Source organism: Streptomyces sp. NPDC040432, assembly GCF_055595445.1.
Genome location: NZ_JBVIVP010000020.1, coordinates 1 through 115,343 on the forward strand (window position 1 = coordinate 1; position 115,343 = coordinate 115,343).

Genomic DNA, 115,343 nt, shown 5'->3' on the forward strand with positions numbered 1-115,343 from the left:
ACGCCCGGTTACATTCCGAACCCGGAAGCTAAGCCTTTCAGCGCCGATGGTACTGCAGGGGGGACCCTGTGGGAGAGTAGGACGCCGCCGAACAACCCGCCCTTTTAGCTCAGTCGGTAGAGCGTCTCCATGGTAAGGAGAAGGTCAACGGTTCGATTCCGTTAAAGGGCTCAGGTAAGACAAAAAGGCCCCCGCCTCTTGGCGGGGGCCTTTTTGCGTTCCGGGCCCGTTGTGATGGTGCCGCCAATGGTGCCGCCCCTTGCCGGGAATCCGTACGGAACGGGTTCCCGGCAAGGGGCGGCAGATATCGGTCAGGCGCTTTCGCGCTGGTGGGGGACGCGGAAGGCGAGGATGGCCATGTCGTCCGAGGCGGGTTCCGCCGCGAAACGTTCCACCGCGCGCAGGACGCGGGAGGCAACCGCTCCGGCCGTCAGCCCCGTACAGGTTGTGAGAACCTCGGCGAGGCCGTCGTCCCCCAGCATGCGGCTGCCCTCACGGCGTTCCGTCACACCGTCCGTGACACAAAGAAGAACGTCGCCCGGATCCAGGGTGAGCGTCTGCTCGTACAGGTCCAGATCATCGATGACGCCCAGCAAGGGCTGCGGTTCGGCCGCCGAGGTGACCTCGCCGTCCGGGCGCAGACGCAGTGGGAGGGGGTGACCGGCGCAGACAACCTTCATCAGGGCGCCGCCGTCCGGCTGGGGATGCAACTCGCCGTACAGGAGGGTCAGGAACCGGCTGCGGGCGCCCTCGTCGAGGATGGCCGCGTTGAGGCGCTCCAGGACCGCCGGGCCGCCGAGGCCCTCGCGGGCCAGGAGGCGCAGGGCGTGCCGGGCCAGGCCGGTGACCGCGGCGGCCTCCGGGCCCGTACCGCAGACATCGCCGATGGCGAAGCCGTACACGCCGTCACGGATCGGGAAGACGTCGTAGAAGTCGCCACCCACCTCGTTGCCCTCGCCGGCGGCACGGTAGATGACCTCCACCTCCATCCCGGGGATCGCCGGGGAGCCGGGCGGCAGGAGACTGCGCTGGAGGGAACGGCTGATGGCGGTGCGCTCGGAGTAGAGCCGGGCGTTGTCGAGCGCCAGGGCGGCCCTGCGGGAGAGGTCGTCGGCCAGTTCGAGGATCTCCTGGCGGAAGTGCTCCTCGCGGGGCTTGCCCAGGGTGAGCATGCCGATCACGCGGTTGCGCGCCAGGAGGGGCAGGACGACGGAGTCGCCGCCGACCGCGGTGGCCGCGGCCACCCACGGGCGGGCTCCGGCCTCGCGGACCGGTTCGGGCGGGCTGACCCGCGACAGCAGGGCCTTCAGGCCGTCGATGTGCTCCTCGTCCTCGTGCAGGACGTAGGCCAGGTACGGGTCCGAGGCCTGGTCGGCGATCGTGTAGACGGCGCACCAGGTGGCGAGGGTCGGAACGGTCATCTGGGCCATGAGGGCCAGCGTCTGGTCCCGGTCGAGGGTGCCGGCGAGCAGGTCGGAGGCCTCGACGAGGAAGGACAGGGAGCCGCGGCGCAGGCGTTCCAGCTCGCCGAGGCGGGCGGACTCGACGGCGAGTGCGATGCGGTCGGCGGCGAACTGGAGGCGCAGGGCCTCCTCGTTGGTGTAGCGGCCGGCGCTCTCCGCGGCGATGCCCAGGGAGCCGGTGAGACGGCCTTCGACCTTGAGGGGGACCGTGACGGCCGACCGCATGCCGGTCGACTCCAGGAGCGGCACGGCTCCCGGGACGGCCGCGAGATCGTCGTGGACGGCCGGCATGCGGGCCGAGCCGTAGCGGTTCGTGCCCGCCTCCACGGGAACCCGGGCGAACCGCTGACGGGTCGAGGGCAGGCCGGTGGTCGCGCGGACCTCCAGCTCCGTCTCGTCGTCCGTGGCGAGCAGCAGGAACGCGGCGTCGGCGTCGAGCATGTCCCGGGCCCGCTCCACGGTGCGCTGGAGCAGGCTCTCCAGGTCGTCCGGGGCGGGGGAGCCGATGAACACCTCGAAGGGGTCGACCGGACGGCTCTCACCGGGATGGCCCCCGTCGGAGGGGATCCGCACCGGGGTCTGGAGCAGGGCGCGCTCGTCGTCGTGGACGAGGAGGCAGACGATGGAGGGTTCGCCGTGGGCGTCGCGCACCCGCAGGTGGGAGGCGTACACGGGGATGACCCGGCCGTCGGCGCCGCGGATGCCGTAACTGCCCTCCCAGCGCGACAGGCGCAGGGCCTCGGCGATGCCGGTGCCGGTACCGGGGGTCTGCGGCCAGGCCGCGAGTTCCGCGAGCGGGCGGCCCACGGCCTTCTCCGCGGGGTGACCGAAGATGTGCTCGGCGTCCTCGTTCCAGGCGGCGACGGCGTCGCCCGCGTCGACCTGGATCACGGCGACGCGGACCCGGCTGTCGGTCAGCGGGAGGAACTGGTCCGGGACGACGGGTCCCGCGGAGCGGGTACCGACCGGCCGGTCCGGCAGGTCCAGGCGGAACCAGACGTGCTTGTGGGTGGCCGTGTACTCGACGCCCCAGCGGGTGGCCAGGGCGGCGCAGAGCATCAGGCCCCGGCCGCTCTCGCGGTCGGGGTCGGCGTAGGGGCGTTCGCCGGGGTGGGCGAGCGGCAACTCGCGCTCGGGGTAGTGGTCGGCGACCTCGACGCGGATGCCGTCCTCGGCGCGCAGGCACAGGACCTCGGCCCGGGTTCCCGCGTGGACGACGGCGTTGGTGACGAGCTCGCTCGTGAGGACCACGGCGTCGTCGACGATGTCCGCGAAGCCCCAGCCCTGCAGGGTGTCGCGGACGAACGCTCGGGCAGCGGCGACCGAGCGCCCCTGGGGGTCGAAACTGGCAGCCGCCCGTGCCGTGATCAACAAGTCTCCTTCGACGCGGTGGGACATCGGATGCCAGGTTACTTACCTTCGCGGTGGCAAGGAGGCCGTCGTGGGGGATTCCACCCGCAGGGTACGGCCGGTGTGCGATGGTGCCGGAGTGTTATGGCCGGGTTGGGCCGGGGTGAAACACTGGGCAGGCTTGGAGAGCCTGATTTTGGATACTCGGATGTCCGGTGGAACAGCGGTCGACCCTTTCGGGAGGGACACGGTGGAGTCTGGAGCAGCGGTGCGGCGTGCGGGAACGCGCCCCAAGGGGGGCCGGTCCCGGCGCGGCGGTACGACGGAAGTCGATACCGCCGCTCTGAACCGGCTGCTCACGGCACTGGTGTCGATGCGCGACGGAAACTTCCGCAAACGGCTTACGGTGTCCGGCGACGGCGTGATGGCGGAGGTTGCCGCCGTCTACAACGAGGTTGCCGACCGCAATCTCCACCTGACCGGTGAACTGTCCAGGGTCCGGCGGATGGTGGGCCGCGAGGGCAAGTTGGGCGAACGGCTGGAAACAGGTGCCTGCGAGGGTTCCTGGGCGGCCGCGATCGACGCCTCGAACCAGTTGGTGGACGATCTCGCCCGGCCGGTCTCCGAGGTGGGCCGGGTGCTCGCGGCGGTCGCCGAGGGCGATCTCGATCAGCGCATGGACTTGCGCACACAGGCTTCGGAGGGAGCCGGGCACCCGCTGCGCGGGGAGTTCCTCAAGGTCGGTCGTACGGTCAACAACCTGGTCGACCAGCTGTCCGCGTTCACCGACGAGGTGACGCGCGTCGCGCTGGAGGTGGGTACCGAGGGCAAGCTCGGTGGGCAGGCGCAGGTGCGCGGAATGTCCGGTTCCTGGAAGGACCTGACCGACTCCGTCAACACCATGGCGTACCGGCTCACCGCCCAGGTGCGTGACATTGCTCTCGTGACGACGGCGGTGGCCAAGGGCGATCTGTCGCGCAAGGTCACGGTGCACGTGGCCGGCGAGATGCTCCAGCTGAAGAACACCGTGAACACGATGGTGGACCAGCTGTCGTCGTTCTCGTCCGAGGTGACCCGGGTGGCCCGCGAGGTGGGCACGGAGGGTGAGCTCGGTGGTCAGGCGAAGGTGCCCGGGGTCGCGGGCGTGTGGAAGGACCTGACCGACTCCGTCAACACGATGGCGGGCAACCTGACGGCCCAGGTGCGCGGGATCGCGCAGGTCACGACGGCCGTCGCGAACGGTGACCTGTCGCAGAAGGTGCGGGTCAGCGCGCGCGGCGAGGTGGCGCAACTGGCCGAAACGATCAACCAGATGACCGAGACGCTGCGTACGTTCGCGGACGAGGTCACGCGCGTGGCGAGCGAGGTCGGCGCCAAGGGGCTGCTCGGTGGTCAGGCGCAGGTGCCGGGTGCGGCGGGTACGTGGAAGGACCTCACCGACTCGGTGAACACGGTCTTCCGGAACCTGACCACACAGGTGCGGGACATCGCGCAGGTGACGACGGCGGTGGCGAACGGCGATCTGTCGCAGAAGGTCACCGTCGACGTGGCCGGCGAGATGCTGGAACTGAAGAACACCGTCAACACGATGGTCGACCAGCTCCAGTCCTTCGGCGCCGAAGTGACGCGGGTGGCCCGTGAGGTCGGTGTCGAGGGTGAGCTGGGTGGTCAGGCGCAGGTGCCGGGTGCGGCGGGTACGTGGAAGGACCTCACCGACTCGGTGAACACCGCCTTCCGCAACCTGACCGGGCAGGTCCGCAACATCGCGCAGGTGACGACGGCGGTGGCGAACGGCGACCTGTCGCAGAAGGTCACCGTGGACGTCTCGGGCGAGATGCTCCAGCTGAAGAACACCGTGAACACGATGGTCGACCAACTGTCGTCCTTCGCCGACCAGGTGACGCGCATGGCGCGGGACGTGGGTACGGAGGGCCGTCTCGGTGGCCAGGCGCGGGTCGAGGGGGTTTCCGGGACCTGGAAGGAGCTCACCGACTCGGTCAACTTCATGGCCGGCAACCTGACCTCGCAGGTGCGTCAGATCGCGCAGGTGACGACGGCGGTGGCGCGGGGCGACCTGTCGCAGAAGATCGACGTGGACGCCCGGGGCGAGATCCTGGAGCTGAAGAACACCATCAACACGATGGTCGACCAGCTCTCGGCGTTCGCCGAGCAGGTGACCCGCGTGGCCCGCGAGGTGGGTACGGACGGTCGGCTCGGCGGGCAGGCGCAGGTGCCCGGGGTGGCCGGGGTCTGGCGCGATCTGACCGACTCGGTGAACGGCATGGCCGGGAACCTGACGTCGCAGGTGCGCAACATCGCGCAGGTCGCGACGGCGGTGGCGCGCGGTGATCTGTCGCAGAAGATCGACGTGGACGCCCGGGGCGAGATCCTGGAGCTGAAGAACACCCTCAACACGATGGTCGACCAGCTCTCGAACTTCGCGGAGCAGGTGACCCGCGTCGCCCGTGAGGTGGGTACGGAGGGCATCCTCGGCGGTCAGGCGGAGGTGAAGGGGGTCTCCGGCACCTGGAAGGACCTCACCCAGTCCGTCAACTTCATGGCGAACAACCTGACTTCGCAGGTGCGCAACATCGCCGAGGTCACGACGGCGGTGGCCATGGGCGACCTGTCGAAGAAGATCACGGTCGACGCCAAGGGCGAGATCCTGGAACTCGTCACCACCGTGAACACGATGGTGGACCAGCTGTCCTCCTTCGCGGAGCAGGTGACCCGGGTGGCCCGCGAGGTGGGCACGGAGGGCATCCTCGGCGGTCAGGCCCGGGTCCGGGGGGTGACCGGCATCTGGAAGGACCTCAGCGACAACGTCAACACCATGGCCGGCAACCTCACGGCCCAGGTGCGCGGGATCGCACAGGTCTCGGCGGCGGTCGCCAACGGCGACCTGACGAAGAAGGTCACCGTCGAGGCGCGCGGCGAGGTCGCGCAGCTCGCCGACACCGTGAACACGATGGTCAAGACCCTGTCCTCGTTCGCCGACGAGGTCACGCGCGTGGCCCGCGAGGTGGGTACGGAGGGTCGGCTCGGTGGTCAGGCGCACGTGCCCGGGGTCTCGGGGACGTGGAAGGACCTCACCGACTCGGTGAACTTCATGGCGTCCAACCTGACCGGTCAGGTGCGGCAGATCGCCATGGTCACGACCGCCATCGCCAAGGGCGACATGACCAAGAAGATCGACATCGATGCGCGCGGCGAGATCCTGGAGCTCAAGACCACGATCAACACGATGGTCGACCAGCTGTCCTCCTTCGCCGACCAGGTGACCCGGGTCGCGCGCGAGGTGGGCACGGAGGGCATCCTGGGCGGCCAGGCCCGGGTGCGGGACGTGGACGGCACCTGGCGCGACCTCACCGAGTCCGTGAACGAGATGGCCGGGAACCTGACCCGGCAGGTGCGGGCCATCGCGGCCGTCGCCACTGCGGTGACCCGGGGCGACCTGAGCCTGAAGGTCGACGTGGACGCGGCGGGGGAGATCCAGGTCCTCCAGGACAACATCAACACGATGATCGTGAACCTGCGCGACACCACCTTGGCCAACAAGGAGCAGGACTGGCTCAAGGGCAACCTGGCCCGGATCTCGGCCCTCATGCAGGGCCGCCGGGAACTGGACGACGTCGCCTCGCTGATCATGAGCGAGCTGACACCAGTGGTCTCCGCGCAGCACGGGGCCTTCTTCCTGGCGCTGCCGACCGGCGGGAGCACCGAGATCGGGACGGACGGCGGCGCGGACGGCTCGTACGAGCTGCGGATGCGCGGGAGCTACGCGTACGCCGGCGGTCAGATGCCCATTTCCTTCCGGCCCGGGGAGGGGCTGATCGGCGCCGTCGCCGAGGAGAAGCGGACGATCCTCGTCGAGAACACCCCCCCGGGCTACCTCAAGATCTCCTCGGGGCTCGGCGAGGCACCCCCGGCGCACGTGATCGTGCTGCCGGTGCTCTTCGAGGGCAAGGTGCTCGGCGTCATCGAACTGGCCGCCTTCCAGCCGTTCACGCAGATCCAGAAGGACTTCCTCAGCCAGATCGCCGAGATGATCGGTACGAGCGTCAACACCATCTCCGTCAACTCCAAGACGGAGATGCTGCTGAAGCAGTCGCAGGAGATGACCGAGCAGCTGCGGGAGCGCTCCGACGAGTTGGAGAACCGGCAGAAGGCCCTCCAGGCCGCGAACGCGGAACTGGAGGAGAAGGCCGAGCTGCTGGCCCAGCAGAACCGGGACATCGAGGTGAAGAACACCGAGATCGAGGAGGCGCGGCAGGTCCTGGAGGAGCGCGCCGAGCAGCTCGCGGTCTCGATGCGCTACAAGAGCGAGTTCCTGGCGAACATGTCCCACGAACTGCGGACCCCGCTCAACTCGCTGCTGATCCTGGCCAAGCTGCTCGCCGACAACGCGGACGAGAACCTCTCGCCGAAGCAGGTGGAGTTCGCGGAGACGATCCACGGGGCGGGTTCGGACCTGCTCCAGCTGATCAACGACATCCTCGACCTGTCGAAGGTGGAGGCGGGCAAGATGGACGTCTCGCCGACGCGGATCGCGCTGGTCCAGCTCGTGGACTACGTGGAGGCCACCTTCCGTCCGCTGACCGCGGAGAAGGGCCTGGACTTCTCGGTGCGGGTGTCCCCGGAGCTTCCGGCGACGCTGCACACCGACGAGCAGCGGCTCCTGCAGGTGCTGCGCAACCTGCTGTCGAACGCGGTGAAGTTCACCGACACCGGGGCGGTGGAGTTGGTCATCCGGCCGGCCGGCGGCGATGTTCCGACCGCGATCCGGGAGCAGTTGCTGGAAGCCGGTTCGCTGCGCGAGGCGGACGCCGACCTGATCGCCTTCTCGGTGACCGACACCGGGATCGGGATCGCGGCGAGCAAGATGCTGGTGATCTTCGAGGCGTTCAAGCAGGCGGACGGGACGACGAGCCGCAAGTACGGCGGCACGGGTCTGGGGCTGTCCATCAGCCGGGAGATCGCCCGGCTGCTGGGCGGGGAGATCCACGCGGCCAGCGAGCCGGGCCGGGGGTCGACCTTCACCCTGTACCTGCCGCTCCACCCGAGCGAGCTGCCCCCGCAGGGGTACGCCCCGCCCGCGCCGGGCGGCGCGCGCGGGGACTACCGCAGGGCGGCCGAGGAGGCGCAGCCGGAGCCGGAGCCGTTCGGGCCGGCCCCGTTGTCCGCGCCGCCGGTGCGGGCCGCGCTGCCCGCGGCGGAGCCGTCGGGTCAGGGGTCGTCGGCGTTGTTCCGACGGCGCCGCAAGGCCCAGCCCGAGGCGCCGGCGCGCGGTGAGGTGCCGGGGCAGGCGGACGGGGGCGCGTGGGACCTGGAGGAGCCGCTGCCGACGCCGCCGCGGACGTACGACTTCCACGGCGAGCGGGTGCTCATCGTCGACGACGACGTGCGCAACGTCTTCGCGCTGACCAGCGTGCTGGAGCAGCACGGGCTGGCGGTCCTCTACGCCGAGAACGGGCGGGAGGGGATCGAGGTCCTGGAGCAGCACGACGACGTGGCGCTCGTGCTGATGGACATCATGATGCCGGAGATGGACGGGTACGCGACGACCTCGGCGATCCGCAGGATGCCGCAGTTCGCGGGACTTCCGATCATCGCGCTGACGGCGAAGGCGATGAAGGGCGACCGGGAGAAGGCGATCGACTCCGGGGCGTCCGACTACGTCACCAAGCCGGTCGAGCCCGACTACCTGTTGTCGGTGATGGAGCAGCACATGCGCGACGAGTGATCACCGACCGGACGGCGGGCGCGCGGTGGGTGGGGCGAAGGGGAACCTTCTCCCCTCCTCTCACGTTTCCGCTTCGTGCACAGTGACATCTTGGTGACAGGGTGTGGCGATCTCGGGACTGGGGCTACGATGACCGGCACAAGGACGGACGGCTCAGGGATGCCGTTCTCTGGGGCGGGGCCCGGCACACAGGCCGGCGCCCGGAGCCGGGGAGGCCCCATGCCGGGGCGAGGAGGACAGGGCATGGTGCAGAAGGCCAAGATCCTCCTGGTCGACGACCGGCCGGAGAATCTGCTGGCGCTGGAGGCCATCCTCTCCGCGCTCGATCAGACACTGGTCCGGGCGTCGTCGGGGGAGGAAGCGCTCAAGGCGCTGTTGACGGACGATTTCGCGGTCATCCTGTTGGATGTCCAGATGCCGGGCATGGACGGATTCGAAACCGCCGCGCACATCAAGCGGAGGGAACGGACCCGGGACATCCCGATCATCTTCCTCACCGCGATCAACCACGGCCCGCACCACACGTTCCGCGGTTACGCGGCGGGTGCGGTCGACTACATCTCGAAGCCGTTCGACCCGTGGGTGCTGCGCGCCAAGGTCTCGGTCTTCGTGGAGCTGTACACGAAGAACTGCCAGCTCCGGGAGCAGGCGGCGCTGCTGCGGCTCCAACTGGAGGGCGGCGGCTCCAACGGCGTGGACGGCAGCAAGGAGACGGCGGGCCTGCTGGCCGAACTCTCCGCGCGGCTCGCCGCGGTCGAGGAGCAGGCGGAGGCACTGACCAAGCAACTCGGCGAGGATTCCGCCGACGGCGCGGTCGTGGCGACCGCCGCCCATCTGGAGCGGAAGCTGACGGGGCTGCGGCGCGCGCTCGACGCGTTGGAGCCGGGCACCGGCGGCCCGACCGCCGTGCTTCCCGCGCAGGGCTGAGCCGGCGGCGTCGGCGACCGGGCGGAGCCGTCCCGTCGGGTACGGGGCGGCCGCCGGTGGGTCGCGCGGCAGGGCTCCGGCGGACGACCCGGCGGAACGCTGGCTTCCGGTAGGCGTGCTGGGTGGATGTCAGGTCTGCCGGGGCGTCAAAGTGCGTACGGACCTGGCGACACGAACGGGTGAAGGGGTGGGCACGCGTGTCCACCGGCGCGCGCACCGGTAACCTCGGCCCATGGCCTCAAGTACGTCCGGCAAGGGTTCCCCGAGCAGTGCGGGCACCGCGAAGGGCCGCACCGGCCGTACGACGGCGCCGGCGAAGAAGTCCGCGCCCGCGCGCAAACCCCCCGCGAAGAAGGCCGCTGCGGCCAGGCGCGCCCCGGTGAAGAAGGTCGCCGCCAAGCCGGCGCCGTCCCCGACCGGGGGCGTGCTGCGACTGGTGCGCGCCTGCTGGCTCGGTCTGGCCCATGCGGTCGGGGCGGTCTTCCGCGGGATGGGTCGAGGTGCCAAGAACCTCGACCCGGCCCACCGCAAGGACGGGCTCGCGCTGTTGTTGCTGGGCCTCGCGCTGATCGTCGCCGCGGGGACCTGGTCGAACCTGAGCGGACCCGTCGGGGACCTGGTCACCATGCTGGTCACCGGTGCCTTCGGTCGTCTGGACCTGCTCGTCCCGATCCTGCTCGGTGTCATGGCGGTACGTTTCATCCGCCACCCGGAACAGACCGATGCCAACGGGCGCATCGGCGTCGGCCTGTCGGCGCTCGCCGTCGGCGTGCTCGGGCTGGTGCACATCGCCTGCGGGGCGCCCGGCCGCGACGAGGGCACGACCGCGATGCAGAACGCGGGCGGGCTCGTCGGCTGGGCCGCCTCCAAGCCGCTCATCTTCACCATGGGCGCGCCGCTGGCCGTCCCCATGCTGGTGCTGCTCACCGTGTTCGGACTGCTGGTCGTCACCGCGACCCCGGTCAACGCCATCCCGCAGCGGCTGCGCCGCCTCGGCATCCGGCTGGGCATCATCGCGCCGAACGAGTACGACGAGGGGTACGGGGAGGCGGAGGGCGCCGCTCCGCAGGGCGGGCGCGACCGGCACGACGCCGAGCAGTGGCGGGCGCGGGCCGGGGAGCTCGCGGACCACGGGGATCCGGCCGACGCCGCCGAGGAGGCGGCGCTGGCCCGCCGGCGCCGGCCGCGGCGCAGCTCCGCCCGGCCGGGGGAGCGGGAGATGGACGCGGTCGACGTCGCCGCGGCCGCCGCCGCGGCGCTGGACGGCGTCGTCTACGGGGGTCTGCCCCCGTCCCCGCTGGTCGCCGACCTCACCCAGGGCATCTCCACCGGGCCGGAGGGTGTGGAGATCACCGCTCCGGTGCCGCCCGCGCGGGAGGAGCGGACCGTCGTCGCGGGCGCGCCCGAGCCGCCGGCGCACGCGCCCGCGGTGTCGGAGCCCCCGCCCGCGGCGCCCGTCGTCACCGATCCGCCGAGCGAGCGCACCGCCGCCGCCTCCGGGACGCTGTCCGTGCCGGACCTGACGAGGGCCGCGCCCGAGGCCCAGCCGCTGCCCGCGCGTGCCGAGCAGCTCCAGCTGCGCGGGGACATCACGTACGCGTTGCCCTCGCTGAACCTGCTGGAGCGGGGCGGGCCGGGCAAGACCCGCAGCGCCGCGAACGACGCGGTCGTGGCCTCGCTGAGCAACGTGTTCACCGAGTTCAAGGTCGACGCGCAGGTCACGGGCTTCACCCGGGGGCCGACGGTCACCCGCTACGAGGTCACCCTCGGCGCCGCGGTGAAGGTGGAGCGGATCACGGCCCTGGCGAAGAACATCGCCTACGCCGTGGCCTCCCCGGACGTGCGGATCATCAGCCCGATCCCCGGCAAGTCGGCGGTCGGCATCGAGATCCCGAACACCGACCGCGAGATGGTGAACCTGGGGGACGTCCTGCGCCTCGCGGACGCCGCCGAGGACGACCATCCGATGCTGGTCGCGCTCGGCAAGGACGTCGAGGGCGGCTACGTCATGGCCAACCTCGCGAAGATGCCGCACGTGCTGGTCGCCGGCGCGACGGGCTCCGGCAAGTCGTCCTGCATCAACTGCCTGATCACCTCGGTGATGGTGCGGGCCACCCCCGAGGACGTCCGGATGGTCCTCGTCGACCCCAAGCGGGTCGAGCTGACCGCGTACGAGGGCATCCCGCACCTGATCACGCCGATCATCACGAACCCGAAGCGGGCAGCCGAGGCCCTGCAGTGGGTGGTCCGCGAGATGGACCTGCGCTACGACGACCTGGCCGCCTTCGGCTACCGGCACATCGACGACTTCAACCAGGCGATCCGGGACGGCAAGATCAAACTGCCGCCGGGCAGCGAGCGGGAGCTCAACCCGTACCCGTACCTGCTGGTGATCGTCGACGAGCTCGCGGACCTGATGATGGTGGCGCCGCGCGACGTGGAGGACTCCATCGTCAGGATCACCCAGCTCGCCCGCGCGGCCGGCATCCACCTGGTGCTGGCCACGCAGCGGCCCTCCGTGGACGTGGTGACGGGTCTGATCAAGGCCAACGTGCCCTCCCGGCTCGCCTTCGCGACCTCCTCGCTCGCCGACAGCCGGGTCATCCTGGACCAGCCGGGCGCCGAGAAGCTGATCGGCAAGGGTGACGGACTGTTCCTGCCGATGGGCGCGAACAAGCCGGTCCGCCTCCAGGGCGCGTTCGTCACCGAGGACGAGATCGCCGGGATCGTCCAGCACTGCAAGGACCAGATGGCGCCCGTCTTCCGGGACGACGTGACCGTCGGACAGAAGCAGAAGAAGGAGATCGACGAGGAGATCGGCGACGACCTGGACCTGTTGTGCCAGGCGGCGGAACTCGTCGTCTCGACCCAGTTCGGCTCCACCTCGATGCTCCAGCGCAAGCTGCGCGTCGGCTTCGCCAAGGCGGGGCGACTCATGGACCTGATGGAGTCCCGGGGGATCGTCGGTCCGAGCGAGGGTTCGAAGGCGCGCGACGTCCTGCTCAAACCGGACGAGCTGGACGGCGTGCTCGCCGTGATCCGGGGCGAGGACACGCCGTAGAACGGGGTCCGTCCGGCTCACTCGACCGTATGGGATCGGCGGGCAACCGTTTCCCTTGGGCGTGCGTCAAGTTGAGGAGACGACGGGGGTCCTCCCGAAGCCATTCGGATGGCGTAGGAAGAGGACCCTCCGGTTGCCCCACCCTTTCGTCACCCCCCTAGACTGGTAAGCCAGCAGGTGGCTACACGCTCGAAAGGCGCCCTCGTGTCCATCGGCAACTCCAACTCCCCCGAAGAAGAGCGGCCTTCGACCGACGACCGGTCCGAGGACCGCATCGTCGAACGTTCCGTCGAAGAGCCGTCGATCGGGACGGCCCTCAAGAAGGCCCGGATCGCCGCCGGGCTCACCGTCGACGAGGTCAGTTCCACCACCCGCGTGCGCATCCCGATCGTGCACGCGATCGAAGAGGACGACTTCACGCGCTGCGGCGGCGACGTCTACGCCCGCGGCCACATCCGTACGCTCGCCCGCGCCGTGCACCTCGATCCGGCACCCCTGATCGACAGCTACGACGCGGCCCACGGCGGCCGGCCGGCACCCACGCCCGCCGCGCCGATGTTCGAAGCCGAGCGGATCCGACCCGAGCGGCAGCGGCCCAACTGGACCGCCGCCATGGTCGCCGCCATCGTCGCCGTGATCGGCTTCGTCGGCTTCACCGCCTTCAGCGGTGGCGACGCCCAGAGCAAGCGTCCGCTGGCGGAAGGTTCCGCCTCCCCGAAACCCGCACCCAAGCAGCCGGCGGGCAAGCCCGCCGCACAGCCCCAGCAGACCCCCCAGGCGCCGAAGCCGACGCCGTCCGACAGTGCCATCGCGGCGGCCCCCAAGGACCTCGTGACCGTGGTCCTGACGGCCAGCGAGGGCGAGAGCTGGATCTCCGCGAAGGACCACAGCGGGCGACTGCTGTTCGACGGAACCCTCACGCAGGGCGAGTCGAAGACCTTCACGGACAAGGAGTCGATCGACCTCGTGCTCGGTGACGCCGGGGCCGTGAACCTCTTCGTGAACGGCAAGGAGATCAAGGACAGCTTCCAGCCCGGTCAGGTGGAACGTCTCACCTACACCAAGGAAGATCCGCGCCAGGGCCAGGCCCAGGCGGGCTGACCAGCACGGAACGGCAAATTCCGGATCCCCGGGACGTCGCGCGGCACCCGCCGCCGGCCCCGGGGATCCTGTCGTGGCGGGACGTGGGGCGGGGGCCGGGGTCGGGACGAAGTAGTCTTGAGTCCATGCCCGAACGCCGTACCGTCGCCCTTGTCACTCTTGGCTGCGCCCGTAACGAGGTGGACTCGGAGGAGCTCGCAGGCCGCTTGGCGGCGGATGGCTGGGAGCTCGTCCAGGACGCCGCCGACGCGGACGTAGCCGTCGTCAACACCTGCGGCTTCGTCGAAGCCGCGAAGAAGGACTCCGTAGACGCCCTGCTCGAAGCGAACGACCTGAAGGACCACGGCAGGACCCAGGCCGTGGTCGCCGTCGGCTGTATGGCCGAGCGCTACGGCAAGGAACTCGCCGAAGCGCTCCCCGAGGCCGACGGAGTCCTCGGTTTCGACGACTACGCCGACATCTCCGACCGCCTCCAGACCATCCTCAACGGCGGCATCCACGCCTCCCACACCCCGCGCGACCGGCGCAAGCTGCTGCCGATCAGCCCGGCGGAGCGCCAGGACGCCGCCGTGGCCCTGCCCGGCCACGCGCAGGAGCCCGAGGCCGCCCCGGCCGACCTGCCCGACGGCCTCGCCCCCGCCTCCGGTCCGCGCGCGCCCCTGCGCCGCCGGCTCGACAAGAGCCCGGTGGCCTCGGTGAAGCTGGCCTCCGGCTGCGACCGCCGCTGTTCCTTCTGCGCCATCCCGTCGTTCCGCGGCTCCTTCATCTCCCGCCGCCCGAGCGACGTGCTCGGCGAGACGCGCTGGCTGGCCGAGCAGGGCGTCAAGGAGGTCATGCTGGTCTCCGAGAACAACACCTCGTACGGCAAGGACCTCGGCGACATCCGACTGCTGGAGACCCTGCTGCCGGAGCTCGCCGCCGTCGACGGCATCGAGCGCGTCCGCGTCAGCTACCTCCAGCCCGCGGAGATGCGGCCCGGCCTGATCGACGTGCTCACCTCGACCCCCAAGGTCGTCCCGTACTTCGACCTCTCCTTCCAGCACTCCGCGCCCGACGTGCTGCGCTCCATGCGCCGCTTCGGGGACACCGACCGCTTCCTGGAGCTGCTGGACACCATCCGCTCCAAGGCCCCGCAGGCCGGCGTCCGGTCCAACTTCATCGTCGGGTTCCCCGGCGAGAAGGAGTCGGACTTCGCCGAGCTGGAGCGTTTCCTCACCCACGCCCGCCTCGACGCCATCGGCGTCTTCGGTTACTCGGACGAGGACGGCACCGAAGCCGTCACGTACGACGGGAAGCTGGACGAGGAGACCATCGCCGCGCGCCTCGCCCACATGCAGCGCCTCGCCGAGGAGCTCACCTCACAGCGCGCCGAGGAGCGCATCGGGGAGACCCTGGAGGTGCTCGTCGAGACGGTCGTGCCGCTGGACGAGGCCGAGGAGGGCGAGGGTGCCTACGGGCGCGCCGCCCACCAGGCCCCGGAGACCGACGGCCAGGTCGTCTTCACCGACGGCACGGGACTGGTTCCCGGGCGTATCGTCACGGCAAAGGTGGTCGGCAGCCTCGGCGTCGACCTGGTGGCCGAGCCCCTGGGCGTGGAATTTGAGGAGGCGGCCGGATGACCGGAGTCCCGGCATCGGCGGCGGGCGGGACCGGCCGGCGGCCCGCGCCCGGCACCAAGCTCGGGACTGCGGCCGTCAACCAGGCCAGCCTGTGGAACATCGCCAACATCCTGACGATGATCAGGCTCGTCCTCGTGCCGGGATTCGTCATGCTGCTGCTCGCCGACGGGGGCTACGACCCCGTCTGGCGGGCGTGGGCGTGGGCGGCGTTCGCCGTCGCCATGATCACGGACATCTTCGACGGCCACCTCGCGCGGACCTACAACCTGGTCACCGACTTCGGGAAGATCGCCGACCCCATCGCCGACAAGGCGATCATGGGCTCGGCGCTCATCTGTCTCTCCTGGCTGGGTGACCTGCCGTGGTGGGTGACCGGAGTGATCCTCGGCCGGGAGCTCGGCATCACGCTGATGCGCTTCTGGGTCATCCGCTACGGGGTGATCCCGGCGAGCCGCGGCGGCAAACTGAAGACCCTCGCCCAGGGCACGGCCGTGGGCATGTACGTGCTCGCCCTCACCGGACCGCTCGCGACCCTGCGCTTCTGGGTGATGGCCGTCGCCGTCGTGCTGACCGTGGTCACCGGTTTGGATTACATCCGGCAGGCCGTCGTCATGCGTCGCGCCGGACTCGCCGCGGAGCGGGCCTCGAAGTGACGGACGGGGCGGCGGACGTGCCGGAGCCCGCACGGGCGTTCGGAGGCACTGCGGGGGTGGCCGAGGACGTACTGCGGCTGCTCGCGGAGAGTGATCAGACGGTCGCCGTGGCGGAATCGCTGACCGGAGGAATGGTCGCGGCCGAGCTCACGGCGGTGCCGGGCGCCTCCCGCGCCTTCCGCGGCTCGGTCACGGCGTACGCGACGGAGCTCAAGCACCGCGTCCTCGGGGTGGACGCGGGACTGCTGGCGGCCGAAGGCGCGGTGAACGCGCAGGTCGCGCAGGAGATGGCCGACGGAGTGCGGCGCGTCATGGCCGCCACGTGGGGGATCGCGACCACCGGAGTGGCCGGTCCGGACCCTCAGGACGGGCAGCCGGTGGGCACCGTCTTCATCGCCGTGGCAGGTCCGGGGGGCAGGAAAACGGCCCGGCTGCGGTTGAACGGCTCCCGTACGGAAATTCGTAGGGAGAGTGCACGGACTGTGCTCGAACTGTTGTCGAGCGAACTCCGCGAGAATCTGCGGGGGCAGGATACGGAACAGAACGGGGGGATTTGATGTTTGCAGCCCTGAGTGAACACGACATCGCTCCCCGCACGGCCGCGGCGCGAGGCGGTACGGTGGGGCGTGAAGGTTACGGCTACACGGTCAGAGGAGGGAGCCACCGATGATTCTGCTCCGTCGCCTGCTGGGTGACGTGCTGCGTCGGCAGCGCCAGCGCCAGGGCCGTACTCTGCGCGAAGTCTCCTCGTCCGCCCGAGTTTCGCTCGGCTATCTCTCCGAGGTGGAGCGGGGGCAGAAGGAGGCATCCTCCGAGCTGCTCTCCGCGATCTGCGACGCGCTGGACGTACGGATGTCCGAGCTGATGCGCGAAGTCAGCGACGAGCTGTCGCTGGCCGAGCTTGCGCAGTCGGCAGCTGCAAGCGAACCGGTGCCGGCACCGGTGCGCCCGATGCTCAATTCCGTCTCCGTGGCCTCGGTCACGGGACCGGAGCGGGTGACCATCAAGGCACCCGTGGAAGCGGTGAACGTCGTAGCCGCTTGAGCGCACGTGAGCATGTGAGTGTGGCGGGAGCCCCGGGTGGTGCGTGAAGCACCGGGCCCGGGGCTCCTTGCCGTGCGGGGGGCCGTCGGGGCGTCGTGGGGGCGGTTCTGGGTGCGCGGGGCGGGGCGGTGCGGGAGGATGGGCCCGTCCGGGATCCGGCCCGCTGGGAGGTGGCCGTGCGGCGGTTGCTCATACCCCTCGCCCTGGCGATGGGCGTGCTGTGGTGGTGGGCCGTACTGCGGCTGACGCTGGCACCGGCCGAGTCCGGGCCCGTGGAGGGCGCGGTGGCGGTCGGGGGCTGGGGGCTGGGGTTGCTGCCGGTGCACTGCGCGCGGCGGGCGGACGCGGGGAGGCGGGGACGGGCGGGCGCGGTGGAGCCCGAGGCCGGGGTCACCAGGGCATCGATACTCCACCGTTCGGGCGAAGGATCTGGCCCGTCATGAAGGACGAGGCGTCGCAGGCGAGGTAGAGCACGGCCTGGGCGATGTCCTCGGGCTCGCCGACCCGGCCGAGCGGGGACATCCGCACCATCGTCGCCTCGGTCCGTTCCAGGACCTCGGCGCTGTGCCGGCCGGTCATGGGGGTGCGGATCCAACCGGGGGCGACGGCGTTGACGCGGATGCCGTGCGGGCCGCTCTCGGTCGCGAGGGTCTTCGTCAGCTGGACCACGGCCGCCTTGGCGGCGCTGTAGCAGAGCAGGCCGGGCTGGGCGGCGTCGACGGCCCCGGAGGCCATGGTGATCACCGAACCGGGGCGGCCCGCCGCGATCATGGCGCGGACACCCTCCTGGCAGGTGCGCAGCACCCCCTTGAAGTTCACGTCCAGGATCCGGTCGAGGTCCTCGTCGGTGGTCTCCAGCACGGTACTGGTGTGCATGACCCCGGCGATGGCGGCGACGACGTCGAGCGGCCCGGCCGCGGCGACGGCGGCCCGCAGGGCGGCGCGGTCGGTGACGTCCAGCAGGTGGCCGGTGGCGGTCCCGCCGGCTCCGGTGATCAGTGACGTCGTACCGGCGAGGCCGAGCTCGTCGCGGTCCGCGCAGTGCACGGTCGCACCCGCCCGGGCCAGCAGCACGGCGGTGGAGCGGCCGATGCCGCTGGCGGCCCCGGTGACGAGGGCGGTGCGGCCGGTGAGGTCGTACGCGACGGCGGGTGTGGGCATGCAAGGGACCGTACGAGTGAATCTGACGGATCGTCAACCACTGCGGCGGTGCCCGACGGGCGCGGGGGCGGGCCCGGACTGGCAGCGCGGGCACCAGTACGTGGGGCGGTCGTCCTGCGGGGCCTCCAGGACGGAGGTGCCGCAGCGCAGGCAGGGTCGGTGCGAGCGGCCGTAGACGAACAGCTCCCGGCCGGGGACGCGGCTGCCGGTGGTGGAGCGGCGTCCGTGCTCCCCGATGTTGGCGGCCAGCAGGCGCTGGGCCGCGGCCGCCAGGCGGGGGAGGGTGACCTCGGGATCGGGGAGCGCGCCGACCGGGGTCCAGGGGGTGACCTGGGCCAGGAAGCAGGTCTCGGACTTGTAGATGTTGCCGATGCCCGCCAGGTTGCGCTGGTCCAGCAGTGCCTCGCCGAGGGGCCGGTCGGGGGCGGCGAGCAGGTTGGCCGCGGCCCGCCCGGGGTCCCAGTCGGGGCCGAGGAGGTCGGGTCCGAGGTGGCCGACGACTTTGTCCTCGTCGGCGGTGCGGAGCAGTTCCAGGACGGGCAGCCGGTAGCCGACGGCGGTGGTGTCGGCGGTGCCGAGGACGGCGCGGATCTCGTACGCGGGGCCGCCGCGCCACTTCTCGCCCGGCGTGAAGACGTGCCAGGCCCCGTCCATGCGCAGGTGGCTGTGGAGGGTGAGGCCACCTTCGACGCGGGCGAGGAGGTGCTTGCCGCGCGGGGTGACGTCCAAGGTGGTGCGGCCGGTGAGGTCGGCGAGGGCGAATCGCGGGACGCGCAGGTCGCTGACGGTCAGCGGCTTCCCGGCGAGGGCGGCGTGCAGGCGGCTCGCCGCGCGGTGGACGCTGTCTCCTTCGGGCATGGGGCCATTGTCGCGCCGGTCGGCGGCCGGTGCGGGCGTGCGGGGGCCGTGGGGCGTGGCGGGTCCGGGTCCGGGTCGAGCGGTCTGCGGGGGATTGTCGGGTGCCGACCGGTGCGGCGGGCGCGTGGTGCGGACGCGCGGGAACCCCCGCGGGCGGGTGCCGCGGGGGTTCCGGAGCCGGTGGTGGGGAGGCGCGGGGGCCGTTCCCACTACTTCCAGACGAGTTCCTTGTTCTTGCTGAGGATGTTGTACGGCTCGCCCCAGTACTGGGCGGCGGTGACCTTCGTCTGGGCCGACGGGGCCAGGGCTATCGCACAGCCGGTCTGCGTCCTGCCGTTGGTGAAGCCCTTCGGCAGCGACTCGTTGGGGCACTTCTCGAACTTGCCGATGACGGAGACGCCCTGGGCCTCGCTGCCGTCCGGGAGGAGGCCCTTGATGTGACCCACGGAGGTGTGCGACAGGTCCACCGTGCCGGTGTTCTGGACCGAGTAGCGGACGTAGTAGGGGATCATCCCCTTCACCTTGTCGCCCAGCTTGAGGGCGTCCAGGTCGGCCGGGTTGCCCTGCTCGATCGAGGTGACGGTGAGCGCGATCCGGCCGCCCTTCGTGCTGCCGTAGTTGAACGGGATCTGCGCGGCCTCACCGATCTTGAACTGCTGGCCCGACTTGGCCGTGCCGTCCGCCCCGGGCACGGGCGCCGTGCCGGCGTCGGCGCTCGCGCTCGACGAGGAGCTCGGGGCGGCCGGGCCGCTGGGCTGTGCCGAGGGCGAAGCGGGCTGCGAGGGCTGGGAGGCGGACGTGCTGGGCTGCGCGACGGGGAGTTCCTCGTTGCCGTTCTTGCAGCCGGTGAGGGCCAGGGTGCCGGCGACCGCCAGGCCGACCGCGCCCAGGGTGGTTCCGCGCATGCTGATGGTGCTCACTGTTCGTTCCCCCATGTCGGCGCACCGCCCGTGCGGTGCTGCGATCATCTTGATAAAGCATGGATAAGGGCGCGTGCGAGCTCAGGGGCGGCCGGGAACAGTTTCGTGACATGGCCAGAACAGCCGCGGCACAGTCGAGACCTGACCGAGTCCTCGGCCGCCCCTCAGTTGCGCAGGCGCAGGCCCCTCGGGGTGGCGTGGAAGCCGGCCGTCTCCAGGTCCGGGCCCAGGGGTGACGTCAGGGCCGGGGCGGCGTTCACCCGCTCCACCGTCAGCGCCGGGAGGGTGCCCGTGCGGGAAGCCGTGACCAGGGCCGTCGTGGCCGCCAGCAGCCGGGGGTCGCCGGCCTCCGGCCAGGCCAGCAGCGTCTTGCCGCCGCGCTCCAGGTACAGGGTGAGTTCCCCGTCGACCAGTACGACCAGGGAGCCCGCCTTGCGGCCCGGCTTGTGCGTCGCGTCGCCCGGGGGATCGGGCCACGGCAGGGCCGCCCCGTACGCGTTCGCCGGGTCGGCGGCGGCCAGGACGACCGCCGCCAGCGGCGCCGGGGTCCGCTCGGCCGCCCGGAGCCGGTCCACGGCGCCGTCCATCGCGAACTGGGCCGCGCCCAGCCCCTCCACCACGTAACCCCGCCGGGCCTGGCCGCTGTCCTCGAACGCGGACAGGACCCGGTAGACCGCGCTGAAGCCGCCCGCCACGCCCTCCGCCGCCACCGCCCCCCGGGTGACCACGCCGTGCCGGTCCAGCAGGGTGCGCGCCAGGGCGTGGGCCCGGTGCGTCGGGTCGGGGGCGGCGGCGGGCAGCAGCGACCAGCGGCCCGAGACCGTCGGAGGGCCCGTACGGGAGACGGCGGCGCCGAGCGTGCCGTACCGCCCACGCGGGACGGTACGGCGGGCCCGGTGCGCGGTCGCGCCCGCCGTCCGGCCCGAACCCAGAAGGGAGCGCAGCGGGGCCAGCGTGTCGTTCGTCAGCCGGCCCGACCAGGCCAGGTCCCAGACCACCGAGGCGAGCTCAAGGTCGGAGGCCTCGGGATGGTCGGCGCGGACGGACTGGGTCAGCTGCCGGAAGAACAGGCCGTAGCCCCCCGACAGGGCGCCGAGGACGGCCTTGTGGAGCTCGCCGAGCTCCAGCGGGTGCGGCTCGGGCAACAGCAGCGGGGCGGCGTCCGCCAGATAGAGGGACACCCAGCCGTCCTTGCCCGGCAGGGCGCCCGCGCCCGCCCACACCACCTCGCCCGTCGTGGTCAACTCGTCCAGCAGGGCAGGGGAGTACCCCATCACCCGCGACGGCAGGACCAGCCGCTCCAGGGCCGAGGCGGGGACCGCCGCCCCCTGGAGCTGCTCCACGGCCCGGGCCAGGCCGTCGATGCCGCGCAGCCCGCCGCCCAGGTGCTGCCACTGGGGGAGGAAGGTGGCCAGCGAGGCGGGCGGTACCGGCTCCAGCTCCTGGCGGAGCGCCGCGAGCGAACGGCGGCGCAGCCGGCGCAGCACGGCCGCGTCGCACCATTCCTGGCCGATGCCCGCCGGATGGAACTCGCCCTGGACCAGCCGGCCCGCCGCCGCGAGCCGGTGCAGGGCGCCGTCGGTCACGGCCGTACCCAGACCCAGACGGGCCGCGACGGCGACCGTGGTGAACGGGCCGTGGGTACGGGCGTAGCGGGCGAGGAGGTCCCCGAGGGGGTCCTTGACCGGTTCGGTGAACGCCTCGGGAACCCCGACCGGGAGGGCCGTGCCCAGGGCGTCCCGCAGCCGGCCCGCGTCCTCGATCGCCGCCCAGTGCTCCACGCCCCCGATCCGGACGTCGATGACGCGGCGGGCGGCGGCGAGGTCGCGGACCCACGCCGGATCCGCGCCGCGCTCGGTCAACTCCGCATCGGTCAGCGGGCCCAGCAGACGCAGCAGGTCCGCCACCGATTCGGCGTCCTTGGCATGCCGGTCCGGGGTCAGCCGGAGGAGCTCCCGCTCCAGGTCCTCCAGTACCTGCGCGTCCAGCAGTTCGCGCAGTTCCGCCTGGCCGAGGAGCTCCGCCAGCAGGCGCGAGTCCAGCGACAGCGCCGCCGCCCTGCGCTCGGCCAGCGGCGAATCGCCCTCGTACAGGAACTGGGCGACGTACCCGAACAGCAGGGACCGGGCGAACGGCGACGGCTCCGGCGTGGTGACCTCGACCAACCGGACCCGGCGCGCCTCGATGTCCCCCATCAGCTCGGTCAGGCCCGGTACGTCGAACACGTCCTGGAGGCATTCGCGCACGGCCTCCAGCACGATCGGGAAGGAGCCGAACTCCGAGGCGACCTGGAGCAGTTGCGAGGCCCGCTGACGCTGCTGCCACAACGGGGTGCGCTTGCCCGGACTGCGCCGTGGCAGCAGCAGCGCGCGGGCGGCGCACTCGCGGAAGCGGGAGGCGAACAGGGCCGAGCCGCCGACCTGTTCGGTGACGATCCCGTTGACGTCGCCCCCGTCGAAGGTGACGTCGGCCGCGCCCAGCGGGGGCCGGTCGTCGTCGAAGCCGTGGGTGGGGACGTGCGCGGGATCGTGGTCGAGGAGGTCCATGGACAGCAGGTCGGCGTCCGGCAGGCGCAGCACGATGCCGTCGTCGGCGTGCATGACCTGCGCGTCCATGCCGTACTTCTCGGCCAGGCGGGCGCCGAGGGCCAGCGCCCAGGGGGCGTGCACCTGGGCGCCGAACGGCGAGTGGACCACGACCCGCCAGTCGCCCAGTTCGTCACGGAACCGCTCGACGACGATGGTCCGGTCGTCCGGGACGTGGCCGCAGGCCTCGCGCTGCTCGACGAGGTACGCGAGGACGTTGTCGGCGGCCCAGGCGTCGAGGCCCGCCGCGAGCAGCCGCAGCCGGGCGTCCTCGCCGCTCAGACCGCCGAGCTCGCGCAGGAACGCGCCGACCGCGCGGCCCAGTTCGAGGGGGCGACCCAGCTGGTCGCCCTTCCAGAACGGCAGCCGGCCCGGAACCCCCGGCGCCGGGGTGACCAGGACCTGGTCGCGGGTGATGTCCTCGATGCGCCAGGAGGTGGTGCCCAGGGTGAACACGTCGCCCACGCGGGACTCGTAGACCATCTCCTCGTCCAGCTCACCGACCCGGCCGCCGCCCCGCCCGCCCTTCTTCGTGTCGGACGCGGCGCTGCCCGCGAGGAAGACGCCGAACAGCCCGCGGTCGGGGATGGTGCCGCCGGAGGTGACGGCCAGGCGCTGGGCGCCCGGCCGACCCGTGATCGTCCCCGCGACGCGGTCCCACACGACCCGGGGGCGGAGCTCGGCGAACGCGTCCGACGGGTAGCGGCCCGCCAGCATGTCCAGCACCGCCGTGAACGCCGACTCGGGCAGGGCCGCGAACGGCGCCGCCCGGCGCACCAGGGCCAGCAGCTCGTCCAACTGCCAGGTGTCCATCGCGGTCATCGCGACCAGCTGCTGGGCGAGGACGTCCAACGGGTTCGACGGGATCCGCAGCGACTCGATCGAGCCGGTGCGCATCCGCTCGGTCACCACGGCGGCCTGGACCAGGTCGCCCCGGTACTTGGGGAAGACCACACCCGTCGAGACGGCGCCCACCTGGTGGCCGGCGCGACCCACGCGTTGCAGCCCGGACGCCACCGACGGCGGCGACTCCACCTGGATCACCAGGTCCACCGCACCCATGTCGATGCCCAGTTCGAGGCTCGACGTGGCGACCACGGCGGGCAACCGGCCCGCCTTCAGGTCCTCCTCGACCAGGGCCCGCTGCTCCTTGGACACCGAGCCGTGGTGCGCGCGGGCCAGCAGCGGCGGGGCGCCGAGGGCCGCGCCCGACTGCGCCATGACCTCGGCCGGGGGAGCCCCCTCCGGCAGGGGTGCGCCCGTGGCCCGCTCGTGCGCGATCTCGTTGAGCCGGTTGCACAGCCGCTCCGCGAGCCGGCGGGAGTTGGCGAACACGATCGTGGAGCGGTGGGACTGCACGAGGTCCGCGATGCGCTCCTCCACATGGGGCCAGATGGACGGCCTGTCGCCGCCCTCCTTGCCGTCGGTGGCGGGGGAGCCGCCCAACTCGCCCATGTCCTGCACGGGGACGACCACCGACAGGTCGAACTCCTTGCCCGACGGCGGTTGCACGATCTCGACGCGGCCGCGCGGAGCCAGGTACCGGGCCACCTCGTCGACCGGGCGGACCGTCGCCGACAGTCCGATCCGGCGCGCGGGTCGCGGCAGCAGCTCGTCCAGCCGCTCCAGGGACAGCGCCAGGTGGGCGCCCCGCTTGGTCCCGGCGACGGCGTGCACCTCGTCCAGGATCACCGTCTCGATGCCGGACAGCGCGTCGCGCGCGGCCGAGGTCAGCATCAGGAACAGCGACTCCGGCGTGGTGATCAGGATGTCCGGGGGGCGGGTGGCCAGGGCGCGCCGCTCGGCCGGCGGGGTGTCCCCCGACCGGATGCCCACCCGGATGTCCGGCTCGGGCAGCCCGAGGCGGGCCGATTCCTGCCGGATCCCGGTCAGCGGACTGCGCAGGTTGCGCTCCACGTCGACGGCGAGGGCCTTCAGCGGGGACACGTACAGGACGCGGCAGCGCTTCTTCGGCTCGGCGGGCGGCGGGGTCGAAGCCAGCCGGTCGAGGGCGGCCAGGAACGCCGCGAGGGTCTTGCCGGAGCCGGTGGGCGCCACCACCAGCACGTCCGCCCCCTCCCCGATGGCCCGCCAGGCACCCTCCTGCGCGGGCGTGGGCGTACGGAAGGCCCCCGTGAACCAGGAGCGGGTCGCGGGGGAGAACGAGGCGAGCGCGGAGCCGGACATGCCCCCATCGTGCACCCCGGCACCGACATACGGCCCGACCTGCGAGAACACCTGCACCCGACCGGGCGCAGAATGGGGGGATGGGGACGGACGCGGGACGCGGCGAGTGGGCCCGGCACTGGCAGTACGCGGAACTGCCGGGCCTGGACCTCCTGCGCGCCCGCTACGTGCGCCACACCTTCCCGCGGCACGCCCACGACGGGTACGTGATCGCCGCCGTCACCGGCGGCGTCGAGGAGATCGGCCTGCCCGGCGGTACCGTGCGCGCCGGGCCCGGCAGCGTCGTCCTGATCAACCCCGAGGTCGCGCACACGGCCCGGGCCGGTGTCCCCGAGGGCTGGACGTACGCCACCCTCTACCCGTCCCGCAGCCTGATCGCCGACGTCGCCGCAGAGATCGCCACCCCGCGCGGGACGCCCGGCTTCACCGCCGAGCTGATCACCGATCCGCCGGGCTCCCTGGCGATCACCGAGGTCCACCGGGCCGCCGAGGAGGGCAACGCGCTGGCCGCCGACACCCTCCTGCGGGGCGTGGTGGCGCGGATGCTCTCCCGGCACGCGGGCCCGCTGCCCGCCCGTACGCCGCGCCGGGCGGGCGCCGCCGACGCCGAGCGGGCCCGGGCCGTCCTGGCGGAGCGGATGGCGAACCCGCCCTCGCTGGAGCAGCTCGCGGCCGAACTGGGCACCAGCCCCTTCGCCCTGCTGCGGGCCTTCCGCGCCCGCTTCGGCATGCCGCCGCACACCTGGCTGACCGACGCCCGGGTCCGCAGGGCGCGCCTGCTGCTGGACGGGGGGACGGCGCCGGCGGAGGCGGCCGTCGCCGTCGGCTTCACCGACCAGCCGCACCTGAACCGGCACTTCACCCGGATCGTCGGCGTCCCGCCGGGCGCCTACCGGCGGGAGCGGGCGGCCGGCTGACCGGGCGGGGCCGGGGCGCACCCGTACCGGGTCGGACGTGCAAGAACGTACAAGACGGGGCCGGCCCGGCCTGCGTACCTTCGGGGCGTGGGAGAACATCGGATGGTGATGCGGGAGACCCCCGAGAGGGTCGACGACGGACGGCCGCGCGCCGCGGTCGTACGGGACGCGCTCGGGGTGGGGGTGGCCGTCGGGCTGTCCGGGTTCGCGTTCGGCGTGACCGCCGCCGGAGCCGGGATCAGCCTGCTCCAGGCCTGCGTGCTGAGCCTGCTGGTCTTCACCGGCGCCTCGCAGTTCGCGCTGGTCGGAGCACTGGCCGGGGGCGGCAACCCGCTCACCGCGGCCGCCGGGGCCTTCTTCCTCGGGACCCGCAACGCCTTCTACGGACTGAGGCTGTCGCAGCTCCTCGCGCTGCCCCGCTTCCTGCGGCCCCTCGCCGCGCACTGGGTGATCGACGAGACCACCGCCGTGGCCCTCGCGCAGCCCGACCGCAAGTCGGCCCGGCTCGGGTTCACCGTCACCGGCATCACCCTGTACGTCCTGTGGAACCTCACCACCCTCCTCGGGGCGCTGGGCGCCGAGGCCATCGGGGACACCGCCGCGTGGGGGCTGGACGCCGCCGGGCCCGCCGTGTTCCTCGCCCTCCTCGCGCCGATGCTGAGGACGGCCACCGAGCGGGCCGTCGCCGCGCTCGCCGTCGTCCTCGGACTGGGCTTCCTGCCCTTCCTGCCCGCCGGGGTGCCCGTGCTGATCGCCGCGCTGGCCGCCCCCGCCGTTCTGTGGTTGAAGGGACGCCGCTCGTGAACGTCTGGATCGCCATCGGGATCACCGTCATCGGGTGCTACGCGCTCAAGCTCGTCGGGCTGCTGGTCCCCGCCGGGGCACTGGAGCGCCCCCTGGTCCAACGGCTCGCCGCCCTCCTGCCGGTCGCGCTGCTCGCCGCGCTCACCGCCCAGCAGACCTTCAGCACCGGCCACCAGCTCGTCCTCGACGCCCGGGCCGCCGGGCTCGCCGCGGCGGGAGCCGCCCTGCTGCTGCGAGCCCCCTTCCTCGTCGTGGTCGGGGCGGCGGTCGTGGTCACCGCGGGTGTGCGGGCCCTGGCAGGCTGACCCCCGTCAAGGACCGGCCGTACGCCCGCAACGTCAGCAGGGCCTCCAGGGTGGCGATCGGCCGCCGCTCCAGCGAGCTGCCCGGCGCCCACTCGGGGCGCAGCACCGGCCAGCCGCCGTCCGGCTGCTGCTCCGCCGCGAGGAAGTCCAGCGAACGCCCCATCTCCTCGTCCGTGAACCAGCTCCGGGCCAGGGACTCCGGACGCTGCGCGTAGTCGTGCGGGAAGAGCCGCTCACCCGGCGCGTACCCCGGCGGGAGCGGGTACTCGGCGCGCCGGGCCGGGTCGAGCACCACCAGCCGCCGCTCGCGCACGAGCCGGCCGAGCCGGTCCGCGGCCGCCGCCGCGCGGGCCCGGTCGGGGGCGCCGTCGAGGAAGGCCACCGCGCTGCGGGCCTCGTACGGGTGCGGCCGGCGCAGGTTCTCCACCCGTTCCCAGCAGAAGTCCGTCGCCCGGAACAGCCACGCGTGCCAGATCCGGTTGCGGTGCAGCAGCCCGACGACCGGCCCCGTGGTGAGCAGCTCGCCCGGCGGGTCGTCGCGCACCGGGTGGTAGGGGGCGGACGGGTAGGGGCGCGGCGGCGGGAAGACCAGCGGCAGCGCCCCGTCCGGGGTGGACACCCCGGTCAGGTGGCGGCAGAGCCGCTCGATGCGCTGCCCGGCGCAGCGGCCGAGGCTGTCGAGGACGCGCAGGGCGTGCGCGGTGTGCAGCGGCTGGCTCAGCGGGCCGCGCAGATCGGGGTCGAGGGCGTGTCCGTAGCCGCCGTCGCCGCCGAGGTACGCGCCGAGGGCGGCGTCCACCGGGTCCGCCTCCCCGCCGAGGAAGTGGAACGCGAACCTGCGCTGCTCCAGGACGCGGGCCGTCAGCCAGATGAACTGCTCGGCGCGGACCAGCGGGGCGGGCGGCTCCGATGCGGCCTGTGGGGCGTGGGCCGTGGCTGGGCCCTGCGGGGCGCGTGTGACACGTGGGGCCGATGGGCCCGATGGGGCCGGCGTGGAAGCTTCGTCTCCAGGCATGCGTGACACCGTAGGGCGAGGGCACCGGGCCGCACGGCACGAACGGAGCGGGTGCACTCTCCGGGGCGGGATAATGGAGGCATGCGGTTGACGATTTTCTGGGAACGGATGGCGGAGCACTTCGGGGCCGGCTACGCCGACTCCTTCGCACGGGACCACGTCATGACGGAGCTGGGTGGTCGCACGGTCCACCAGGCGCTGGACGCGGGCTGGGAGGCCAAGGACGTGTGGCGCGCGGTGTGTTCGGCGATGGATGTGCCCGCCGCGCTGCGCTGAGGCCGCGGGGCCGGGAAGCTGCTTCGCGGTCCGGGTCGCCGGTGGGCGAGACTTGGCCGCGTGGCAGCGACTGATGAGACGACCGACCCGCCCGCGGACGCCCCCGGCACGGCGCCCCCCACGGGTGCGACGGCCGCCGGTCCGCCCGGTGCGGGGCCGTGGCCGGCCGACCCGGGACGGCCGGGCGGCCCGCCCGTCGACGCCGTCCCGGTCGCAGGGGACGCGCGGATGCCGCGCTGGCTGCCGCGCGCGGTGGTCCTCGTACTGGCGCTCATCTCCTGTTTCCAACTCGGCAGCTGGGCCTTCCACCAGCTGATCGGCCTGCTGATCAACGTTCTGATCGCGTTCTTCCTCGCGCTGGCGATCGAACCGGCCGTGGCCAGGATGGCGGCGCGCGGCATGCGCCGAGGACTGGCCACCTTCCTGGTGTTCCTCGGGGTGTTCGTCTTCGCGGCGGGCTTCCTCGCCCTGCTCGGCTCGATGCTCGCGGGGCAGATCGTCGACATGGTGGAGGGCTTCCCGCGCTACCTCGACTCGGTGATCAAGTCGATCAACGACACCTTCCACACCGAGCTGTCCCGGCTGGAGATCCAGGACAGCCTGCTGCACTCCGACTGGCTCCAGAAGTACGTGCAGAACAGCGCCACCGGCGTGCTGGACGTGTCGACCACCGTGCTCGGCGGGCTCTTCAGGCTGCTGACCGTCGGCCTGTTCTCCTTCTACTTCGCGGCCGACGGGCCGCGGCTGCGGCGCGCCCTGTGCTCCGTGCTGCCGCCGGCCAAGCAGGCGGAGGTGCTGCGGGCCTGGGAGATCGCCGTCGCCAAGACGGGCGGCTACCTCTACTCGCGCGGCCTGATGGCACTGATCTCGGGCGTCGCGCACTACGTGCTGTTCGCGTTCCTCGACGTGCCGTACGCGCCCGCCCTCGCGGTGTGGGTGGGGCTGGTCTCCCAGTTCATCCCCACCATCGGCACCTACCTGGCGGGCGCGCTGCCGATGCTGATCGCCTTCACCGTCAACCCCTGGTACGCGCTGTACGTGCTCGGGTTCGTGGTGGTCTACCAGCAGTTCGAGAACTACGTGCTGCAGCCCAAGCTGACCTCGAAGACCGTCGACATCCACCCGGCGGTCGCCTTCGGCTCGGTCATCGCGGGCACCGCCCTGCTGGGCGCGGTCGGGGCGCTCATCGCGATCCCGGCCGTCGCCACGTTGCAGGCGTTCCTCGGCGCGTACGTGAAGAGGTACGCGCTGACGGAACACGCGGACGTCTCTACCGCCCGTTCTCGTCCGGGGCGGCGAGTACGGCTGCCAGGGCGTCGGTGACCCAGGTCTCGACGGCGTCCTTGCCGACGCCGAGACCGCTCAGCGGGCCCGAGCCGTGCTCCAGCTCCAGGAGTGCGAGCAGGACGTGTTCGGTGCCCACGTAGTTGTGGCCGAGGCGCAGGGCCTCGCGGAAGGTGAGCTCCAGGGCCTTCTTCGCGGAGGCGTCGAAGGGGACGAGGTCGGGGACGGACTCCGCGGCGGCGGGCAGGCCGGCGGTGGCCGCCGTGCGCACGGCGTCGGCCGTGACCCCCTGGGCGGTCAGGGCGTGCACCGCGAGGCCGTCGGGCTCGGACAGCAGGCCGAGCAGCAGGTGCTCGGTGCGGATCTCGGCGTTGCCGGCGGTGTGGGCCTCGTTCTGCGCGGTCACGACGACGTTCCGGGCGCGGGGGGTGAAGCGGCCGAAGCCCTCGTTGGGGTCGAGGCCGGGCTCGCCCTCCTTGTCGGCCTTGGGGACGAAGCGCTTCTGGGCGGCCTGGCGGGTGACGCCCATGCTGCGGCCGATGTCGGTCCAGGAGGCGCCGGACCGGCGGGCCTGGTCGACGAAGTGGCCGATGAGGTGGTCGGCCACGTCACCGAGGGACTCGGCGGCGACCACGGCACCGCTGAGCTGTTCCAGGGTGTCGGTGTGGACCTTCTTGATGGCCTCGATGAGGTCGTCGAGGCGTACCGGGTTGGTCATGCGAACGGGTTCCACGGAAGGGTTCGTCATGAGGCAACCCTAGGTTGACACTCGGATGGGTGTCAACCTCTGGTTGTCAGTCGTCGTTACGCGGCGATCCGGTCCTGACCCGTCAGGAGCCCGAGCAGCTGGTCCATCTCGTTGCGCCAGGTGCGGTGCACGTTCATGCGCGTCGGGGTGGCCTGGCCGGGGAGCTGGAGCCTGAAGGAGCTCCAGATGGCGTTGCGCTTGATCTCGGTCACGGCGCCGACGGCCTCGTTCGGCGGTATCGCGAAGACGATCTCCTGCGGACGGTTGCTCATCCGGCTCGCGCGGTGGAGCACCACGGCCTGCACGGTCACGGTGACGAAGTAGTAGGTGAGGAAGGCCTGGCCGATGAGGCCGAGCATGCTCATCAGCCACACGCTGGGGCCGGCGACGGCCTGGATCGTGACGATGGGCCGGTCGTTCGGGTTGGCCTGCGCGAGCGCTTCTGCCACCTGCTGCTGGATCGTGGCCTTCTTGATGGCCATGGGTCCTCCTGAGCGGAATTACACGTTCCCCGTCTTGGGGGCATCGCAGGGTGCCGGCCGCGGGAGGAGGGTCTCCGGCCAGGTCGAGGGTGTGGTTCATGCGCCCGCGTATGGGCATCCGTGCCCGTCTCGCGGCGTGTTGGGCGGGTTGGCCCACTCGGTCGCCGTGAACGCGCGGCGCCCCGGTTCCCCCAACGGGGCTCCGGGACGCGGAGGTTGGGGGCGGGCGGCGTGAATTCCCGTTCGGAGGCCCCTGTCCCGGAGCGCCGTTCCGGAGCGTCCGTGACGCCCCCGGTGCTACGGCGTACGGGAGAACGAGCGCCGGTACGAGCGGGGCGGCACGCCCCGCCGGCGCACGAACTGCTCGCGCAGGACGGCCGCGCTGCCGTACCCGACCCGACGGGCGACCTCCTCCACCGGCAGGTCCGTGGTCTCCAGCAACTCCTCGGCGCCGCTCAACCGCAGGCCCCGCAGCCAGGCGTGCGGCGTCGTGCCCGTCGCGGCGGCGAACCGGCGGGCGAAGGACCGCTTGCTCATCATGGCCCGCCGGGCCAGCTCCGCCACCGGCAGCGGCTCGTGCAGGTTCTCCCGGACCCAGTTCAGGACCTCGGCGAGCCGCTCGTCGTGGCAGTCCTCCGGAGCGGGCGCCGCCAGGTACTGGGCCTGCCCGCCGTCGCGGTGCGAGGGCAGCACCATGTCCCGCGCCACCGCGTTCGCCGTCGCGGCGCCGTGCTCGCGCCGCAGCAGGTGCAGGCACAGGTCGAAACCGGCCGCCGCGCCCGCGCCCGTGACGATCCGCCCCTCGTCGACGTAGAGGGCGTCGGGCTCGACGGACACCTCGGGGTGGCGGTCGGCCAGCAACGCGGCGAACCGCCAGTGCGTGGTCGCCCGCAGACCGTCGAGCAGCCCGGCGGCGGCGAGCGCGAACGTGCCGACGCAGTGGGCCGCGACCAGCGCTCCCCGCGCGTGCGCCGCCGACAGCGCGTCGAGCACGTCGGGACCCGGCGGCGTACGGAAGTCGGCCCCCGGCAGGGCGATCACCAGGTCGGCGGCGGCCAACCGGTCCAGGCCGTGGGTCACCGTCAACGGCACGCCCAGGTCGGTGGGTACCGGGCCGGGGCGGTCGGCGCACAGGGCGAAGTCGAAGCCGGGCAGCCCCTGCCCGTGCGGGCCGAACACCTCGGTGACGATGCCGACGGCGAGCATGCCGGCTCCGGGAGGTACGTACGCGGCGACGGTCTCGAAGGGCGGCACGCCGGAAGTATCGCAGCAGGAAGGGGGGTTGGCACGATTCCCGCGATCACTGGCAACACTGCCACTCGTGGGTGCCCGACCTGCCCGGGAGCATGGTGCACATGACAGACGCACCGCTGGCCCACAGCGCCACGTACACGATCCTGACCACCGGATACACCCTCTCGACGGGGCCCGGCGTCGCCGCCACCGTCTCCTACGTCCACGACGGGGACCGCCACGTGATCGTCGACCCGGGCATGGTGGCCGGCCGCGACCGCATCCTCGGCCCGCTCGCCGAGCTGGGTCTCGGTCCCGACGACATCACCGACGTGGTGCTCAGCCACCACCACCCGGACAACACCATGAACGTCGGTCTCTTCGGTGAGGCCCGCGTCCACGACCACAAGGCCGAATACCGCCACGACCAGTGGACCGACCGGGACGCCGAGGGGTACGAAATCACCCCCTCCCTGCGCCTGATCCGCACCCCGGGTCACAGCCGCGAGGACATCACGCTGCTGGCGGGCACCGGCGAGGGCGTCGTCGCCTTCGTGGGCGACCTGTGGTGGCGCCCCAACGGACCCGTCGAGGACCCGGTGGCCCCGGACCACGGGCTCCTGCGCGCCTCCCGGCTCCGCGTCCTGGCCGCGGCGGACCTGATCGTCCCGGGCCACGGCGGTGCCTTCCCGGCGGACCACACGGCTCCGCTGTAGGCCCGGCCGTGCAGGGCCCGAAGCGGACGGCTCCTCCGGAAGGGGGCGTCGCCGCGGGCCCTCGGCGGGGTCGGGGGCAGGGGTACGGGACGCGGAGTGCCCGGGCGGGCGGGGCGGGCGTGGCTCGCTTGACAGGGAAATCGAACATCCATTCTGATGAGAGTTATCCACAGCTGAACCCGGCGTGGGAGCGGATTGTCAGTGGCAGGCGTTAGCGTCAATGGCGTGAAGCGATCGACTCAAGCAAACCGGGTGGAACCCATGGCAGGCACCGACCGCGAGAAGGCTCTCGACGCCGCGCTCGCACAGATTGAACGGCAATTCGGCAAGGGTGCGGTCATGCGCCTCGGCGACAAGCCGAACGACCCCATCGAGGTCATCCCCACCGGGTCGACCGCGCTGGACATCGCCCTCGGCGTCGGCGGGCTGCCCCGCGGCCGCGTGATCGAGGTGTACGGACCGGAGTCCTCCGGTAAGACCACGCTGACCCTGCACGCCGTGGCCAACGCGCAGAAGGCCGGCGGGACCGTCGCCTTCGTGGACGCCGAGCACGCGCTCGACCCCGAGTACGCGAAGGCCCTGGGCGTCGACACCGACAACCTCATCCTCTCCCAGCCGGACACCGGCGAGCAGGCGCTCGAAATCGTGGACATGCTGGTCCGCTCGGGCGCCCTCGACCTGATCGTCATCGACTCCGTGGCGGCGCTCGTGCCCCGTGCGGAGATCGAGGGCGAGATGGGCGACTCGCACGTGGGTCTCCAGGCCCGCCTGATGAGCCAGGCCCTGCGGAAGATCACGGGTGCGCTCAACCAGTCCAAGACCACCGCGATCTTCATCAACCAGCTCCGCGAGAAGATCGGTGTGATGTTCGGCTCGCCGGAGACCACCACCGGTGGCCGCGCGCTGAAGTTCTACGCCTCCGTGCGTCTGGACATCCGCCGCATCGAGACCCTGAAGGACGGCACGGACGCGGTCGGCAACCGTACGCGCGTCAAGGTCGTCAAGAACAAGGTCGCGCCGCCGTTCAAGCAGGCCGAGTTCGACATCCTCTACGGCCAGGGCATCAGCCGCGAGGGCGGCCTGATCGACATGGGCGTGGAGCACGGCTTCGTGCGCAAGGCCGGTGCCTGGTACACGTACGAGGGCGACCAGCTCGGCCAGGGCAAGGAGAACGCCCGCAACTTCCTCAAGGACAACCCCGACCTCGCCAACGAGATCGAGCGGAAGATCAAGGAGAAGCTGGGCGTGGGCGTGCGCAAGGTCGACGCCGCCGCCGACGAGGCGGGTGCCGCACCGGCGGACGCCGCAGCGGCCGTGCCCGCCCCGGCGTCGAAGGCCAAGACGCCGGCCAAGGCCGCCGTCTCCAAGAGCTGACCCGTGCGGGAGCAGGAAGGGGAGGGCCGGGGCGGCCGTGAAGGCCGCCAGGAACTGCCGCCCCAGAGTCCCGAGGAGCAGGCACGGGCGATCTGCCTGCGCCTGCTCACCGGGATGCCGCGCACCCGCCGGCAGCTCGCGGACGCCCTGGAGAAGCGGGGCATCCCCGAGGAGGTGTCGCAGGAGGTCCTCTCCCGGTACGAGGAGGTCGGCCTGATCGATGACGCCGCCTTCGCCGGGGCCTGGGTCGAGTCCCGCCACCGCGGCCGGGGCCTGGCCCGTCGGGCACTCGCCCAGGAACTGCGGACCAAGGGGGTGCACACCACCCTCGTACAGGAAGCCCTGGAACAACTGGACTCCGAGCAGGAGGAACGGACGGCCCGGGAACTCGTGGAGCGCAAGCTCCGCGCGACCCGCGGCCTGGACCGGGACAAACGAATTCGACGCCTCGCGGGCATGCTCGCCCGCAAGGGTTACCCGGAGGGCATGGCCCTACGGGTCGTCCGCCGGGCGCTGGAGGCGGAGGGAGACGACGCCGACGACGCCATGGACGCTGCCGACCGGGGGTACTCGTCGGGCTGAGCGCGACGGCCGGGGTACCGGGACGTTCGAGGTGCGGGGCCGGCGGGCCGGGGCGGGGGTAGCCCCCGGGGCGGGGACGCCGGAACGCTCCCCTGCCGAGAGCCGGGCCTGCGGCGCCCGTGAACGCGCCGGTCGTCGAAGTGCCGGGGTTGCCGGTGCCGGTCACCGCCGAAGTACCCGGACGGGTCGGCCGGCCGGGGGCCGCCGGACATGCCGACGTCCGAGGCGGGGCGGCCGGGACGGATGCGTGAGAGTACGAGGGGTGCGGCAAGGTCATGACGCCGGCCCCGTACCCCGGCGAACGGGGGCACGAGGCCGCGTCACGCTGCCGTCAGGGCCCGGTGACGGGGAGGCCGGCTGCCTTCCAGGCCTGGAAGCCGCCCGTCAGGTCGGTCGCCCTGTGCAGGCCCAAGGCGTGGAGGGAGGCCGCGGCGAGGGTCGAGGCGTAGCCCTCGTTGCAGATCACGATCACTTCGATGTCGTGGTCCGTGGCCTGCGGAATGCGGTGCGAGCCCCGGGGATCGAGGCGCCACTCCAGCTCGTTGCGCTCGATGACCACCGCCCCCGGGATCAGGCCGTCCCGCTCGCGCAGCGCCTGGTAACGGATGTCCACCAGCAACGCCCCGGCCGAGGAGGCCTCGTGCGCGGCCGGCGCGTCGACGCGGGTGTAGCCCTCGCGGACCCGCTCCAGGTACTCGTCGATGCCGATGGGGGCGCTCACTGCCAGTCCGCCGGACGCTCGACCTGCTCCAGGGTGAGGACCGGCCCGCTGCGGCTGTACCTGCGGATCAGCGGCAGCGGCGGGTAGTACGCGTGGACGGAGACCGCGTGCTCGGTGTCCGACCCGTTGAGCACCTCGTGCACGTGGTGCTCGCCGAAGCCGCGTCCGTCCCCGGCGGCCAGGGAGCGGGTGCGGTCCACCCCGTCGGCCAGCTCCAGGCTCTGCCATCCCTCGGAGGGCAGCCGCACGGACAGGGAGTGCTCGGTGAGCCGACCCCGGGCGGTGGCGAACGCGCCGCGCGACTCGGCGTGGTCGTGCCAGCCGGTGCCGGTGCCCGGCGGCCAACCGATCAGCCAGGCCTCACTGCCGCCCGGTCCCTCCAGACGGATCCAGGTGCGGCCCTCCGGATCCAGGGGGAGCGAATCGACGACCGCCGCGTCGGCTGCGGTGCGCCGGGCGAAGGCGAGGAGCTCGGCTGCCGTCGGGCCGGAGGTGGGGGAGGCGGGGGAGACGGAGGGTGCGGGGATGTGGGTGGGGGCGGGCGCGTGCGTCGGCGCAGACATGGGGTGATGACCGTCCTGGGAGTTCGCGAAGGTGCGCGCGGGCCCGGAAGGGCGCGGGGCGCGCGGAGGGAAGGCGAATCAGCAGGAAGGGCGACACACGCAGCCCGCGTAGCGGAGCAGGTCCATGTGAACCCTCCGCCACAGGCGTACGTCGTTGCCGGTCATGTCCGCGAGTGAACCACGAGCTGCCGAGAACGGTCAATCGATCACGGCTGTAGGCGTGGTGGAGGCGGCTGCCGCGGGCTCCGGCGCACCACCGCGCACGGCGTCCGCCGCCTCGTACAGTTCCGCCGGCCGGACCCCCGCGAAGGTCGCCGCCAGGTGCCCGTCGGGCCGTACGAGGAGCACCGTGTGCGCCGGAGCGCCCGGGTAGGAGTCCGCGACCAGCAGCTCGGCCCGCACCGGCAGCGCGCTCACGGCGGCGGCCAGCCGGGGCATCAGACCGGCGCCCACCCAGTGCCGCCGGTCCCACACCCCGGTGCCCGGGGCGACGAGCAGCACCAACAGCCGGCCCCGGCCGAGCAGGTCGCGCAGCGGAACGGTCGCCCCGTCGGGGGCGGTCACCGGGACGTTCGCCACCGGACCGCCCGGTTCCGTCGCCGTCGGCACCTCGCGCACGGCGACCGGCGGGGCGTACACGGGCTCGGCGCCCAGCGGGCCCCGGCCGAGGTGGCCGTCGGTCAGCAGGGTGTGCGCGGAGCGCGTCGATCCGGGGATCAGGGTGCGCAGGCCGCCCCCGCCGCGCAGGGCCGGCATGGCCTGGTCGGCGGCGCGCAGCCGGGCGGCGACGGCGGTGCGCCGCTCGTCCTCGTAGCTGTCGAGAAGCGCCTCGGAGGCCCCCTGGTGCCAGGCCTGGGCCAGCTTCCAGGCCAGGTTCTCGGCGTCGCGCAGCCCCTCCTCGACGCCCTGGGTGCCCAACGCGCCCAGCAGGTGCGCTGCGTCCCCGGCGAGGAAGGCCCGGCCGTCGCGCCAACGCCGGGCGAGACGGTGGTGCAGGGTGTGCACCCCGGTGTCGATCAGGTCGTACGGAGGAGTCGCGCCTCCGCACCATCCCGCCAGGGTGTCGCGGATCAGGGTGACGAGCGCGTCCGGGGTGACCAGGTCCCCGCGGGCCGGGAGCAGCCAGTCGAGGCGCCAGACCCCGTCGGGCAGTGGCCGTGCGACGACCTCCTCGGGGCCGGCCGGCGGATTGCGGTGCAGCAACGCTTCGCCGGGCCACGGCAGTTCGGCGCGGAGTGCGGCCACGGCGTGCCGCTCGACGGCCGTCCGGCCGGGGAAGCGGATGTCGAGCAGCTTGCGCACCGTCGAGCGGGCGCCGTCGCAGCCGACCAGGTGGCTGCCGCGCCACCAGGTCGTCTCGGAGCCCCGGGTGTGCACGGTGATCCCGCGGTCGTCCTGCTCCAGGGATTCCAGCTTGCAGTCGGTGACCAGCTGGACGAGCGGGTGGGTGCCGGCCGAGTCGCGCAGGCCGCGGGCCAGGGCGTGCTGCGGTAGGTGCAGGGGCGCCGGCTCTTCCTCGAAGGTGATCCGTGAGACTTCCTGACGACGCCTCATGGTGCGCCAGGCCGCGAAGCGCGCACCCTCGTCGCGCAGCGTCGTACAGCCCAGCCGGTGCGCCATGGCCGCCGTGTCGGCGTGCAGCACGACGGAACGGGCCGGCCTGGGCTCGTCCTTGCCGGGCCCCTCGTCGAGGAGGACGGACGGCACGCCGTGGCCGGCCAGGGCGAGGGCGAGGGACAGCCCGACGGGTCCCGCGCCGACGACGATCACCGGGTCCATGGCGCGGCTCCCGATGTCCGGTATGTGATCACAGAACGTATGCAACCCACTGAAGGTGCCCGCGTCAAGTGACACCCGTCGCGACAACGCCGCGTGGTGCGGCGGAAGAGTTCCGCCGCACCACGCGGGCTACGCACTATGGCTGACTCTATGTCAGACCCGGAGGGCCGGAAGACCGGAGGCCGGCCTTCGGTCGGATCAGGTGGACCTGCCGATGGCGAAATCGTTGGCCTCGTGGGTTCCGACCACCGCACCGGTTCCCTTCGTCGACTTGCGCTGTCGACCTTCGAGCCAGGAGGCGAAGCTCGTGAGGGCGAAGTTCACCGCGATGTAGATCACCGCGATCACCACGAAGGTCGCGATCGTGTTGCTGTAGTTCGCCGAGATCTGCCGGGCCATCGACAGGAGCTCCGCGAGGCCGAGCAGGGTTCCGCCGAGCGCGGTGTCCTTGAGGATCACCACGAGCTGGCTGACCAGGGCGGGCAGCATCGCGGTGACGGCCTGCGGAATGAGGACGTGGACCATGGTCTGGCCCTTGCGCATGCCGATCGCCTTGGCCGCGTCGGACTGCCCGCTGGGCAGGGACTGCACACCCGCCCGGACGATCTCGGCGATGACCGAAGCGTTGTAGAGGACCAGCCCGGCGACCACCGCGTACAGCGGTCGGATGTCGGAGGAGACCGACGTGAACTGCACGAAGAAGGCCGAGCCGAAGATCATCAGCATCAGCACCGGGATGGCGCGGAAGAATTCGACGAACGCGCCGACGGGGACGCGGACCCAGGCGTGGTCGGACAGTCGACCGATGCCGAGCAGCGCACCCAGGGGCAGCGCGATGACCATGGCGATCGCGCCGGCCTTGAGGGTCTCCAGCAGGCCGGGGATCAGGAACGTCGTCCAGACCTGGCTGTCGGTGATGAAGGGGGACCACTTCTCACCGTCGAGCTGGCCCTTCTCCGCCATGAGGCCCAGCGCCCACCACAGGGCCAGGCCGAGCAGGACGACGAAGACGACGGTGTAGATCCAGTTCCGGGACTTGGCCTTCGGGCCCGGGGCGTCGTACAGCACGGAGTTCATCGCTTTACCGCCACTCGCTTGGCCACCCAGCCCAGCAGCAGGCCGGTGGGCAGGGTCAGCAGGACGAATCCGAGGGCGAAGATGCCGAAGACGGCGAAGAGCGCCTGGGCCTCGTTCTCGACCATGTCCTTCATCAGCAGGGCCGCTTCGGCCACGCCGATGGCCGCAGCCACCGTGGTGTTCTTGGTGAGTGCGATCAGTACGTTGGTGAGCGGCGCGATGACCGCCCGGAAGGCCTGGGGGAGCACGATCAGCGTGAGTACCTGGAAGAAGCTCAGGCCCAGTGCGCGCGCGGCCTCCGCCTGGCCCACGGGCACGGTGTTGATGCCCGAGCGCAGTGCCTCGCAGACGAAGGTGCCGGTGTAGGCCGAGAGTCCGAGGACCGCGAGCCGGAAGCCGGTCTCCTTGAACGTCTCGCCGCCCAGGGAAATCCCCAGCGTCTCGCTGAGGCCCAGCGAGCAGGCGATGATCAGCAGGGTCAGCGGGGTGTTGCGGACCACGTTGACGTACGTGGTGCCGAAGCCGCGCATCAGCGGGACGGGGCTGACCCGCATCCCGGCCAGGACGGTTCCCCATATGAGGGATCCGACCGCCGAATAGAGGGTGAGCTGAACCGTCACCCAGAAGGCTCCGAGCACGTCGTACTGCCCGGAATCAAGAAAGTCGAACACGTTGCCCTGCGCTCTCCCCAGAGTGGCCGGTGAGGGGCGCCGCCGCCCGCGGCAGGCGGGCGGCGACGCCCCTCACCGGGGAATCAGCTGCCTTCGGTGATCTGCGGGGCAGGCTCGTTCTTGTAGTCGGCCGGACCGAAGTTCTTCTTGACGGCCGCCTCCCAGGCACCGTCCGAGACCATCTTCTTCAGAGCGGCGTTGACCTTGGTCTGGAGGTCCTTGTCGCCCTTCTTCAGGCCGATGCCGTAGTTCTCGTTGCTCATGCTCAGCCCGACGAGCTTGAACTTGCCCTTGTTCTTCTCCTGCGCGGCGTAACCGGCCAGGATCGAGTTGTCGGTGGTGAGCGCGTCCATGGCCTTGCTCTCCAGGCCGGTGAGGCACTCGGAGTAGCCGGCGGCCTGCTTGAGGTCGGCCTTGGGCGCCAGCTTCTCCTTGACGTTCTGCGCGGAGGTGGAGCCGGCGACCGAGCAGAGCTTCTTGTCGTTCAGGTCCTCGGGCTTGGTGATGCTGTTGTCGTCGGTGCGGACCAGCAGGTCCTGGTGCGCCAGGAGGTACGGGCCGGCGAAGTCGACCTTCTCCTTGCGCTTGTCGTTGATCGAGTAGCTCGCGACGACCAGCTTCACGTCGCCGTTGGAGATGAGGTTCTCGCGCTCGGCGCTGATGGCCTGCTTGAACTCGATCTGGTCGGCCGCGTAGCCGAGTTCCTTGGCCACGTAGGTCGCCACGTCGACGTCGAATCCGGTGAACTTGCCGTCCGGGGTTTTCAGACCCACACCCGGCTGGTCGAACTTGATGCCGATGACGATCTTGTCCTTCTTGGCGCCACCCGACGAACCGGCGTCGCCGGACGTCTTGTCGCTGTTGCCGCCACAGGCGGTCGCCGTCAGGGCAAGGGCGACGGCGACGGCCGCGGCCGCACCGACCTTGGAGATCTTCATGGTGAACTTCCCTCGGGTGAGACGTGGTTGAGCGACGAGCGGGATGTGTGCTCCGTCGAACGGATCACTACTACCGGACGAGATACGTCAGTGGTGCAGGATCTTCGACAGGAAGTCCTTGGCGCGGTCGCTGCGCGGGTTGCTGAAGAACTGGTCGGGCGTGGCCTGTTCGACGATCTTTCCGTCGGCCATGAAGACGACCCGGTTCGCCGCCGAGCGGGCGAAGCCCATCTCGTGCGTGACGACGACCATGGTCATCCCCTCCCGGGCGAGCTGCTGCATGACCTCCAGCACCTCGTTGATCATTTCCGGGTCCAGGGCCGAGGTCGGCTCGTCGAAGAGCATGACCTTCGGTTCCATCGCCAGCGCCCGGGCGATCGCCACGCGCTGCTGCTGGCCGCCCGACAACTGCGCCGGGTACTTGTCGGCCTGCGAGCCGACGCCCACCCGGTCCAGCAGCGACTGCGCCTTCTCGCGGGCGGCCGCCTGGTCCGTCCTGCGGACCTTGATCTGGCCCAGCATGACGTTCTGCAGCACCGTCTTGTGGGCGAACAGGTTGAACGACTGGAACACCATGCCGACGTCGGCGCGCAGCCGGGCGAGTTCCTTGCCCTCGGCCGGCAGCGGCCTCCCGTCGAGCGTGATGGTGCCCGAGTCGATCGTCTCCAGCCGGTTGATGGTCCGGCACAGCGTGGACTTGCCCGATCCCGAAGGACCGATCACCACGACGACTTCACCGCGGGCAATGCTCAGATCAACGTCCTGAAGCACGTGCAGCGCGCCGAAGTGCTTGTTGACGTTGCTCAGTACGACCAGGCCGTCCGCGGCACCGGCCGCGTCCTGCACGTCCTTGGTCACTGATACTCCGCTCATCGGCTTCTTGCTCCGTCCTCCGTCGGTTGGGAGGACAGTAGTGACGAGGCGCGCACAGCGTCATCACATCTGAGGGAGAATTGAGCATAACGATACGGCCTCGCCCGGATACGCTCCGTGCGTGGCCCGGCTCGGGGCGTTCCGTACGCGTACCGGGTGCATAACGGAAGACTCGCCGGACCGGAACCCCCTTGACGTGGGACTCTTCATGGGCGTGGATGCATGGTGGCCCGTGTTGGGCCATTCTTCGTCCGGACGTCGTGAACAGGAAAGGGGGACGCCATGAGGCTGCTCCTCGTCGAGGACGACGACCACGTCGCCGCCGCCCTGTCCGCGATCCTCGCCCGGCACGGCTTCCGGGTGACCCACGCCCGCAGCGGCGAGGAGGCCCTCCAGGCGCTGCTGACGGCCGGATCCACGCCCGGCGCCTCTCCCTACGGGGTGATCCTCCTCGACCTCGGCCTGCCCGACCAGGACGGTTACGAGGTCTGCGGGAAGATCCGCAAGCGCACCAGCACGCCCGTGATCATGGTGACCGCGCGCGCCGACGTCCGTTCGCGCATCCACGGCCTGAACATGGGCGCCGACGACTACGTCACCAAGCCGTACGACACCGGCGAGCTCCTCGCCCGCATCCACGCCGTCGCCCGGCGCACCGGCGCCTCCGAGGAGACCACCGCCGGGGCCACGGGATCGCCTGCCGCGGTCGTGCTGGGTCCCGTCTCCATCGAGCTGCCCACCCGCCGGGTCAGCGTGAACGGCGCCGACGTGCCGCTCACCCGCAAGGAATTCGACCTGCTGGCCCTGCTCGCGCAGCGGCCCGGTGTCGTCTTCCGCCGCGAGCAGATCATCAGCGAGGTCTGGCGCACCAGCTGGGAGGGCACCGGGCGCACCCTCGAAGTCCACGTGGCGTCGCTGCGCTCCAAGCTGGGCCTGCCCGCCCTCATCGAGACCGTCCGCGGGGTGGGCTACCGGCTCGTCACCCCGGCCGCGCCCTAGCGGGCGCCTGCCGTGCGCGCCCGGCTGCTCCCGCTCCTCGTCGTCCTCATGGCGGGCGTCCTGATCGCCCTCGGGCTCCCGCTCGCCGTGAGCCTGGCCGCCCGGCAGCAGCAGGACGTCGTCGTCGACCGGATCGACGACAGCGCCCGCTTCGCCGCCCTCGCCCAGTTCGTCATCGACGCCGAGGGTTCCCGTTCGACCGGGGCCGACGAGCGCCAGGAGACCCTCCAGCAGGAACTCGCCCGCTACCAGGAGCTGTACGGCATCCGCGTCGGCATCTTCTACCGTGACGGCAACGCCTTGGCCAGGGCCCCCGGCTGGTGGCAGTTGCCGGACGACGGTGAAGGCCGGCTGGCCTTCACCGAGGCGCTCGCCGGGCGGCGCAGCCACGACCCGGGCCAGGTGTGGCCCTGGCAGACCCGCGGCAGACTGCTCGTCGCCTCCCCGGTCGTCCTCGACGGGGACGTCGTCGCGGTCGTCGTCACCGAATCGCCCACCGACCGGATGCGCACGCGGATCCTGGTGGGTTGGCTGTTCATCACGGCCGGACTCGCCGCGGCCATGCTGCTGGCGTTCGGCGCGGCCCTGCGCCTCACCAGTTGGGTCCTCAAGCCCGTCCAAACGCTGGACGCAGCCGCCCACGGCATCGCCACGGGCCGCATGAACTCCCGCGTCGCGGCTTCCGGCGGCCCACCGGAACTCCAGCGACTCGCCCGCTCGTTCAACGAGATGGCCGACAACGTGGAAGAGGTACTCGAACAGCAGCGGGCGTTCGTCGCCGACGCCTCGCACCAGCTGCGCAACCCCCTCGCCGCGCTGCTCCTGCGCATCGAGCTGCTCGCCCTCGAACTACCCGAGGGGAACGAGGAGATCGCCTCCGTGCGGACCGAGGGCAAGCGCCTCACCCAGGTCCTGGACGACCTCCTCGACCTCGCGCTGGCCGAACACGCCTCCGCCGAGATCAGCCTCACCGACATCGGGGCGCTGACCTCCGAGCGGGTCGCCTCCTGGCGGCCGTACGCCGAGGAGAAGGGCGTACGGCTCACCGAGACGGGCCGGTCCGCCGTCACCGGTTGGGCCGACCCGATCGCCCTGTCCAGCGCGCTCGACGCGGTCATCGACAACGCCCTGAAGTTCACGCCCGCGGGCGAGGAGGTCGAGGTCTCCGTCTCCGCGGCCGGGCGCAGCGCGCTCGTCGTCGTCGCCGACCGCGGGCCGGGTCTGACCGAGGACGAGATGTTGCGCGTCGGCGACCGCTTCTGGCGCAGCGGCCGCCACCAGAACATCAAGGGCTCCGGCCTGGGCCTGTCCATCTCCCGGGCCCTGCTCGCCGGGGGCGGCGGCTCCATCTCCTACGGGACGAACCCGCCGCACGGGCTGCGCGTGACGGTCGCCGTCCCGCGCACGGACCCGCACAACCCCTGACGTTCGGGGCGCCCGCCCCCCGGCCCCACGGACTCACACGTGGCCGGGGGCCCTACCAGGGCAGCTCGGTCCGAGCCGGCGCGGACGTCGCGTACGTCTCGCCGACCGCGCGCAGCTCCAGGAGCGCCGCCCGTTCCGGGCCCGCCCGGGTGATGGAGGGGACGTACAGGGCGGCGGCGCAGGTGCCGCCGAGGAACTGGCGGGTGCCGTCGGGGAGCACGCGGTGCAGCTCGTAGTGCCGGACCGGGCCGACCGCCCGGTCCCAGGTCAGGCGGAGCTCGACCGCGTCCCCCCGCCGGGCCGTGGCCGTCACCTCCAGGTGGGCGGGCGGGGCCGGGTGCCGGGGAAGGGCGGTGTCGAGTACCGACAGGGCCCCGAGCCGCCAGGACACGGGCTCGTTCCCGCGTCCGGTGATCCGTACGGCGAGGGCGTGCGCGGTCGTTCCGGCCAGCGGGGTCAGGGGCACTCGGGTCGTCCGCCACGCCGGGTCGTCGTCGCCTGGGTCCGTCGCCGGCAGCCACGTGTACGGGACCGGGTCGCCGGGCGCGGCCGGCTCGCCGGTGGCGACGCCGAACTCGACGTCGACCGGGCCGGCGTCCGTGCGGTGCATCAGCTCGGCGACCGTGGTGGGGGTCAGCGGGAGCCGCGTGGCGTGCAGGCCGACGGCGACCGGAGCGCCCGGCCGGCCGGCCACGAGCAGGCTCGAACCGCCGCGCCAGGCATCCGCGAAGTCCAGCGTGACGGACGGCCGTTCGCCGGTCGTGTCCACCACCCAGCGCCGGCCGGGCAGCCGGTCCTGGAGGGCCAGGTGGTTCCAGGGCGTGTCGCCGAGGACCTCGCCGCCCTCGAACCAGCGCAGTCCGTGACCGGTGTTGAACGAACAGGCGAAGGGCAGCCCGGTCACGGTGGAACGGTCGGCGACGACCGTGGCGGGCGCGCGCCAGCCCGATTCGGGTGCGGGTCTCGACGGATCGAGGGACTCACCGGTCCAGAACAGGTCGTCGGACAGGTGGAACGCGCCGGGGGAGCGGTCGGTGAGGTGGTTGCGGGTCCATTCCGGCCGGTAGAAGCCGTAGCTGACGACGTGGTCGCGTCCGCGCGGGACGAACGCGTCCCAACGCACACGGGAGTGACGGCCGTTGGATTCGACGTCCACCCCCGCCCACAGTTCGTGGCGGGAGCGGCCCAGCCGGTCGGCGAGGGAGCCGGAGGACTCCAGGGTCCGTTCCGTCCAGCGGAAGTCCACGAAGAGGGTGTCCGCGACCCTTCCGCTCCGGTCCTCGAAGAACTCCTGGTTGAGGGCGTTCAGCGCGCCCTGCCAGCCGACCCGGCCCGTGGCGTTCATCGCGTCGTACCAGGTGATGCGCAGGCCGTGCGGTGCGCCCGCGGCGCGCAGGGCGCGCAGGAACTCCCGCATCCGGGACGCCAGCGCACTGTCCCCGCCGTCCGTCTCGGCGTTGACGAACCAGCCGTCGAAGCCGTGGGCCCGCGCGACCTGTACGAGCTTTTCCGCCAGGGGGAAGCGGCCGAGGGCGTCGCGCCGCACCAGCTCGTGCGTCCACCGCAGGTCGCCGCCGTAGGCGACGGGAGGCAGGAACACGTTGCCCAGGACCCGGACGCCGTTGCGGTGGGCGGCGTCCGTCACCGGGGCGTTCGGCGCGAGCACGATGCCCTCGCCGGCGGAACCGCCCCAGAAGACCAGCTCGTCGATGTAGGCCCAGTGCGTGAGCGCGTACGAGTCGACCGTCGCCGAGCCCTGGGACGGGTTCCCCGCGGTCGGCCCGAACGAGACGAGCGAGGCGATGCGGGCCTGCCCCGCGCGGGCGTCACGGTGCGGGGGCACGGGGGTGAAGCGCGGGGCGAGCGGGACGGTCGCCGCGTTGTGCGCCAGGTCGGGATCCGACTCGGGGTCCCACTCCGCCAACGAACGCCACACGATCCCGGGTCCCGGCTCGCCCGGGGGGAGCGAGTCGGGGAACCAGTAGGAGGCGTACGGGGCGAGGGCCGCGGGCTCGGGCGCGGTGCCGGTGCCGGGTGGGGGAGACGATGCCAGGGCGGGGGTGGCCGTCCCGACCACGAGCGGGAGGGCCCCGGCGGCCAGCACCGCACGCCTGGCGGGCCCCCGCGAGGCGGGGGCCGCCGCCTCGGGGCGGGGCGCACCGGGCACGCGGGCGTCGGGTACCGGGGACGTACGGGGAGCTGCGTCCGGGTCGGTCGCGGACATGCGGGTCTCCTCACGCGGGGCGGGGTGGGACGGGGTGGTTGGTGCCGTTGTCGTTGCAGGTACCGGCGCCGGTACCGAGGTCGGTGTCGGTATCGGGCAGCCGAAGAGGACCGGATCCGCCCGAGGGCGGAGTGGTCGGGTTCGGCCGGGTCAGGTCACCTCGGGTACGCGGAGCACTTCGGTGACGCCGCGCGCGGACAGGTACGCCGCGTCCCCGGCGTGCTCCGCGAGGACCACCGCGGGGCGCACCCCCCGGGCGGCCAGTGATACCCACGCTTCGAAGAACGCGCCGCCCGGGGCGCACACCGAACGGTCCGGGGCCCGCGGCACCCCGCCCGCGTCCAGGACGAGCGCGGTGGACCGGGGCGCGGGGTGGTGCGCACGGCCGCGCCACTGCCGGGCGATCCCGGCGAGGGCCGCGCCCACGGGCTTGACCCGGCGGTCGTTGGTGAGCAGGCCGAGCCCGTACTCCAGCTCGGGGAAGTCCGCGAGCTCGCGGGACACGTCGTGCGAGCACCACCAGGTCACCCCCCACACCTCGGGGCAGTCCAGGGCGTTCTCCAGGGTGGCCTCGGTGAACCGAACGGCGTCCTCGGGCCCGATCAGCGGGGAGGGCGCCCCGACCTCCTGGAGCCAGACCGGGCGGCGCGGGTCCACCGCCCAGGCCTTGGACAGCTCGATCAGGTAGGCGGCGTGGTGTTCGGTCGCCGCCCCCGCGGGACCGTGCCGCTGCGCGGTCCCGTTGAACACCCAGGAGTGCACGGCGGTGGCCCCGCCCAGCCGCGCCGCCTGGGCGGGGGTGAAGGGGTGCCCGTCCCGGTACCAGACGGCGTCGTACTCGGCGTGCAGGTGGAACCGGCCCGGGGCGCCCTCCTCACAGGCGGCCAGCATGCGTTCCAGCCAGCGCCCGGCTCCGTCCGGGGAGATCCGGTCGGGGTCGGGGTGCGGGTCCCCGGCGAACTGGTTGATCTCGTTGCCGACCGTCATGCCGAGGAAGTTGGGCCGGTCGGCGAGGGCGGCGGCCAGCGTGCGCAGGTACTCCGCCTGGCCGGAGATCACGTCCGGATCGTCGAAGAAGCCGCGCCGGTGCCAGGTCGCCGTCCATGACGGCAGGAAGTCGAAGCTCGACAGGTGCCCCTGCAACCCGTCCACCGCGACGTCGAGCCCGCGGGCGGCCGCCGCGTCGGCGAGCGCGACGAGCTGTTCGACGGCGCGCGGCCGGATCAGGGTGCGGTTCGGCTGGAACAGCGGCCACAGCGGGAACACCCGGACGTGGTCCAGGCCGAGCCCGGCCACCGAGTCGAGATCGGCGCCGACCTCGTCGAGGTCGAAGTCCAACCAGTGGTGGAACCAACCCCGGGTCGGGGTGTAATTCGCGCCGAAGCGGAGGGTGCGCGGGGCATGCGGCATGAAAAGTCCCGGAGTTCAGCGGAATTCACCGGACGCCCCAAACTGCCGTGTGCCGTCGCGGAAAGTCAACAGGGCCTCGACGGCAGGGTCGTCGGTGTTCGTCGCGCCACGGCTCCCGCGTTCCGGTCCCGTTGGCGGTGGTCCGGTGCCGGATGGGGAGGTCGGGACTAATGCGGTTTAGCGCATGCGTCGGATCCGAAAGGAACGGGAAATGGGGAGAGCGGAACAGGCCGATCGTCCGACGTCCCGGGCGACTTTCACGGCCGAGGGTGTCGGAGCCCGTCCGGGGCGGGATCGCGTACCGTCCGCCCATCGCAGTCCACGGCACCGAGGGATGAGGCAGGCATGGCCCGCAGACCCACCATCAAGGACATCGCCCGCCGGGCCGGGGTGTCCGAGAGCGCCGTCTCGTTCGCGCTCAACGACCGGCCCGGGGTGTCCGACCACACCCGCGCCCGGGTCAGGCGGGTCGCGGAGGAACTCGGCTGGCAGCCCAACAGTGCGGCCCGTGCCCTCTCCGGCGAACGCTCCGGCGCCGTCGGGCTGGTCCTGGCCCGGCCCGCGCACACCCTCGGCGTCGAGTCCTTCTTCCTGCAACTCGTCTCCGGCATCCAGGAAGTGCTCGCGGCGAGCCGCACGGCCCTCCTCCTCCAGGTCGTCGAGGACATCGAAGCCGAGTGCGCCGTCCACCGCCGCTGGTGGGCCGAGCGCCGGGTGGACGGGGTCCTCGTCGTCGACCCCCGCACGCGGGACCCCCGGCCGGAACTGCTCACCGCGCTCGGCCTGCCCGCCGTCATGATCGGCGGCAGCACGGAGGCGTACCCCGGCGAGGCCGGCGTCGCCGGGGTCGCCCCCGGAGCGGTCGACGCCGAGGACGTCGCCTCCGGCGGGCTCGGCCCCGGCGGGGTCGCTCCCGGAACGGTCGGCCCCGGTCGTCCTCGCACCGGCGGGTCCGCCCTCTCCGTCGTCCGGGCCGACGACGCCCGCGCCATGGCCGACGTCATGGGTCACCTGCACGCCCTCGGCCACCGCCGGATCGCGCACGTCGCCGGCCTGCCCGGACTCGCCCACACCGCCCGGCGCATCACCTCGCTGCGCGCCGAGGCGCTGCGGCTCGGACTCGCCGGGGACGGGGTGGAGTCGGTGACCACCGACTACTCCGACACCGAGGGCGCAGCCGCCACCCGCCGGCTCCTCGCACGGCCGCGACCGCCCACGGCACTCGTCTACGACAACGACGTCATGGCGGTGGCCGGCAGCGCGGTCGCCGCCGAGCTCGGCATCGACGTGCCCGGCCGGCTGTCGATCGTGGCCTGGGACGACTCCGCCCTGTGCCGGGTCACCCACCCCCGGCTGACGGCGCTCGTCCGCGACACCGCGGGCTTCGGCCGGCTCGCCGCCGAGGAACTCCTCGCCGTCCTCGCCGGATCGGCGCCCCGCGTCCGCGACAGCGAGCTGCCCCGACTGGAACCCCGCGGGAGTACGGCCCCGCCGGCAGCCGCATACTGAAAACCGACCCCTTCCAGGAGCGCCACCGTGACCACTCCCACCCCAGCCCTCCCCGTGCCCCGCACGGCCGCCGCGGCCACCGGTCCGACCGTGGCGATCGACATCGGCGGCACGAAGATCGCCGGCGCGCTGGTCCACCCCGACGGCACCATGACGGCGGCGACCCGCCGCCCGACCCCGCGCGGCGCCGACGCCGACGCGGTGATGGCGGCCGTCGGCGAGGTCATCGCCGACCTGTCCGAAGCCGACCTGTGGCCACAGGTCGTCCGCTGCGGCGTCGGCAGCGCGGGCCCCGTGGACACCACCCGCGGCACCGTGAGCCCGGTCAACATCGGGGCCTGGCGCGACTTCCCCGTACAGGCCCGGATCGGCGCCGAACTCGCCGCCCGCGGCGCCGCGGTCCCGACCGTCCTGGCGGGCGACGGCGTGGCCATGACCGCGGCGGAGCACTGGCTGGGCGCCGCACGGGGACACACGAACGCCCTGTGCATGGTCGTCTCGACCGGCGTCGGCGGCGGCCTGGTCCTCAACAACCAGCTCCACCCCGGTCCCACCGGCAACGCGGGCCACATCGGCCACATCAGCGTCGCCTTCGACGGGGAACGGTGCGTCTGCGGCGGCCACGGCTGCGTCGAATCCCTGGCCTCGGGCACCGCCATCGCGCGCTGGGCCCTCGCCCAGGGCTGGACCGGACCCGATCCCACGGCGGCCGGTGTCGCGGCCTCCGCCGCGGCGGGCGATCCCGTCGCCCTGGCCGCATTCGACCGGGCGGGCCGGGCACTCGCCGCCGCCATCGCGGCAACCGCCACGCTCGTCGAGACCGACATAGCCGTCATCGGGGGCGGGGTCGCCGCCGCGGGCGACACCCTCTTCGAACCGGTCCGCCGGCACCTGGCCTCGTACGCCACCCTCGGCTTCGTCCAGGACCTCAAGGTCGTCCCGGCCACCCTCGGCACCGACGCGGGCCTGATCGGCGCGGCCGCCGCCGCGATGATGCTGCTGCCGACCGCCTGACGCCCGACGGGGCCGACGCAGGGGCTACGGCTTGACCGACCGGTAGTAGCGGCGGGCCCCTTCGTGCAGGTCGAGCGGGTCCGTGTAGATCGCCGTGCGCAGGTCGACCAGCTGCGCCGCGTGCACCGCGCTCCCGATCCGGTCCCGGCTGAGGATCACCGTCCGGGTGAACTGCTCGGTCAGCTCCGGGCTGGTGTCCTCCCGGGTCACCAGCAGGTTCGGTACGGCCACCGTCGCCACCGCGGAGGTGTTGCGGGCCCGCGCGTACGCGTCCTGCGGCATCACCGCGGCCCGGTAGTAGCGCGCCGGGCTCCCGCCCGCCTGGAGCTGTTCCACGAGGTCGCCCAGCTGCACGAGCCGGATCTCGAACCGCTCCGACAGCTCCCGCACGGCGCTCGTCGGAAGTCCGCCCGACCAGAAGAAGGCGTCGATCCGGCCCGCCTCCAGCTCGGCCGGCATGGTGTCGATCCCTATGGCGACCGGGGTGATGTCCCGCGTCGGATTCAGCTTGGCCGCCGTCAGCAGGCGCTCCGAGATCAGCCGCACCCCCGAGCCGTCCTGGCCGATCGCGACCCGCTTGCCCCGCAGGTCCCGGGCCGACTGCACCGGCGACGTGGCGGGCACGACCAGCTGTACGTAGTCGTCGTACAGCCGCGCGCAGCCGCGCAGCCGCTCCGCGCCCGATTTGCCGTCGAGGCGGTACTTGGAGACCGCGTCGGCCGTCGCCACGGTGAAGTCGGCCTGGCCCGCGGCGACCCGTTGGAGGTTCTGCTGCGATCCCTCGCTCGTCTCCAGGTGGACCCGCATCCCGGGCATGTCCTGCGCGAGCGCCTCCTCCAGCAGCTGCCCGTAGCGGTGGTAGACGCCGGTGCGGACGCCCGAGCTGAAGGTGAGCTCCCCCTCCAGCTCCGGTTCGCCGAAGGGCCGCAGCCACCACAGCAGCGCCCCGAGCACGGCCAGTACCGCCACCAGGCCCCGAAGGGCGCGGCGCCGGCCGGCGGTGGTCGGGAGGAGGGGCATGCCGGCGATCCTGCCACCCGCCCGGCGTCCTGTCACGGCGGGGCCGCCTCCCACCGGGCCCGCACCGGCCCCGGCCGGCCCGTCGACCGCTGCCGAGTCGGCGGCCCGGGACCACCCCTTACCCTTGTGGGGTGAGTGTCGAGGGCGAGGCTGCAGTTTTGAAAACGTACGAGGTGCGCACCTACGGGTGCCAGATGAACGTGCACGACTCCGAGCGGCTGTCCGGTCTGCTGGAGGGCGCCGGTTACACGCGCGCCCCCGAGGGCTGCGACGGCGACGCCGACGTGGTCGTCTTCAACACCTGCGCCGTCCGTGAGAACGCCGACAACAAGCTGTACGGCAACCTCGGCCGGCTCGCCCCGATGAAGACGAAACGCCCCGGCATGCAGATCGCCGTCGGCGGCTGCCTCGCGCAGAAGGACCGCGACACGATCGTCAAGAGGGCCCCCTGGGTCGACGTCGTGTTCGGCACCCACAACATCGGCAAGCTGCCCGTCCTCCTGGAACGCGCCCGCATCCAGGAAGAGGCGCAGATCGAGATCGCCGAGTCGCTGGAGGCCTTCCCCTCCACGCTCCCGACCCGCCGCGAGTCCGCGTACGCCGCCTGGGTCTCGATCTCCGTCGGCTGCAACAACACCTGCACCTTCTGCATCGTCCCGGCGCTCCGCGGCAAGGAGGAGGACCGTCGTCCCGGCGACATCCTCGCCGAGGTCGAGGCCCTGGTCGCCGAGGGCGTCTCCGAGATCACCCTCCTCGGACAGAACGTCAACGCCTACGGCTCCGACCTGGGCGACCGCGAGGCCTTCAGCAAGCTGCTGCGCGCCTGCGGGCGGATCGAGGGCCTGGAACGGGTCCGCTTCACCTCCCCGCACCCGCGCGACTTCACCGACGACGTGATCGCGGCCATGGCCGAGACCCCGAACGTGATGCCGCAGCTGCACATGCCCCTGCAGTCCGGCTCCGACCCGATCCTCAAGGCGATGCGCCGGTCGTACCGGCAGGAGCGCTTCCTCGGGATCATCGAAAAGGTCCGCGCCTCGATCCCGCACGCCGCGATCTCCACCGACATCATCGTGGGCTTCCCCGGTGAGACGGAGGAGGACTTCCAGCAGACGATGCACACCGTCCGCGAGGCCCGCTTCGCGAACGCCTTCACCTTCCAGTACTCCAAGCGCCCCGGCACCCCCGCGGCCGACATGGACGGGCAGATCCCCAAGGAGGTCGTCCAGGACCGCTACATGCGCCTGGTCGCCCTCCAGGAGGAGATCTCCTGGGAGGAGAACAAGAAGCAGGTCGGCCGCACCCTTGAGGTCATGGTCGCCGAGGGCGAGGGCCGCAAGGACGGCGCCACGCACCGCCTGTCCGGGCGCGCCCCCGACAACCGCCTCGTCCACTTCACGAAGCCGGAGCAGGAGGTCCGCCCGGGCGACGTGGTCACCGTCGACATCACCTACGCGGCCCCGCACCACCTCCTGGCCGAGGGCCCGACCCGCACCGTGCGCCGCACCCGCGCCGGAGACGCCTGGGAGAAGCGCAACGCCGCCCCGGCCCAGCCGGCCGGTGTGATGCTCGGGATCCCCACCCTGGGCGTCCCGGCGCCGCTGCCCGTCGCCACCTCCGGCTGCGCGATCGACTGACCGTCGGACGCCGCGGGCGGCTAGGCTGCGGATCATGCTCGTAGCCGCCGCCGTCTGCCCCGCCCCACCCCTCCTCGTGCCGGAGGTGGCCGCGGGGGCCGCCGCCGAACTGGAGGCCGCCCGTACCGCCTGCTCGGACGCGCTGGCCGTGCTTGCCGCCTCCCGGCCCGACCTGCTGATCGTCGTCGGCGCCGCCGACGAGGACCACCTCGGGCCCTACCCGCAGGGTTCCCGCGGTTCCTTCCGAGGGTTCGGCGTCCCGGCGGACGTCCAGCTCGGCGCGGGCGACGAAGGGCCGCGCCTGCTGCCCCCCTCGCTGGCCGTCGGAGCCTGGCTGCTGGAGCGGGCCCGCTGGGGCGCCGCCCCGGTGGAGGGCCTCGGCGTCGCCGGACGGATGGAACCGCGACGCTGCCTGGACGCCGGACGGACCCTCGCCGCACGGGACGAACGCGTCGCGCTGCTCGTCATGGGCGACGGCAGCGCCTGCCGGACGCTGAAGGCCCCCGGATACCTCGACGACCGGGCCGCCGCCTTCGACGAGGCCGCCGCACAGGCCCTCGGCCGGGCCGACACCTCGGCCCTCGCGGCCCTCGACGCGGAACTCGCCCACGAGCTGCAGGCCGCCGGGCGCGCCCCCTGGCAGGTCCTCGCCGGCGCCGCCGAGGCCGCCGACCTGGACGGCCGCCTGCTGTACGAGGACGCCCCGTACGGAGTCGGCTACTTCGTCGCCGCCTGGTCCTGAGACCGCGGCGCCGGGCATCCCGGCGCACACCTCGACGTACACGCCGAAGGGGCGCGGAACCGGTTCGGTACCGCGCCCCCTTCGCGCACCGCGTCAGGAAGCGGCAGGAGGCGCCGGGGGCGCCGCCGGCGGCGTCGGCCCGCCGGGGGTGTCGTCCTTGTGCGCGATCTTGCCCAGGGCGTCCTTCGCCTTGCCCGTACCGCTCGTGATCTGGCCGCTGTACTTACCCTTGGTCTTGGAGTCGACGGCCTTGGCCACCTTGTCCAGTCCCTCGCCGATCTTCCCCTCGTGCTGCTGCGCGAGGTCGCCGACCTTGTCCTTCGCCGGAGCGAGCTTGGCCTTGAGGTTGTCGAGCAGGCCCATGGGTCACCTTCCAGTGGTGAACGGTTACGTGCGGGCGCCCTCGCCGGCCTCACTGTCCGCGGCGGCCTCCGCCGACTGCTGCTTCGGGATCTCCACGGCTTCCGCCGCAGGGGTCCCGGCCGCCGTCCCGGCCTCCTCGGCCGGTGCGGCCGGTCCGGTCTCAGCCGCCGGCGCTCCCGCCGGGTCGGCCTCGGCCGTGACCGTCTCGGTCACCACGTCGTCCTTACGGCCAAAAAAGCGGCTGAAAACGCCCATCTCTGCTCCTCTAACGTTACGCGGGGGAGTGAAGTTCCGCCCCGGCCGAAGCGGCCTCCACCCGGTGCGCGCAAGGCATGCACCGGGCCGGAACCTCTTGGAGGCAACGACCACGTCGCGATCCCGTCACGTCGCTCGATCGGGTACACGACCGCGCCTTGACCGGGGGCTGAGAGACTGTGTCGGTGAGGAAAGCAGCCCCCGCCCCGCGGGTCATCGCCGTCGTCGGTCCCACCGCGGCCGGAAAGTCCGACCTGGGCGTCGCCCTGGCCCGCCATTTCGACGGCGAGGTCGTCAACGCCGACTCCATGCAGCTCTACCGTGGGATGGACATCGGCACCGCCAAACTGACGACCGGGGAACGCGGCGGCATCCCCCACCACCTCCTCGACATCTGGGACGTCACCGAGACCGCCAGCGTCGCCGAGTACCAGCGCCTGGCCCGTGCCGAGATCGACAAGCTGCTCGCCGAGGGCCGCACGCCGGTGCTCGTCGGCGGCTCCGGGCTCTACGTGCGCGGCGCCCTCGACGCCATGGAGTTCCCCGGCACCGACCCCGAGGTGCGGGCCCGGCTGGAGGAGGAGGCCGCCCTGCGCGGCCCCGGAGCCCTGCACGCCCGCCTCGCCGCCCTCGACCCGGCCGCCGCCCACGCCATCCTGCCCAGCAACGGCCGCCGGATCGTCCGGGCCCTGGAGGTCATCGAGATCACCGGCAAACCCTTCACCGCGAACCTGCCCGGCCACGACTCCGTCTACGACACCGTTCAGATCGGCGTGGACGTGGCCCGCCCCGAACTCGACGAGCGGATCGCGCTGCGCGTCGACCGGATGTGGGAGGCGGGCCTGGTGGACGAGGTCCGCGCCCTGGAGGCCCGTGGACTGCGCGACGGCATCACCGCCTCCCGCGCGCTGGGCTACCAACAGGTGCTCGCCGCCCTCGCGGGGGAGTGCACCGAGGACGAGGCGCGCGCCGAGACCGTACGGGCCACCAAGCGCTTCGCGCGCCGCCAGGACTCGTGGTTCCGCCGCGACCCCCGCGTGCACTGGCTCAGCGGGGCCGTCGCGGACCGCGGGGAACTCCCCGGACTCGCGCAGTCGTTGGTCGAACGAGCGGTCACAGCCTGATCACGTGATGGCATCGGGACGCCCCGCGCGCCCGTCGGGAGCCCGGGACCGTGCCATCATCAAACTTCTGAACAGTGACGTACGAAGTCCGAGTGGGGAGGGCGCGTGGCCATGGATGCCGGCCCTCGTGACACCGGGCGGGAAGCGGACCCGATGCTGCACGGCGGGCCCGGTCGGACCGGTGGGGCCACCGACCCCGACGCGCCGGGAGGACCGGACGCCCCCGATGGGCTCGGTCTGCCCGCCGATCCCGCACGGCTGACCCCCGACGGCCCCGACACCCCCGAGGCCGGCGCGGAGGACGTCTCCGGCCCCGAGTTCGAGGTCGAGCTGCGCCCGCAGCGCCGCCTGCGCCTCTGGCAGATCGCCCCCATCGTGATCCTGGCCGCCTCCGGGTCCCTGATGTTCGCGTTCCCCCTCGCCTTCGAGTTCGGCGACGGCGGAGCCGTGGTCGCCATGCTCGGCTTCCTCATCTGCTGCTGCGCCGGAGGCTGGGGCATGATGGCCGCCCGCCGCGTCGGCTACTCCTGGCCCGGGCTCCCGCCCCGCGGCAGCGGCCGCCGCCCCGACTGGCGGATGGCCGCGCTGTACGGGCTGCTCGCGCTGGCCGTCGTGGCGCTCGCGGTGTTCCGGGTGGCCCGGCTCCGCTGAGCCCCGGCGGGCGCACCGAGGACCACGGGACAGCCCTGGGGCCCCTCGTCACTCGTCACACCCCACCGAGGGCCGGGGCCCGGGGTGCGACGACGACGTCCGCGCCCCGCGGCCGACGCGCGCCGATCCCGCCCGACGTCGCGGACACCGCCTCGGTACCATGAGCTGGTGACGCACACCACCCTCTCCTTCCTCAAGGGTCACGGCACCGAGAACGACTTCGTGATCGTTCCGGACCCGGACAACGCCATCGACCTGCCCGCGTCCGCCGTCGCCGCCCTGTGCGACCGGCGGGCCGGCATCGGGGCGGACGGCGTGCTCCACGTGGTGCGGTCCGCCGCCCACCCCGACGCCGCCCACCTGGCCGACGAGGCCGAGTGGTTCATGGACTACCGCAACAGCGACGGCTCCATCGCCGAGATGTGCGGCAACGGCGTGCGCGTCTTCGCCCGCTACCTCCACCACGCCGGCCACATCGAGCCCGGCGACTTCGCCGTCGCGACCCGCGGCGGCGTCAAGCGGGTCCACCTCGACAAGACCGGTGACGTCACCGTCTCCATGGGCCGCGCCGAGCTCCCCGAGGGCGACGTCACCGTCTCCGTCGGCGACCGCTCCTGGCCCGCGCGGAACGTGAACATGGGCAACCCGCACGCCGTGGCCTTCGTCGACAGCCTCGACGACGCCGGGAACCTCTTCGAGGCCCCGCCGTTCAGCCCGGCGAGCGCCTACCCCACCGGGGTCAACGTCGAGTTCGTCGTCGACCGCGGCCCCCGCCACGTCGCGATGCGCGTCCACGAGCGCGGCTCCGGCGAGACCCGCTCGTGCGGCACCGGTGCCTGCGCCGTCGCCGTCGCCGCCATCCGGCGCGACGGCGTCGACCCCGCCGTCACCGGCGACCCGGCCTCCTACACGGTCGACCTGCCCGGTGGAACCCTCGTCATCACCGAGCACCCCGACGGGCGGATCGACATGACCGGACCGGCCGTCATCGTCGCCTCCGGAGAGTTCGAACCCACCTGGCTCACCGAAACGGCTTTCGCCTGAAGATTCCCTCTCATGGGTGATCCGTTTCACGCTGAGCGAGAGGTGGACTGCGCCACGTGGTGGGGTCGGTAACATCAGGCACCGGCCCTGAGGGCTCACCCCATGCCCGCCACCGCCGGTCGAAGCCGCCGGAGGTGCCCATGAGTGCAGAGGCCACGAACCCCGAAGCACATGCCGAAGTGCGTCCTGAGCTGCGCAGACGGGGCCGGACTCGGCTCGATCTGCGGCGGCTCGGCCGGGCGGCCCTGCTCGGGCCCACGTCCCGCGACCGGCTCCCGGACGCGATCGGACACGTGGCAGAGGCCCACCGCGCCCACCATCCGGACGCCGATCTTTCCATTCTGCGGCGCGCCTACCTGCTCGCGGAGACCTCCCACCGCGGTCAGATGCGCAAGAGCGGTGAGCCGTACATCACACATCCGCTCGCCGTCACCCTCATCCTGGCCGAACTCGGCGCCGAGACGACGACGCTGACCGCCTCCCTCCTCCACGACACCGTCGAGGACACGGAGGTGACCCTCGATCAGGTCCGCGAGGAGTTCGGCGCCGAGGTCTGCTTCATCGTGGACGGCGTCACCAAGGTCGAGAAGATCGACTACGGCGCCGCGGCCGAACCCGAGACCTTCCGCAAGATGCTCGTCGCCACCGGCAACGACGTCCGCGTCATGTCCATCAAACTCGCCGACCGGCTGCACAACATGCGCACCCTCGGCGTGATGCGCCCGGAGAAGCAGGAACGCATCGCCAAGGTGACGCGGGACGTCCTCATCCCGCTCGCCGAACGGCTCGGCGTGCAGGCCCTGAAGACCGAACTGGAAGACCTCGTCTTCGCGATCCTGCACCCCGAGGAGTACGAGCACACCCGGGCGCTCATCGCCGCCCACGCCGGGGAGGCCGACCCGCTCCCCGCCATCGCCGACTCCGTGCGCGCCGTCCTGCGCGAGGCCGGCGTCACCGCCGAAGTCGTCGTACGGCCCCGGCACTTCGTGTCCGTCCACCGCATCTCGCGCAGCCGCGGCGAACTGCGCGGGTCCGACTTCGGCCGGATCCTCGTCCTCGTCGGCGAGAACGCCGACTGCTACGCCGTGCTGGGGGAGCTCCACACCTGCTTCACCCCCGTGGTCTCGGAGTTCAAGGACTTCATCGCCGTACCGAAGTTCAACCTCTACCAGTCGCTGCACACCGCCGTCGCCGTCCCCGAGGGCTACGTCGCCGAAGTCATCGTCCGTACCCGGCAGATGCACCGCGTCGCCGAAGCCGGGGTCGTCGCCCTCGGCAATCCGTACGCCACCGGCGAGCCCGCCGACTGCGACGAGGAGCGGGTCGACCCCACCCGGCCCGGCTGGCTGTCCCGGCTCCTCGACTGGCAGCAGTCCGCGCCCGACCCCGACACCTTCTGGACGGTCCTGCGCGCCGAACTCGCCCAGGACCGCGAGATCACCGTCTACCGCGAGGACGGCAGCACCTCCAGCACGATGAGCCTGCCCGCCGGGGCCTCCTGCATCGACGCCGCCTACGCCCAGTACGGCGAGGCGGCCCACGGCTGTATCGGCGCCCGGGTCAACGGGCGCCTCGCCTCCCTCTCGTCCCCGCTGTCCGACGGGGACACCGTCCAACTGCTGCTCGCCCAGGACGCCTCCTCCGGGCCGGCCGCCGATTGGCTGGACCACGCCAGGACCCCCGCCGCCCGGATCGCCATCAGCAGCTGGCTCCAATCCCACCCGGACGGTGCCGGTCCCGCCGCCGCGGCCCCCCGCGCCCCGCTGTCCGTCGTCGGGGCGCGCGGCGGCGGTGGCAACGCCGTCGCCGACCTGCCGGACGCCACCGTGCGCCTCGCGGGCTGCTGCACGCCCGTACCGCCGGACGCCGTGGCCGGGTTCCTCGTACGGGGCGGGGCCGTCACCGTGCACCGCGTGCACTGTCCGGCCGTCGCCCAGATGCGGTCCGTGGGTCGCACGGCCGTCGCCGTGCACTGGCGGGCCACCGCGGACTGCCGGGTCACGCTCCTCGCCGAATCGTTCGGCCGCCCGCACCTGCTGGCCGACCTGACCGAGGCCATCGCCCGCGAAGGGGTCGAGGTGGTCTCCGCGACCGTGGAACCGCCCGTCGAGCAGCGGGTCCGGCACTCGTACACGCTGCAACTGCCCGACGCGACGGGACTGGCCGCCCTGATGCGCGCCATGCGGGACGTCCCGGGCGTCTACGACGTCCGCCGCGCGTAGCGCGGGCTTGAGGGGGAGGGGGAGCGCGCGCCGGGGCGCGCATGGGCCGGTCTCCGGGGGGAGCGCCTCGTTCGGGTGGTCGCATCGCGCGTCGCGCGCGGATCGGGGTCCGCCGCTGGTAAGCGGTGGTGGATGCAGCTCACCTCCCCGCGCCTGCGCGCCGCCCTGCTGGCCGCGGCCTCCCTCACCCTCGTCGCCGCCGTGCTGCCCCCGCCACAGGCGCTGGGCATCGGCGACCGGCTGTTCCCGGAGCTCGGCAACCCCGGGTACGACGTCCTCTCCTACGACCTGTCCTTCACGTACAAGGACAATCGAAGCCCCCTGGACGCGGTCACCGTCATCGAAGCCCGCAGCCTGGAGCCGCTGGAGCGGATCAACCTCGACTTCACCCACGGCACGGTGGCGTCGGCCGAGGTGAACGGGGAGCCGGCGCGGTTCGAGAGCGTCGGGGAGGACCTCGTACTGACGCCCGCTCGGGCGGTGCCGGCGAGCGGGCCGCTGCGCATCACCGTCCGGCACACCAGCGACCCGCGCGGACGCGGCGACGGCGGTTGGGTCCCGACCGAGGACGGGTTGGCCATGGCCAACCAGGCCGATGCCGCGCACCGTGTCTTCCCCTGCAACGACCACCCCGCCGACAAGGCCTGGTTCACCTTCCGGATCACCGCCCCCGCCGGGCTCACCGCCGTGGCCAACGGGGTGCCGGGCGCCCTGCCCGCGGCCCGGGCCGGCGGCGCCAAGGAGTGGACGTACCGGACCCTGCACCCGATGGCCACCGAACTGGCCCAGGTCTCCGTGGGCCGGTCCGCCGTCGTCCACCGCACCGGCCCGCACGGGCTGCCCCTGCGCGACGTGGTGCCCGCAGCCGACCGGGAGAAGCTGGAGCCCTGGCTGAAGAAGACCCCGGGACACGTGGCCTGGATGGAGGAGCGGGTGGGCCGCTACCCCTTCGAGAACTACGGGGTGCTGATCGCCAAGGCCACCACCGGATTCGAATTGGAGACGCAGACCCTCTCGCTCTTCGAGCACGGGCTCTTCACGGGGGCCGGCTACCCCGAGTGGTACGTCGAGGCCGTCATGGTCCACGAACTGGCGCACCAGTGGTTCGGTGACAGCGTCAGCCCGCGCACCTGGTCCGACCTGTGGCTCAACGAGGGCCACGCGACCTGGTACGAGGCCCTGTACGCGGACGGCCTCGGCAAGTACTCCCTGGAGCGCCGCATGCGCGAGGCGTACCAGCGCTCCGACCAGTGGCGGGCCGCGGGCGGCCCGCCGGCGGCACCGAAGGCCTCCGGCCCCGGCGAGAAGATCGGACTGTTCCGGCCCGTGGTCTACGACGGCTCGGCGCTGATCCTGTACGCCCTGCGGCAGGAGATCGGCACGGCCGCCTTCGACCGCATCCAGCGCCGCTGGGTCTCCGAGCACAAGGACGGGGTGGCCGGCACGGCCGACTTCGTACGCCTGGCCTCACAGGAGGCCGGACGGGACGTCGGCCCCTTCCTGGAGCCGTGGCTCTACGGGGCGAAGACCCCGCCCATGCCCGGACACCCGGAGTGGAGCGGTCCGGCGGCGTCGGGGAGCAAGGGCGCCGGTAGCCGGTAAGGGCTCGATTACCGGGCGGTGGGAAAACGGTATGACGGGCGAGGAACGGGCATGTCACCATCGACGAGGCCGTCAGGGGAACCGGGGAACACCTTCCCGGGGAATCACCGGGCGGGGTGACGCGTTGCACGTGACAGTGTGATGTCACGCGCGGCGGTACCTTTGGCCATAGCCGGCCGGGCCCCGCCGGACAGGCCCGGCAACGGCTCCCACCGCGGCCGGCGCGACGCATTCGAATCGACGTAAGGATCCAATGACCTCCTCTTCTTCCCCTTCCCAGGACCCGCAGGACCCGCAGAACGTGCGGGACCCGCAGAGCTTCACCGAGAGCCTTCGGGCCGATGCCCTGATGGAAGAGGACGTCGCCTGGAGCCACGAGATCGACGGAGAGCGGGACGGCGACCAGTTCGACCGCTCCGAGCGCGCGGCCCTGCGTCGCGTCGCGGGCCTCTCCACCGAACTTGAGGACGTCACCGAAGTCGAGTACCGCCAGCTCCGCCTGGAGCGCGTGGTCCTCGTCGGCGTCTGGACCTCCGGGACGGTGCAGGACGCGGAGAACTCCCTCGCGGAGCTCGCCGCCCTCGCCGAGACCGCGGGCGCCCTCGTCCTCGACGGCGTGATGCAGCGCCGCGACAAGCCCGACCCGGCCACCTTCATCGGCTCCGGCAAGGCCCGCGAACTGCGCGACATCGTCATGGAGAGCGGGGCCGACACCGTCGTCTGCGACGGCGAGCTCAGCCCCGGACAGCTGATCGCCCTCGAAGACGTCGTCAAGGTCAAGGTCGTCGACCGGACCGCCCTGATCCTCGACATCTTCGCCCAGCACGCCAAGTCCCGAGAGGGCAAGGCGCAGGTCGCACTCGCGCAGATGCAGTACATGCTGCCGCGACTGCGCGGCTGGGGTCAGTCGCTGTCCCGGCAGATGGGTGGCGGCGGCGGTGGCGGCATGGCCACCCGCGGCCCCGGTGAAACCAAGATCGAGACCGACCGGCGCCGCATCCGCGAGAAGATGGCGAAGATGCGCCGGGAACTCGCCGAGATGAAGACCGGCCGTGACATCCAGCGGCAGGAACGGCGCCGCAACAAGGTGCCCTCGGTCGCCATCGCCGGCTACACCAACGCGGGCAAGTCCTCACTGCTCAACCGCCTCACGGGCGCGGGCGTCCTGGTGGAGAACGCGCTGTTCGCCACCCTCGACCCGACCGTGCGCCGCGCCGAAACCCCGTCCGGCCGGGTCTACACCCTCGCCGACACGGTCGGCTTCGTCCGGCACCTGCCCCACCACCTCGTCGAGGCGTTCCGCTCCACGATGGAGGAGGTCGGCGACTCCGACCTCATCCTGCACATCGTGGACGGCTCGCACCCGGCGCCGGAGGAGCAGCTGGCGGCCGTCCGCGAGGTGATCCGCGAGGTCGGCGCCGTCAACGTGCCCGAGATCGTCGTGATCAACAAGGCGGACGCGGCGGACCCGCTCGTCCTGCAGCGCCTGCTGCGCATCGAGCGGCACTCCATCGCCGTCTCGGCCCGCACCGGCATGGGCATCGAGGAACTCCTCGCGCTCATCGACGCCGAACTGCCCCGGCCCGAGGTCGAGGTGGAGGCCCTGGTGCCGTACACCCGAGGTTCGCTCGTCGCCAAGGCGCACGCCGAGGGCGAGGTCATCTCCGAGGAGCACACCCCGGAGGGCACCCTGCTCAAGGCCCGCGTCCACCAGCAACTGGCGGCGGAGCTCGCGCCGTACGTACCGGCGAAGCAGTAACGGCAACGCGGCACGCGCCGCACGCATGACGGAGGGCCCCCGCTTTCGGCGGGGGCCCTCCGTCATGTCGGCCGCGGGCCCCGTGCCCCACGTCCGTCGGGCGCGTGTCCCGCTCACGTCGTTCGTGGGCAGGTGACCCACGTCCGCTTTCCCTGTGCGCGCGTCACACGCCCGTGGTCCGGGCCGGTGGTGACCGGCCCGGCGGACCGTCCTACTTGAACTTGCCGCTCACCGCGTCGAAGATCCCCTTGGCCTCCGGCCCCAGCCGCGGTCCCGCCAGCCAGCCGGCCTTCGCCGGACCGATCGAGGTGTTCGACACCAGCGCCGGCTTGCCGTCCGCGCCCGCGGCGATCCAGCCGCCGCCCGAGGAACCACCCGTCATCGTGCAGCCGATCCGGTACATCACCGGCTCCGCCGCCTTCAACGTCAGACGCCCCGGCTTGTCCGCGCACTGGTACGCCTTCTGCCCGTCGAACGGGGCCGCAGCCGGGTAACCCGTCGCCGTGATGCTCGCGACCTTCCCCACCGCGGGAGCCGCGAAGTCCACCGGAAGCGCCGCGCCGACGGTCTCCTCCAAGGACTTGCCGCTGCCCTTCTCCGGCGTCACGTGCAGCACCGCGAAGTCGTACGGAGCACCCGCACCGCCCGTCGGACCACCCGTGGCGATCCACTGGTCGGACGTCTGCGCCCAGTCGCTCCACCACACGCCGTACGGAGCCACCTGCTCGCGCGGCGCGCCCTTCAGCGCCGCGGACGGCTTGCCCGCGTTGTTGTACGACGGAACGAAGGCGATGTTGCGGTACCAGCCGCCCGCCTTGCCCGCGTGCACGCAGTGGCCCGCCGTCCAGACCATGTTGGACTTGCCCGGGTGGGCGGGGTCCTTCACCACGGTCGCCGAGCAGACCATCGAACCCTCGGGACCGTCGAAGAAGACCTTGCCCGACGCGGGAACGCTGGAGTGGTACGGAGTCGCGGCGGGCTTCGCCGTCACCGCGGCGGGGGTCGGGTCGGTGACGCCCTGGTCCTTGCCGGCGTCCGGATCCACGGCCGGACGCTGCGGCTGCTCCGCGTCACGCATCCGGTCCGGGTCCCACAGACCCTCGATGATCGGGTTGATGTAGTCGCCCGCCTCGCGGAGCCAGTCGTCCTTCTGCCAGTTCTTCCACTCGCCCCCCTTCCACTTCTCCAGGTCGAAGCCGTGCTGCTTGAGCTTGTCCTTGAGCTCGTCCGGGATCTTGATCCCGTCCGGGGCGCCGGAAGGCAGGTTCACAGCCACGGTCGGCTTGGCGTCGCCGCCGGCCTCCCCGTCGCCGGGTCCGCAGGCCGCGGCGGTCAGCGCGAGCGCGGCCACGCACAGGATCGCGGTGACCGGTCGGTTCGGTCGCATGTCGTCAGTCCCCCTGGTGTTTCGAGGTATTGAAGCGGAATGAATCGGGGTGCCGTGCAGCCCCCCACTATGCCGCCGCCTCTGAGGACGGCGGTCCCCGGGTCCGCGGTTCCTGCGGCTCCGGTCCGTCATGGGCCTCCCCTCCTCCCGTTCGCGGTCCCCGGTCTTGTCCGATCGCGGCCAAGGATCTTCGGGCCACCCGTGATCCGTGGCCTCCCCCGTCGTTGGTACGTACGGGGGATGGTGCACCAGCGTTCATGTTCGAGACGCAATCCGGAAGGGAATTCCGTGCGGGAGGACCGACAGTCGTGGCCTTGACCGAGCCGGCCGCAGCAGCGGCCTCCGTGCCGACCCAGGGGAGCCGGGGCCCGGCCCTTGCGGAGGGCATCCTCCGCAGACAGGCGCTGCGGGAATCCGCCGCCCGCACCTACGCCCGCTCCCTGCCCATCGTTCCCGTCCGCGCCCGCGGGCTGACCATCGAGGGCGCCGACGGTCGGCGCTACCTCGACTGCCTCTCCGGTGCGGGCACCCTCGCCCTCGGGCACAACCACCCCGTCGTCCTCGAAGCGATCAGAGGAGTCCTCGACTCCGGGGCACCGCTGCACGTCCTCGACCTGGCGACCCCCGTCAAGGACGCGTTCACCACCGAACTCTTCGCGAACCTGCCGCCCGAACTGGCGGCCGACGCCCGCATCCAGTTCTGCGGACCCGCCGGTACGGACGCCGTCGAAGCCGCACTGAAACTGGTCCGCGCCGCCACCGGACGCACCGGCCTGCTCACCTTCACCGGCGCCTACCACGGCATGACGGCCGGAGCCCTGGACGCCTCCGGGCACGCCACCGACGTACGGGTGACCCGACTGCCCTACCCGCAGGACTACCGCTGCCCCTTCGGCGTCGGTGGACCAGAAGGCGCACGGATCGCCGCGCACTGGACCGAGAACCTGCTGGACGACCCCAAGGGCGGGGTACCCGCCCCCGCCGGCATGATCGTGGAGCCGGTCCAGGGGGAGGGCGGGGTCCACCCGGCCCCCGACGGCTGGCTGCGCCGCATGCGGGAGATCACCACAGCCCGGGGCATCCCGCTGATCGCGGACGAGGTCCAGACCGGGGTCGGTCGCACCGGCGCCTTCTGGGGCGTCGACCACGCCGGCATCGTCCCCGACGTGATGGTCCTGTCCAAGGCCATCGGCGGGAGCCTGCCGCTGGCCGTCATCGTCTACCGGGCCGAACTGGACGTCTGGGCGCCGGGCGCGCACGCCGGGACGTTCCGGGGCAACCAACTCGCCATGGCCGCCGGAACCGCGACCCTGGCCCACGTCCGCCGCAACGGCCTCGCCGAACGCGCGGCCGTCCTCGGCGCACGGATGCTGGCCGCGCTGCGCGGCCTCGCCGCCGACCACTCCTGCGTCGGGGACGTCCGCGGGCGCGGCCTGATGATCGGCATCGAACTCGTCGACCCCGAAACGGGCGCCGCCGCACCCGACCTCGCCGCCGCCGTGCGCCAGGCGTGCCTGGACCGCGGCCTGATCGTCGAACTCGGCGGCCGGCACTCCAGCGTCGTCCGCCTGCTGCCCCCGCTGACCCTGACCGACGAGCAGGCGGCGGCCGTCCTGGACCGGCTCGCGGACGCAGTCCCCGCCGCGGCCCGCCGCCCCCACTGACCCGCACGCGAAGGACCCCGACGATGCCCGACCCGTTCCCCACCCCAGTCCCCGGCGGCGACGCCCCCTCCCTCCCGCTCGGGCCCACCACCGCCCCTGCGCTGCGTCTTACCGCCCCTGCGCTGCGGCCGGACCCCGTGCGGCGGCCGGACCCTGCGGGGAAGACGGACCCGGTACTGCGGCCGGAGCCTGCGGGGCCCGCTGCCGGGTCGGTGGCCGCCGTGCCGACGGCGCCTCGCACCCCGCTCGTCGAGCCCGCCGGGTCCCGTACCAGCGGGCTCGACGACGTGCCGTCTTCCGGGGCCCTGGCCTCCTGGGCGGTGGAACCGGTCGCCTGCCCGGCGCCGACCGTCCCCGTCCGGGCTGCCGCGTCACCGGGCGAGGGCGTCCAGCCGTCCGCCGGTCTTCCTTCCTCCGGAGCCCTGTCGTTCTGGGCGGGGGAGCCCCAGCCTTCCCCCACGTCGTCGGTGGCCGCCCAGGAGCCACCCGCACCTGCAAGGGGCGGCAACCGCCCGTCCCCCGCCACTTCGGCTTCCGGTGCCGGGCTGCTCCCGGCGACGGAGCTGCTCCCCGGTCCGGTGCTGTCCGCTGCGACCGGGACGCCTCAGGACGGGACCCCGTCGGGCGGGAGGGCCTGGTCCCGCCCCGCCGCGCCCCACCCGGCCCCGCCCCACCCGGAATCCGGACCCTCGGTGCCCGCCACCGGGACCGCCGGTACTCCCTCGGCCGGAACCCCTTGGACCCTGCCGGCCCCGCAACCTCCGACGTTCCTGATCGGAGCGGACGAGGTGCCACCGCACGAGACCGCCGCCCGCCCGGCAGTACCCGATGCGGCTCCGCACCCCGAGTGTCGACGGGCCGGGGACGTCCCGTCCCGGCAGTCCGTGCAGGCAGCCCGGACCGCCCCGGGCAGGGAGGCAGCCCGGGACACGGAGGACGCCCGGGCCTCCTCGGCCGTGGAGGAAACGCGAGCCGCCCATGCCGCACCGGACGACCCGGCGGCACCGGACGACCCGGCCGCACCGGACGCCCCGCCCGGCCCGGATGAGCTCGACCGCCAGGATGTGCAGGATGGGCAGGCGGCCCGAGCGGTGGGGGCACCCCTGGACGCCGAAGCAGCCCGAGCGGTGAGGGCCGTACTGGACGACCAGGGCGAGCCGGTCGCCGGAACGCCACCCGCATTCCCCGTCCCCCCGGCAGAGCCGGCTGCCGCAGAGCCGGCTGCCGTTCGCGAGCCCGCCCTGCCGCGTGGCCTGCCCACCCCACCCGCCCTCGCAGAGGAGCCCGCACTCGTGGTCGCGACCACCTCCGACGTGGAGCCCGTTCCCCCGGGGGCGGTCCTTCCTGCCCCCGAGCCGCAAGCTCCGCCGGAATCGGCCTCCGACCCGGAGCGGCACGCCGTCTCCGAGTCGGCCTCCAGCCCGGAACCGCACACGGTGACGCGGCATGCCCTCACCCCGCAGCTCCGTCACGGCGAAGCGCCTGCCGTGCCGCCAGTGGCCCTCACCCGCATGCCGCTCGTCTCAGCGGCCAACACCCCCATGGCGCCGCCCGCTTTCGCGGATGCGGCCACCCCCGCGGCAGAGCCCGCCCGTGCCGCAGCGCCCGCCTCCGGCGAGGCGCCCGCCCGTCAGCCCGCCGCCCCCGCCGCGGAGCTCCCCTCCGTCATGCCGTCCTCCGCCCCCGCGAGGCAGCCCGCCCCCGCGACGCAGCCCGCCTCCGGCGGCGAAGCGCCCGCAGCCTCGGCAGCCGTCACTGGCTCCGCCCCCGCAGTGCCACCGGCTGCCAAGAACATGGCCACCCCCTCCACCCCGTTCACTCCCAACCCCAACCCCGTCCCCGGCGAGGCCCGCATTCCCGGGGGCGGAGCGGAGCCGGTGCGCGCGGTGGGGGTGCCGCGGCAGATGGAAGGGGTGCTTCGGGATCGGGTGGGTGATGTCGGGCCGGTGTTGTCCGACCCGGCGGGGTCGCCCGACCTGCTGGACCACACCGACCCGGCCGTCGCCGCCGATGCCGCCACGGTGGAGAACCTGCTGCGGTGCTGGGTCCGTGAGAGCGGCATCGGCCGTCCCGACGGGCCCCCCGGAAGCTTGCTCCGGGTCCCCCTCCCCGCATCAGGCGCCACCCTGCTCGTTCCCGTCCGGTACTGGTCCCGGGCAGGCTGGCACCGTTTTGCACCCGCCCGGATCGAAGGCGCCCCCGCCACGGCTCCCGCCCTGGACGCAGTCACCCTCGCCGCCCTGATCGCCCGTGAGGGCAACGGCCGCGCAGGTGTCGACCTCGTGGGCCGTGTCGCGGACTCGGTGCGGCGCACGGCCGAGTTCATCGCCGATCGGCGCCGCCGGCCCACGGCCCCCGCCCCCATCGACACGGACCGCTTCCTCACCGCCGAGCAGTCGCTCCTGCTCGGTCACCCCCTCCAACCGGACCCCAAGAGCCGCGAAGGCCTTTCCGAGGCCGACGTACGGCGCTACTCACCCGAACTCCACGGCTCCTTCCCCCTGCACTGGTTCGCGGTCGCGCCGGCCGCCCTCGCCACCGACTCCGCCTGGACCGAACGAGGCCGTCCCGTTTCCGCCCCCCAACTCCTCGCCCGCCTCGCCCCGGGCCTCCCGCTTCCCGTCGGCACCACCGCGCTCCCGCTGCACCCCTGGCAGGCCCACGACCTCCTCCAGCGCCCTGCTGTCGCCGCCCTGCGCGACGCCGGGCTCCTCACCCATCTTGGTCCGCACGGCGCACCCTGGTACCCCACCTCCTCCGTCCGTACCGTCCACCGCCCCGGCAGCGCCGCGATGCTCAAGCTCTCCTTGGGCCTGCGCATCACCAACTCCCGCCGCGAGAACCTCCGCAAGGAACTCCACCGCGGTGTCGAGGTCCACCGGCTGCTCCGCACGGGCCTCGCCGAGCAGTGGCAGGCAGCCCACCCCGGATTCGACATCGTCCGTGACCCCGCCTGGGTCGCCGTCAACGCCCTGGACGGCTCTCCCGTCCAAGGACTTGACGCCCTCCTGCGCCACAACCCCTTCCGCCCCGACGACGACGCCGTCTGCATCGCCGCACTCACCGCCCCCCGTCCCTGGCCGGGCCGGACCACCATGCGGTCCCGGCTCGCCGACATCGTCCTTCGTCTCGCCGCCACCACCGGACGGTCCACCTCGGCCGCGTCCACGGAGTGGTTCCTGCGCTACCTCGACCACGTCGTCCTGCCGATCCTCGCCTTCGACGCACTCGCCGGGATCGCCCTCGAAGCGCACCAGCAGAACACTCTGGTGATCCTCGACCCGGCCGGCTGGCCCATGGGCGGTCGCTTCCGTGACAACCAGGGCTACTACTTCCGGGACTCCCGCCGCACGGAGCTGGAACATCGACTCCCCGGCATCGGCAGCACCAGCGACACCTTCGTTCCCGACGCCGTCACCGACGAACGCTTCGCCTACTACCTCGGCATCAACAACGTGCTCGGCCTCATCGGTGCCTTCGGCGCCCAAGGGCTGGCCGACGAACGCGTGCTCCTCGCCGCGTTCCGCCGATTCCTCGGCAAGGCCGCACACCTCGGCCCGCTGCCCGCACAACTGCTGGACTCACCCACCCTCCGCTGCAAGGCGAACCTGCTCACCCGCCTCGGTGGCCTCGACGAGCTGGTGGGCCCCGTGGAGACCCAGTCCGTCTACGTCACCATCACCAACCCCCTCCACAACTGACGCGCCCACTGACCCGGAAAGAGCCGATGCCCTCCACCGACGCCCCCACCGGTTCCCTGTCCTTCGCCGTACCGGCCCCCTCGCCGGCTCCCGAACGCCGGCTCGCCGTCGAACTGCTGCCTCTGCTCGCCGAGGCCGACCTGCTCGACTCCCCGGCCGGATGGGGTGCGGCAGCCACCCCGGTCGGTGCCTTCCGCCTGGAAACCGTGCGCCCGGAAAGGGACCTGGAACTCCTCACACGCTGGATGAACGACCCTGAGGTGGCGGCCTACTGGGACCTCGCCGGACCCGCCGACGTGACTGCCGCCCACCTGCGCGCCCAACTCGACGGAGACGGCCACAGCACCCCCTGCATCGGCCTCCTCGACGGCACGCCCATGAGCTACTGGGAGATCTACCGAGCCGATCTCGACCCCCTGTCCCAGTACTACGCGGCGCAGCCCCACGACACCGGTCTCCACCTGCTCATCGGAGACGGCACGAACCGCGGCCGTGGCCTGGGTGCCACCTTGCTGCGCGCGGTCGCCGACCTCGTCCTCGACAACCAACCCCGGTGCACGCGCGTCATCGCCGAACCGGACATCACCAACACCCCCTCCGTGTCAGCCTTCCTGACCGCCGGCTTCCGCTACGCCGCGGAAGTCGACCTCCCCGAGAAGCGCGCCGCCCTGATGTTCCGGGAGCGAGGGCTGCGCAACCTCCTCTGAAGGATCCCCAGCAACACCTCTCCCTTCGAAAACTCTGCGCGACGCAGCAAAGTTCCCGATCATCGAGGAGTTCCGTGTCGAATTTTCCCGCCGCCCCGGACTCCATGGAGCCCGCCCTGCCGTCGTCGCCCGAACGCCCCGGCACACCACCGGAACTCAACCGTCCCACCTGGGACTTCGCCGCCCGCCGGCTCCTGGCGAAGATGCTCGGCGAGTTCGCGTACGAGGAGATCGTCAGCCCGGTTCCGACCCCGGCCGCCGCCGGCGACGCATGGACCCTGACGTTGGACGACGGCAGCACCCTCGGCTTCCGCGCCCGCCGCCGCGCCTACGGCAGCTGGCAGGTCGCCCCCGACACCCTCACCCTCACCCCGCCCGCGCCCTCCCCGCAGCCCCCGGTCGCCTTCGGGGACCCGTACGAGTTCCTGGTCCGCGCCCGCGCCCTCCTACGCCTCGACGGCCCCACTCTCGGGCACCTCATCCGCGAGCTCAGCGCCACCCTCGCCGCCGACGCCCGCCTCGATCACCATGCGCTCACCGCCGATGTCCTGGCCGATCTCGAATACGCCGCGCTCGAAGGCCACCAGACCGGCCATCCGTGGCTCGTCCTCAACAAGGGGCGCGTCGGATGGGCCGCCTCGGACGCCGCCGCCTGGGCCCCGGAGGCCCGTACCCCCCAGCGACTCCCGTGGCTCGCGGCCCACACCTCCCTCGCCGAGTACCGCGGTACCGCCGGCCTGGAGGACCCCGCCCGCCTCCACTCGGCCGAACTCGACCCCGTCACCAGAGCCGGCTTCGACCGGGTTCTGCGCGACCGGGGCCTCGACCCGGTCCGCTACCTCTACTTCCCGGTCCACCCGTGGCAATGGGACGAGATCGTGCTCCCCCTCTTCGCCCCCGCCCTCGCCTCCGGAACCCTCGTGCCGCTGCCCGCGGACCCCGACCTGAGACTCCCGCAGCAGTCGATCCGCACCTTCCTGAACCTCACCCGTCCCGACCGGCACAGCGTGAAACTCCCGCTGTCCGTGTTCAACACGATGGTCTGGCGCGGCCTGCCCAGCGATCTCTCCCTCGCGGCCCCGGCCGTCACCGCCTGGATCCACTCGCTCCGCGACGGCGACCCCTTCCTCCGCGACGAGTGCCGCGTGATCCTGCTGGGAGAGGTCGCCTCCGTCACGGTCCGCCACCCGGTCTACGACCGCCTCCCCGAGGTCCCGTACCAGTACAAGGAGCTCCTCGGAGCGATCTGGCGCGAGCCCCTGACCGGCCGACTCGCCCCGGGGGAGCGCGCCCGGACCCTGGCCTCCCTCCTCCACACGGACCTGCGGGGTCGCTCCTTCGCCGCCGAACTCGTCGCCCGTTCCGGCCTGGCTCCCGCGGTCTGGCTGCAACGGCTCTTCGCGACCCTGCTGCCCCCGCTGCTCCACTTCCTGTACCGCTACGGCACCGTGTTCTCCCCGCACGGCGAGAACACGATCGTGATCTTCGACGAGCGGGACGTGCCGGTGCGCCTCGCGGTCAAGGACTTCGTCGACGACATCAACATCAGCCGCACACCGCTCCCCGAACACGCCTCCATGCCGGATGAGGTCCGTGCCGCGTTGCTCACCGAGCCGCCGTCCTACCTCACCCAGTTCATCCACTCCGGGCTGTTCGTCGGCGTCTTCCGCTACCTCTCGGCGATCTGCGAGGACCGGCTCGCCGTACCCGAGCGCGACTTCTGGTCCCTCGTACGGGCGGAAATCCTCCGCCACCAGGCGCGCTTCCCGGAGCAGAAGAACCGCCACGAACAGTTCGACCTGCTCACCGAGCGGATCGACCGGCTCTGCCTCAACCGGAACCGCCTGTACGAGGACGGCTACCGCGACCGCCCGGACCGCCCGCACGCGGTCACGCACGGCACCGTGCCCAACCCCTTGCACCGCCCGTGACGGTCGATCGATGCCACCGCTGTCGGTGGCGCCCCGTAGGGTTGGCAGTGCTATGACGAAGCCCTCCCTCCCCGACCTGCTGCACGCCGCCGTCTCCGCCGTCGGCGGCACGGAGCGCCCCGGCCAGGTGGCCATGGCCGAAGCCGTCGCCGAAGCGATCGACGACAATTCCCACCGGCTGATCCAGGCCGGTACCGGCACCGGCAAATCCCTCGGCTACCTGGTGCCGGCCCTCGCGCACGGCGAACGCGTGGTCGTGGCGACCGCGACCCTGGCCCTCCAGCGTCAGCTCGTCGAGCGTGACCTCCCGCGCACGGTGGAGGCACTGCACCCACAGCTGCGGCGCCGCCCGCAGTTCGCCATGCTCAAGGGCCGGTCCAACTATCTGTGCCTGCACCGCCTCCACGAAGGGGCCCCGCAGGACGAGGAGGAGGGGCTCTTCGACCAGTTCGAGGCAGCCGCCCCCACCAGCAAGCTCGGCCAGGACCTGCTCCGGTTGCGCGACTGGGCGGACGAGACCGAGACCGGCGACCGTGACGACCTCACTCCCGGCGTATCCGACAAGGCATGGGGGCAGATCTCGGTCTCCTCCCGCGAGTGCCTGGGCGCGACGAAGTGCGCCTACGGGGCCGAATGCTTCGCGGAGGCGGCCAGGGAGCGCGCCAAGCTCGCGGACGTGGTCGTCACCAACCACGCGCTGCTCGCGATCGACGCGATCGAAGGAGCGCCGGTCCTGCCGCAGCACGAGGTGCTGATCGTCGACGAGGCCCACGAACTGGTCTCGCGCGTGACGGGCGTGGCCACCGGCGAGCTCACGCCGGGCCAGGTGAACCGGGCCGTCAAGCGGGCCGCCAAGCTCGTCGACGAAAAGACGGCCGACTCCCTCCAGACCGCGTCCGAGTCCTTCGAACGGGTCATGGAGCTGGCGCTGCCCGGCCGCCTGGAGGAGGTCCCCGAAGACCTCGGGTACGCCCTGATGTCACTGCGGGACGCGGCGCGCAACGTGATCTCCGCGATCGGAGCCACCCGCGACAAGTCCGTCCAGGACGAGGACGCCGTGCGCAAGCAGGCGCTGGCAGCGGTGGAGACGGTCCATTCCGTGGCGGAGCGGATCACGGCCGGGTCCGAGTACGACGTCGTCTGGTACGAGCGCCACGACCGGTTCGGCGCCACCCTCCGCGTCGCCCCGCTCTCCGTGTCCGGGCTGCTGCGCGAAAAGCTCTTCGAGGATCGTTCGGTGGTCCTCACCTCGGCCACCCTCAAACTGGGCGGCGACTTCAACGGGATCGCTGCTTCGCTCGGTCTCGCGGCGGAAGGGGTCGAGGGGGAGGACGTTCCGGTCTGGCGGGGTCTGGATGTCGGGTCGCCCTTCGACTATCCGAAGCAGGGCATCCTTTACGTCGCCAAGCACCTTGCCACGCCGGGCCGGGAAGGTACCCGCGGCGACATGATGGACGAGCTCGCCGAACTGATCGAGGCCGCAGGTGGGCGCACTCTGGGCCTCTTCTCCTCCATGAGGGGAGCGAAGGCGGCAGCCGAGGAGCTGCGAGGCCGCCTCGACAACCCGATCCTGCTCCAGGGCGAGGAGACGCTCGGCGAGCTGATCAAGACGTTCGCGGCCGATCCGAAGACCTGCCTGTTCGGGACGCTCTCCCTGTGGCAGGGCGTGGACGTGCCGGGGCCCAGCTGCCAGCTGGTGGTCATGGACCGCATTCCGTTCCCGCGCCCCGACGACCCGCTGATGAGCGCACGGCAGAAGTCGGTCGAGGAACACGGCGGCAACGGATTCATGGCCGTCGCCGCCACGCACGCGGCCCTGCTCATGGCGCAGGGAGCGGGCCGGCTCGTCCGGGCCTCGGGTGACCGTGGCGTGGTCGCCGTGCTGGATCCCCGGTTGGCCACCGCGCGCTACGGGAGCTTCCTGCGGGCCACGCTGCCGGACTTCTGGTACACGACGGACCGCAACCAGGTCCGTCGCTCCCTGTCCGCGATCGACGCCACGGCGCGGGCGAACGACGAATAGGTGCTCATCGGGGCGAGAACAGCCCCGATGCCGGAAGGGGAACCGCCGGCTCCCGACCCGCCGCTTTGGAGCCTCCCGTTTGCCGGACCGCGGAGCGGCTCCGGGCATGCGACAGCTCCGGGACCGGCGCAGTGGGTCCCGGAGCCGACTGGGGGCGGCGGGGGTCAGATCCGACGCAGTACGGCGACGACCTTGCCGAGGATGGTGGCCTCGTCGCCGGGGATGGGCTGGTAGGCGGCGTTGTGGGGGAGAAGCCACACGTGGCCGTCCTCCCGCTTGAAGCGCTTGACGGTGGCTTCCCCGTCGAGCATCGCGGCGACGATGTCGCCGTTCTCCGCGACGGGCTGGCGGCGGACGGTCACCCAGTCGCCGTCACAGATCGCGGCCTCGATCATGGAGTCGCCCACGACCTTGAGGACGAACAGCTCCCCGTCACCCACCAGCTGCCGCGGCAGGGGGAACACGTCCTCGACCGACTCCTCGGCGAGGATCGGACCGCCTGCCGCGATCCGTCCGACCAGGGGAACGTAGGACGCGGCGGGCTTGCCGGTGGTGTCCGTCGGCTGCGAGCTGGGCTGGTCCGATCCGCGCACCTCGTAGGCCCGGGGACGGTGCGGGTCGCGCCGCAGGAAGCCCTTGCGTTCCAGGGCCATCAGTTGGTGCGCCACCGACGAGGTGCTGGACAGGCCGACCGCCTGGCCGATCTCGCGCATCGACGGCGGGTAGCCGCGGCGCTGTACCGAGTCCCGGATGACCTCGATGACCCTCCGCTGCCGGTCCGTGAGCCCGGAACTGTCTGCGCGGATTCCTGGAGGTCGCCCTGGCAGCGACCGTGCGGGGCGTACGGGCTCCGCCTCCGGGTTCACACTTGCGTCGTTCATGGCATGCACCGGCTCAAGTCGGCTCTGGGAGCGGTTCTGGGCAGTGATGATGGCACTGTCTGCGGTGGTGGTCACGTCGGCCCCTCTCGAAATGTTCTCCCTGGCTGGACAACGGTAGTAGCTTTCGAAAGGTTGCGCCAAACACACGTTCGAGTGAAAAATCGAGGATCGTCCACTTGGGTTACTTCGGTGGGTGTATAGCCGGACTGAACGTGCGATCGACCCGCGGTTTCGGTCGACTGCGGCCCTGGGGCGGAAGCCCGGCCGATCGTTACGTTCCGTGACGATCGAGGCGCCTCGTGCGACCTGCTTCGGATGCCCGATCGACAGTCTTTCCGAACGCGGGTTCGGGATCGCGGCCGGTCCTTGCGGTACCTTTTCCGGTGGGGCCGCCGCCGGAGTGTCGACGTCCAGTCTGGCATCCGCGGGCCCCGTCACCGCCCGTCGGGCGCCGCGACACGCGGAGTGGTGAAAATCCATCCCAACCCAAGATCTAGTGGTTGGATGAGCGCCGCCGCCCACAAGTTGTGGTCCCGGGTCGGTCAGGGTCTCCGGCATCGCATATGCTGGTAGCTGCTTCACGAGCCCCCGACAGAGACCTGTCCCTGTCGTTCAGGGGCGGCGTGGGGTGATTCGGTCGTGCCACAAGAAGGGTGAGGGAACCATGCACTGCCCCTTCTGCAGGCACCCCGACAGCCGGGTCGTCGACAGCCGCACCACGGATGACGGAACGTCGATCCGCAGGCGCCGTCAGTGCCCCGACTGCTCCCGTCGATTCACGACGGTGGAGACTGCCTCGCTGATGGTGATCAAGCGCAGCGGGGTCACCGAACCTTTCAGTCGCACCAAGGTCATCTCTGGCGTCCGCAAGGCGTGCCAGGGGCGGCCGGTCACCGAGGACGCCCTCGCCAAGCTCGGCCAGCGGGTCGAGGAGGCGGTGCGCGCCACCGGCAGTGCCGAGTTGACCACCCATGACGTGGGACTGGCCATACTCGGCCCCTTGCAGGAGCTCGACCTCGTCGCATACCTGCGGTTCGCATCCGTTTATCGAGCGTTCGACACCCTTGAGGACTTCGAGGCCGCCATCGCGGAACTCCGCGAACCCCGGCCTCCCCACGAGTGCGAGCCCGGAGGGACCCCTCGGGTCGTCCCCGTGCCCGCCTCCGCCGCCGACTGACCTGACGGGCCGCACCTCGGCGCGGCCCGGCCGGCCGGACGGCAGGCGAAATTCGTAGACAACAAGACACACAGCATCGTGCCGCGGAATAGCGCCGGCACTTTAGGGCGTTTTTGCCCGCATATGGGAGGAAGCGGCATGACTGAGACGGCGAGCGGCTCGGCGCGAGGTTCCCGCACCAAGGGGACCAAGGCTGCCAAGAGCGGCCTGCGTATCGAGCGCATCCACACCACCCCGGGCGTGCACCCGTACGACGAGGTGAGCTGGGAGCGCCGTGACGTCGTCATGACCAACTGGCGCGACGGCTCGGTGAACTTCGAGCAGCGTGGCGTCGAGTTCCCCGACTTCTGGTCGGTGAACGCGGTCAACATCGTCACCAGCAAGTACTTCCGCGGCGCGGTCGGCACCCCGCAGCGCGAGACCGGTCTGAAGCAGCTCATCGACCGGATCGTGAAGACCTACACGAAGGCCGGCGAGGACTACGACTACTTCGCCTCCCCGGCGGACGCGGAGATCTTCGAGCACGAGCTGACGTACGCGCTCCTGCACCAGATCTTCAGCTTCAACTCGCCCGTCTGGTTCAACGTCGGCACCCCCCAGCCGCAGCAGGTCTCCGCCTGCTTCATCCTCGCCGTCGACGACTCCATGGAGTCCATCCTCGACTGGTACAAGGAAGAGGGAATGATCTTCAAGGGCGGCTCCGGCGCCGGCCTGAACCTCTCCCGCATCCGTTCCTCCAAGGAACTCCTCTCCTCCGGCGGCAACGCCTCGGGTCCCGTCTCCTTCATGCGGGGCGCCGACGCGTCCGCAGGAACGATCAAGTCGGGTGGCGCCACGCGCCGTGCGGCCAAGATGGTCGTCCTGGACGTGGACCACCCGGACGTCGAGGACTTCATCGCCACCAAGGTGAAGGAGGAGGAGAAGATCCGCGCCCTGCGCGACGCGGGCTTCGACATGGACCTGGGCGGCGACGACATCACGTCCGTCCAGTACCAGAACGCCAACAACTCCGTCCGCGTGAACGACGAGTTCATGACGGCCGTCGAGAACGGCACCGAGTTCGGCCTGCGAGCCCGCATGACCGGCGAGGTCATCGAGAAGGTCGACGCCAAGGCGCTCTTCCGCAAGCTGGCCGAGGCGGCGTGGGCCTGTGCCGACCCGGGCATCCAGTACGACGGCGTGATCAACAACTGGCACACCTGCCCCGAGTCCGGTCGCATCACCGCGTCCAACCCGTGCAGCGAGTACATGCACCTGGACAACACGTCCTGCAACCTCGCCTCGCTCAACCTGATGAAGTTCCTCGACGACGACGGCAAGGGCAACCAGTCCTTCGACGCCGAGCGCTTCTCCAAGGTCGTCGAGCTGGTCATCACCGCGATGGACATCTCCATCTGCTTCGCTGACTTCCCGACGCAGAAGATCGGCGAGAACACCCGCGCCTTCCGTCAGCTCGGCATCGGCTACGCCAACCTCGGCGCCCTGCTGATGGCGACCGGCCACGCGTACGACTCGGACGGCGGCCGGACCCTGGCCGCCTCGATCACCTCGCTCATGACCGGCACCGCGTACAAGCGTTCCGCCGAGCTGGCCGCCATCGTCGGCCCGTACGACGGCTACGCCCGCAACGCCGACTCGCACAAGCGCGTCATGAAGCAGCACGCCGACGCCAACGCCGTCGCGCCGCGCACCGACGACCTCGACAACATCATCTGGGCCGCTGCCACCGAGGCCTGGCAGGACGTCCTGCGCCTCGGCGAGAAGAACGGCTTCCGCAACTCCCAGGCGTCCGTCCTCGCGCCGACCGGCACCATCGGTCTCGCGATGTCCTGCGACACCACCGGTGTCGAGCCGGACCTGGCCCTGGTCAAGTTCAAGAAGCTCGTCGGCGGCGGCTCGATGCAGATCGTCAACGGCACCGTCCCGCAGGCCCTGCGCCGCCTGGGCTACCAGGAGGAGCAGATCGAGGCGATCGTCACGCACATCGCCGAGCACGGCGTGGTCGTCGACGCCCCGGGCCTGAAGCCCGAGCACTACTCGGTGTTCGACTGCGCCATGGGCGAGCGCTCCATCTCCGCCATGGGTCACGTCCGCATGATGGCCGCGATCCAGCCCTGGATCTCCGGCGCGATCTCGAAGACGGTCAACATGCCGGAGACGGCCACCGTCGAGGAGATCGAGGAGATCTACTTCGAGGCGTGGAAGCTGGGCGTCAAGGCGCTCGCGATCTACCGCGACAACTGCAAGGTCGGTCAGCCCCTCTCCGCGAAGAAGAAGGAGGAGGAGAAGGCCGAGGTCACCGAGAAGGCCGAGGAGACCATCCGCACGGCGGTCGAGAAGGTCATCGAGTACCGCCCGGTCCGCAAGCGCCTCCCGAAGGGCCGCCCGGGGATCACCACCTCCTTCACGGTCGGTGGCGCCGAGGGCTACATGACGGCGAACTCCTACCCGGACGACGGTCTGGGCGAGGTCTTCCTGAAGATGTCCAAGCAGGGTTCGACCCTCGCGGGCATGATGGACGCCTTCTCCATCGCCGTTTCGGTGGGTCTGCAGTACGGCGTCCCGCTGGAGACGTACGTCGCGAAGTTCACGAACATGCGCTTCGAGCCGGCCGGCATGACGGACGACCCGGACGTGCGGATGGCGCAGTCGATCGTCGACTACATCTTCCGCCGCGTGGCCCTCGACTTCCTGCCCTTCGAGACCCGCTCCGCCCTCGGCATCCACTCGGCCGAGGAGCGTCAGCGCCACCTCGACACCGGCTCCTACGAGCCGCTCGACGGCGAGGAACTGGACACCGAGACCCTCGCGCAGTCCGCTCCGGTCGCGGTCGTCCCGACGGCCACGAAGCCCGTCGCGATCGCCTCGGTCCCGGCTCCGAAGACGGCGCACAGCAACGCCGAGTTGGTCGAGATGCAGCTCGGCGTGTCCGCCGACGCCCCGCTCTGCTTCTCCTGCGGCACCAAGATGCAGCGCGCCGGCTCCTGCTACATCTGCGAGGGCTGCGGCTCGACCAGCGGATGCAGCTGATACCGGGCGCGATCGCCGGGACGTCACGTCCGACGTAGTACGCGGACGTAGCTGACCTGCAGCACACGAAGGGGACCGACCCACGGGCGGTCCCCTTCGTCGTGCCCGAGGCCGACGGGATCCCACCGGACCCCGAGGAGCGGCGTGCCCCCGGCGGGGGCACACCGGCACGATGCCGGACAGACCCTCCGGGCAGGTTGGTCCACGGCGAGGTCGTGGCGATCATTGTGCGGGGCGCATCCGTCGGGGGCGCCCCCGGAATTTCACGGCGGGGGAGTGGGGCGACCATGTGGAACGGTGACGAGCTGGACCTGGACGCGTACCTGGCACGGATCGGCCTGGGGGGCACGACCGGGACCGACACAACGGGCGCCGGGGCGCGGGAACCACGGCCGGACCTGGAGACGTTGTACGCAGTGCACCGGGCCCACACCGCCTCCATCCCCTTCGAGAGCCTGGACGTCCTGTTCGGCCGCCCCGTCGAACTGGGTGTCAAAGCCCTGGAGGACAAGCTCGTGCACGGCCGTCGCGGCGGCTACTGCTACGAGCAGAACTCGCTGCTGGCCGCCGCCCTGGAGCGGATCGGCTTCGAGGTGACCGGGCGCGGGGCCCGCAACCGCACCCGGGGCGACAGCCTGCTCGCGGTGACGCACGCCGTCCTCGTCGTCACCGTCGAGGGCGAACCGTGGCTCTGTGACGCCGGCTTCGGCTACCAGGGCCCGCGCGAGCCCGTACCGCTCGCGCGGCCCGGTCACGAGATCCACCAGGGGCAGTGGACGTTCCGCGTCCGTGAGGAGGAGGGCGGCATCCTCGTCCTGGCCACCCTGCGCGCCGGGGCCTGGCGCGACCTGTACGCCTTCTCCCCGCAGCAGTACCACCCCGTCGACTACGTCGTGCTGAACCACTACAGCTCCTCCCACCCCGGCTCGTCCTTCGTCGGGCGGACCCTCGTCCAGCTTCCCGGCGACGCCGTGCGGCAGACCCTCGTGGACGGCGAACTCACGCGTCTGCACCCCGACGGGCGGACCGAGCGGGAGACCGTCACGGCCGACGAACTGGTCGGTCTCCTCGACCGGGAGTTCGCCCTCCGGCTGTCCGACCGGGACGCGGCGGAACTCGTCCGGATCCACCGCTCAAGGGACTGACCCGGGCCGCGCCCGGCCCGTACGATGGCGCGGTGCTGGTCAAGTGGATTCGCTGCACGGTGACGGACCGACGCGGGTTCGAGCGCGGGCAACGCAAATGGGCGGGGCTGCCCGGGGAGCCCGGATTCCGCGGGCAGGGCGGCGGCTGGAGCCGGGGCCGGCAGGGGGTCGCGCACGTCTTCGCGTTCTGGGAGAGCCGCGCCTTCTACGACTCCTTCATGGCCCGCTCCCACGACCGGCTGGCGGCCTCCCAGAACGGCACCTACACCGACGCCCGCGTCACGCTGTTCGACCACCGTTTCGACGTGAAGACCGGATTCCAGCCCCGGTTCAGCGACGCCGACGTGGTCCGGGTGGCGCACGTCCGGGCGCGGGAGGGGCGCGAGGAGCACTTCACGCTGATGCAGGAGAAGGTATGGAACCCGGCCATGGCGGGCTCGCCCGGCATGGTTCGCGGCCTCTTCGGCGAGGCGCCCGGACGCGAGTTCCTCGTACTGTCGATGTGGCGGGCGGCGGCGGAGCACGGCAAGTACCGCCAGGAACGGGTCGAACGGCTTTCCCTGCGCGCCCAGACGGAAGCCGACGTCGAAGCGCTCACCGGGGACGTCGTGGACCTCGAACCCGGCTGGACGGTATGACCGTACGACGACCCGGCCGCCCGGTCCGGCGCGCCCCGGTCCCTGCGCGCCTCGGTGGCCGAATAGGCTCGTGGGATGGTACGACCACGGCGCATTGTCCTTGTCCGGCACGGGGAGTCGGAGGGGAACGCCGACGACACGGTGTACGAGCGTGAACCCGACCACGCCCTGCGCCTGACCGCACGGGGCCGCGAACAGGCCGCCGAGGCCGGTGTCAGGCTGCGCGAGCTCTTCGGCGACGAGCACATCAGCGCCTACGTCTCGCCCTACCGTCGCACCCTGCAGACCTTCCGTGAACTGCGGCTCGATCCGACGCGGGTGCGGATGCGGGAGGAGCCGCGACTGCGCGAGCAGGACTGGGGCAACTGGCAGGACCGTGACGACGTGCGCCTGCAGAAGGCCTACCGGGACGCCTACGGGCACTTCTTCTACCGCTTCGCGCAAGGGGAGTCGGGCGCCGACGTGTACGACCGCGTCGGCTCCTTCCTGGAGAGCCTCTACCGCAGCTTCGAGGCACCGGACCATCCCGAGAACGTGCTCCTGGTGACGCACGGTCTGACGATGCGGTTGTTCTGCATGCGCTGGTTCCACTGGTCGGTCAACGAGTTCGAGGCCCTCTCCAACCCGGGGAACGGCGAATACCGGGTGCTGCTCCTCGGCCCGGACGGCCGGTACCGGATGGACCGCCCGTTTGAGCGCTGGACCACACCCGAGCCTTACGACCTGGACGGCTAGAGTGACGCGCAATGACCGCTGAAACCACTTCCGAAAGGCGCTACGCACGCGCCCTGTCCAGCCTCCGCGGGCTGGCCCTTGGGGATGCCCTGGGCTCCCAGTACTTCGTCCCCGTGAACTACCCGCTACTCAAGCGGCGCGAGCTGCCCGCCGGCAGCGGCCCGTGGCAGTGGACCGACGACACCGAGATGGCCTGCTCGGTGGTCGCCGTGCTCGCCACGCACGGGCGCGTCGACCAGGACGCGCTGGCGAGCTCCTTCGCCACCCACCACGACTTCGACCGCGGCTACGGCCCGGCCGTGAACCGCATGCTCCGGCTGGTCAGGGAGGGCGCGGACTGGCGCACGCTGGCCGCCGAGCTCTTCAACGGGCAGGGTTCCTGGGGCAACGGCGCGGCGATGCGGATCGCTCCGCTCGGAGCCTGGTACGCGGACGATCCCGAGCAGGCCACGCATCAGGCGGAGATCTCCGCCTACACCACCCACCAGCACCGCGAGGCGGTGTGCGGGGCGATGGCCGTCGCCGCCGCGGCCGCGCTGGCGTCGTCGCCGCGGGGGAGGCCGACGGCCGCCGAACTGCTCGACGGGGTCATCGAGCTGGTTCCGCGCAGTGCGGTCGGCGCGGGGGTGCGCAGGGCGCGGAACATGCTGGACTACGGTGACGCGACGACGGTCGCGGCAGTGCTGGGCTGCGGCCGGCGCACCAGCGCCCACGACACGGTCCCGTTCGCCCTGTGGTCGGCGGCCCGCGCCCTGGACGACTACGAGCGGGCGTTCTGGACCACCGCACAGGTCGGCGGGGACGTAGACACGACCTGCGCCATCGTCGGTGGGGTGTTGGGCGGCCGCGGGGACGAGGTGCTGCCGCAGGCCTGGCTGGCCCGCACGGAAGCACTGCCCGCCTGGCTCCCCGAGCAGCCGGTCCGGGCGGGATAGTCCGCTTCGGCTTCGTCCGTACGAAGGCCCGGGCCCGCAGCCGAGGGCCCGCGTACCGGGGTGGCCCGCAAGCCGGGCCGGTACCCGAACGGGCGGCTCCCGAGCGCGTTCACGGGCCCGGGAGGTCCGCGTGGGCGGCTTCGCGAAAGCGATGGGTGTGTTGCGGGTCGGTGCTCTCCCCGCTCCGATACGTCGTCCGTGAGTTCGCCCGCGGGTTGATCCGTGCGCTGCCAGCACGTTGAAATCGGGCGTGGTTCTTTCGGTCGGAGGGGCTGTCGCGCCGGCGGCAGGTGGTATCACGGTGATCTCCACCCAGCGCAGAATCGTGTGCGGGAGCGAATGGCCAGGGTAGGGGCGTCAGGGGTCGGCACCCCCGGCGGTGGCGATCCTGCCGTCGTGGCCCCGCACCGCCCGGGCGGTGCGGGGGAGCCGTTCAGGTGGTTCCGCACGCGTGCGCCGACCGAGCGGTGAGCGGCTTGACCCGGGCCGGGGTGTGCAGGCGGCCCGGGGCGGCGTACCCTTGCTGGCGCCATGCCGTACGAAGCACCCACCCACACCGTCGAGCGCTCCCTCCGCGCAACCACCGGCGCCAAGGTCATCGCCGGGGTCGACGAGGTCGGACGCGGGGCCTGGGCCGGACCCGTCACCGTCTGCGCGGCGATCACCGGCCTGCGCCGCCCGCCCGAGGGACTCACCGACTCCAAACTCCTCACCCCCCGACGACGCGACGCCCTGCTCGACGTCCTGGAGGACTGGGTCACCGCCCACGCCCTGGGGCACGCCTCCCCCGAGGAGATCGACGAGCTCGGGATGACCGCCGCGCTGCGACTCGCGGCCGTGCGCGCCCTGGAGGCCCTCCCGGTGCGCCCCGACGCGGTGATCCTCGACGGCAAGCACGACTACCTCGGCGCGCCCTGGCAGGTCCGGACGGTGATCAAGGGTGACCAGTCCTGTGTCGCCGTCGCCGCGGCCTCGGTGATCGCCAAGGTCCGGCGCGACCGGATGATGGCCGAACTGGGTGAACAGGGCGACGGAATAGCGGACTTCGCCTTCGCGGCGAACGCCGGCTATCCGTCACCCGTGCACCGGGCCGTGCTCGAAGAGCGGGGGCCGACCGCCTACCACCGCCTGTCGTGGTCGTACCTCGACGCACTGCCGCGGTGGCGCCACCTCAAGAAGGTGCGCCGCAGCGAGGAGGCGGCGGCATTGGAAGACGGAGGCCAACTCGGCTTCGATTTCTGATCGCACCCACGTGCCACCCACCGGTACGTTTCGTACCGGTGTTTGATAGATATCAACTCATGCCTCTCACCCCCGCCATCGAGGAGCCTCAGATTCACGAGAGTGCCCAGGGTCCCCGCGTCACGCCGGCCGCCGCCCGCACCGCGCAGACCCCCCGCCCCGTACCTGGTCCGCGTCCCGCCGCCGTACCCCGGCCCGGACGCCCCGGTCCCGCCCGGCCCGCCCCGCCCGCGCAGCGCGCGGCGCAGGCCGCCCCCGGACCCGTTTCCGCAGCACCCACCACCCCGTCCGTCTCCGCGGCAGTGCCGCAGGTCCAGCTGATCCCGGCATCCGCCGAGGGCGCGCTGGACGCGGCCGACGAGGCCGTGGACCTGCTGCTCGACACCGGGCGCGCGCCCGGCGACATCCTGGTGCTCACCACCGGCGACCCGCACCCGTGGGCCGCCCACGAACTGTCCTTCGGCGAGGCCTCGTACTGGGCCCAGCACGAGGCCGGCGACGATGTCTTCTACGCGGACGCGGCGCAGGTGCAGCGTGCCGCCGGCCGTCCCGTCGTGGTCTTCGCGGCCAACGGCGGATCGACCGGAACCATCACCACCGCGCTGCCGGTCGCACTCACGCGCGCCGGCACGCTGCTGATCGTGTGCGGCGAAGTCCAGCAGATCAACTCCGTGCTGGGTGCGGGCGTCTGACGCCTCGTACCCAGCACCGGCCGGGGGCGGGGCGGGCCGGACGTCGGTCCCGCCCGGCCTTCAGCGGGCCGCGGTACGCCGCAGGGCCTCGGTTGCCCCACCACCGGTCCGCAACGTCAGCGAGGTGACCTCGCCCGTGGTGCCGCCGAGGCGCTCCGGCCGGGAATCCGAGCCGGGATGCCGGCCGCCGCGCCCCTCACCGAGCACCTGCCATCCGCCACGGGTCAGCGTGATGTAGGCCCCGCAGCGCAGACCGTGCAGGGTGCAGGCGTCCCGCAGGCCCCACATCCAGGCCCCGTCCTCCTCGGTCCACCGTTCATCGCCGTCACGGCAGTACAGCAGTACCGCCGTGCGCACCGGGGTCCGCCGCCGCAGGTCGTGCGGGAGGATCCGGCGCAACCGGGACAGCAGGGCGTTGCGGTACTCCCAGCCGTCCGCCGAGACGGAGCGCTGGGCGAAGGAGGCGCTCGCGACGAGGCGCTCCTCGGGGCCGAGGACGGCGATCACCGCGGTGGAGGGCACGGGGCTGTGCCGGGAGTGCAGGCCGCTCACGACCTCGCGCGGATTGCGCAGCAGGGGGATGCCCGCGGCCGTCCATTGCGAGGGTTCGAGCAGTCTGCCGTGCCGGCTGGCGCCGCCGGTGGCCGTTGTCAGGGACGTGGGCGAGGGCGAGGTGAATCCGAAGGTCACGGTCCTCCCTTCGGGTACACGCCCGCGAACGGGCACGGCTGGGATGTGGGCGCGCCGCAGCCCGGCCCTGGAGAGTGCCGACGAGCCGAGCGGGAGCACTCCGATTCTCGCGTGGCCCGCGAGGGTGGGGCAATGAGCATTTGGGGCCGCAGACCGGAATTCGCCGGTATGCCGTTCATATCCTTGCCCCATCGCGTCGGGGATGACGCATCCCGCGCGTCCCGAGCGCGGGCACCAGCGCGAACACCCGGCCCGCCCCGGGCCCGCCGGCACGGTCGGAGGCCGGGTGTGGGCGGCGCGTCACGCTGGGTGAGTTGGCCGATTGTCCGTGCCATCGGGTTGCATGGGGTCATGACCAACCCGGAGCTCCGTACCGAAGCCGATGCCATCCTCGCCGAGCTCGTCGGCGCCCCGGGCGGGGCGGCGCGACTGCGGGAGGACCAGTGGCAGGCGGTCGCGGCCCTGGTGGAGGAACGACGGCGGGCCCTCGTCGTGCAGCGCACCGGTTGGGGAAAGTCCGCGGTGTACTTCGTGGCCACCGCCCTGCTGCGCAGGCGCGGCTCCGGCCCCACAGTGATCATCTCGCCGCTGCTGGCGCTGATGCGCAACCAGGTCGAGGCGGCCGCCCGGGCCGGCATCCAGGCCCGGACGATCAACTCCGCCAACCCGGAGGACTGGGACGCCATCTACGGCGAGGTCGAGCGCGGCGAGACCGACGTCCTGCTCGTCAGCCCGGAACGCCTCAACTCCGTCGACTTCCGCGAACAGGTGCTGCCCAAGCTCGCGGCCACGACCGGCCTCCTCGTCGTCGACGAGGCGCATTGCATCTCCGACTGGGGACATGACTTCCGGCCCGACTACCGCCGGCTGCGCGCGATGCTCGCCGAGCTCGCCCCCGGCGTACCGGTGCTGGCCACCACCGCGACCGCCAACGCGCGGGTCACCGCGGACGTCGCCGAGCAACTGGGGACCGGCGCCGGCGAGGCACTGGTGCTGCGCGGCACGCTGGAGCGGGAGAGCCTGCGCCTGGGCGTGGTCCGGCTGCCGGACGCCGCGCACCGGCTGGGCTGGCTCGCCGAGCACCTCGACGAACTGCAGGGCTCCGGGATCATCTACACCCTCACGGTCGCCGCCGCCGAGGAGGCCACCGCCTTCCTGCGCCAGCGCGGCTTCGACGTGGCGTCCTACACAGGGCGCACGGAGAACGCCGACCGACTCCAGGCGGAGACCGACCTCCAGGAGAACCGGGTCAAGGCGCTCGTCGCGACGTCGGCGCTGGGCATGGGCTTCGACAAGCCCGACCTGGGCTTCGTGATCCACCTCGGCTCGCCCTCCTCGCCGATCGCCTACTACCAGCAGGTCGGCCGCGCCGGCCGCGGCGTCGAGCACGCGGATGTGCTGCTCCTGCCGGGCAAGGAGGACGAGGCCATCTGGCGCTACTTCGCCGACACCGCCTTCCCGCCCGAGGCGCAGGTCAGGCAGACCCTGACGGCCCTCGCCGAAGCGGGACGACCGCTGTCCGTGCCGGCCCTGGAGGCCGCCGTCGACCTCCGCCGCACCCGGTTGGAGACCATGCTCAAGGTCCTGGACGTGGACGGGGCGGTCAAGCGGGTGAAGGGCGGCTGGTCCTCCACCGGCATGCCGTGGACGTACGACTCCGAGCGGTACGCCTGGGTGGCCCGCCAACGGGCCACCGAACAGCAGGCCATGCGGGACTACGTGAGCGCGACCGGATGCCGGATGGAGTTCCTGCGCCGGCAACTGGACGACGAAGGCGCCGTTCCCTGTGGCCGCTGTGACAACTGCGCCGGGAGCTGGGCCGATTCCTCCGTATCGGCGGAGACCCTGACGGGCGCCGCCAGGGAACTGGACCGACCGGGTGTCGAGGTCGAGCCGCGCCGGATGTGGCCGACGGGCATGGCGGCGCTGGGCGTCAACCTCAAGGGCCGCATCCCCGCCAAGGAGCAGTGCTCGACCGGGCGGGCCCTGGGGCGGCTTTCGGACATCGGCTGGGGCAACCGGCTGCGCCCGTTGCTGGCGGACACCGCCCCCGACGGCCCGGTGCCCGATGACGTCCTGCAGGCTGCGGTGGCCGTCATCGCCGACTGGGCGCGCTCCGCGGGCGGCTGGGCGCCGAACGTCCCGGACGCCATGGCCCGGCCGGTCGGAGTCGTGGCCGTACCGTCCATGACCCGCCCGCAGCTCGTCGGCTCCCTCGCCCAAGGCGTCGCGAACATCGGCCGCCTCCCGTTCCTGGGCAGCCTGACCTACACCGGGCCGGACGGTGCGCACGCCGCACGCCGCAGCAACTCCGCCCAGCGGCTGCGGGCGCTGTCCGGGGCCTTCGCCGTCCCCGACGAGCTGGCGGCCGCTCTTGCCGCCGCTCCCGGCCCCGTTCTGCTTATCGACGACTCCACCGAATCCGGCTGGACCCTCGCCGTCGCCGCCAGACTGCTCCGGCAGGCCGGCGCCGACCAGGTCCTGCCGCTGGTCCTCGCCACATCGGGCTGAGACGGGGGGCGACGATCCGCCCCCGGGGCGGGCGGTGCTCCCGCCTCAGGCTGCCGTCCCCACCACCTCCGCCACCGCCAGGGCGAAGGCCCGGGCCTGCGCGGAGGGCCGTACGCGGTGGCGTACGAGGCCCAGCTCGGAGGCGGCCAGCCCCAGTACCGGAACGAACGCGAGCGCGTCGCGGCGCCCTTGGTGGTCGGCCGTGGACCGGCAGAGCAACATGGCACCCCGATCGGCCGCCGTCAGGCTCAGTCCTTCCTGGAGCGTGTTCACGCGGGGACCGGCCGGAACGGTGAGGCCGCCCGGTGTCCGCACGGGGGACTGGACGCGCCGCCAGTAGTCGGGGGCATCACCGCCCGGGCCGATGAGCCGGCATTCCGCGAGTTCCTCGGCGTGCAGCGACTCACGGGCGGCGAACGGATGCCGGACGGACACGGCAAGGGTCTGCGGCTGCCGGGAGAAGACCGGCCCGAGTACGAGGTCCTCCTCGGCCACAGGTAGCAGGACGGCCGCGCAGTCCACCTCCTGTCGGCGCAACGGCCCGAAGGGGTCGGAGAGCGCGATCTCGACGACGTCGATCGCGCAGTCCGGGTACCGATCGCCGAACCTGGCGATCGCCCGGCCCAGGTGGTCGTCGACCGTGCCCTGGAAGCCGAGGCGCAGTACCCCGCCGGTGCCGCGCGCGGTGGCCCGGGCCTCACCGACCGCGGTGCGCAGGGCCTCGTACGCGGGACGCAGGTCGGCGAGGAGGCTCTCGCCCAGCGGGGTCAACCCCACCCGGCGGCTGGTGCGTTCGACGAGTCGGCCGCCGATGCGGCCCTCCAGCGACCGCAGGAGCTGGCTGACCCGGCTCTGGGACACGTACAGCCGCTCGCCCGCCCGGCCGAAGTGCAACTCATCGGCGAGGGCGAGGAAGGCCTCCAGCTCGCGTATCTCGACACCGCTCATGCCGTCCTCTCCATGGTGTTCCTCCGGGTTCCTTCCGGCGGCGCGGGTTGTGACGCGCGGGTACGCGTGCTGGGGCGGCGCGCCGACGCAGCCGGATCGAGTAGCCCTGCTCATCGAAGGATGAGAGATCGATCGTTGTTCCCGCAGGTCGGGGTGGGTTGGCTGGTGGCCATGACACAGATCGAGGAAATCGCAGGCACCGGCGGGACGCCGGAACGATCCGCGACCCGTGGCGGGTCGGGCGTCCTGGCGGTCGCGGCCGCGACGTTCACCGTGGTGACGTCGGAGATGCTGCCCGTTGGCCTGCTCACGCCCATCGGGGACGCCCTGGAGGTGTCCGAGGGCAGCGCGGGTCTGACCCTCACCATCACCGGACTGGTGGGCGCGGTGTCCGCGCCGGTCCTGACCGCTCTGCTGGGGCGGTTCGACCGCCGCACGGTGCTGTGCGCGCTGATGACGGTCCTGGCGGTGGGGAACCTGCTCGCTGCGTGGACACCGAACTTTGCCATGATGGTCGCCGCCCGCGTGCTGGTCGGTGTCGGCATGGGCGGTGTTTGGGCGATCGCGGCGGGTCTGGCGGTACGGCTGGTGCCGCCCAGGTCGATCGGCCCCGCGACCTCCCTCATCTTCAGCGGCATCGCGGTCGCGTCGGTGCTCGGAGTCCCCGCCGGCGCATATGTCGGTGAACTCTTCGGATGGCGGGCGGCGTTCGTGGCCACGGGCGCACTCGCGCTGATGGTCGTCATCGCGTTGGCGGCGTTTCTGCCGCGGCTGCCGGCCGGCCCGCAGGCCCGGTCGGGGGGCGTCATCCGTCTGTTCGCCGATCCGCGGGTGCGCACCGGCTTGGGTGTGGTGGCCCTGCTGGTCACCGGCCACTTCGCCTCCTACACGTACGTGCGCCCGGTCCTGGAGGAGGTCTCCGGAGCGAGCGCCGGGATGATCGGCACGCTGCTGCTCGTGTACGGAATCGCCGGTGTGGTCGGCAACTTCGCGGCCGGGGCGGCCGCCGGCCGGTCCCCCCGCTGCACCATGCTGGTGATCAGCGCCGTACTGGCGGCCACGGTCGCGCTGATGCCGCTGTTCGGTGGTTCCGTCCTGACCGCCGGCGTACTGCTCGCGGTGTGGGGCCTGTCCTACGGCGGTGTGTCGGTATGCGCCCAGACCTGGCTGCTGGCCTCGGCGCCCGAGGCGCGCGAGGCCGTGTCCGCCCTGTTCGTCGGCGTGTTCAACGGGGCCATCGCGCTGGGTGCGTCGGTCGGAGGCCTGGCGGCGGACAGTGCCGGGGTCGACGCCGTGATGTGGTCGGGAGGCGTGCTCGGGGCGGGGGCCCTCGTGATGACGGTGCTCGGCAGGGCGCCCGTCCCCGGGCGGCTCCGAAGCGGGGGAGAGTAGCGGGCGAGGGGCTTCGATCCTGGTTCATGGGTCCATGGAACCCGACGCGGCCGACATCGCGCCCGTGCCGCAATCAACCTGTGGATATTGAAAGTTGGACGAGTTATCCACAGGGGTTTCGCGATCGGGCCGGGCACGGGACCGTCGACACATGACGACGAACCACGAAACACCCAGCCAGTCCGGCCGTCCCTCCCCGAGCCCGTCCGGAGTCCCGACCACATCCCCGATCACCTTGCGGAGCCCGGCCGAACTGGCGGACGCGCTGCCCTACATGCTCGGCTTCCACCCGACGGACTCCCTCGTCATGGTCGCCGTGCACGGCGAGGCAGGTCGCTTCGGAGGCAGGCTCCGCGTCGGAATCCCCCCGGGGCCCGGTGAATGGGAGGAGACGGCCCGACAGGTCGCCGAATGCCTGATCCGCGGCAGCGAACGACGCGCCTCCAAGCCCGACGGCATCGTGGTGTTCCTCTGCCAGGACCCGGGCGAGGGGGAGAGCGGCCGCCGGGTCATGGCCCGGCTCCGGCCACTCGCCCAGCGACTGCGCCTCGCCTGCGGGGCGCTCGACGTGCCCGTACTGGAAGCCCTGTGCCTTTCTGGCGGCCGCTACTGGTCCTACATCTGTCACGACGCCGACTGCTGCCCGGTCGAGGGCAAGCCCGTTGATCCGCCCGGCACTTCGGTCATGGCGGCGACCGCGACCTACGCCGGGCTCCGGGTACGGGGCTCCCTGCGGGACATCGAGGACCGGCTCGCTCCCCTGCGCGGGGTGCCCGCCGCCGGCCAGGAGGCCGCACTGGATCGCGCGGCCGTCGCCCTCGTACCGAAGATCCTCGACGGTGCGACCCGTGAGGAGGTCGGCGCCGAGACCCTGTCCATGGCGAGGACCCTGATGCGGCGCCTGGCGCTCGCCCCGCCCGCCGAAGCGGGATCCCGCGCCGACGACCGTGACGACGCCCTGCTCGGCCACGACGAGGCCGCCGCGGTGATTCTCGGCCTCCAGGACCGAGAGATCCGGGACATCGCCGCCGAGTGGATGGAGGAGGACGAGGCCGCCCCCGCCCTCAGGCTGTGGCGAGCCCTGGCACGACGCTGTGTCGGTGCGTACGCAGAACACGCGGCGGCCCCGCTCACCCTGGCGGGCTGGGTCTCCTGGTCCTGCGGGGACGAGCCGACCGCACGGATCGCACTCGGGCTGGCGTTGCGCGCCGACTCCGAGTACCGCTTCGCGCAGCTCCTGCACCATGCCTGCAACGAGGGCATCGACCCGGAGGGGCTGCGACAGTGCCTGAGGGAGGAACGCGGCCGACGCGAACCGCGCCGGAAGCGGGCCGCGACCACCACACACCCGCCCGGTCGGCGGACCGACCGCCGCCCGGAGTCCCGCCGCCCCGGGTCCCGCCGCTCCGAGTCCCGTCGTACCGAGGGGAGCGGGCAGTGAGCGCCCGACGCGGACCGCATGGTGGCTGTGCCCGTCGGATTCGGGAATCGGTGGTCATGGCCTTCCGCCCAGGTCGCCCCGCGCTCCGGGGCCAGTCACCGCCGGGGCCCGTGACTCGGGCGGGGGCCGGTGCGTTCCCCTGGAGGGCGGTGGGGGCCCGGCCGCGCTGCCGCCCCGCCCAACCGGCCGGAGCGCAGACAAGGCGGCACATGGCTCCCCCCGCACCTCTCACCGATCCCACCGGGCCGTCCACGTCCCCGCCGGGCCGCCCCTCGGGAGTGCCATCCCACCGGCCCCCCGCGACGCCGGCCCGGCCCGGTCCTGATCCCGACGCGGGGCTGACCGGGCGCGCCGCGTCACCTCCCCGCCCCGCAGGACAGGCGGCAGCCCCGCCGGAACCCGGCCCACGGACCGGGGGAGTGGCCGCACCCACGGGTGTGGGGGGACGGGGTGACGACCCGGGCGGAACCGGGGGGCGCCCCGACGCCGCGGTGGAGCCCGGGAGCGGTCCGGGCCGCCCGGGGCGCCCTGCACCCGGGGTGCCCGCCGCACGCCGGGCCGATCTACCGCCCGTGCACGGAGCCGTCATCTGCGTCTCCGCCCCCTGCCTGGCCATCTCCCCGGAGCACGGCCAGCTCACCGGGCGGGGCATCGACGGGATCTACCGCGCCGGGCGCCGGCTGCTGTCCCGCTGCGTGCTCCGCGTCGCGGGCCGCGACCCGGTCGCGGTCCAGGGACGCAACCTCGGTGCGGATCGCGCCGCCTTCACCGCCACCGTCCGTACCGGATTCGAGGCCGGACCCGACCCCGACGTCGGCGTGGAGCGGGTCCGGCACGCCGACGGCACCGAGCGGATCACCCTGCGCAGCTTCGCCTCCCGCCCGTTGCGGCTCACGGTGGAGGTCTTCCTCGGAACCGACCTGGCAGAGCTGGCCACGGTGGCCGCGGGTGGACCGGGACCCGAACTACCCGCTGCCGTCCACGCCGCCGGACTGCGGTGGAGCGCCGGCGAGGCCTTGGCCGTCACCACCGCGGAGCCGGCCCCCGACGACGCCCTCGCCTCCGCCGGACTCCTGCGCTGGCAACTGGAACTTACGCCGGGACAGTCCCGCGTCATCGGGCTGCGGACCACGCACGACCGCACCGGTAGGGCCCCCGTCGGACAGGTCGCGAACCCGCTCGCCGCGGCCCGTGCCGAAGGTGACGACCCGAGGGCCGACGCCTGGTTCCGAACCAGCCTCGACGACCTCGGTGCACTGCTCCTCAGGGCCCCCGACTCACCCGACGACACCTTCGCGGCGGCAGGAGTGCCGTGGCGGTTGGGACTGGCCCCGGCCGAGTCGCTCTGGGCCGCACGGATGACGCTGCCGCTCGGCACCGGACTGGCCGCCGCCACGCTGCGGACACTCGCCCGGAGCCAAACCGCGGGCAGCGGTCCCGACGTGGGGAAGATCCCCGGTCCGCTGCGCGCCGCCGGACCGCAACTGCCACCGGGGTGCACCGGTACGGAGGCGACCCTCGGTTTCCCCGCACTCCTGGCGGAGGCGCGGCGGTGGGGGCTTTCCGAGGACGAAGTGGCGCGCCTGCTCCCCGCCGCCGAACGCTGCCTGGACTGGCTGCGCGGAGCCATCGGGAAGGACGGCTTCGTGGCCGACCCCGAACCAGGACCCCGGCGCGTCGAGACCCAGGCCCACGCACATCGGGCGGCGTTGCTCGGTGCCGACCTGCTCGACGCGTGCGGTCGGCCCGGAGCCCCGGAATGGCGCGAGCGGGCCGCCGAGCTGAGGGCGAGGTTCCGGGCGGCCTTCTGGGTCGACGGACCGGACGGGGGTCGACCCGCCGCGGCCCTGCACCCCGACGGGCGGCCGCTGCCCCGCCTCACGGGCGCAGCCGCCCACCTGCTGGACACCGGGTTGCTGGGCGGCGGCCGGCTCGCCCCGGGTCTGCTGGATCCGGTTCGTACCGAACACCTGGCCCGCCTCCTCGGAGCCCCCGCCATGGACTCCGGTTGGGGGCTGCGGAGCATGGCCACCCGGGAGCCGGGCCACAATCCCTTCGGACACCGGTCGGGCGCCGTCAGGGCCCACGAGACCGCCGTCGCCGTTGCGGGCCTCGTCCGGGCGGGATTCGAGAAGGAGGCCGCCGGGCTGCTCCGAGGCTTGCTGGACGCGGCGGAAACCTTCGGCTACCGCCTCCCGGAGATGTACGCGGCGGAGCAGCGAACCGCCGGCAGCGCCCCGCTTCCCCATCCGGCCGCCTGCAGGCCGGCCGCGGTGGCCGCCGCAGCCGGGATCCACGTGTTGACGGCCCTCGCCGGGATCCGGCCCGACGCCCCGGCCGCGATGGTCGCCGTGGCCCCGCCGGCCGGCGCGCCGCTCGGCGCCCTGCGCCTTTCGGGGCTTCGCGTCGCCGGGGAGCCGTTCACCGTGCGGATCAGCAGGCTGGGCGTGGGCATGGTGGAGGAGGCCGCCGATGTTCTCCAACTGCGGGGATAGGCCGGGCCCGTCCGGTTCCGGCAGGTCGGTGGTGCCGGGCACGCACGGCCTCCGCGACGAAGGCCATCGATGCTCCGGCGCCCGCCGGCCCGGTGCCCCACGCCGGTCCGAACCGGCTTCCGCCGCATCGGATCGTCGGTGGGTCGCAGCCGCGGCGAGGGTTTTGGGACGGTTCCATCGTGACGACGAGGTCGGCAGGATGGCGGCTGGGTTCCAGATCACGGTCTCCAGGATCACCAAAGCCCTGTTTATCGTCAGGCAGACGACTATGATCGCGGCATGTCGCCCTACGACCCGTCGGCCTATCCGCCCTTCGCCGTCACCGTCGACCTGGTCGTGCTCACCGTGCGGCGCCACGCGCTCTGCGCGCTCGTGGTACGACGCGGGGAGCAGCCGTTCCAGGGGCGCTGGGCGCTGCCCGGCGGCTTCGTCCGAGGGGACGAGGACCTGGCGGGCGCCGCGGCCCGGGAACTCGCCGAGGAGACCGGGCTGTGCGCCCACGATCCGGCGGCCCCGGACACGGGAAACGGGGCGCACCTCGAACAGCTCGCCACCTACGGCGATCCCCGGCGGGACCCCCGGATGCGGGTGGTCAGTGTGGCCCACCTGGTGCTGGCCCCGGACCTGCCCGCCCCCCGCGCGGGAGGTGATGCCAACAGTGCCCGCTGGGCACCGGTGGACGAACTCCTGGAGCCGCCCGCCGAGGCGTCCGCCGCACTCGCCTTCGACCACGCGACGATCCTGGCCGACGGCGTGGAGCGGGCCCGCTCGAAGATCGAATACTCCTCCCTGGCGACCGCCTTCTGCCCGCCCGAGTTCACCGTCGGCGAGCTGCGCCGGGTCTACGAGGCGGTGTGGGGCGTGGCTCTCGACCCACGCAACTTCCACCGCAAGGTCACCGGGACCCCCGGCTTCCTGGTGCCCGCCGGGGGCACCACGACCCGTCAGGGAGGCCGGCCCGCCCAACTGTTCCGGGCCGGCGGGGCAACCCTCCTCAACCCGCCGATGCTGCGCCCCGAGGTCTGAGCCACCCGCCGCGACACCGGCCCCACCGCGGACCGGCTACGCAGAAAATCGGACATATCGCGTTATCTTGCTTGCGGTACTCACACTGCCGCAAAGCGGTCTCACCCCCCGCGAGAGAAGCGATGCTCCAGGCCATTGGACTCACCAGCGCACCCCGTCGGAAACTCCCGCCCCTCGTGGACGGCCTCAGCTTCGAGGCCCGCCCGGGCTGCGTGACCGCCCTGCTCGGAGAACCGGGCTCGGGTCGGACCACGGCCCTGCGGCTCATGATCGAACTCGAACCTGGTCGGGGCATCACGTACTTCCGGGGGCGCCCGCTCCACCGGATCCCGCATCCCGGCCGTGAGGTCGGCGTGCTCCTCGGCGACGTACCCGGCCATCCGGCGAGGACCGTCCGCAACCAACTGCGCATGCTGTGCGCCGCTGCCGGAGTGCCGGCCTCACGCGCCGACACGATGATGGAGGTCGTCGGCATCGCGGGCCTGCGTGACGAGCGGCTCGGATCGCTCTCCCTCGGCATGGACCGTAGGGTCGGGATGGCCGCCGCCCTGCTCGCCGACCCCTGCACCCTCCTCCTCGACGAACCCGGCGCCGGACTCTCCGTCAAGGAACGTGCCTGGCTGCACGGGCTGCTGCGCGGCCACGCCTCCCTCGGCGGCGCGGTGCTGTTCACCACCGACGACGCCAAGGAAGCGGCCGGTCACGCCGACCGGGTCGTCTCCATCGCGTCGGGCCGGCTCGTCGCCGACCAGGATGCCGTGGACTTCGCCCGCACCCGGTTGCGGCCGCGCGTCGCGGTGCGCACCCCGCACGCGGCCAGGCTGGCCGATGTGCTGACCCGTGAGGCGCGCGCGGCCCAACGCGTCGTCGAGATCGTGGAGGAGAGCGGCAGTCGCCTGTCGGTGTACGGCAGCAACTGCGCCGAAATCGGCGAGGCTGCGTTCCGGCACGGCGTCCTGGTCCACCAGCTCGCCGATGAAACGGGCCAGACCGGCGACACCGGCGGCCCGGGAGGCGGCCTCGGGATCGTCGGTGACGCCGCGGCGCCGATCCCGCCCGTACCGCAGGCCCGCACCCGCGCCGTCGCCCAACTCCGCTCCGAGCAGCGCCCGGAGCTGAGATCGGGAACCGGATCCGAAGCCGGCTTCGAGATCCGTGCCGAGGCGCGTGCGGAGGCCCGCGCCGAGGTCCGGTCCGAAGTAGGCGCCCGGACCCACGCCGTCGGAGGCTTCGAGGCGGCCACGGGTGCCACCCGGGCGGACGCCCGGCCCGATCCCGGCCCCGGCGACCGAGCCGCTCCCCGCTCGTCGTCCCACGCGGACCCGCGCCACGACAACGACCCCGGGTGCGGTATGGCAAGCCGTCCGGAGGGTGCCGCCGACACCCCTGCCGCTGCCGACCCGGTGCGGGAAGCCACCGGCGCCGTACGCTCCGCAGCAGATCACCCCGAAACAGTGGGCTCCGAAGCCGTGGGTTCCGCGGCGCCGGGCCCCGACGCCGCGCACGTCGAGGCGGCGCGTCGCGATGCCACACGTGTCGCACGCGACGCACTGTCGCGTGCCGAAGCCGAGCGCTTCGCAGCGTGGCCGTCGGAAGACGCGCGTTCGGACGTCCCGCGTGCCGAGTCCCCGAGCTCCGGATCGAGGCGGTTCGGGGCAGGGCACCCTGATGCGGGGCGTCCCGGAGCCGCACGCCCGCGCTGCGCGGACCCCGGGCGGGCCACCTCCGGAGTGCGCCGCGTCGGCGGACCGCTGCGCCCGCTGCGCTACGAGCTGCGCCGCATCCTGGGTACCGCGACACCCCTTCTCACGGCGGCCGTCGTCGTCGTCACCTCCGTACTCATCTCCCTCGTCCTCGCCCGCGCGGGCCACACCCCGCAGAGCCGCCTCCTCGTCGCCTGGCCCGAGTTGCTCCCGCTGCCCCCCGCCGCGCTCGGCGCGGGACTGCTCGGCGCCCTCGCCTTCGGCGAGGAGTACCGGTACCCGGCGCTCGCCGCGGACCGCGGCACCGTCCCGCGCCGCATGGGGCTGCTCACGGCCAAACTCGGGGTCTGCGGCGCCTTCGCACTGCTGCTCGGCGCCCTGGCGGTCATCGCCGACGCCGCGATCCTGCGCATCGTCTTCGACACGTCACCACTGCGCCCGCCCGTGGAGTGGATCTCCCCGGCCGCGAGTTGGGCCGGGCTCCTGATCGGCTGCGCCTGGGCGGGCGTGCTCGCCTCCGGCGCGTTCCGGTCCGCCACCGCGGGCCTGGCCGCGGTGCTCGCGGTACCGGTGATGGTCGTACCGCTGGTCCGCAAGGTCCTGGAGGGGCCGTCCGCCTACCCCGTGGGTGGACTCGGCTCCCGGCTCCGGAGCCTGTCCTGGGGTCAGTGGCCGCCCGAGGCCGACCGACTCGCCCTCGGAGCGCTTCGATTGATGGCCCAACCCGTCGGGATCGCACTGGTGTTGTCGCTGATGGTCCTGTTGTGCGCCTATGGGTTCACAGGACTGCGTGCCCGAGTCCGTTGGTGACCGTTCGGGTGCGGGAGGCGACGTCCCGAGGATCACGGAAGACCGGATCACTCGAAATCACGTGAAGCGGATCACAACTCCCCGCGAAAGGCCCGGTTCTTTACGATAAGTCGTCAATTGCGTAGGTGGCACCGATCACCCTTTCGTGTGCTTTTCACCAAAGACCTCAAGGGTGAAGGAGGCACGGCCGACAAAGGATTCGTGAGTACCCTTGCGCACACCATGATGACCGCCGCCCGCCATGCCGACACCGGCCTCGCCGGCCCGGGCGAACTCGACCGCTACCCCTACGCGGAAACCTCCGGGTCCGACCGGGTCGGACCTCCCCATTGGGACGGCGCCGACGTCGAGTTGAGCCGTGTCGGCCGCCGCGCCGCCGGTAGCCGTGGCCGCGGCCTGCACGGCCAACTCGTCCAACAGCTCGGCCAGATGATCGTTTCCGGTGACCTCGGCGCCGACCGCCCGCTGGTTCCCGAGGAGATCGGCCAGCGCTTCGAGGTCTCCCGGACCGTCGTCCGGGAGTCCCTGCGGGTCCTGGAGGCCAAGGGCCTCGTCAGCGCCCGCCCGAACGTGGGCACCCGGGTCCGCCCCGTCGCCGACTGGAACCTCCTCGACCCGGACATCATCGAATGGCGCGCCTTCGGACCCCAGCGGGACGACCAGCGCCGCGAGCTGGGCGAGCTCCGCCTGACGATCGAGCCGCTCGCAGCCCGCCTCGCCGCGGGCCACGGTCGCCCCGACGTCCAGCAGCGCCTCGCCGACATGGTCGAGATCATGGGCCACGCCCTTGGCCAGGGGGACGTGATCACCTTCGGTCGAGCCGACCACGAGTTCCACTCCCTGCTGATCCAGGTCGCCGGCAACCGGATGCTCGAACACCTCTCCGGCATCGTCTCCGCCGCCCTCCAGGTTTCCGGTAGCCCCGTCACCGCGTGCGACCGCCCGAGCGAGACCTGCGTGGCGCACCACGCGCGGATGGTGGAGGCCCTCGCCGCCGGTGACGCCATGGGAGCCGAGAACGCCATGCGCCAGCTCCTGACGGTGCATCCGGAGGTCGAGCGCGTGGTTCCCGCCCCGCGCGAGCACTGACGCGCCCACGCGCGGGGGCGCGGGGGTGCAGCACCGGTCGCCGGGTCCGTTTCGGATCCGGCGACACCGGCGTCCGGGGGCCGTTCGCAGCCCCCGGACGTGTTTGTGTGACCGTACGAACGGTGTCGGACCGACGCTGGTGTGACCCTGGCCACCAAGATGGGGCGTAACGCTCCGCGACGTCACGCGATGACGTAAGAGGTGATGGCCGACGGAGGGAAGACAGCAGCCCTTGGGGATGCTGTGCAGCTCCCCGGCCCCTGCCCGCGCCCCCGGCCCATCCCCAGTCGGTGGTCGTCGGCTCCGGTCCAGCACCAGGCCGGGGTCGGAAGCCGTTTCCATCGTTCCGAGAGGTTGTTCGTGTCGGCCAGCACATCCCGTACGCTCCCGTCGGAGATCGCCGATTCCGAGTCTGTGATGGCGCTCATCGAGCGGGGCAAGGCCGAGGGGCAGATCGCCGGCGATGACGTGCGTCGGGCCTTCGAGGCTGACCAGATTCCTGCGACCCAGTGGAAGAATGTCCTGCGCAGCCTCAACCAGATCCTTGAGGAAGAGGGTGTGACGCTGATGGTCAGTGCCGCGGAGTCGCCCAAGCGCACCGTCCGCAAGAGCGTCGCGGCCAAGAGCCCCGCCAAGCGGACGGCGACCAAGACCGTCGCGACGACGGTGGCGCGCACGGCAGCCGACGAGCCCGCCGAGGCCGCGGCCACGGATCCCGCCGACGCGGTCGCCACCGAGCCCGGAACCGAACCCGCCGCCAAGAAGACCGCGGCGAAGAAGACGGCCGCGAAGAAGGCCGCACCCGCGAAGAAGGCCGCCGCCAAGAAGACGGCGGCGAAGAGGACCGCGGGCAAGAAGGACTCCGACGACGGCGACGGGGAGAACACCGAGGAGGGGCCTGACGCCGCGAAGGGCGAGGCGGACGAGGAGGAGGAGAGCGGGGAGAACAAGGGCTTCGTCATCTCCGACGACGAGGACGACGCCCCCGCCCAGCAGGTCGTCGTCGCCGGCGCCACGGCGGACCCCGTCAAGGACTACCTCAAGCAGATCGGCAAGGTCCCCCTCCTCAACGCGGAGCAGGAGGTCGAGCTCGCCAAGCGCATCGAGGCCGGCCTCTTCGCCGAGGACAAGCTGGCGAACTCCGACAAGCTCGCGCCCAAGCTCAAGCGCGAACTGGAGATCATCGCCGAGGACGGCCGCCGCGCCAAGAACCACCTGCTGGAGGCCAACCTCCGCCTCGTGGTCTCCCTGGCCAAGCGCTACACCGGTCGCGGCATGCTCTTCCTGGACCTGATCCAGGAAGGCAACCTGGGCCTGATCCGCGCGGTGGAGAAGTTCGACTACACCAAGGGCTACAAGTTCTCCACGTACGCCACCTGGTGGATCCGGCAGGCGATCACGCGCGCCATGGCCGACCAGGCCCGCACCATCCGCATCCCGGTGCACATGGTCGAAGTGATCAACAAGCTCGCCCGCGTGCAGCGCCAGATGCTCCAGGACCTGGGCCGCGAGCCCACCCCGGAGGAGCTGGCCAAGGAACTCGACATGACCCCCGAGAAGGTCATCGAGGTCCAGAAGTACGGCCGCGAGCCGATCTCCCTGCACACCCCGCTCGGCGAGGACGGCGACAGCGAGTTCGGCGACCTGATCGAGGACTCCGAGGCGGTCGTCCCTGCCGACGCCGTCAGCTTCACGCTCCTGCAGGAGCAGCTGCACTCCGTCCTCGACACGCTGAGCGAGCGCGAGGCCGGCGTGGTCTCGATGCGCTTCGGCCTCACCGACGGCCAGCCGAAGACCCTCGACGAGATCGGCAAGGTCTACGGCGTCACCCGCGAGCGCATCCGGCAGATCGAGTCCAAGACCATGTCGAAGCTGCGGCACCCCTCCCGCTCCCAGGTGCTGCGCGACTACCTCGACTGATCGGTTCGTGGCGGGATCTCGGGGCCGGTCCGGGCATCGGACCGGCCCCGAGGGGCGTCCGACGGTGGCCGCGCGGGTGCGCACCACCACCGGGCACACCACTCTGGGTGGAGTCATACACACTCGGAGTCAGGAGGCCTCATGCGTCGTCCCTTTGCCCGCGCCCTGGCGGGTGCGCTGACGCTGGTGACGGGAGCGGCCGCCGCGCCGCTCGCCCAGGCGCCCCGGGCGGCCGCGGACAGCGTGGTCATAGGTGGGAAGCCCGTGACCTCGGGCGACAACCCCTGGGTGGTGGCCCTCGCCAGCCGTGACCGGTTCGGGGGTACCCGTGACGGTCAGTTCTGCGGGGGCGTCGTCGTCGCCCCGACCACGGTGGTGACGGCTGCCCACTGCCTGGGCAGCCAGGTGCTGGGCGGCCCCGTCGAATCGGTGGCCGACTTCCGGGTCATCACCGGGCGCACGGAGCTCCGCGCCGCCGACGGCCGGGAGATCGCGGTGCGCGCGGCCCGGGTCAACCCGGGGTACGACCCGGCGAGCAACGCCGGGGACCTGGCCGTCCTGGAACTGGCCGAGGCCCTACCCGCCGATCACGTGCTGCCCATGGCGGGCGCGGGCGACGCCGCCTACGCGGCCGGGACCGGGGCGACCGTGTACGGCTGGGGCGACACGAGCGGGTACGGCGACTACGCGTACGGCCTGCGCGCCGCGCCGGTCACGGTGCTGGACGACGACACCTGCCGGCGGGCCTACCCCGGGGACCGGGACGGTCAGTACCGCGCCGACTCCATGGTGTGCGCGGGCGATGCCGAAGGTGGCAAGGACGCCTGCCAGGGGGACAGTGGCGGGCCGCTGGTGGCCCGCGGACGGCTCATCGGCCTGGTGTCCTGGGGGCGCGGCTGCGGGCGGGCCGACAGCCCCGGCGTCTACACCCGGGTGGCTCCGTTGATCGAGTTCGTGAGCGGCTCGCAGCGGGGCGGTCGGCCCGACGCGGTGTAAGTACACCCGGAGGGCGTGGCGAGGGCCCACAGGTGCCCTTCACGGCCCTGTGGAGGGGTGCGTGGGGCGAGGGGGAGGTCGGGGGATCGGTGGAGGTACCCCGAGCATGAGGACGGGCGGCATCCCTGGGTCTCAGGGATGCCGCCCGTCGACCGGCCTGGGCCGGTCCTTGCTCGTCGGATGCGAGGTGCAGGCCTAAGTGTCAGCGGTCCTCGGTGTCGGCGGCAGCGGCCGCCGGAGCGGACGTAAGCCGCTCGGTCTCATCCTGTATTTCCGCGGCGATCTTCTTGAGTTCCGGCTCGAACTTGCGCCCGTGGTGGGCGCAGAAGAGCAGTTCACCACCGCTCAGGAGGACGACGCGCAGATATGCCTGGGCGCCGCAGCGGTCGCATCGGTCAGCGGCCGTCAGCGGGGTCGCGGGTGTCAGAACAGTAGTCACGTCGCCTCTTCTCTAGCTCGACGAGCTGTCGTACCAGGGTCAACATCCAACCAGGCCGAAAACGTTCCCGCTCGCGGCTTTTCCTCGAAACTTCCTTCCGAAGCTGGCCGGCTGTTGCCGGTTGGCGGCGAAGGAGCCGTATTGCGTTGCTTTACGGTTTCGCGTTGTCAGTCGTTCGCTTGTAGCAGTTCCCGTCCTCCCCGGCACGAGCGCCGGTTGTTCATGAGGACGTGCCCGAACACTAAATGGTTCATGCCTGGAAGGGAACGTGATGTTTGCTTCACCCTCTCGGGGGATCGAACACCCGTACGGATCTGCACTAGGCTGAGGAACGCGAGAGGGTGGCGTTGCATCGGCTCTACCAGGCCTCGGTACCCTCGGACCGGCACCTGTGCCACCCTTGCGCCCGACCGGGCCAGAAAAGAAATTCAGCGAGGAGCGAACTGCGTGACCGCCGACACGTCCGTGCCTTCCAGCGCGCTGCTGTCCGGAGCAGACCGGGACGGTTCCAACTACACCGCGCGGCACCTGCTCGTCCTCGAAGGCCTTGAGGCCGTTCGCAAGCGCCCCGGCATGTATATCGGCTCCACCGACAGTCGAGGCCTGATGCACTGCCTCTGGGAGATCATCGACAATTCCGTCGATGAGGCCCTGGGCGGGTACTGCGACCACATCGAGGTGATCCTCCACGAGGACTCCTCGGTCGAGGTCCGGGACAACGGCCGCGGCATCCCCGTCGACGTGGAGCCCAAGACCGGCCTCTCCGGGGTCGAGGTCGTCATGACCAAGCTGCACGCCGGCGGCAAGTTCGGCGGCGGGTCCTACGCGGCCTCCGGTGGCCTGCACGGCGTCGGCGCCTCCGTCGTCAACGCCCTGTCGGCCCGCCTCGACGTCGAGGTCGACCGGAGCAGCTCGACCCACGCGATCAGCTTCCGTCGCGGCGTCCCCGGCATGTTCACCGAGCAGGGCCCCGACGGCCCCTTCGACCCCGACCACGCCCTGCGCAAGGTCAAGCGGATCGCCAAGGGCAAGACCGGGACCCGGGTCCGCTACTGGGCCGACCGGCAGATCTTCCTGAAGGACGCCCGGCTCAACCTGGAGACGCTCTACCAGCGTGCCCGCCAGACCGCCTTCCTCGTGCCCGGTCTGACCCTCGTCGTCCGTGACGAGCGCGCCCTGGAGGGTGCGGGCAAGACCGAGGAGACCTTCCGCTTCGACGGGGGCATCAGCGAGTTCTGCGAGTACCTGGCCCAGGACAAGGCCGTGTGCGACGTGCTGCGCCTGACCGGCACGGGCACCTTCAAGGAGACCGTCCCGGTCCTCGACGACCGCGGTCACATGACCCCGACCGAGGTCACCCGCGAGCTGGGCGTCGACATCGCCCTGCGCTGGGGCACCGGCTACGAGACCAACGTCAAGTCCTTCGTCAACATCATCGCCACCCCCAAGGGCGGCACCCACGTCTCCGGCTTCGAACGCTCGGTCGCCAAGACCGTCAACGAGGTCCTGCGCTCGGCGAAACTGCTGCGCGTCGCCGAGGACGACGTGGTCAAGGACGACGCCATGGAAGGCATGACCGCCGTCGTCACCGTCCGCCTCGCCGAACCCCAGTTCGAGGGCCAGACCAAGGAGGTCCTCGGCACCTCGGCGGCCACCCGCATCGTCGCCGCCGTCGTCGCCAAGGAACTCAAGGCCTTCCTCACCTCCACCAAACGCGACGACAAGCAGCAGGCCCGCTCCGTCATGGAGAAGATCGTCGCGGCCGCCCGGACCCGCATCGCGGCCCGTCAGCACAAGGACGCCCAGCGCCGCAAGACCGCGCTCGAATCCTCCTCGCTGCCGGCGAAGCTGGCCGACTGCCGCAGCGACGACGTCGACCGCAGCGAGCTCTTCATCGTCGAGGGCGACTCGGCCCTCGGAACCGCCAAGCTCGCCCGGAACTCCGAATTCCAGGCACTGCTGCCCATCCGGGGCAAGATCCTCAACGTCCAGAAGTCCTCGGTCTCGGACATGCTCAAGAACGCCGAGTGCGGAGCGATCATCCAGGTCATAGGAGCGGGCTCGGGCCGCACCTTCGACCTCGACGCCGCCCGCTACGGCAAGATCGTCCTCCTCGTCGACGCCGACGTCGACGGTGCCCACATCCGCTGCCTGCTGCTCACGCTCTTCCAGCGGTACATGCGACCGATGGTCGAGGCGGGCCGGGTCTTCGCGGCCGTGCCGCCGCTGCACCGGATCGAGCTCGTCCAGCCGAAGCGCGGCCAGGACAAGTACGTCTACACCTACTCCGACACCGAGCTGCGCCAAACGCTCCTGGAGTACCAGCGCAAGAACATCCGCTACAAGGACGCCATCCAACGCTACAAGGGCCTCGGTGAGATGGACGCCGACCAACTCGCGGAGACCACCATGGACCCCCGCTTCCGCACCCTGCGCCGCATCAACATCGGCGACCTCGACGGCGCGGAACAGGTCTTCGACCTGCTCATGGGCAACGAGGTCGCCCCCCGCAAGGAGTTCATCACCAGCTCGGCGGCGACCCTGGACCGTTCGCGCATCGACGCCTGACCGGGCGGACACCTCCGGCGCCACGGCACACCGGTGCTCTTCACTCCATCACCTGAAGGAGTGAAGAGCACCGGGACACCAGTCCGGAAACCTTTCATTCCGCACATCCTTGTGGGCACGCGGCCAATGCGGCAGCGGACAAGGAGAGTTCGGTGGACAAGCACGATGGTCGCGATGCCGGAACGATCCGGCTGGACGACCCCTGGTACGACGCGCTCGCCGTGGGTTGGGGCGAGGTCGAGGAAACGGTCCCCCCACGCCAGGTCCCCGGGGGCCGCCCCGCGCCCGGGGCATCCGACATCTACCTGGAAGTGCAGCGCAGCGCCGCCTTCCAGGAGGTCCGCAGCCGTTACCGGAGGTTCGTCGTCCCGGCGACCGTCGGTTTCTTCCTCTGGTACGTCGCCTACGTGATCGCGGCGACGATGGCGCCCGGCCTGATGGCCCGGCCCGTGGTGGGCGCGGTCAACGTGGCCCTGATCGCGGGCCTCGGGCAGTTCCTCAGCACGTTCCTGCTGACCTGGGCGTACGCCCGGCACGCCCGACTACGGCGGGACCGGGCCGCGCTCGACCTGCGCTGGACGGTTTTCGAGCAGGAACGCGACCAGGAGCGGAACCGGGCCCGGGGGGAGCTCCGGTGACGACGGAACACCAGACCCTGGCCCTGATCCTGTTCAGCCTGTTCATCGCCGTCACCCTGGGCATCACCACCTGGGTCAGCCGCAACCGGCACGGCTCCGCCGAGGAGTTCTACGCGGGCGGGCGGCTCTTCTCCCCATTGGAGAACGGTTTCGCCATCGCAGGTGACTACATGTCCGCCGCGTCGTTCCTGGGCATCTCCGGGCTGATCGCCCTCTTCGGCTACGACGGCCTGCTGTACTCGGTCGGCTTCCTCGTCGCCTGGCTCGTGGTCCTCTTCCTGGTCGCCGAACTGGTCCGCAACTGCGGGCGCTTCACCCTCGCCGACGTGGTCGCCGCGCGGATGGCCGAGCGGCCCGTGCGGATCGCCGCCGGAACCTCCTCGGTGGTGGTCTCGGTGCTGTACCTGATCGCCCAGATGGTCGGCGCGGGCAGCCTGGTGGGACTACTGCTCGGGGATTCGGGGCCCGGGGCCCGGACCCTGACTGTGATAGGGGTCGGCGCGCTGATGGTGGTCTACGTGACCTTCGGCGGGATGCGGGCCACCACCTGGATCCAGATCGTGAAGGCCGTCCTGCTGATGGGCGGGGCCGTCACCCTGACCGTCCTCGTCCTGCTGCGTTTCCACGGGAACTTCGACCAGTTGCTCACGACCGCCGCCGACCGCAGCGGGCACGGGAGCCGGTTCCTGAGTCCCGGCCTGAAGTACGGCGGTGACTGGACCTCCCGTTTCGACTTCATGAGCCTGGGCCTCGCGCTGGTCCTCGGGACGGCGGGCCTGCCGCACATCCTGTCGCGCTTCTACACCGTGCCCACCGCGCGGGCCGCCCGCCGGTCGGTGGTGTGGGCGATCGGCCTGATCGGCGGCTTCTACCTGATGACCATCGTGCTCGGCTTCGGCGCGGCGGCGCTCGTGGGGCCAGACGAGGTGCGGGCCTCCAACGCCTCGGGGAACACCGCGGTACCGCTGCTGGCCGCTTTCCTCGGCGGGGGCGCCGGGACCACGGGAGGCGCCGTGTTGTTCGCCTTCGTGGCCGCCATCGCCTTCGCGACCATCCTTGCCGTGGTCGCCGGGATCACCCTCGCCTCGTCGGCCTCCGTCGCGCACGACCTCTACGCCTCGCTCAAGCGCCGGCACGCCAGGCAGCGCAGTGAGGTGGCGGTCGCGCGGCTGGCGGCGGTCGGCATCGGCGCGGTGGCCATCGCGCTGGGGCTGCTGGCCCAGAACCTGAACGTGGCCTTCCTGGTGGGGCTCGCCTTCGCCGTGGCGGCGTCGGCGAACCTGCCGGTGCTGCTGTACTCACTCTTCTGGCGCGGATTCACCACACGGGGGGCCGTCTGGTCGGTGTACGGGGGGTTGGTCCCCTCGGTGTTGCTGGTCGCCCTGTCGCCGGTGGTCTCCGGGAGCCCGGAGTCGCTCTTCCCCGGGGTGGACTTCCAGTACTTCCCCTTGCAGAACCCGGGGATCGTCTCGATCCCGTTGGGCTTCCTGGCCGGTTGGCTGGGCACGGTGACCTCCGGGGAGGAGCCGGACGAGCGCAAGCACGCGCAGACGGAGGTCCGCTCCCTGACGGGTGCCGGAGCGGTGTGAGCCAGGGCCGGTCAGGTCCCGGGCGGCCGCCAGGAGTAGCGGTGTTCCGGACGGCCGGTCTCGCCGTAGCGCAGGGCGAGGGTGACGCGGCCGGCGCGGTCGAGGAGCTTCAGGTAGCGCTGGGCTGTCTGCCGGCTGATCCCGGCCCGGTCGGCGACCTGCTGGGTGGACAGGGGGCCTTCGGCGGCGCGCAGGACCTGGCGGACCAGTTCCGCCGTGGTGGGGGAGTGGCCTTTGGGTAGGTCGTTGGGGGTGCCGGCGGCGGCGAGCGCGCCGAAGATCCGGTCCACCTCGGCCTGTTCGGCCTCGCCTCCACCGGCCAGGGAGCGGTGGAGGGTGGCATAGGCCTCCAGCTTGCCGCGCAGGCCGGCGAAGGTGAAGGGCTTCACCAGGTACTGGAGGGCGCCGAGGCGCATGGCCATCCGGACGGTCGCCAGGTCGCGGGCCGCGGTGACCATGATCACATCGGTGTGGTGGCCGAGTTGGCGCAGGCGCCGGACCAGGTCGAGCCCGTTCTCGTCCGGGAGGTAGTGGTCGAGGAGGATCAGGTCCACCGGGTGGGTGGTGAGGAACTCCAGTGCCTCGGCGGCCGAATGGGCCCGGGCGGCGACCCGGAACCCGGGAACCTTCGCCACGTACGCGGCGTTTATCAGGGCAACACGCACGTCGTCGTCGACGACCAATACGTGCATCGGGGTCTCGTTCACCGCAGGGCCTCCGGGAGTACGACGGAGAACTCCGCCCCTCCGTCCGCTGCTTCACCGACCCGGGCGCTGCCGCCCTGCCGCTCCGCGAGACGGCGTACGAGGGCGAGGCCCAGGCCGCGCTCGCGATGGGCTCGGGGCTGCTTCGTCGACCAGCCCTCCGTGAAGACCTCCTCACGGTGTCCGGCGGGAATGCCCGGCCCGCTGTCGCGCACGCGCAGGACGGCGCTGCGGCCGTCGGCGCGGACGTCGACCTCCACCAGGGGCGCGGCCGAGCCCGCCGCCGCGTCCAGGGCGTTGTCGACCAGGTTGCCGAGGATGGTGACGAGGCCGCCGGGATCCACCAGCCGGTCGGGGAGCAGGGCCGTCGGGGCGAGTCGGAGCGGGACGCCCCGCTCGGCCGCGACCGTGGCCTTCCCCACCAGCAGGGCGGCCAGCAGGGGGTCGTGGATCCGCTCCGTCACCTGCTCGGCCGTGGTCCGGTGCACGCCCACGACCTCGGTGACGAACTCGACCGCTTCGTCGTACAGCTCCAGTTCGAGCAGGCCCAGCAGGGTGTGCAGGCGGTTGGCGTGTTCGTGGTCCTGCGCGCGCAGAGCGTCGATCAGGCCCTTGGTGGAGTCGAGTTCGCGACCGAGGTGCTCCAGCTCGGTGCGGTCGCGCAGGGTGGCGACGGCGCCGCCGTCCGAGGTCGGCATCCGGTTGGCGACAAGGACCCGGGGTCCCTGCACGGCGAGGAGGTCGCGGCCGGTGACGCGGCCGGACAGGACGTCCGTGGTGCGACCGGCGCCGAGGACCTCGTCGAGGGGGAGGCCGGAGAGGGTGTGGGCGGTGTCGGGGGTGAGTCCGAGCAGTCGGGCGGCCTCGTCGTTGACCAGCCTGATCCGGCTCTTCCCGTCGAGGGCGATGACTCCCTCCCGGATGGAGTGCAGCATCGCCTCGCGCTCCGCGAGGAGGCCTGCGATGTCGGAGAAGGCCAGGTCCCTGGTCTGGCGGTGGATCCTGCGGGACAGCAGGTAGGCGGCGAGCGCGCCGGCCGCCAGGGCGCCACCCGCGTAGGCGAGGAGGCCGGGGATGGCTCCGACGAGCCGGTCGCGGACGTTGTCGTAGGCGATGCCGACGGACACCGCTCCGACGATCTCCCCGTCGGCGGCGACGAGGGGGACCTTGCCCCGGGCCGAGCGCCCCAACGTTCCCTCGTCGATCTCCATCACCTCACGGCCGGCGAGCGCATCGGCGGGGTCGGTGGACACGGGCAGGCCGATGCGGTCGGTGCTCGGATGGGAGCGGCGGATGCCGTTCAGGTCGAGGACGACGACGTACTCGGCCCCGGTCGCCCGGCGGATCCGTTCGGCCGCGGCCTGGACCGGGGTGTCCGTCGCGGGGCCCGACACCAGGAGGTCGGCGGCCAGTGACGGGTCCGCCGCGGCGCTCTGGGCGATGGCCAGGGCGCGGCGCATGGCCTGGTCGTCCAGTTGGGCGCTCAGCGGTGCCAGGAACAGGCCGGTGGCCAGCGCGAGGACCCCGGCCGCGAGGGCCAGCTGGGTCAGCAGGATCTGGGAGACGGCCCGTCTGGGCAGCCCGAGGCGCCGAGCGCTGGTGGGGAGGAACCGCATGACTAGCACCGTAGGTCGGCTTCGGCCTCAGTGGAATTCCCTCGTCCACGCAAATGGCTTGCGTTATTTACGCCCAGCTTGCGCAAGCGATTCAAGTGCACGGGAGCGGTCGGAAGTGTGGACGATTGAGCAGTGCTCTGCAATTCTCGCACGGCAGTACGCAAATTCCTGTCTCACCTGCTTCCGGACGTTCATGTCGAGGGACGAGGACATATGAGAAGGCACACCTGGAGGTGGCGGATGCTGGCCGCCGTCCTCAGTACCACCTTGTTGATCATGGGCTGGCCCGCCCTGACCGCCGCGGCCGCGGGCGGTCCGGGCATCGCGGCCGGTCGACCCGCCACGGCGAGCAGCAGCAACAGCGCCCACGGCGCCGCCCACATCACCGATGGCGACCCCTCGACCTACTGGGAGAGCGCGGGCGGAACCCTTCCCCAGTGGGTGCAGACCGACCTCGGCGCCACCACCCGTGTCGACCAGGTGGTACTGAGGTTGCCCGCGTCGTGGGAGAGCCGCACGCAGACCCTCGCGGTCCAGGGCAGCGGCGACGGCACGAGCTTCGCCACCCTGGCCGCGTCGGCCGCGTACGCCTTCGGCCCGGGCAACGGGAACACCGTCACCATCACCTTCCCCGCCACCCGGAGCCGGTACGTACGGATCACGGTCACCGCGAACACCGGCTGGCAGGCCGCGCAGCTCTCCGAGCTGGAGGTGCGGACCCCGGACGAGTCGTCGCTCGACCTGGCGCGCGGCAAGCCCCTGACCGCCAGCAGCAGTACCCAGACCTACCTGCCGGCCAACGCCAACGACGGGAACACCGCCAGCTACTGGGAGAGCGCGAACGGCGCACTGCCCCAGTGGCTCCAGGTGGACCTCGGTGCCTCCGTACGCGTCGACCGGGTGGTGCTGCGGCTGCCCGGAACCTGGGGCGCCCGCACCCAGACCCTGAAGATCCAGGGCAGCGCCAACGGCGCCGATCACACGGACCTGACCGCCTCGAAGGACTACCTGTTCAACGCCGCCGGCGGCAACTCCGTGACCATCGCCTTCGACGCGGCCACCACGCGGTACCTGCGCGTCCGGATCTCCGCCAACACCGAACAACCAGGCGGCCAGCTGTCCGAGCTGGAGGTCTACGGACCGCGCACCGGTGACACCACCGCGCCGACGGCCCCCACCGGGCTCGCGTACACCGAACCGGCGACCGGACGGATCAACCTCACCTGGAGTGCGGCGACCGACGACACCGGCGTCACCGGGTACGACGTGTACGCGGACAACCAGTTGCGCACGAGCGTGGCCGGGGACGTCACCACCTACACCGACACGCAGCCCACCGGGACCGCCATCACCTACCACGTCCGAGCCAGGGACGCGGCCGGCAACCAGTCGGCCAACAGCAACAGCGTGACCCGGGCGGCGGACACCGGCGACACCCAGGCACCGACCGTTCCGGGCGCCCTCACCCTGACCGAACCGGCCGCCGACCGGATCGCACTGTCCTGGCAGGCCGCCACCGACAACGTCGGGGTCACCGGCTACGAGGTGTACGCGAACAACGTGCTGCGCACGACGGTCGCGGGGAACACCACCTTCTGGACCGACACCCAGCCGGCCACCGCCACCGTGAGCTACGTCGTCCGCGCCAGGGACGCGGCGGGCAACCGTTCCGGCGACAGCAACTCCGTGACCCGCAACGGAACCGGGGGCGGCGGATCCAACCTGGCCGTCGGCAAACCGGTCACCGGCTCCTCAGTGATCCACACCTTCGTCGCGGAGAACGCCAACGACAACAGCACGGCCACCTACTGGGAGGGCGCCGCCGGGGCGTACCCGAGCACGCTGACGGTCAAGCTGGGCGCGAACGCGGACCTGCAGCGCCTCGTCCTCAAGCTGAACCCGGACAGTGGTTGGGGCGTCCGCACCCAGAACATCCAGGTCCTCGGCCGAGAGCAGAGCGCCTCCGCGACCACCGGTCTGGTCGCCGCGAAGGACTACGTCTTCGACCCGGCTTCCGGCAACACCGTCACCATCCCGCTGACCGCCCGCGTCGCGGACGTCCAATTGCGCTTCACCTCCAACACCGGCTCCTCGAACGGGCAGATCGCCGAGTTCCAGGTGATCGGGGTGCCCGCCCCCAACCCGGACCTTGAGGTCACGGGGCTGAACGCCGCACCGGCCGCACCCGTGGAGTCCGACCCGGTCACCCTCTCCGCCACCGTCAGGAACAGTGGTTCGGCGGCCGCCCCCGCCACCGCCGTGACCTTCACGCTCGGCGGTACCAAGGTGGGCACGGCGGCCGTGCCCGCGCTGGCCGCCGGGGCGAGCGCCACCGTCGGCGCCGGGATCGGCGCGCGCGACGCGGGGACGTACCAGCCCGCCGCCGTCGTCGACGAGGCGAACACCGTGGTGGAGCAGAACGACAGCAACAACTCCTTCGCCGGGGCTCCGCTGGTGGTCCGAGCCGTGGACAGCTCCGACCTGATCGCCTCCGAGGTGAGCTGGTCGCCGTCCGCTCCGTCAGAGGGGCGACCCGTCGCCTTCACGGTGACGGTTCGCAACCAGGGCACGGTCGCCTCGGCGCCCGGCCCGCACGCGGTCACGCTCACCCTCCAGGACGCGACCGGCGCCGCCGTCCGCACCCTGACGGGATCCTTCGACGGGCCCCTCGCCGCCGGCGCGGCCACCGCGCCGATCGCGCTGGGCAGCTGGCCGGCCGCGAACGGCAAGTACACGGTCAAGGTCGTCCTCGCGGACGACGCGGCCGAACTACCGGTCAAACGCGGCAACAACACCTCCACCAAGCCGTTCTTCGTGGGCCGGGGCGCGAACATGCCCTTCGACCTGTACGAGGCGGAGGAAGCCGTCACCGGGGGCGGGGCGACGGTGGTCGGGCCCAACCGGACCATCGGCGACATCGCGGGCGAAGCCTCGGGCCGCAAGGCCGTCAGCCTCGACGCGACCGGGGAGTACGTCGAGTTCACCACCCGGGCCGCCACGAACACCCTGGTCACCCGCTTCTCCATCCCGGACGCCCCGGGCGGCGGCGGCATCGACTCCACCATCAACGTCTATGTCGACGGGGTCTTCAAGAAGGCCCTGCCGCTGACCTCCAAGTACGCCTGGCTGTACGGGGCCGAGGCCTCGCCGGGCAATGCGCCGAGTGCCGGAGCGCCGCGCCACATCTACGACGAGGCCAACGTCCTGCTCGGCGAGACCGTCCCCAAGGGCAGCAGGATCCGACTGCAGAAGGACGCCGCCAACACCTCCACCTACGCGATCGACTTCGTCAGCCTGGAGCAGGCCACCGCCGCCCCGAACCCCGACCCGCAGACCTACGCCGTACCCGCCGGCTTCGGCCACCAGGACGTGCAGAACGCCCTGGACAAGGTCCGGATGGACCCCACCGGGAAGCTCACCGGCGTCTACCTGCCCCCGGGCGACTACCAGACGGCGAGCAAGTTCCAGGTGTACGGCAAGGCCGTGCAGGTGGTCGGCGCCGGACCGTGGTTCACCCGCTTCCACGCCCCGTCGGCGCAGGACAACACCGACATCGGCTGGAGGGCCGACGGCACCGCGAAGGGCTCCTCCTTCTCGGGCTTCGCCTACTTCGGCAACTACACCTCGCGCATCGACGGCCCCGGCAAGGTCTTCGACTTCGCGGGCGTCTCGGACATCACCATCGACAACATCTGGAACGAGCACATGGTGTGCCTGTACTGGGGCGCCAACACCGACCGGATCACCATCAAGAACTCGCGGATCCGCAACATGTTCGCCGACGGCATCAACATGACCAACGGCAGCACCGACAACCTCGTGACCAACAACGAGGCGAGGGCGACGGGCGACGACAGTTTCGCGCTGTTCTCCGCGATCGACGCGGGCGGCGCGGACATGAAGAACAACGTCTACGAGAACCTGACCACGATCCTGACCTGGCGGGCCGCCGGGGTGGCCGTCTACGGCGGGTTCAACAACACCTTCCGCAACATCCACATCGCCGACACCCTCGTCTATTCGGGGATCACCGTCAGCTCGCTGGACTTCGGATATCCGATGAACGGGTTCGGCACGGAACCGACGACCTTCGAGAACATCTCCGTCATACGTTCCGGCGGCCACTTCTGGGGCGGGCAGACCTTCCCCGGGATCTGGTTGTTCTCCGCCTCGAAGGTGTTCCAGGGCATCCGGATCAACAACGTCGACATCGTCGACCCGACGTACAGCGGCATCATGTTCCAGACGCAGTACGTCGGCGGTCAACCGGTCAACCCCATCAAGGACACCGTCCTGCGGGACATCACCATCTCCGGGGCGAGGAAGAGCGGTGACGCCTTCGACGCGAAGTCCGGGTTCGGGCTCTGGGCGAACGAGATGCCCGAGGCGGGCCAGGGTCCGGCGGTCGGATCGGTCACCATTCACAACCTGAGGACCGAAGGCAACGCCGTGGACATCCGGAACACGACCTCGACGTTCCGGATCGACCGGCTGCCGTAGCCGCGCGGCCGGGTACGAGGGGGACGGCGCCGCCCGGGAACTCCCGGGCGGCGCCGTCCCGTACCGGCCTGGTCCGGCACCGTCGGAGCCCCGGCAAACTGGCTGTAATCGAACTGCAAGGAACTTGCATTACTTGCGCTACTCTTGCGCTCATGACGCGACGACTTGCTCAAGTGGCGAAGAAGGTGGGAGTCAGCGAGGCAACGGTCAGCCGGGTGCTCAACGGCAAGCCGGGCGTCTCGGAGGCGACCCGCCAATCCGTGCTCACCGCCCTCGACGTGCTGGGGTACGAGCGCCCCACCCAGCTGCGCGGCGAACGCGCACGACTGGTCGGCCTCGTGCTGCCGGAACTCCAGAACCCGATCTTTCCGGCCTTCGCCGAGGTCATCGGCGGCGCCCTCGCCCAACAGGGGCTCACCCCCGTGCTGTGCACGCAGACCACGGGCGGGGTCTCCGAGGCCGACTACGTGGAGCTCCTCCTCCAGCAGCAGGTCTCCGGGGTGGTCTTCGCCGGAGGGCTCTTCGCCCAGGCCGACGCCCCGCACGAGCACTACCGACTGCTGTCGGAGCGCAAGGTTCCGGTGGTGTTGATCAACGCCTCCATAGAGGACCTCGGCTTCCCGTGCGTGGCCTGCGACGACGCCGTCGCGGTCGAACAGGCCTGGCGCCACCTGGCGTCCCTGGGGCACGAGAGGATCGGCCTCGTGCTGGGCCCGCCCGATCACATCCCCTCCCTGCGCAAGCTGGTCGCCGCCCGCGCCGTCGCCGAGGCGGCCGGCTCCGAGCTGCCCGCCGCGCACGTGGAGCGCACCCTGTTCTCCCTGGAGGGCGGCCACGCGGCCACCTCCCGCCTGTTGGACCGAGGTGTCACCGGCATCATCTGCGCGAGCGACCCGCTGGCCCTGGGGGCCGTACGGGCGGCGCGTCGCAGGGGTCTCGACGTCCCGGGCGAGGTCTCCGTGGTGGGCTACGACGACTCCGCGTTCATGAACTGCACCGAGCCCCCGTTGACCACGGTCCGGCAGCCCATCGAGGCCATGGGGCGGGCCGCCGTCGAGTTGCTCACGGCGCAGATCCAGGGCGCCGCGGTGCAGCCGGGCGAGCTGCTCTTCGAGCCGGAGCTGGTGGTCCGCGGCTCCACGGCCAAGGCGCCGCGCGGCTGACCCGCGCCGCCCCCCTCCGCGCCCGGGGCTCCGGGACGTCCATCGACGTCCCGGAGCCCTTTTTGCGTCCCCCGTAAGGCATCGGTCTGCCAATCTCTTGCGGAGCCTGCGCGAGATATTGCGTTCATCTGTCGGTGGTGGTTGAGTGTGCCGCGCTCGCCCCCACGCCTCCTGCCCGAAGCTCGAAGGGGACCACCGATGAGAACCAACGTCCGCCGCAACGTCGCGGCCGCCCTCGTCTCCGCGCTCGCCGTGACCGCCCTCGCGGCCTGCGGTACGAGCAGCAGCGGCGACGATCCGAAGGAGCAGCCGAGCGGCGGTTCCGCCGACGCCTCCGCCCCGCTCGACCCGAAGACCAAGGTCACCCTCTCCATCGACTGCATGCCGCCGGCGGCCAAGGCGGCGGAGCTGAAGGAGTGGAAGGAGGACGTGGCGGAGTTCAACAAGACCTACCCGAACGTCACGATCGACGGCCGCTCCACCCCCGGGCAGTGCCTGGAGCCCCCGCGCTTCACGGCGATGCTCAAGGCCAAGTCCCAACCGGACGTCTTCTACGCCTACTTCACCGACCTCCAGCAGGTGCTGGACAACGACGGGGCCCAGGACGTCGCGGCGTACGTCACTCCCGCCTCGGTGCCTGCCCTCGGTGACATCGACAAGAACGTCCTGGACGTGCTGAAGAAGGACGGCAAGCTGTACGGGCTGCCCACCAGCAACTACACGATGGGCCTGCTGGTCAACCGCAAGCTGTTCCGGGACGCCGGCCTCGACCCCGACTCCCCGCCCCGTTCCTGGGACGAGGTCCGGGCCGCCGCGAAGAAGATCGCCGCACTGGGCAACGGCACCGCGGGCTTCGGCGAGTACAGCGTGGAGAACACGGGCGGCTGGCACTACACGGCCACCATGTACGGACTGGGCGGCGACATCGTCGGCGCGGACGGCAGGGCCGCCTTCAACAACGCCACCGGCAGACAGATCGTCGAGAACCTCCGCGCCATGCGCTGGGACGACGACAGCATGGGCCGGACCCAGCTGCTCAAGTGGGGCGACCTCCAGAAGCAGATGGCCTCGGACAAGCTCGGCATGTTCCTCGCGGCGCCCGACGACATCACGTACATGGTCCAGCAGCTGGGTGCGAAGTACGAGAACTTCGGTATGGGCCCGATCCCCGGCGGAGCGTCCACCCT

85 protein-coding genes, 1 tRNA gene and 1 rRNA gene (1 of these 87 running past the window's edge) are annotated in these 115,343 nt (G+C 72.0%); 58 read left to right on the forward strand and 29 right to left on the reverse strand.

Features of this window, described 5'->3' with window-relative positions; genetic code table 11:
• A 5S ribosomal RNA gene (gene rrf, locus ACZ58N_RS29925) occupies window positions 1-93 on the forward strand; the annotation flags it as partial.
• A 5-nt stretch (window positions 94-98) separates the two neighbouring features.
• Window positions 99-171, forward strand: a tRNA-Thr gene (locus tag ACZ58N_RS29930).
• A gap of 140 nt (window positions 172-311) precedes the next feature.
• On the opposite strand, the gene ACZ58N_RS29935 is transcribed toward ACZ58N_RS29930, so the two are convergent.
• On the reverse strand, window positions 312-2,861 hold the full coding sequence (locus ACZ58N_RS29935; protein ID WP_471166057.1) for a SpoIIE family protein phosphatase: 2,550 nt from the start codon (window positions 2,859-2,861) through the stop codon (window positions 312-314).
• A 202-nt stretch (window positions 2,862-3,063) separates the two neighbouring features.
• Between ACZ58N_RS29935 and ACZ58N_RS29940 the strand changes: the two genes are divergently transcribed.
• The 8 genes from ACZ58N_RS29940 to ACZ58N_RS29975 all read left to right on the forward strand — a co-directional run bounded on the left by ACZ58N_RS29940 (window position 3,064) and on the right by ACZ58N_RS29975 (window position 16,961).
• The gene (locus ACZ58N_RS29940) at window positions 3,064-8,556 is read left to right on the forward strand and encodes a HAMP domain-containing protein (protein ID WP_471166059.1); all 5,493 of its coding nucleotides are present in this window, start codon (window positions 3,064-3,066) and stop codon (window positions 8,554-8,556) included.
• A 243-nt stretch (window positions 8,557-8,799) separates the two neighbouring features.
• Window positions 8,800-9,483, forward strand: a complete 684-nt coding sequence (locus tag ACZ58N_RS29945) for a response regulator (RefSeq protein ID WP_389701146.1) — start codon at window positions 8,800-8,802, stop codon at window positions 9,481-9,483.
• 232 nt (window positions 9,484-9,715) lie between these two features.
• Window positions 9,716-12,544 (forward strand): DNA translocase FtsK, encoded by a 2,829-nt coding sequence (locus ACZ58N_RS29950; protein ID WP_471166062.1) that lies wholly within the window; start codon window positions 9,716-9,718, stop codon window positions 12,542-12,544.
• A gap of 204 nt (window positions 12,545-12,748) precedes the next feature.
• Window positions 12,749-13,645, forward strand: coding sequence for a helix-turn-helix domain-containing protein (locus ACZ58N_RS29955; protein WP_471166064.1), 897 nt, complete (start codon window positions 12,749-12,751; stop codon window positions 13,643-13,645).
• Between the two features lie 125 nt (window positions 13,646-13,770).
• The gene (gene rimO, locus ACZ58N_RS29960) at window positions 13,771-15,264 is read left to right on the forward strand and encodes a 30S ribosomal protein S12 methylthiotransferase RimO (RefSeq protein ID WP_471166066.1); all 1,494 of its coding nucleotides are present in this window, start codon (window positions 13,771-13,773) and stop codon (window positions 15,262-15,264) included.
• Window positions 15,261-15,917, forward strand: a complete 657-nt coding sequence (gene pgsA, locus ACZ58N_RS29965) for a CDP-diacylglycerol--glycerol-3-phosphate 3-phosphatidyltransferase (RefSeq protein WP_389701154.1) — start codon at window positions 15,261-15,263, stop codon at window positions 15,915-15,917. The genes rimO and pgsA overlap by 4 nt, the downstream gene beginning before the upstream one ends.
• Window positions 15,918-15,973: 56 nt before the next feature.
• A complete protein-coding gene (locus tag ACZ58N_RS29970; RefSeq protein ID WP_471166070.1) occupies window positions 15,974-16,474 on the forward strand; it encodes a CinA family protein in 501 nt (166 codons plus the stop codon).
• A gap of 109 nt (window positions 16,475-16,583) precedes the next feature.
• Window positions 16,584-16,961 carry a helix-turn-helix domain-containing protein gene (locus ACZ58N_RS29975; RefSeq protein ID WP_281208997.1) on the forward strand — a complete coding sequence of 126 codons (378 nt, stop codon included), beginning with the start codon at window positions 16,584-16,586 and terminating at the stop codon, window positions 16,959-16,961.
• A gap of 390 nt (window positions 16,962-17,351) precedes the next feature.
• Here ACZ58N_RS29975 and ACZ58N_RS29980 read toward each other — a convergent pair whose 3' ends face one another.
• From ACZ58N_RS29980 to ACZ58N_RS29995, 4 genes are all read right to left on the reverse strand, one after another.
• Window positions 17,352-18,122, reverse strand: a complete 771-nt coding sequence (locus ACZ58N_RS29980; RefSeq protein ID WP_471166072.1) for an SDR family NAD(P)-dependent oxidoreductase — start codon at window positions 18,120-18,122, stop codon at window positions 17,352-17,354.
• Between the two features lie 33 nt (window positions 18,123-18,155).
• Window positions 18,156-18,980: an Fpg/Nei family DNA glycosylase gene (locus ACZ58N_RS29985; protein ID WP_471166075.1), complete on the reverse strand. Its 825-nt coding sequence runs from the start codon at window positions 18,978-18,980 to the stop codon at window positions 18,156-18,158.
• A 209-nt stretch (window positions 18,981-19,189) separates the two neighbouring features.
• Window positions 19,190-19,900 carry a hypothetical protein gene (locus ACZ58N_RS29990; protein WP_471166077.1) on the reverse strand — a complete coding sequence of 237 codons (711 nt, stop codon included), beginning with the start codon at window positions 19,898-19,900 and terminating at the stop codon, window positions 19,190-19,192.
• 164 nt (window positions 19,901-20,064) lie between these two features.
• Window positions 20,065-24,672 carry an ATP-dependent helicase gene (locus tag ACZ58N_RS29995; protein ID WP_471166080.1) on the reverse strand — a complete coding sequence of 1,536 codons (4,608 nt, stop codon included), beginning with the start codon at window positions 24,670-24,672 and terminating at the stop codon, window positions 20,065-20,067.
• Window positions 24,673-24,752: 80 nt separating this feature from the next.
• Here ACZ58N_RS29995 and ACZ58N_RS30000 point away from each other — a divergent pair, with 80 nt between their 5' ends.
• The 3 genes from ACZ58N_RS30000 to ACZ58N_RS30010 all read left to right on the forward strand — a co-directional run bounded on the left by ACZ58N_RS30000 (window position 24,753) and on the right by ACZ58N_RS30010 (window position 26,698).
• Window positions 24,753-25,589: an AraC family transcriptional regulator gene (locus tag ACZ58N_RS30000; RefSeq protein ID WP_471166083.1), complete on the forward strand. Its 837-nt coding sequence runs from the start codon at window positions 24,753-24,755 to the stop codon at window positions 25,587-25,589.
• Between the two features lie 102 nt (window positions 25,590-25,691).
• On the forward strand, window positions 25,692-26,393 hold the full coding sequence (locus tag ACZ58N_RS30005) for an AzlC family ABC transporter permease (protein WP_471166309.1): 702 nt from the start codon (window positions 25,692-25,694) through the stop codon (window positions 26,391-26,393).
• Window positions 26,390-26,698, forward strand: a complete 309-nt coding sequence (locus ACZ58N_RS30010; protein WP_471166086.1) for an AzlD domain-containing protein — start codon at window positions 26,390-26,392, stop codon at window positions 26,696-26,698. Before ACZ58N_RS30005 ends, ACZ58N_RS30010 begins: the two co-directional genes overlap by 4 nt.
• Here ACZ58N_RS30010 and ACZ58N_RS30015 read toward each other — a convergent pair.
• Window positions 26,667-27,713, reverse strand: coding sequence for a hypothetical protein (locus ACZ58N_RS30015; protein ID WP_471166089.1), 1,047 nt, complete (start codon window positions 27,711-27,713; stop codon window positions 26,667-26,669). The two genes, ACZ58N_RS30010 and ACZ58N_RS30015, sit on opposite strands and share 32 nt — an antisense overlap.
• 81 nt (window positions 27,714-27,794) lie before the next feature.
• Here ACZ58N_RS30015 and ACZ58N_RS30020 point away from each other — a divergent pair, with 81 nt between their 5' ends.
• A complete protein-coding gene (locus ACZ58N_RS30020; RefSeq protein WP_073777283.1) occupies window positions 27,795-27,989 on the forward strand; it encodes a DUF3046 domain-containing protein in 195 nt (64 codons plus the stop codon).
• Window positions 27,990-28,217: 228 nt separating this feature from the next.
• Window positions 28,218-29,312 (forward strand): AI-2E family transporter, encoded by a 1,095-nt coding sequence (locus ACZ58N_RS30025; RefSeq protein ID WP_471166312.1) that lies wholly within the window; start codon window positions 28,218-28,220, stop codon window positions 29,310-29,312.
• Here ACZ58N_RS30025 and ACZ58N_RS30030 read toward each other — a convergent pair.
• The 3 genes from ACZ58N_RS30030 to ACZ58N_RS30040 all read right to left on the reverse strand — a co-directional run bounded on the left by ACZ58N_RS30030 (window position 29,260) and on the right by ACZ58N_RS30040 (window position 31,709).
• Window positions 29,260-30,021 carry a Clp protease N-terminal domain-containing protein gene (locus tag ACZ58N_RS30030; RefSeq protein ID WP_471166091.1) on the reverse strand — a complete coding sequence of 254 codons (762 nt, stop codon included), beginning with the start codon at window positions 30,019-30,021 and terminating at the stop codon, window positions 29,260-29,262. The genes ACZ58N_RS30025 and ACZ58N_RS30030 overlap by 53 nt on opposite strands.
• A gap of 56 nt (window positions 30,022-30,077) precedes the next feature.
• The gene (locus ACZ58N_RS30035) at window positions 30,078-30,503 is read right to left on the reverse strand and encodes a hypothetical protein (protein ID WP_471166094.1); all 426 of its coding nucleotides are present in this window, start codon (window positions 30,501-30,503) and stop codon (window positions 30,078-30,080) included.
• Window positions 30,504-30,800: 297 nt separating this feature from the next.
• Window positions 30,801-31,709, reverse strand: a complete 909-nt coding sequence (locus ACZ58N_RS30040; RefSeq protein ID WP_471166315.1) for a GlxA family transcriptional regulator — start codon at window positions 31,707-31,709, stop codon at window positions 30,801-30,803.
• 149 nt (window positions 31,710-31,858) lie between these two features.
• On the opposite strand from ACZ58N_RS30040, the gene ACZ58N_RS30045 reads away from it, so the two are divergent.
• The 3 genes from ACZ58N_RS30045 to recX all read left to right on the forward strand — a co-directional run bounded on the left by ACZ58N_RS30045 (window position 31,859) and on the right by recX (window position 34,408).
• On the forward strand, window positions 31,859-32,452 hold the full coding sequence (locus ACZ58N_RS30045) for an MBL fold metallo-hydrolase (protein WP_471166096.1): 594 nt from the start codon (window positions 31,859-31,861) through the stop codon (window positions 32,450-32,452).
• Window positions 32,453-32,713: 261 nt separating this feature from the next.
• Window positions 32,714-33,826: a recombinase RecA gene (gene recA, locus ACZ58N_RS30050; RefSeq protein WP_471166099.1), complete on the forward strand. Its 1,113-nt coding sequence runs from the start codon at window positions 32,714-32,716 to the stop codon at window positions 33,824-33,826.
• A 3-nt stretch (window positions 33,827-33,829) separates the two neighbouring features.
• A complete protein-coding gene (recX, locus tag ACZ58N_RS30055) occupies window positions 33,830-34,408 on the forward strand; it encodes a recombination regulator RecX (protein WP_471166101.1) in 579 nt (192 codons plus the stop codon).
• Window positions 34,409-34,739: 331 nt separating this feature from the next.
• Here recX and ACZ58N_RS30060 read toward each other — a convergent pair whose 3' ends face one another.
• From ACZ58N_RS30060 to ACZ58N_RS30095, 8 genes are all read right to left on the reverse strand, one after another.
• Window positions 34,740-35,129 carry a rhodanese-like domain-containing protein gene (locus tag ACZ58N_RS30060; RefSeq protein WP_471166103.1) on the reverse strand — a complete coding sequence of 130 codons (390 nt, stop codon included), beginning with the start codon at window positions 35,127-35,129 and terminating at the stop codon, window positions 34,740-34,742.
• Window positions 35,126-35,692, reverse strand: a complete 567-nt coding sequence (locus ACZ58N_RS30065; RefSeq protein WP_471166105.1) for a cupin domain-containing protein — start codon at window positions 35,690-35,692, stop codon at window positions 35,126-35,128. The genes ACZ58N_RS30060 and ACZ58N_RS30065 overlap by 4 nt, the downstream gene beginning before the upstream one ends.
• Window positions 35,693-35,770: 78 nt before the next feature.
• Window positions 35,771-35,857, reverse strand: coding sequence for a putative leader peptide (locus ACZ58N_RS30070; RefSeq protein WP_311318651.1), 87 nt, complete (start codon window positions 35,855-35,857; stop codon window positions 35,771-35,773).
• Window positions 35,858-35,890: 33 nt separating this feature from the next.
• A complete protein-coding gene (locus ACZ58N_RS30075; protein WP_471166108.1) occupies window positions 35,891-37,471 on the reverse strand; it encodes an FAD-dependent oxidoreductase in 1,581 nt (526 codons plus the stop codon).
• A 198-nt stretch (window positions 37,472-37,669) separates the two neighbouring features.
• Window positions 37,670-38,548, reverse strand: coding sequence for an amino acid ABC transporter permease (locus tag ACZ58N_RS30080; RefSeq protein ID WP_471166111.1), 879 nt, complete (start codon window positions 38,546-38,548; stop codon window positions 37,670-37,672).
• On the reverse strand, window positions 38,545-39,219 hold the full coding sequence (locus ACZ58N_RS30085; protein ID WP_319195874.1) for an amino acid ABC transporter permease: 675 nt from the start codon (window positions 39,217-39,219) through the stop codon (window positions 38,545-38,547). The genes ACZ58N_RS30080 and ACZ58N_RS30085 overlap by 4 nt, the downstream gene beginning before the upstream one ends.
• A gap of 83 nt (window positions 39,220-39,302) precedes the next feature.
• Window positions 39,303-40,157, reverse strand: coding sequence for a glutamate ABC transporter substrate-binding protein (locus ACZ58N_RS30090; RefSeq protein WP_471166114.1), 855 nt, complete (start codon window positions 40,155-40,157; stop codon window positions 39,303-39,305).
• An 87-nt stretch (window positions 40,158-40,244) separates the two neighbouring features.
• A complete protein-coding gene (locus ACZ58N_RS30095) occupies window positions 40,245-41,030 on the reverse strand; it encodes an amino acid ABC transporter ATP-binding protein (protein ID WP_471166117.1) in 786 nt (261 codons plus the stop codon).
• Between the two features lie 282 nt (window positions 41,031-41,312).
• On the opposite strand from ACZ58N_RS30095, the gene ACZ58N_RS30100 reads away from it, so the two are divergent.
• Both ACZ58N_RS30100 and ACZ58N_RS30105 read left to right on the forward strand, forming a co-directional pair.
• Window positions 41,313-42,029, forward strand: coding sequence for a response regulator transcription factor (locus tag ACZ58N_RS30100; protein WP_471166119.1), 717 nt, complete (start codon window positions 41,313-41,315; stop codon window positions 42,027-42,029).
• 12 nt (window positions 42,030-42,041) lie between these two features.
• The gene (locus ACZ58N_RS30105) at window positions 42,042-43,454 is read left to right on the forward strand and encodes a sensor histidine kinase (protein ID WP_471166121.1); all 1,413 of its coding nucleotides are present in this window, start codon (window positions 42,042-42,044) and stop codon (window positions 43,452-43,454) included.
• Between the two features lie 52 nt (window positions 43,455-43,506).
• On the opposite strand, the gene ACZ58N_RS30110 is transcribed toward ACZ58N_RS30105, so the two are convergent.
• Both ACZ58N_RS30110 and ACZ58N_RS30115 read right to left on the reverse strand, forming a co-directional pair.
• Window positions 43,507-45,678: an endo-beta-N-acetylglucosaminidase gene (locus ACZ58N_RS30110; RefSeq protein WP_471166124.1), complete on the reverse strand. Its 2,172-nt coding sequence runs from the start codon at window positions 45,676-45,678 to the stop codon at window positions 43,507-43,509.
• A gap of 150 nt (window positions 45,679-45,828) precedes the next feature.
• On the reverse strand, window positions 45,829-47,088 hold the full coding sequence (locus tag ACZ58N_RS30115; RefSeq protein ID WP_471166127.1) for a glycoside hydrolase 5 family protein: 1,260 nt from the start codon (window positions 47,086-47,088) through the stop codon (window positions 45,829-45,831).
• Window positions 47,089-47,433: 345 nt separating this feature from the next.
• Between ACZ58N_RS30115 and ACZ58N_RS30120 the strand changes: the two genes are divergently transcribed.
• Window positions 47,434-48,597 (forward strand): LacI family DNA-binding transcriptional regulator, encoded by a 1,164-nt coding sequence (locus ACZ58N_RS30120; protein ID WP_471166130.1) that lies wholly within the window; start codon window positions 47,434-47,436, stop codon window positions 48,595-48,597.
• 27 nt (window positions 48,598-48,624) lie between these two features.
• Window positions 48,625-49,611, forward strand: a complete 987-nt coding sequence (locus ACZ58N_RS30125; protein WP_471166132.1) for an ROK family protein — start codon at window positions 48,625-48,627, stop codon at window positions 49,609-49,611.
• 24 nt (window positions 49,612-49,635) lie between these two features.
• On the opposite strand, the gene ACZ58N_RS30130 is transcribed toward ACZ58N_RS30125, so the two are convergent.
• Complete coding sequence (locus ACZ58N_RS30130) at window positions 49,636-50,631, reverse strand: TAXI family TRAP transporter solute-binding subunit (protein ID WP_471166135.1); 996 nt, start codon at window positions 50,629-50,631, stop codon at window positions 49,636-49,638.
• Between the two features lie 158 nt (window positions 50,632-50,789).
• Here ACZ58N_RS30130 and miaB point away from each other — a divergent pair, with 158 nt between their 5' ends.
• Together miaB and ACZ58N_RS30140 are read left to right on the forward strand one after the other, a co-directional pair.
• Window positions 50,790-52,268, forward strand: a complete 1,479-nt coding sequence (gene miaB, locus ACZ58N_RS30135) for a tRNA (N6-isopentenyl adenosine(37)-C2)-methylthiotransferase MiaB (protein WP_471166137.1) — start codon at window positions 50,790-50,792, stop codon at window positions 52,266-52,268.
• Between the two features lie 34 nt (window positions 52,269-52,302).
• Entirely contained in the window at window positions 52,303-53,010 is a 708-nt protein-coding gene (locus ACZ58N_RS30140; RefSeq protein WP_471166139.1) for a class III extradiol ring-cleavage dioxygenase family protein, read from the forward strand.
• Between the two features lie 93 nt (window positions 53,011-53,103).
• On the opposite strand, the gene ACZ58N_RS30145 is transcribed toward ACZ58N_RS30140, so the two are convergent.
• Both ACZ58N_RS30145 and ACZ58N_RS30150 read right to left on the reverse strand, forming a co-directional pair.
• The gene (locus ACZ58N_RS30145) at window positions 53,104-53,373 is read right to left on the reverse strand and encodes an antitoxin (protein WP_471166142.1); all 270 of its coding nucleotides are present in this window, start codon (window positions 53,371-53,373) and stop codon (window positions 53,104-53,106) included.
• Window positions 53,374-53,397: 24 nt separating this feature from the next.
• Entirely contained in the window at window positions 53,398-53,586 is a 189-nt protein-coding gene (locus tag ACZ58N_RS30150; RefSeq protein ID WP_471166145.1) for a gliding motility protein, read from the reverse strand.
• A 227-nt stretch (window positions 53,587-53,813) separates the two neighbouring features.
• Between ACZ58N_RS30150 and miaA the strand changes: the two genes are divergently transcribed.
• The 6 genes from miaA to hflX all read left to right on the forward strand — a co-directional run bounded on the left by miaA (window position 53,814) and on the right by hflX (window position 62,030).
• Entirely contained in the window at window positions 53,814-54,752 is a 939-nt protein-coding gene (gene miaA, locus ACZ58N_RS30155) for a tRNA (adenosine(37)-N6)-dimethylallyltransferase MiaA (protein WP_471166147.1), read from the forward strand.
• A gap of 111 nt (window positions 54,753-54,863) precedes the next feature.
• Window positions 54,864-55,403: a hypothetical protein gene (locus ACZ58N_RS30160; protein ID WP_471166318.1), complete on the forward strand. Its 540-nt coding sequence runs from the start codon at window positions 54,864-54,866 to the stop codon at window positions 55,401-55,403.
• A 168-nt stretch (window positions 55,404-55,571) separates the two neighbouring features.
• Window positions 55,572-56,447 carry a diaminopimelate epimerase gene (gene dapF / locus ACZ58N_RS30165; RefSeq protein WP_471166150.1) on the forward strand — a complete coding sequence of 292 codons (876 nt, stop codon included), beginning with the start codon at window positions 55,572-55,574 and terminating at the stop codon, window positions 56,445-56,447.
• Window positions 56,448-56,587: 140 nt separating this feature from the next.
• The gene (locus ACZ58N_RS30170) at window positions 56,588-58,669 is read left to right on the forward strand and encodes a RelA/SpoT family protein (RefSeq protein ID WP_471166152.1); all 2,082 of its coding nucleotides are present in this window, start codon (window positions 56,588-56,590) and stop codon (window positions 58,667-58,669) included.
• A gap of 132 nt (window positions 58,670-58,801) precedes the next feature.
• Window positions 58,802-60,271, forward strand: coding sequence for a M1 family metallopeptidase (locus tag ACZ58N_RS30175; protein ID WP_471166155.1), 1,470 nt, complete (start codon window positions 58,802-58,804; stop codon window positions 60,269-60,271).
• A 253-nt stretch (window positions 60,272-60,524) separates the two neighbouring features.
• Window positions 60,525-62,030, forward strand: a complete 1,506-nt coding sequence (gene hflX / locus ACZ58N_RS30180) for a GTPase HflX (protein WP_471166158.1) — start codon at window positions 60,525-60,527, stop codon at window positions 62,028-62,030.
• A 211-nt stretch (window positions 62,031-62,241) separates the two neighbouring features.
• On the opposite strand, the gene ACZ58N_RS30185 is transcribed toward hflX, so the two are convergent.
• Complete coding sequence (locus ACZ58N_RS30185; RefSeq protein WP_471166161.1) at window positions 62,242-63,417, reverse strand: trypsin-like serine peptidase; 1,176 nt, start codon at window positions 63,415-63,417, stop codon at window positions 62,242-62,244.
• Between the two features lie 308 nt (window positions 63,418-63,725).
• Between ACZ58N_RS30185 and ACZ58N_RS30190 the strand changes: the two genes are divergently transcribed.
• The 5 genes from ACZ58N_RS30190 to ACZ58N_RS30210 all read left to right on the forward strand — a co-directional run bounded on the left by ACZ58N_RS30190 (window position 63,726) and on the right by ACZ58N_RS30210 (window position 73,443).
• On the forward strand, window positions 63,726-65,081 hold the full coding sequence (locus tag ACZ58N_RS30190) for a diaminobutyrate--2-oxoglutarate transaminase family protein (protein ID WP_471166163.1): 1,356 nt from the start codon (window positions 63,726-63,728) through the stop codon (window positions 65,079-65,081).
• 1,793 nt (window positions 65,082-66,874) lie between these two features.
• The gene (locus ACZ58N_RS30195) at window positions 66,875-68,782 is read left to right on the forward strand and encodes an IucA/IucC family protein (RefSeq protein WP_471166320.1); all 1,908 of its coding nucleotides are present in this window, start codon (window positions 66,875-66,877) and stop codon (window positions 68,780-68,782) included.
• A 26-nt stretch (window positions 68,783-68,808) separates the two neighbouring features.
• Window positions 68,809-69,489 carry a GNAT family N-acetyltransferase gene (locus ACZ58N_RS30200; RefSeq protein WP_471166166.1) on the forward strand — a complete coding sequence of 227 codons (681 nt, stop codon included), beginning with the start codon at window positions 68,809-68,811 and terminating at the stop codon, window positions 69,487-69,489.
• A 74-nt stretch (window positions 69,490-69,563) separates the two neighbouring features.
• Entirely contained in the window at window positions 69,564-71,420 is a 1,857-nt protein-coding gene (locus tag ACZ58N_RS30205; protein ID WP_471166169.1) for an IucA/IucC family protein, read from the forward strand.
• Between the two features lie 52 nt (window positions 71,421-71,472).
• Window positions 71,473-73,443 carry an ATP-dependent DNA helicase gene (locus ACZ58N_RS30210; protein WP_471166172.1) on the forward strand — a complete coding sequence of 657 codons (1,971 nt, stop codon included), beginning with the start codon at window positions 71,473-71,475 and terminating at the stop codon, window positions 73,441-73,443.
• Window positions 73,444-73,607: 164 nt separating this feature from the next.
• Here the strand turns inward: ACZ58N_RS30210 and lexA are convergent, their stop codons facing one another.
• Window positions 73,608-74,399: a transcriptional repressor LexA gene (gene lexA, locus ACZ58N_RS30215; protein ID WP_281204865.1), complete on the reverse strand. Its 792-nt coding sequence runs from the start codon at window positions 74,397-74,399 to the stop codon at window positions 73,608-73,610.
• Between the two features lie 589 nt (window positions 74,400-74,988).
• Between lexA and nrdR the strand changes: the two genes are divergently transcribed.
• The 8 genes from nrdR to ACZ58N_RS30255 all read left to right on the forward strand — a co-directional run bounded on the left by nrdR (window position 74,989) and on the right by ACZ58N_RS30255 (window position 83,918).
• The gene (nrdR, locus tag ACZ58N_RS30220; protein WP_471166176.1) at window positions 74,989-75,501 is read left to right on the forward strand and encodes a transcriptional regulator NrdR; all 513 of its coding nucleotides are present in this window, start codon (window positions 74,989-74,991) and stop codon (window positions 75,499-75,501) included.
• Between the two features lie 138 nt (window positions 75,502-75,639).
• Window positions 75,640-78,531, forward strand: coding sequence for a vitamin B12-dependent ribonucleotide reductase (locus ACZ58N_RS30225; protein WP_471166178.1), 2,892 nt, complete (start codon window positions 75,640-75,642; stop codon window positions 78,529-78,531).
• A gap of 287 nt (window positions 78,532-78,818) precedes the next feature.
• Window positions 78,819-79,676, forward strand: a complete 858-nt coding sequence (locus ACZ58N_RS30230; protein WP_471166180.1) for an arylamine N-acetyltransferase family protein — start codon at window positions 78,819-78,821, stop codon at window positions 79,674-79,676.
• A gap of 32 nt (window positions 79,677-79,708) precedes the next feature.
• Entirely contained in the window at window positions 79,709-80,314 is a 606-nt protein-coding gene (locus tag ACZ58N_RS30235) for a YdbC family protein (protein WP_471166183.1), read from the forward strand.
• 75 nt (window positions 80,315-80,389) lie between these two features.
• Window positions 80,390-81,049: a histidine phosphatase family protein gene (locus ACZ58N_RS30240; RefSeq protein WP_471166185.1), complete on the forward strand. Its 660-nt coding sequence runs from the start codon at window positions 80,390-80,392 to the stop codon at window positions 81,047-81,049.
• A gap of 11 nt (window positions 81,050-81,060) precedes the next feature.
• Complete coding sequence (locus ACZ58N_RS30245) at window positions 81,061-81,984, forward strand: ADP-ribosylglycohydrolase family protein (protein ID WP_471166188.1); 924 nt, start codon at window positions 81,061-81,063, stop codon at window positions 81,982-81,984.
• Between the two features lie 531 nt (window positions 81,985-82,515).
• Window positions 82,516-83,226 carry a ribonuclease HII gene (locus ACZ58N_RS30250; RefSeq protein WP_281204858.1) on the forward strand — a complete coding sequence of 237 codons (711 nt, stop codon included), beginning with the start codon at window positions 82,516-82,518 and terminating at the stop codon, window positions 83,224-83,226.
• Window positions 83,227-83,285: 59 nt separating this feature from the next.
• Window positions 83,286-83,918, forward strand: coding sequence for a hypothetical protein (locus tag ACZ58N_RS30255; protein WP_471166190.1), 633 nt, complete (start codon window positions 83,286-83,288; stop codon window positions 83,916-83,918).
• 60 nt (window positions 83,919-83,978) lie between these two features.
• Here ACZ58N_RS30255 and ACZ58N_RS30260 read toward each other — a convergent pair whose 3' ends face one another.
• Entirely contained in the window at window positions 83,979-84,608 is a 630-nt protein-coding gene (locus ACZ58N_RS30260) for a hypothetical protein (protein WP_471166192.1), read from the reverse strand.
• 351 nt (window positions 84,609-84,959) lie between these two features.
• Between ACZ58N_RS30260 and ACZ58N_RS30265 the strand changes: the two genes are divergently transcribed.
• Entirely contained in the window at window positions 84,960-87,119 is a 2,160-nt protein-coding gene (locus tag ACZ58N_RS30265) for a RecQ family ATP-dependent DNA helicase (RefSeq protein ID WP_471166195.1), read from the forward strand.
• 45 nt (window positions 87,120-87,164) lie between these two features.
• On the opposite strand, the gene ACZ58N_RS30270 is transcribed toward ACZ58N_RS30265, so the two are convergent.
• Window positions 87,165-88,067, reverse strand: coding sequence for a LysR family transcriptional regulator (locus tag ACZ58N_RS30270; RefSeq protein ID WP_471166197.1), 903 nt, complete (start codon window positions 88,065-88,067; stop codon window positions 87,165-87,167).
• 171 nt (window positions 88,068-88,238) lie between these two features.
• On the opposite strand from ACZ58N_RS30270, the gene ACZ58N_RS30275 reads away from it, so the two are divergent.
• From ACZ58N_RS30275 to ACZ58N_RS30310, 8 genes are all read left to right on the forward strand, one after another.
• On the forward strand, window positions 88,239-89,459 hold the full coding sequence (locus ACZ58N_RS30275; protein ID WP_471166200.1) for an MFS transporter: 1,221 nt from the start codon (window positions 88,239-88,241) through the stop codon (window positions 89,457-89,459).
• Window positions 89,460-89,610: 151 nt separating this feature from the next.
• Window positions 89,611-90,900: a DUF4192 domain-containing protein gene (locus ACZ58N_RS30280; RefSeq protein WP_471166203.1), complete on the forward strand. Its 1,290-nt coding sequence runs from the start codon at window positions 89,611-89,613 to the stop codon at window positions 90,898-90,900.
• A 572-nt stretch (window positions 90,901-91,472) separates the two neighbouring features.
• The gene (locus ACZ58N_RS30285; RefSeq protein WP_471166206.1) at window positions 91,473-93,395 is read left to right on the forward strand and encodes a glycogen debranching N-terminal domain-containing protein; all 1,923 of its coding nucleotides are present in this window, start codon (window positions 91,473-91,475) and stop codon (window positions 93,393-93,395) included.
• 279 nt (window positions 93,396-93,674) lie between these two features.
• Complete coding sequence (locus ACZ58N_RS30290; RefSeq protein WP_471166209.1) at window positions 93,675-94,421, forward strand: NUDIX hydrolase; 747 nt, start codon at window positions 93,675-93,677, stop codon at window positions 94,419-94,421.
• 122 nt (window positions 94,422-94,543) lie between these two features.
• On the forward strand, window positions 94,544-96,934 hold the full coding sequence (locus ACZ58N_RS30295) for an ATP-binding cassette domain-containing protein (protein WP_471166211.1): 2,391 nt from the start codon (window positions 94,544-94,546) through the stop codon (window positions 96,932-96,934).
• 147 nt (window positions 96,935-97,081) lie between these two features.
• Window positions 97,082-98,023: a FadR/GntR family transcriptional regulator gene (locus ACZ58N_RS30300; protein WP_471166214.1), complete on the forward strand. Its 942-nt coding sequence runs from the start codon at window positions 97,082-97,084 to the stop codon at window positions 98,021-98,023.
• A gap of 360 nt (window positions 98,024-98,383) precedes the next feature.
• Window positions 98,384-99,943 (forward strand): RNA polymerase sigma factor, encoded by a 1,560-nt coding sequence (locus ACZ58N_RS30305; protein ID WP_471166217.1) that lies wholly within the window; start codon window positions 98,384-98,386, stop codon window positions 99,941-99,943.
• A 141-nt stretch (window positions 99,944-100,084) separates the two neighbouring features.
• Entirely contained in the window at window positions 100,085-100,939 is an 855-nt protein-coding gene (locus ACZ58N_RS30310; RefSeq protein ID WP_471166220.1) for a S1 family peptidase, read from the forward strand.
• Window positions 100,940-101,141: 202 nt separating this feature from the next.
• Here the strand turns inward: ACZ58N_RS30310 and ACZ58N_RS30315 are convergent, their stop codons facing one another.
• Window positions 101,142-101,378, reverse strand: a complete 237-nt coding sequence (locus tag ACZ58N_RS30315) for a DUF7455 domain-containing protein (protein ID WP_266573543.1) — start codon at window positions 101,376-101,378, stop codon at window positions 101,142-101,144.
• 447 nt (window positions 101,379-101,825) lie between these two features.
• Between ACZ58N_RS30315 and ACZ58N_RS30320 the strand changes: the two genes are divergently transcribed.
• From ACZ58N_RS30320 to ACZ58N_RS30330, 3 genes are all read left to right on the forward strand, one after another.
• Window positions 101,826-103,946: a DNA gyrase/topoisomerase IV subunit B gene (locus ACZ58N_RS30320; RefSeq protein ID WP_471166225.1), complete on the forward strand. Its 2,121-nt coding sequence runs from the start codon at window positions 101,826-101,828 to the stop codon at window positions 103,944-103,946.
• A 152-nt stretch (window positions 103,947-104,098) separates the two neighbouring features.
• Window positions 104,099-104,584, forward strand: coding sequence for a DUF485 domain-containing protein (locus ACZ58N_RS30325; protein ID WP_471166228.1), 486 nt, complete (start codon window positions 104,099-104,101; stop codon window positions 104,582-104,584).
• Window positions 104,581-106,173 carry a solute symporter family protein gene (locus tag ACZ58N_RS30330; protein ID WP_471166231.1) on the forward strand — a complete coding sequence of 531 codons (1,593 nt, stop codon included), beginning with the start codon at window positions 104,581-104,583 and terminating at the stop codon, window positions 106,171-106,173. The genes ACZ58N_RS30325 and ACZ58N_RS30330 overlap by 4 nt, the downstream gene beginning before the upstream one ends.
• An 11-nt stretch (window positions 106,174-106,184) precedes the next feature.
• Here ACZ58N_RS30330 and ACZ58N_RS30335 read toward each other — a convergent pair whose 3' ends face one another.
• Complete coding sequence (locus tag ACZ58N_RS30335; RefSeq protein ID WP_471166234.1) at window positions 106,185-106,865, reverse strand: response regulator; 681 nt, start codon at window positions 106,863-106,865, stop codon at window positions 106,185-106,187.
• Window positions 106,866-106,876: 11 nt separating this feature from the next.
• Window positions 106,877-108,493, reverse strand: coding sequence for a sensor histidine kinase (locus ACZ58N_RS30340; RefSeq protein ID WP_471166236.1), 1,617 nt, complete (start codon window positions 108,491-108,493; stop codon window positions 106,877-106,879).
• A 213-nt stretch (window positions 108,494-108,706) separates the two neighbouring features.
• Between ACZ58N_RS30340 and ACZ58N_RS30345 the strand changes: the two genes are divergently transcribed.
• The 3 genes from ACZ58N_RS30345 to ACZ58N_RS30355 form a co-directional block, all read left to right on the forward strand.
• Entirely contained in the window at window positions 108,707-112,993 is a 4,287-nt protein-coding gene (locus tag ACZ58N_RS30345) for a discoidin domain-containing protein (protein ID WP_471166239.1), read from the forward strand.
• Window positions 112,994-113,145: 152 nt separating this feature from the next.
• Entirely contained in the window at window positions 113,146-114,156 is a 1,011-nt protein-coding gene (locus ACZ58N_RS30350; protein ID WP_281204842.1) for a LacI family DNA-binding transcriptional regulator, read from the forward strand.
• Window positions 114,157-114,354: 198 nt separating this feature from the next.
• Window positions 114,355-115,343, forward strand: partial view of an ABC transporter substrate-binding protein gene (locus ACZ58N_RS30355; RefSeq protein WP_471166242.1) — the 5' portion only. The gene runs 412 nt beyond the window's last position; only the first 989 of its 1,401 coding nucleotides appear in the window; it begins with the start codon at window positions 114,355-114,357; its stop codon lies off the right edge, out of view.

Bases quoted from the DNA above. Each gene is read 5' to 3' on its own strand.
- ACZ58N_RS30340 (WP_471166236.1), bottom strand. From the start codon at position 108,493: ATGCGGTTCCTCCCCACCAGCGCTCGGCGCCTCGGGCTGCCCAGACGG.
- ACZ58N_RS30035 (WP_471166094.1), bottom strand. From the start codon at position 30,503: ATGGCCATCAAGAAGGCCACGATCCAGCAGCAGGTGGCAGAAGCGCTC.
- ACZ58N_RS29980 (WP_471166072.1), bottom strand. From the start codon at position 18,122: ATGCCCACACCCGCCGTCGCGTACGACCTCACCGGCCGCACCGCCCTC.
- ACZ58N_RS29945 (WP_389701146.1), top strand. From the start codon at position 8,800: ATGGTGCAGAAGGCCAAGATCCTCCTGGTCGACGACCGGCCGGAGAAT.
- hflX (WP_471166158.1), top strand. From the start codon at position 60,525: ATGACCTCCTCTTCTTCCCCTTCCCAGGACCCGCAGGACCCGCAGAAC.
- ACZ58N_RS30250 (WP_281204858.1), top strand. From the start codon at position 82,516: ATGCCGTACGAAGCACCCACCCACACCGTCGAGCGCTCCCTCCGCGCA.
- ACZ58N_RS30195 (WP_471166320.1), top strand. From the start codon at position 66,875: ATGGCCACCCCCTCCACCCCGTTCACTCCCAACCCCAACCCCGTCCCC.
- ACZ58N_RS30090 (WP_471166114.1), bottom strand. From the start codon at position 40,157: ATGAAGATCTCCAAGGTCGGTGCGGCCGCGGCCGTCGCCGTCGCCCTT.
- ACZ58N_RS30040 (WP_471166315.1), bottom strand. From the start codon at position 31,709: ATGCTCGCCGTCGGCATCGTCACCGAGGTGTTCGGCCCGCACGGGCAG.
- ACZ58N_RS30020 (WP_073777283.1), top strand. From the start codon at position 27,795: ATGCGGTTGACGATTTTCTGGGAACGGATGGCGGAGCACTTCGGGGCC.
- ACZ58N_RS30070 (WP_311318651.1), bottom strand. From the start codon at position 35,857: ATGACCGGCAACGACGTACGCCTGTGGCGGAGGGTTCACATGGACCTG.
- ACZ58N_RS30075 (WP_471166108.1), bottom strand. From the start codon at position 37,471: ATGGACCCGGTGATCGTCGTCGGCGCGGGACCCGTCGGGCTGTCCCTC.
- ACZ58N_RS30245 (WP_471166188.1), top strand. From the start codon at position 81,061: ATGACCGCTGAAACCACTTCCGAAAGGCGCTACGCACGCGCCCTGTCC.
- recA (WP_471166099.1), top strand. From the start codon at position 32,714: ATGGCAGGCACCGACCGCGAGAAGGCTCTCGACGCCGCGCTCGCACAG.
- ACZ58N_RS30065 (WP_471166105.1), bottom strand. From the start codon at position 35,692: ATGTCTGCGCCGACGCACGCGCCCGCCCCCACCCACATCCCCGCACCC.
- ACZ58N_RS29985 (WP_471166075.1), bottom strand. From the start codon at position 18,980: ATGCCCGAAGGAGACAGCGTCCACCGCGCGGCGAGCCGCCTGCACGCC.
- ACZ58N_RS30095 (WP_471166117.1), bottom strand. From the start codon at position 41,030: ATGAGCGGAGTATCAGTGACCAAGGACGTGCAGGACGCGGCCGGTGCC.
- ACZ58N_RS30005 (WP_471166309.1), top strand. From the start codon at position 25,692: ATGGTGATGCGGGAGACCCCCGAGAGGGTCGACGACGGACGGCCGCGC.
- ACZ58N_RS30145 (WP_471166142.1), bottom strand. From the start codon at position 53,373: ATGGGCCTGCTCGACAACCTCAAGGCCAAGCTCGCTCCGGCGAAGGAC.
- ACZ58N_RS30030 (WP_471166091.1), bottom strand. From the start codon at position 30,021: ATGACGAACCCTTCCGTGGAACCCGTTCGCATGACCAACCCGGTACGC.
- ACZ58N_RS30170 (WP_471166152.1), top strand. From the start codon at position 56,588: ATGAGTGCAGAGGCCACGAACCCCGAAGCACATGCCGAAGTGCGTCCT.
- ACZ58N_RS30295 (WP_471166211.1), top strand. From the start codon at position 94,544: ATGCTCCAGGCCATTGGACTCACCAGCGCACCCCGTCGGAAACTCCCG.
- ACZ58N_RS30185 (WP_471166161.1), bottom strand. From the start codon at position 63,417: ATGCGACCGAACCGACCGGTCACCGCGATCCTGTGCGTGGCCGCGCTC.
- ACZ58N_RS30025 (WP_471166312.1), top strand. From the start codon at position 28,218: ATGCCGCGCTGGCTGCCGCGCGCGGTGGTCCTCGTACTGGCGCTCATC.
- ACZ58N_RS30080 (WP_471166111.1), bottom strand. From the start codon at position 38,548: ATGAACTCCGTGCTGTACGACGCCCCGGGCCCGAAGGCCAAGTCCCGG.
- ACZ58N_RS30345 (WP_471166239.1), top strand. From the start codon at position 108,707: ATGAGAAGGCACACCTGGAGGTGGCGGATGCTGGCCGCCGTCCTCAGT.
- ACZ58N_RS30000 (WP_471166083.1), top strand. From the start codon at position 24,753: ATGGGGACGGACGCGGGACGCGGCGAGTGGGCCCGGCACTGGCAGTAC.
- ACZ58N_RS30100 (WP_471166119.1), top strand. From the start codon at position 41,313: ATGAGGCTGCTCCTCGTCGAGGACGACGACCACGTCGCCGCCGCCCTG.
- ACZ58N_RS30130 (WP_471166135.1), bottom strand. From the start codon at position 50,631: ATGCCCCTCCTCCCGACCACCGCCGGCCGGCGCCGCGCCCTTCGGGGC.
- ACZ58N_RS30115 (WP_471166127.1), bottom strand. From the start codon at position 47,088: ATGCCGCATGCCCCGCGCACCCTCCGCTTCGGCGCGAATTACACCCCG.
- ACZ58N_RS30310 (WP_471166220.1), top strand. From the start codon at position 100,085: ATGCGTCGTCCCTTTGCCCGCGCCCTGGCGGGTGCGCTGACGCTGGTG.
- ACZ58N_RS30200 (WP_471166166.1), top strand. From the start codon at position 68,809: ATGCCCTCCACCGACGCCCCCACCGGTTCCCTGTCCTTCGCCGTACCG.
- ACZ58N_RS30240 (WP_471166185.1), top strand. From the start codon at position 80,390: ATGGTACGACCACGGCGCATTGTCCTTGTCCGGCACGGGGAGTCGGAG.
- nrdR (WP_471166176.1), top strand. From the start codon at position 74,989: ATGCACTGCCCCTTCTGCAGGCACCCCGACAGCCGGGTCGTCGACAGC.
- ACZ58N_RS30210 (WP_471166172.1), top strand. From the start codon at position 71,473: ATGACGAAGCCCTCCCTCCCCGACCTGCTGCACGCCGCCGTCTCCGCC.
- ACZ58N_RS29935 (WP_471166057.1), bottom strand. From the start codon at position 2,861: ATGTCCCACCGCGTCGAAGGAGACTTGTTGATCACGGCACGGGCGGCT.
- ACZ58N_RS30270 (WP_471166197.1), bottom strand. From the start codon at position 88,067: ATGAGCGGTGTCGAGATACGCGAGCTGGAGGCCTTCCTCGCCCTCGCC.
- pgsA (WP_389701154.1), top strand. From the start codon at position 15,261: ATGACCGGAGTCCCGGCATCGGCGGCGGGCGGGACCGGCCGGCGGCCC.
- ACZ58N_RS30160 (WP_471166318.1), top strand. From the start codon at position 54,864: ATGGATGCCGGCCCTCGTGACACCGGGCGGGAAGCGGACCCGATGCTG.
- ACZ58N_RS30175 (WP_471166155.1), top strand. From the start codon at position 58,802: ATGCAGCTCACCTCCCCGCGCCTGCGCGCCGCCCTGCTGGCCGCGGCC.
- ACZ58N_RS30225 (WP_471166178.1), top strand. From the start codon at position 75,640: ATGACTGAGACGGCGAGCGGCTCGGCGCGAGGTTCCCGCACCAAGGGG.
- ACZ58N_RS30265 (WP_471166195.1), top strand. From the start codon at position 84,960: ATGACCAACCCGGAGCTCCGTACCGAAGCCGATGCCATCCTCGCCGAG.
- ACZ58N_RS30230 (WP_471166180.1), top strand. From the start codon at position 78,819: ATGTGGAACGGTGACGAGCTGGACCTGGACGCGTACCTGGCACGGATC.
- ACZ58N_RS30280 (WP_471166203.1), top strand. From the start codon at position 89,611: ATGACGACGAACCACGAAACACCCAGCCAGTCCGGCCGTCCCTCCCCG.
- ACZ58N_RS30120 (WP_471166130.1), top strand. From the start codon at position 47,434: ATGGCCCGCAGACCCACCATCAAGGACATCGCCCGCCGGGCCGGGGTG.
- rimO (WP_471166066.1), top strand. From the start codon at position 13,771: ATGCCCGAACGCCGTACCGTCGCCCTTGTCACTCTTGGCTGCGCCCGT.
- ACZ58N_RS29950 (WP_471166062.1), top strand. From the start codon at position 9,716: ATGGCCTCAAGTACGTCCGGCAAGGGTTCCCCGAGCAGTGCGGGCACC.
- ACZ58N_RS30350 (WP_281204842.1), top strand. From the start codon at position 113,146: ATGACGCGACGACTTGCTCAAGTGGCGAAGAAGGTGGGAGTCAGCGAG.
- ACZ58N_RS30290 (WP_471166209.1), top strand. From the start codon at position 93,675: ATGTCGCCCTACGACCCGTCGGCCTATCCGCCCTTCGCCGTCACCGTC.
- ACZ58N_RS30110 (WP_471166124.1), bottom strand. From the start codon at position 45,678: ATGTCCGCGACCGACCCGGACGCAGCTCCCCGTACGTCCCCGGTACCC.
- ACZ58N_RS30045 (WP_471166096.1), top strand. From the start codon at position 31,859: ATGACAGACGCACCGCTGGCCCACAGCGCCACGTACACGATCCTGACC.
- ACZ58N_RS30255 (WP_471166190.1), top strand. From the start codon at position 83,286: ATGCCTCTCACCCCCGCCATCGAGGAGCCTCAGATTCACGAGAGTGCC.
- ACZ58N_RS29975 (WP_281208997.1), top strand. From the start codon at position 16,584: ATGATTCTGCTCCGTCGCCTGCTGGGTGACGTGCTGCGTCGGCAGCGC.
- ACZ58N_RS29995 (WP_471166080.1), bottom strand. From the start codon at position 24,672: ATGTCCGGCTCCGCGCTCGCCTCGTTCTCCCCCGCGACCCGCTCCTGG.
- ACZ58N_RS30275 (WP_471166200.1), top strand. From the start codon at position 88,239: ATGACACAGATCGAGGAAATCGCAGGCACCGGCGGGACGCCGGAACGA.
- ACZ58N_RS30335 (WP_471166234.1), bottom strand. From the start codon at position 106,865: ATGCACGTATTGGTCGTCGACGACGACGTGCGTGTTGCCCTGATAAAC.
- ACZ58N_RS30140 (WP_471166139.1), top strand. From the start codon at position 52,303: ATGCTCGTAGCCGCCGCCGTCTGCCCCGCCCCACCCCTCCTCGTGCCG.
- ACZ58N_RS30015 (WP_471166089.1), bottom strand. From the start codon at position 27,713: ATGCCTGGAGACGAAGCTTCCACGCCGGCCCCATCGGGCCCATCGGCC.